A 114,874-nucleotide genomic window follows, 5' to 3' on the forward strand; every position below is an offset into this window, starting at 1 on the left:
TGGGATGATTATTATGAATAAAGATTATGTTCATGGATATTCTGAAGAAGAGTCCAACAGGTTACTTGATCAGGCAGATACACTTGCTAACCTTCTGCATGGGGGTACTGAATATTCTTCAGGGACTAAAATTTTAGAAGCAGGGTGTGGAGTAGGAGCTCAAACTATAAGGCTTGCAAAAAACAGTCCTGATGCTCGAATTACTTCAATTGATATATCTGAAGATTCAATAAAACAGGCAAAGGAGTTAATAGAACAAAATGGGTTCTCAAATGTTGAATTTCAAAGGGCAGACCTTCTAAGTTTACCTTTTGAGGATGAGACATTTGATCATATATTTGTTTGTTTTGTGCTTGAGCATTTGAAGGATCCAATAGCTGCACTGGAAAGTTTAAGGAGGGTTCTTAAGAAAGGGGGATCAATCACCGTAATTGAAGGAGATCATGGGTCTTGTTATTTCTACCCTGAAACAGATGAATCAGTTAAAGCTTGGGAGTGTCTGATAGAGTGTCAAACTGGACTGGACTGTAACCCGATGATTGGGAGAGAAATTTATCCACTATTAAAAAATTCAGGATTTGAAAATATCCAGGTTTCACCTAAAATCGTATATGTAGATGCAAGCAAGCCGGATTTGGTGGAAGGGTTCAATAAAAGGACCATTATTGCGATGGTGGAAGGAGTTAAAGAACAGGCAATTTCTTCAGGTATGATAGATGCTGAATCCTGGAAAAAGGGGATAGAGGATTTATATAAAACAACAGAGCCTGATGGGGTTTTCTTTTATAACTTCTTTAAGGGTACTGCGGTAAGAGATTGAAAACTGATCTGACAACTTTTTTCATTTTTTTTAGTTGAAGATGAAACTAATTTGTATTTTAATAAGCAGATAAAAATACGAAAAACATAAAAAGTTTGGGGTCGAAAATTTGCAGCTTAATCAGATGGATGATATAACAGATTATTTGAAAGATTCTGAAATCATGGATTACAATAGTTCCAGGATTCAGGAAAAGGCGCTAAAATTATCTTTAGATTCTAAAAATCAGCTTGAAACTATCAAAAATATTTATGAATTTGTACGGGATGAAATACTCCATTCACTGGACATCAATGGCCAGAAAGTGACTTTTAAAGCGTCTGAAGTTCTGGATAATGGTCAGGGAATTTGTTTTGCAAAATCCAACCTGCTTGCTGCAATGCTGAGATTTTTGAAAGTACCAACAGGTTTTTGCTATCAAAGACTTACTCATGAGGGAGGATACATACTCCATGGGCTTAATGCGGTATTTTTAGATGGTAAATGGTATAGACTGGATGCTAGAGGCAACAGGGAAGATGTGAATGCCCAGTTTTCAGTTGATGGGGAAAAGATTGCATTTCCAGTTTCGAAGGATGGTGAGGTAGATTATCCTGAAATATACAGCAAACCTCTTGAATCAGTTACAACTGTTTTTAATAGTGCTGAAACAGTCAGTGAACTTATGGAAAAGATTCCAGATAGGCTAATTGAGAACAGCATATAATATATGAAATTAATTAAGTTAACTAATTCATTAAAAAGAATAATGGAATTATTTTAATGTACTAAAATAAGTTATAGTTTATTATCTGCCGTGTTCATGCCTAATTTCTGACCATTCTTTATGTTTAAGCTGTGATCCTATCCTGATAAGTTCATCTTGAGATTTATACTCTTCATCAGGAAGAGTTTCTAAAGCATGGATTACATCTGCGCCAGCGCCGTTAATTTTGGCATGTTTAATTAATTCTGGCTTTTTAGCTGGATAGTGTACGCCACCTAAATAATTATAAACGGCTTCAGGGCTCATTCCGGCCATTATATCACTCCTTTAATCATTTTAATTAGATTGTTGGTTGGATGAATATCCTACTTAAACAGCTCAGCCATATGCCGTAGTATTGTTCAATTCATTTTATATTCTCAGGAATTGGGATTGTCTAATTTTATAACTTATTGGAACTGCAGTCTTTTTACTAAAGTTCAATAATTGAAATTCAGGGGCATATAACAGCTTTTTTGTAGGTATTAAAAGCTGGGTCTTTTTGTCTTTTAATATCAATTCATATTTGATCAATATTTCCTCAAGGTCACGAATTATGTCATCATTATATTCATGCAGGCGTTCCATTAATTTTGTTCTGAATATAAAAGTTGCAACACCTGAATATTTGTTATATCTCAATATTTCATACGTAGCCTTGAGTACAGATTCCCTTTTTGTCATTGGAGGTCTCATGTACTTATTATGATCATCATGTGATAAATAATATTACTTTTAATGAAAAAAAGCATAAATAAAATAATCTGAAATAATCATTAAATGGATTAATAAATCTAAATTAGATTTGTTTTAACTTCAATATTGTAAATACATTGAATGGTGTATTTTAATATTATATTAAATTATAGAGGCGTTTTAAAATTTAAAATATCGTTTATATCACGGTTTTTTGGGAGGATTATGGTGCCTTCATCCACGTCACCAAACTCCATAAATTCTCCTCCTGCGTAAAAGACGCCGGCTATAACAAGCAGTGCAGCGTCCAGTTCATGTTCACTGATATTTTCTGGTAATTCAAAATAGTTTGTTAAGTCTTCATATAAATTGGAAAAACCTAAAATTTTTTGAACAGTCCGTGGATGAGATTCTAAGACAATATATTCATCTTTAAGTCTCTCTGCTATTTGAATGCCTCTTTCTGTAAGCATCCTCATTCCGCGGAAGGTAAGGGGTAATGTTCTTCCATATTTGCGCATTTCCATTTCTGCTTCCCTAAAATGTCCTCCTTTTTTACTACAGCTGCAGTCTTTACTCAGGCAGCATCTGCCCTTTGGAAGTGATAGCGGAGCATCAATTACAATTAAAGATGGTTTTTTCATATTTATATGGTTTAAAATATCTTTATTTTCAAAAAGAGTGCTAAAATAAAGATTATGTGCATCTAAAAAGCAGATTCCCGTTGGATTTTCTGGTTTTCCTGATAGGTCTATTCCAATGATTTTATCCATATTTATCAGTTTTCTAATTGAGTGTTATGCAGTGGCTAAAAGGTAGATTGAGAAAGATTTTTTAATTAAGATATAATCCGTATTAAAATTAATATGTTTCACGGTGAATGAAGTCTTCAATATCTTCCCTGGGTGGAGGAATAGGTTTTTCACCAGGATAACCTACAGTAATTATTGCTACTGGCCGCACACCATTTGGAATTCCTAATAAAGCTGAAACTGAATCTTCATCAAAGGACCCATTCCAGCAGGCCCCTAATCCAAGGTCATGAATCATAAGGAGCATATTTTGAGCTGCACACGCTGCATCCTGTATGCAGTAAAGTTCCTGTCCTCTTTCACCATATGCAGCGCTTGATTTTCGTTTATGGGCGCACATTACCAGCACAACAGGAGCTTCCGCAATGAACTCCCGTATGTAGCATGCAACTGCAAGTTGAGATTTTATTTCAGGGTCTTTTACCACTACAACTTCCCAGCTTTGTAGATTTCCGGCAGACGGGGCCCACATGCCTGCTTTAATTATTTCATGTATAAGATTGTCATCAATTTCTCTGTCTTTATACTTCCTTATACTTCTTCTATTCCGTATGGCTTCATATAAGTCCATATTATCACAACACATCTCTTTTAGGAGATTAAGAGCATTTATCCTATGTTATACTTTGTTTTTTATATTTAATATAATTATGAGATAAATTCTTAAATTTTTAATCTTTTGAAACTTGATTATTCAGCGGTTAAATGGAATTTTATCTCCTGTAAATTTTTGTAGTGTAATATTTCTTAAAACCAATCTTTTTATAAACAGGATATCCCATTTCGCTTGCCTGTAAAACAGAAATAGAGTATCCTTTCTTTTTTGCAGTGTTGAGGAGATAACAAACCATAGCTTTGGCTATACCTTGTTTTCTAGCCTCTGGAACTGTTCCAATATAAAATAAACCTGCAGCTCCTTCACCATCAAAAAGTACGCATGTAGATACTGGTTTTCCATTTAAAAATCCTAGATAATAATGAGAATTAATGAGTTCAAGTCCAGCGTTAATGAAATATTTTTTATAAGACTGAACTATCTCAGGGAATTCAAAGCTTTTTACCAGGATATCAGTCCATGTTCCGAGTTCATCTAAATTAAGGACTTCTTTTATTGCCATACCTTCTGGAAAATCAAAGCTTTCAGGAACATTTTCAAGATCAATTGCCATGGCACTCCAATCATATTTATATGTAAAACCATAATCTTTCAGGGTGTTTTGCAGGTTTACAGGGTATGATTGGGGAGTAATGTACCATGAAGCAGATATATTTAACTTTTTAATCCTTGAGATTATCTGCTCAATACTTGTAGATAAATCAGATTCATTAAAATTTGCCATGAAAATACGGCTGAACCAGTTTTTTGTGAATATATATTTAATTTCAGGGGCATCACAGATCTCATCACCATTTAAACGCCCTAAATTAAGAAAAAACTTTGCAGTATTGTATTCAATCAAATTAGCTGTATCTTCCTCTGAAATCGCCATATAATCACAAAAATAATTTTATCTTAAAATTTTTGAATTAGTTCATTTGATTAATGCATCTATTACAACGTGATAAACGCCGGGAGAATATTTTTTTATGATTCTCTTATTTAATATTTCCACATCGCGCCCACCTGCAGCGTCAATTATTCTTTGAGGTGGCCTTTCAAACTTTAACTTATCGGGCACTGATTCGTGATAGTGAATAATGCCTCCAGGCTTCACTATGTCCACTGCTTTATCAAGATATTCATTTGTATTTCCAATGTAGCCCATTAAAACTCTATCTGCGAAATTTTTAGGCTTAAATTCTCTGCAGTCACCTAATATTGGTTCTATTACATCTTCAACTTTGTTAAGCATGATATTTTCCTTTAAATAGCCGTATGACACGGGATTTATTTCTAGGGAATAAATTTTAGCAGGATTGGAATGCACAGCCATAGGTATTGAAAAATATCCGATTCCGGCGAACATGTCCACAATGGTTTCACCATCTTCAACCAGATTTGCCATTCTTTTCCGTTCTCCTGTGTTTCCCTTAGACCACATTATTCTGGCAACATCTAGCTTGAAAAAACAGTGATTTTCTCGATGAATGGTTTCTGTATTATCGCCGACGAGTATTTCAACTTCTGGCTCTCTTTTAGGGCCATTTATCCGCCCTAATTTAACTATACGTTTCACTTCAGGTAAATTTAGTAGTTCCTGTAAATTATCTGGTTCATTTTTTAAAACAAGAATATCTCCGATGACTTTGCCTTTCATAAATATAATATTTATGCTAAAGATTTAAAATGTTATCGCAGTTTATAACTCAACTTCCAGAAAATGCAAAATTGATAATATGATGTTTAAAGATAGGGATAAGATATATGCATGTCAAATTAGCTTAAAAAGTTAATTAGAATTGGTATATTCTTTTATGTTTGATTACTAAGGTCAATTTTCAGGATTTTCCAAAAAAATAGTATTCGTATTTTCTAAATAGTTCCTAATTTGGTAGTGAGTGGAGATCAAGACAAAAAGAATAACTATTACAACAGACAAAATTTATTCATTATTCAACTAAGACAGGGGAGATTCAAAATGAGTTTAGTAGATAGACAGAAAATCCTTGATATCTTAAATAAATATGATAAAAAAGACATAACTATTGCAACATTAGGAAGTCATACATCTTTACATATACTAAAAGGAGCAAAAGAAGAAGGTTTCAGGACAGCTGTAGTATGCGAGAAAGGACGTGAAGTTCCATACCAGCGTTTTGGAGTTGCTGATGAATTTATACTTGTTGATAAATTCAGTGATATAGTAAATGAAGATGTACAACAAAAATTACGTGATTTAAATAGTATTATTGTACCGCATGGCTCTTTTATAGCTTATGCCGGGCTTGATCGCGTAGAAAGTGAATTTTATGTTCCAATGTTTGGAAACAGGTCCATCTTAAGGTGGGAAGCTGAAAGAGATCTTGAAAGAAAACTTCTTTTAGAATCAGACATAAGGATACCTAAAAAATTCGAAAGCAGTGCAGATATTGATAGAACTGTAATGGTCAAATTCCCAGGTGCAAGAGGTGGAAAAGGGTACTTCGTGGCGGCATCGCCTGAAGAATTCGATAAAAAAATTATCAACATGATCGACAGGGAATGGATTACAGAAGACGATATAGAAAAGGCACACATCGAAGAATATGTTTCTGGATGTAACTACTGTATTCATTTCTTCTATTCTGCATTAAAAGACGAAGTTGAAGTTTTAGGTATGGACAGCAGATTTGAATCCAATATTGATGGAGTAACAAGAATTCCAGCTAAAGATCAGCTTGAACTTGCACTGGACCCATCCTATGTTATAACAGGTAATCATCCTGTGGTTATAAGGGAATCATTACTTCCACAGGTATTTGACATCGGTGACAACCTTGTTGAAGCTGCTAAAAAATTAGTAAAACCTGGAATGAATGGGCCGTTCTGTTTGCAGACATTATGTACTGACAATCTCGAAATTGTTGTATTTGAGATGAGTGCAAGGATAGATGGTGGAACAAACACATTCATGCATGCTTCTGCTTATAGCTACCTTTTATTCGGTGAATTCATGAGTATGGGGCGCAGAATAGCACGTGAAATTAAAAATGCAGCAGAAGGAGATAAGTTAGAAGTAGTCATCACATGATGATACCACTTCTTTTTTTTTTATTTAACTTGATTTATTGTATATGCAAACTTTTTTCAATAGGTAAAAAGCAAATATACCTCTGGATCTCGTTGTTACTATCATAATTGAAGTTCAGACTGTAAATGGTGTTATTTTTTATAAGAAGTAACTCTACTCCTGCAATATTGCTGGTACTGTTGTAATTAATTTCAGTGGCTGGAACTCCATCTACAGTTGTATTTGTCTCTGAAGTGATTGTGCAGTTAGCTTGTTGGATGGATGATTTCTCTGCATTTACATGATCTTGCAGAGATAATGTTGCAGGACCTTTACTTATAAGTAACGCATCTGATTGGGTTCCTGTATTATTTACTCCATTTAATGCTGTAATTACAGTAAGGTTATTTCCTGTACCGAAGGGATGTGTGTTTACAGGATTGTCCATTGTAACTAACTCTCCAAAATAACTGAATGAGATTCCATTCTGGTCATATGTCGTGTTGTTGCCGGCACCTGCAATTGCCATTGTCGTACCGAAGATACATCCAATTATTATAAAAAGAAGTACCATGGTAAACCTGATTTTCTTAATATAATTTGTTTGGGGATTTTTTATTAGCCTGGTTGTTATAACCTTACCTAAAATTCCACCTAAAGTTCCCATGATGAAGAAAAGGAATAAAATACTGAAATCACCTAAACCAAAAAGTGAGAGTACTAGAACAGGTAAAATGCCTATTATTCCTCCATTAAGCATGCTCTGCTGATAATTGCTGTTCCCAATCCAGCAAGCCAGAATGTTACCTATTATAAGGGGCACTATAACTGCAAATATGAATGCAGACCCAAATTCGGATAGATTTAATGGATGATACAGGCCCAGTAAAACTACCAGCATTCCAATAAAAAACATTAATCCAGAATAAACAAGAGTTCCTGCAAAAATAGCCTGTAAACTAAATTTATTTTCAGCTGTTCTTACATTTTGAATTTTTACATTTTTTTCGGGGGATTCTTTGAACATATATCCGCAAACTAAACATTTTATAGAATCATCATCATATTCAATACCGCAGTTAGGGCATTTAACCATTATAACTCGCCTCTAAATATATTTTTGAATTTATTAAAAGATCACAGTAATCTTTATAATTTTGATTTTTACATAGTCTGTAAACACTTTTATAAGTATATGGTTGATTTTTAAAATAAGGGATATGTGATTTTTATATTAATAATTAGTGTAATTACGTTAATGCTGGGAGGTAATGCTGCGGGTTGTACTTTCAAGGTAAAGTTCATATGTTTTTGAGAAAAATTTAAAATGGCTCAAAATTTAATATATGGTTGATTTATATGACTGATGAAACTAAACAGAAAATCTTAGATGTTGCATTAAAATTGTTTAGTAAAAATGGATATGCAGGTGCCACTACTAGAATTATAGCAGCTGAAGCCGGTTTTACTGAGATGACTTTATATACCAAATTTAAAACTAAACAGAATCTTTTTAATCAGGTTATGATTTACGGCATGGAAAAATTGAATAAAGATGCATCTTCACTTATTTTTATTGATAATGAATTTGAAGACCCCAAGGACTTTTTAGAGACTTGTGTTAAAAACCTGGATAAGTTTTTCTGGAATAATTTTGAATTCTTCAAGTTAGGTTTTAACCAGGATAGAAAAGTAACCGGGCCAATTTGGAAAGAAAGTACTGAATATTTCAGTAAATACATTGAAAAGTATATTCCCAACCAGAAAATAGATTATATGGCATTTTCACTTTCTATATTCTCATTTGTATACATGTCAAATTTGGGAAAGTACCAAGGCGGCCACAATCCCCTCCGTGATGAGCTTTTAGAAAAATTCATCTATAATCTTACGCTTTGCATCGAGTAGCAAGGTGAAAAAATCTTTAAGTCTGTAAATAAAATTCTTTTTTTTAAATTCCACTTTTAAAAATGACTTTTTTTAAAATTATTAATATTTAATCTCTATTTTTTTTTAAATTCAGCTTTTAAAATGAATTTCTCTCAAATTAGTAATAATTGTTCTATATTTTATATTATTATATTTAATAATCTTTATATATGAAATAACAACTAATTATCTACTAATTATAGCACTTTATAAATTGCTATAGTTAAAAAATTTACAAATATAGTTAAAAAAGCGAATTTCGGTTAAAAATTGTAAAAGGGGGTGAAAAAGATTAAAAAACAAGCAATTCTATTGACTTTAACGTTAATTCTTATATTATTCGCATGTAATGCAGTTTCGGCTGCAGATAATTCGAATAATACTACACAATCAAATAACAGTTCTACACAGCTGTCTGCCGCTAATCCCACAGCAGTTACTACTCATGGAACTTCTTCAAAAGTCGTGATTTCAGGTAAAGTGCTTAAATGTTCCGATGGGACTTCGTTTTCCGGCGTTACAGTAACAGCTTCTAAAGGTGGATCTAAACTCGCAAGTACAACCACCGGCAGCGACGGGAATTATACTTTGAATTTCCTCAGCAGTGATGATGTATTTAATGTAACTGCAAGTTATCCTGGCCATGTTTCGTCCATTAAAAATGTTGCTGTGGCTTTTGGTGCAGGTGGTACTAGCTATGGGGCAGCAAATTTCAAGCTGGGAATGAACGATGTTTATGTTTCTACAACTGGAAATGATGCTGATGGTCGTGGTTCATCTAGTAAACCTGTCCAAACAATAAAATATGCGTTGGACTTGGTTAATGATGGTGGAACGATACATTTGATGAGTGGAACCTATGATGGAAGTGGTAATTACCATATATACATCACTAAAAATGTTACAATTAAAGGCAATACTGGGAATGCAAATGATGTCACAATCATTCCTTGGGGACATTGGTTATTTGAAGTTCATGGTGTGAGTCTCACATTACAGGATTTAACGATTAAACAAGCGGCTGATATGGGAGCAATAATTTCTTATGGGGGTAGTCTATCCATAAGTAACTGTAGATTCATTAATAATACCAACAATAAGCAGTACGGTGTTATCAGTACTTTTGGTACTTGTACTGTGACTGGTTGTACTTTCATAGATAATACTGTATCGGGGAATGGTGGCGTTATTTACAATACTGGTACTTGTACTGTGACTGGTTGTACTTTCACGGGTAACAATGCAACTGGGGCTGGTGGTGCTATTTACAATAAGGATGGTACTATTAGTTCGAGTGGTTGTACTTTCACTGGTAACAATGCGACTACTGGTGGTGCTATTTACAATAAGGATGGTACTTGTACTATATATGATTGTACTTTCAAAAATAACAGAGTTAACACTACAATTACAGGCGGTGATGGGGCTGCTATCTATAATTCTGGTACTTTAAATGCTACTATAAGTACTTTTGAAGATAATACTGCAGAAAGCGGTGCTATATGGAATGAAGGTACTAGTACTATTACATACTGTACTTTCACAAACAACAATGCAACTAACATAGGTGGCGCTATTGAGAATTATGGGGCTATGAATATTAATTTTGGTACATTTGAAGGTAACAAAGCAAATTCTGCAGGTGCAATTTCAAATTACGGCAGTTTGGCAATTAGTAATAGTACATTTACTCGTAACACTGCAACTAACATAGGTGGGGCTATTTCCCAGAGAGATGATGGACATACTGGTTCTAATAATGCGCTGACTATTACGGGCAGTACTTTCACAAATAACACTGCAACAACTAAAGGCAGTGCTATCTATTGTGGTGATAATGCAGGCACTTGCAACATTCACTTTAACACTATTTATGGAAATACTGGAACCAATGACATATATTCTAAGAGTACAATAATAAATGCAGTTAATAACTGGTGGGGCACTAATTTCAGCGGAACCAACCCGGTAAATGCAAATATGGTCAACGGCAATGTCAATGCTGACCCATGGATTGTGCTTACTCTTACAAGTAGCGATAATTTAGTTGATATTGGAAGGACAACCACTGTAAAAGCTAATTTAAAATACAATTCAGCAGGTACAGATGTTTCCAGTTTAGGTACTGTTCCTGATGAAGATGTTGTGTTTACTTTTGACAGTTTAGGAAGTGTATCTCCAACTAGCGGTACAATTAGTAAGAACTTAAATGCTACAACAACTTTCACTGCGGGTTCAACAGCTGGAAATTCTGTGGTAAGCGCTGCTGTTAACGGGCAGACAGTAACTACGACAATTAAAATAAGGGACTTGAGCAATGTTTACGTTAACCCAAACACTGGAAATGATTCTACGGGAGACGGCAGTCATTCATCACCATTACAGAGCCTTGCCAAAGCTATCAGTGAAGTCAGGGCAGGTGGTACAGTACACGTTGCAAAAGGGACTTACAGTGGGGCAAACAACAGGGGCATAAGAATTGATAAGGACGTAACTATCATTGGTGAAAGCCAGAATAATATTATAATTGATGCTCAAGGGCAAAATAGTACATTCTTCGTTGGCTATGATTTCACCGTTACAATAAAAAACTTAATGTTTTCAAATGGGAATGCAACTAGTAGTGGTAACGGGGGCGCTATCGTTAGTAGCGGTACTTTGAATCTGAACAACTGTACCTTCATAAACAACACAGCAGAAATTCATGGCGGTGCTATCTACACTGATCATCCTTTGAATATTAATGGTTGTACTTTTACTGGTAACACTGCAAAATATGGTGGTGCTATTAGAGGTATCAGTTATGTTCCTTACACATTTACTGTGCATTTCAGTTCTTTTGTAAATAACACAGCAACCACAGGTAATGCTATCTACTGTGACAATTATGGTTCGGTGAATGCTACCCTTAACTGGTGGGGTTCAAATAACCCGGCTTTCAGCAGTCTTGTGGGTGAAAATGTGGATTATTCGCCGTGGATGGTGCTGAATATCACTTCAAACACTGCAACTGTCAAAAAAGGAGGCAGTGCAGCTATAACGGTGAACATGCTCTACGACAGCGATGGAAATTACCATAACCCTGCTTCAGGCCATGTGCCGGACGGTGCTGATGTGATTTTCACAGGAACTCGTGGAAGTCTTAACCCAACAGGCAGCACGCTGATTGATGGCCAAGCAACGTCGATATTCACAGCTAATGCTGCAGGTGCAGCAGTTGTTTTCGCGGCAGTTGATGATGAAACCGTTCAAACACCTATAACTATAGCTAAAGTAAATACTAATCTTGTAGTTGGCAATGCTGCTGGTGTCAATGGTAAAACTGTTAATTTAACTGCAACGCTAACTGATGAAAAAGGTAATCCTGTAGATGGTGAGATAGTTAATTTCAATGTTAATGGAAATACACAATCTGCAAAAACTAATGCGAGTGGAGTTGCCACATGGAGTTATCTTATCACAGAAACTGCCGGAATTTACACTGTAACTGCTAATTTTGCAGGGGATGACAATTACATACTCAGCTCAGGCACTGGAACTTTAACTGTAAACATTAAAGATACAACATTGGTCGTTGGTAATGTGACTGGTGTTAATGGCAAAACTGCTAATTTAACAGCAACACTAAAAGATGTTGATGGCAATCCATTAAGTGGTAAGATAGTTAATTTCCATGTTAATGGGAAAGATTACACTGTAACTACTGATTTGAGTGGAGTTGCTACTTGGAGTTATTCTATCATGGAAACTGCGGGAGTTTACACTGTAACTGCTAATTTTGCAGGGGATGACAATTACATACTCAGCTCAGGCACTGGAACTTTAACTGTAAACCTTAAAGACACAACATTGATTGTTGGTAATGTGACTGGTGTTAATGGTAAGACTGCTAATTTAACTGCTGCATTAACTGATGCAGACGGTTCAGTAAGCGGTGAAAGTGTTACTTTCCATGTTAATGGGAAAGATTACACTGTAACTACTGATTTGAGTGGAGTTGCTACTTGGAGTTATCCTATCTCGGAAACTGCGGGAGTTTACATAATATCTGCTAGTTTTGTTGATGGTAAAATTTATGCAAATAGTTCAGGCACAGGAACTTTAACTGTAAACACAATAAACACAACACTTATTGTAAACAACGCAACTGGTTACAATGGCAAAACTGCTAATTTAACAGCAACACTAAAAGATGTTGATGGCAATCCATTAAGGGGTAAGACAGTTAATTTTAATGTTAATGGAAATGCCTACACTGCAACAACTGACGCTAGTGGACTTGCTGCTTTAAGTTATAAACTGACTAAAGCTGGAGTTTACAATATAATTGCTAGTTTCTCTGATGGTGCAGTTTATGCAAACAGTACTGGCAGCGGTAATTTAACTGTAAGTCCTGCTGCAAATCTTTATATCAAAATAACAGCAAGCAATAACAACCCCGAAGTCGGTGAAAAATTCCTGCTCACTTACAAACTTGGTAATTACGGGCCTGATGCTGCAGAAAACGTTACAATAACCTTTAAATTACCTGAAGGTCTGGACTTTGTAAAAGTTACTGCAGACACTGGAAACTGTACATATGATCCAGCAACAAGGACAGTAACATGGACAATAGACTCTGTACCAGTAGGAGACCCTTACCTGTACTTTACAGTTAAAGCAGCAGGTGATGGAACTTATAAAATAACACCAGGCATTGATTCAGCAACCTACAACTCCGGAAGCAGCGGTGATATAACCATTAATGTACAATCACCGTCAAGCAGCGGTTCAACCGGTTCCAGTACAGTTAAAGCAGCAAGTACAATAAGCATGCAGAAAACAGGTGTACCGTTAAACTATTTAATACTCGCCATATTCTTGGTTTTAAGTGGTTTAGTGCCAAAAAGAAAATAAAACCTTTATTTTTTCTTATTTTTTTTTAAATTGAATAGGTTAAACAGGATTAGAGATAATCCGTAGGTTACATTTAAAATTTTAAAACAAATTTCTCAGGTAGATATTTGGCATGTTATGGCTAGCTTTTAAAAAAATTATGGAATTGAAAACCTGAAATTTGTAGAAAAGTTTAAAAATTATTACTTACAATATAATCTAAATAAACTTATAATCTGTTTTGGAGTATTTAGTTTTCTAAAAAGATTTAAATAGTTTTATAACTTCGTTATAATTATAGAAAAACCTAAATATTATTAAAAATTATTTAATAATAAATAAGATATGCTTTAAATTTTAATTTTAAGTTTCCCTTATATGCTTTAATTTCTATTTATATACTGCAAACACTCATATTATTGACAAAGAATAATGAAATTAATCTATTAAGAGAATAAATTATAAATAAAAGGTTTAAATTTAAAATTAACAGAAAGTAAAACAAGCAATCTTTATATAATATGAACTCCAATATTAGGAAACAGGAAACTATTTTTATTTAAATTTTGTATTTTTTTGAGGTGTATTCATGAATGATGAAAACAAATTAAAAGGCACTACAACTGTTGGTTTAAAATGTAAAGACGGGGTTGTTTTTGCTACCGAAAGAAGGGCCACAATGGGTAACTTAATAGCTCACAAGGCTACTGACAAAATTTTTAAAATTGATGATCATTTAGGGGCCACAATAGCCGGAGGCGTAGGTGATGCCCAGAGTTTAATGAAATATATAAGTGCGGAAGTAGCCTTATATAGACTTAGAAACGGCGCAAGAATAAGCGTTGAATCAGCTGCAACTTTAACAGCAAACATATTACATTCATCAAGGTTTTATCCATATTATGTTCAAACTTTACTTGGAGGAGTCGATGATAATGGACCATCATTATTCTCATTAGACCCTGCAGGTGGAGTAATAGGAGATGATGTGATTTCAACTGGATCCGGTTCACCGGTTGCTTATGGTGTTCTTGAAGACAGGTATAACAAAGATTTAGATGTTGAAGAAGGAGTTGAAGTTGCTGTTCGAGCAATACAATCCGCAATGGAAAGAGATGCATATTCAGGTAATGGAATTCTAGTTGCAACTGTAACTGAAGAAGGCTTTAAAATGTTACCTGAAGAAGAGGTAAAAAGTAAATTAAGGAAATAAATTAACTTTTTTTTGCCCCCAAATTAATATTTACATGAGTTTATTATTATTAAATTTATTAAATCTGTAAACTTAGTTTACGGTATTTTCTATTTTTTAGAAGTGGTTTTATGGGTTCAGAGATTCAAGAAATTAAAAATACGATAGTACAAAGATTACCATCAAGAGTACAAGTAGCAAAGGTAGAGTTTGAAGGTCCGGAGGTTGTAATTTATACCAAAAACCCCGAGATCATAACCGAAAATGGAGGACTTATAAGGGATCTTGCAAAGGATATAAGAAAGAGAATAATTATCCGTTCCGACCGTTCTGTACTTGCAGAACCAGAGAAAGCTATTGAAAAGATCCACGAAATAGTTCCAGAAGAAGCTAAAATAACTAATATTTCTTTTGATGATGTTACCTGCGAAGTTATAATAGAGGCAAGAAAACCAGGCCTTGTAATAGGTAAATATGGTACTACATCAAGAGAAATAGTTAAAGGAACAGGATGGGCACCTAAAATACTTAGAACGCCTCCTATATCTTCTGATGTCATACAAAGGGTAAGGAGAACATTAAGGAAAAACAGTAAAGAGCGAAAACAAATTTTACAAACACTTGGAAATAGAATTCATCGTCCTGTTTCTCTTGAGAATGAATGGACACGTTTAACATCGCTTGGTGGATTTAGAGAAGTCGGAAGGTCTTCCTTGTTTTTGCAGACTCCAAATAGTAAAATTTTACTTGACTGCGGGGTTAACGTCGCAGGAGTCGATGAAAAAAGTTCTTATCCTTATTTGAATGTTCCTGAATTTATTTTAGATAACCTTGATGCAGTGGTAATAACCCACGCACACCTTGATCACTCTGGATTTCTGCCATATCTTTTCCATTATGGATATGAAGGGCCAGTTTATTGTACAACCCCAACAAGGGACTTAATGACATTATTACAGTTGGATAATATAGATATAGCTCACCGTGAGGATAAACCTCTTCCTTTTAACGTTAAACACGTTAAAAAATGTGTTAAACATACTATAACTTTAGATTACGGTGAAGTAACTGATATAGCTCCAGACATACGTTTAACTCTTCACAATGCAGGGCATATCCTGGGATCTGCAATTGTACACATGCACATAGGAGACGGCCAGCATAACTTTGTTTATACTGGAGACTTTAAATATGAACGAAGCAGGCTTCTGGAACCTGCAGTGTCAAAATTCCCGAGATTAGAGTCACTTGTAATGGAAAGTACATATGGTGGACATGGAGATGTTCAGCCAACCCGAAATGACGCAGAAAAAGAGCTTGTAAAAACAATTTACAGGACTTTAGAACGTGGAGGGAAGATTTTAATTCCTGTTTTCGCTGTTGGAAGGGCTCAGGAACTTATGATAGTACTTGAAGAGTACATCAGGCATGGAATTATTGATGAAGTCCCAGTCTACATCGATGGAATGATATGGGAAGCAACAGCGATTCACACAGCCAGACCTGAATACTTAAGTAAAGATCTCCGTGACCAGATATTCCACATGGGAAGAAACCCGTTCATCTCAGAGGTGTTCCATAAAGTAAATGGAATGGAAGAGAGAAAAGAAATAGTGGAAGGAGAACCAGCTATAATCCTTTCAACTTCAGGAATGCTTACTGGAGGAAATTCTGTAGAGTACTTCAAATGGTTATGTGAAGACGAGAAAAACACTTTAGTCTTTGTTGGTTACCAGTCTGAAGGGTCCCTTGGAAGAAGGATACAGAAAGGATGGAAGGAAATTCCACTTAAAGAAGACGGTAAGACCAATGTTTACAATGTAAGAATGGAAATAAAAACCATTGAAGGATTCAGTGGTCACTCAGACAGAAAACAGCTCATGGATTACGTAAGGAAATTATCTCCAAAACCAGAGAAAATCCTTATATGTCACGGTGATAACTACAAAACCCTTGATCTTGCATCAAGTATTTACAGGTCTTATAAAATCGAGACAAAGACTCCAATGAACCTGGAAACTGTTAGGATTCAATAATCCTATATTTTTAATTTTTACAAATTCTCATTAACTGGTTTCCCCCCCTTTGAAACTCATAATTAACGGTTTCAATGGAAACATGCATTTCTTTTTCTTTAAAAATTTTTATTATTTCTTCTACATGGCACGACTTGTCTGTATTTAAATCTAGCAGAGGGAATATCCTCACTTCACGAGCTACCCTTAGCATTTCATCGACGGCGCTTATGTGAAAGTCCAGTGAAAGCATGTCTGAATATAAAAATAAAAAATGAGAGCTGAGGGCTAAATCAAATTCTTTATTTTTAAATGGTAAATATGGAAGTGCAGTGTTTATATAGCGTTTTTCGTTTATTCCTGTTTCAAAATCATTTAAAAATAATTTCATTGCAGTCATTCTGGTTTCTGCAAGTTCTTCAACGTTTTTAATGTTTTTCCAGATGTAGTCATCTTTATTAGCTTTTGCCTGGGTCATTACATCATCAAAGGTTTCGTCTATTCTTTTTTCAATATCTTCTTTGCTGAACTGGTATAGGGGGTCTATGGTAATGACTTCTTTATTTTGCATTTTCATTTCATAATTGAAACTTGATGGGCCTCCACCGCAGTCCAATATATTTTTATTTAAATCCGTTTTATTAAGGCTGAACATGGCCGTGTATTCAGTTAATGTTCTTCCCAGTGGAACTACTTCTTTTAATTGCATTTTTATCACCTGCTAATCTTAATGTATAATATTGATCGTTATTGTTATTTATAGATCGTTGAAGTTATTGAATGTTCGTTAGGTGATGAGCTAATAAATATTAACTATATGTAAGTTATTTAATTAAATGTCAGTTATATGATACCTAATTTAATTTTAAATGGCTTAAATTTCCAATTTGGTATAAGTCTTTCGAGAAAAAGTGGTTTTTAATGTAATTTGAATTTATTATATTTTAATTTTATATTAATTGCTCTAGATACAATTAGGGGGTAATTAATCCATATATAACCTTTTATTAATGCATAATTAAATTATATTCAATTTTATAAATTATTTTGATCTCTAGTTTGTTTTTGATCATTCAATTTAGTAATTTCAATTTATGACTATCCTAAACGTAATATTTAATAAATTATTGAAATATAATAATATGTAATCACTTAACTTTTAGGAAAGTATCTGGGATAAATTTTTAGGAGAAGTGATATGGAGTTAAAATCACTTATAGAAAAAATTATGCTTCTAAATGATACTTTAGGATACTCCGATAACACTGAAAGGTTAATAAACAAAGAATATATACTAAAAGATAATTCTCAGACTCTTGAAGACTTAGAAAAACTTCTTATTGATTCAATTAAGTATTCTCAAAGTCATGAATTAAAGCTGGGTTTAGAAATTATATTACTACTTGTATCTCATAAAAACGAAAATATAAGGAATTCTGCCCTTGCAAAAACGTTTGTTTTAATGGACGATGGGTTAATTAGGGAACTCGTTGTCAAAGAGCTAAAAAACGTATCTGACAATGGAAACAATGATTTTAGTGAATCTGCAGAATATTCACTTGATTTAATAGCTGATGAAATCCATAGATTTGAGGTAATGGATGCAGTTTTTGATCTGTTTTGTAAACTAAAAAAAAGGATTGTATCTAAATTTAATCAGTCTGAGTTCATATCTGTTTTTTCAATGCAATCTTTTGATAAGTATAATTCAGCAGATATGTCTGGTATTAAAACTGGTTTATTTAACCAATTAATATGTAACTTACGTGCTTTAAATCGTAAAATGGATAAAATGATTCCATATTTGGAAGAAATGGAAGATTATGATGAAATAGAATATGGAAAATTCAGTTATTTAGATATTCAAAATTCTAAATCCGGTGAAAGAGAATCATTACAAAAATTGGCAGATTTTTATGCATCGACTTTTACAGAAAGGGGTCATTTGCGCAGATTAATATTCTTACTCGACGATGAAGATCAGGAAGTCCAGGAAATAGGGTTTAATGCATTAACAGGTATAGTAGAAGTATTAATAACGGATTCAGCTCGAAAAAAACTTATAGAACCAGTAACTAGTTCAGATTTAGAGAAAATATCTCCATTTAAAAACTAAATTTCAAAAAACAAATATTGCTTGAAAAGTATTAATCGGTGTAGAGGGGAAAAATAAGTCCCTGATCTATTTTTTTATCTATGGAAAATCTAAAAAGTTTTATAAGGTCTGATTAGATAATAGATATTAATATACATTACATTTATTTTTAAATAAATAAACTGGGGAAAATCATAGATTTTCCGAGCCCCAAAAATCAAAGATTTTTGAGGGTCGTACGAAACCAAACGGTTTCGTAGCCCCAAACACGAAGTGTTTGAGGGTTTTAAAAATTTTTGGTGAATTACATGGTAACATATTCAGAATCAGGTGTTGATATTAATCTTGAGGAAGCTACAGTTTCTGCACTGGTTTCCGAAATTAAAAACACGCTTTCATTTAGAGATGTAATTACAGAAAGCGGTCATTTTGCGGCGCTTGTAAGATTAGGAGATAAAGCAATCGCCATGAGTACAGATGGTGTTGGAAGCAAAATATTAGTTGCAAAAATGATGAATAAATATGATACAGTTGGAATAGACTGTATTGCAATGGTTGTAAATGACATTCTCTGTGTTGGCGCTGAACCAATAGCAATGGTGGATTATCTTGCTGTTGAAAAAGCAGATCCTGAAATTGCAGGTCAGATTGGAAAAGGGCTTGCTGAAGGATCTAAAATGGCCAAAATAGCTATGATTGGGGGAGAAACTGCATCCCTTCCAGAGATAATTAAAGACTTCGACCTTGCAGGTACTGGAATTGGAATTGTAGATGCAGATAAAATTATAACTGGAGAAAATATCGCTGATGGTGATGTTCTTATTGGAATAGAAAGCAGTGGTGTTCATAGTAACGGATTAAGCCTTGCTAGAAAAGTATTTTTTGATGAGGCTAATTTAAGTATCGATAGCCCTCTCCCAACAGATTCTAATAAATTAGTTGGGGAAGAGCTTTTAAAACCCACTGAAATTTATGTAAAACCCGTTGTTGAACTTTTAAAGGAAGATATAGATATTCATGGCCTGGCCCATATTACTGGGGGCGGATTTTTAAATCTTAAACGGCTCAAAAAGGGTATCAGCTACAACATAGATAGTTTACCCGAACCCAGTTCAATTTTTAAATCTATCTATTCATTAGATGTCCCATTAGAAGAGATGTACCGCGTATTTAATATGGGTATAGGATTTGTAGTTATTGTACCTGCTCGTGAAGCGGATAAAACAATAAATGTTATTAAAAAGTATAACAAAGCTTATAAGATAGGAACTGTTGTAGATAACAAGGATGAAACAGTTAAAATAAAAGCGTTTAATGGGGATATTATTACTTTAAATTAATTTCACGCTGAATTTCAAGATTAAAAATTAAATGGTGTATTACATGAAAATAACAATTGAACAAGAAAGATCAATAATTATGGAAATTTTAACAAGATTTAATATACCAGAAGAGGATGCATACATAGTTGCTGATGTTACTATGGATGCTGACCTTAAGGGATTCACTTCTCATGGAATAGGAAGGTTTCCGCAGTACGTAAAGGGATTAAAAGTTGGAACTATAGATCCAGAAGCTGAAATAACTGTGGAAGAGGAAACAGCATCTACAGCCCTTTTGAATGGAAATCACAAGTTTGGACATGTTGTAACCTATAAAGGTATGGAAATGGCAATGAAAAAGGCAGAACAAACTGGTGTTGGGCTTGTTGGAATACACAACTCCAACCATTTTGGAGTTGCAGGTTACTACTCAGATATGGCGATTATGCAGGACATGATAGGTGTTGTAATAGCAAATACAGAACCTGCAGTAGCTCCAATCGGTGGTAAAGAACCAATAATTGGTACAAACCCAATAGCAATCGGTATTCCTGCAAATAAAAGTTATGTCTCTGTAGATATGGCAACATCTGCTTCTGCAAGGGGAAAACTCTTAGAAGCTCTTAGAAAGGGTCAAAAAATCCCTGAAAATGTTGCGCTTGACTGTGACGGAAACCCTACAATAGACCCTGAAGCTGCACTTAAAGGTTCAATCCTACCATTTGGGGCTCATAAAGGATATGCCCTTGCATTTATGGTTGAAATTATGGCAGGGCCTCTTGTAAGGGCAGCATTTGGTAAAGGGGTTAAAGGAACCGCAAACCCCGAGGAAATGTGTACAAAAGGCGACCTTTTAATGGCAATAGATCCATCAAAATTTTCTGATATCAACCAATTCAAAGAAGAAGTGGATGGGTTTGTAGCAGAAATTAAAGATTCAGGTGAAAATATTTTTATTCCTGGAGACATGGAAGTAAATAACATTAAAAGATTCAGGGAAGATGGATTTTCAATAGACGACAATTTATTTAAACAGCTTAAAGAAATCTCTGAAGAGCTTTCATTCGATATCGATGCCATAATCGAAGGTTAATTAACCCATTTTTTTATTTTAAAATTTCTAAAGGCATTAACTTTTTTCTATTTTATATAATATATTTTAACAACTTATTTTTCAATTGAATTTAAATAAACTGCTTAGTTAAACCATAAGTTAATATAATGGAAGAATTAAGCAAATAATATGACAGTTGGGGAATTTAAAACTAATTCAAACCTTAAGCGGTTAAATGAAATAATTAAAGTTTTAACCAAGTACGAATTTGGCTATGTTACTGAGAAAATAAAACTTAAAAACAAAATCCCGTTTACACACCATTCATATGAGTATGAATCCATAGAAGAATTAGATGCAACTTTGCCCTTACGACTGAGGCATGTTTTACAGGAATTAGGAACAACATATATAAAACTCGGCCAGACTTTAAGTACAAGGCCCGATTTAGTCGGGGACGATATTGCAGATGAGCTTTCAAAATTGCAGGATGATAACCCTCCTGTAGACTATGAGATCATGCAGGCCACTGTCGAAGAAGAGTTAGGGAGTTCAGTAGATGAGTTGTTTTCTTCCTTTGAAAAAGAACCTTTGGGATCTGCTTCTATAGGGCAGGTACACAAAGCAGTGCTTAAAACTGGAGAAGAAGTAGCAGTTAAGATACAGAAACCCGGCGTAAAAGATCTTATTAAGAATGATATTAATATAATGCGCTTTCTGGCTGTAAGAATCAATGATTATGTTCCTCAATCCAGAAATTACAACCTTCCAGGCATTGTAAATGAATTCGAACGTTCTATTTTTAAGGAAGTCGACTACGGGCAGGAAGCAATGAACATAAAACGGTTTGATTACAATTTTAAAGATGATGAAACTGTTTATGTCCCCAAGGTTTACAAAGAATATTCAACTTCTAAAGTCATCACTATGGAACTTATTGGAGGGAAAAAGGTTTCAGATGTTATAAATTCTGATAAAGGTTTCAATAAGGAATTAATAGCAAAAAGAGGGGTAAATTCTTATTTTAAACAGGTACTGATCCATGGTTTTTTCCATGCAGATCCTCATCCGGCCAACATATATGTTTTAGAGGATAATATTATCTGTTTTTTAGATTATGGGATGATGGGTATTCTGGATCAGGAATTTAGAGAAAATTTAGCTGAACTGATTATATATTTTGTAGAAAACAGCGTCAAGGGCATGATAAACCAGCTGATTTACATGGGCATAATCAGTGAAAATATCGATATTAAATCATTCAAATACGAACTTACAGATTTAATGTACAAGTATTATGGAATAGGCCTCAATGAGATGCACGGGGGAATGGATGATTTAATTTCACTCATGAGAAAATATAAAATCCAGATACCAAGTGAATTCGTGCTTCTGGCCCGGGGAATTGGAATGCTTGAAGATGTAGGTGAAAAACTGGATCCAAACTTTAATCCCCTAGATGCCTTTAAACCCATGGCTCAAAAGGTTATCCGCAAAAAAATAAGTCCATTGAAGGTTGTTGATTTTGTTAAGGATAATCTGTTTGAAGTTGAACACCTTATGAAAACTCTGCCCCGTAATCTCAGCAGAACCCTATATAAAATAGAAGAAGGGAAAATAACTCTTGAATTAGAGCATAAAGACCTTGAAAGGATAAGTAACAAGGTTTCAGCATCTTTAATACTGGCGGCACTTTTAATAGGTTCTTCATTAATCATGCAAACTGACAAGGGCATATTAATACTGGGATTCCCATTTTTAGGCATTATTGGATTTATAGTTAGTATGGTACTGGGATTAGCTCTTGTATTATCTATTTTAAAGTATAGGGAGCTATAATGCGCTCAAACAGCAAAACCTTCAAAAATCATAGATTTTTAGAAAATACTATGTATTTTCTAACAAAAAAAGTTATAGTCGAATACACAAATATAAACGAGATATGTACAAACATAATTCAATTTTATAAATATTTACAGTAAGGTGTATTACGTGGAAAGCAGTGAAGCGGTTTATAAAGCAATAAAAAAAGCAGGAATAGACTTTATAGTTAGTGTACCCTGCGTAAATCTTGGAAAAGTTATGGAACTTGTAGATTGTGACGAAGATATCATTCATGTCCCTGTAACAAGGGAAGAAGAAGGATTTGGAATATGTGCAGGGGCATTTTTTGGCGGTAAGAAGCCCGCTATATTGATGCAAAATTCAGGACTTGGAAATTCAGTGAATGTACTTGCATCACTGTATGAACTATATAAAATTCCTATAATTATAATTATGAGCCATAGGGGCACTGAAGGGGAATTTATGAGTGCCCAGATCCCTATGGGGAAAGCAACCCCTGGTGTTTTGGATGCATTAAATATTGCTTACTTCAACCCTAAAACTCCTGAAGAAGCTTTAGAAATTATTCCTCAGGCATGGAAATTGTCTGAAATGGGTGAAGCGCCGGTTGGAATACTTTTAGAAATTACATTCTGGAAAAATTAATTGAGATGATACTATGGAACGTATTGAAGCCATAAAAGAAGTAGCAGAAAGTCTTAATGATGAACTTGTAATCTGTAACATCGGATTTCCATCCAGAGAATTATACGCAGTTAAAGATTCTCCCACTCACTTTTATATGTTAGGATCTATGGGAATGTCATCATCCATTGGTCTTGGACTTGCGATGTCAGGAAAAAGAAAAGTGGTATCTTTTGATGGGGATGGATCAGTTTTAATGAATATGGGAACTCTTGTAACCATTTTCAGCCAAAATCCTGAAAATTTTATATTGGTTGTCTTTGATAACCAGTGCTACGGCTCTACAGGGTCGCAGTGCACATACACAACGAAGATCGATCTTTTGAAGGTTGCAAAATCAATAGGATTTAAAAATACATTTGTATTTGAAGAAGAAATTAACTTTAAAGAAGCCCTTGATGCAGAAGGGCCAGTTTTTGTGCACATAAAAGTTAAACCTGGAAATGCAAATGTTCCTGTAATTGATATGGAACCTGAAGAGATTAAAGAAAGGTTTATGGAAGAAGTAAAGAAAGGAAGTTAAGTTTTAGAGATTTAATTTTCATTTTTTAATGGATAGGTTGATTGTATGTTAAAAACAGAACTTATGAATTTCTGGCTCTGGATCGGGCTTGGTGGATTTATTGGAGCCATTTTAAGGTTTGCATTCAGTGGGTTAATGCAGTCTAAATCATCGGTTTTTCCTTTAGGTACCCTTGGTATCAACATTATTGGGAGCTTTTTCATGGGTTTTATAATGTACTCTTCTGAATTTGGAGGGTTTTTCAGTGAAGAAGCAAGGATTTTTTTAACTATAGGGCTACTTGGTTCATTTACAACCATGTCAACATTCAGTTATGAAACCTTCCGGCTACTGGAGCAAAATGAATTACTGCTGCTGAGTATAAATATTATAGGAACAGTCTTACTTACAGTATTTGCCATTTATCTTGGTAAAATTACTGCATTAAACTTGTGGAAGGTTTAAAATGAAAAAAGAGTCAGAAGCTATTTTGCTTAGAATATTTATAGGGGAATCTGATAGATATAAAGGAAAACCGCTTTACAAGTATCTCCTTGAAATGTTTAAAAATGAAGGACTGGCAGGTGCAACTGTACTCCGGGCAATAGGAGGATTTGGAAAAACAAGCTATATCCATTCAACAGCGATACTACAGCTTTCAACAGATTTACCTATTGTAATTGAAGTTGTTGATACGAAAGATAAGATTGAAATGATCAAAGTCAAGTTGGAAGGAATAATAAAGGGCGGGCTTATAACTGAAGAAAAAGTGAAAATAATTTACTATGAAGGTAAGGAAAAAGAGAGATAATTCAAATTTTAAAAAACCGATCATTGAAATGTCAATAAATAAAAATATTAATCCTGCAAAAAATTGGCAGTTAGTTGTCTAAAACACATATTATTTATGCCTTCTTTCGAATTCATCAAAGATATCGTCGATATCAACGCCTTTGTATACAAGAAGAAGCAAAGTGTGAAAAATAAGATCAACTGATTCATAAACTAAATTTTCATCATTTTTAGATGCAATTATAACTTCTGCAGCTTCTTCGCCCACTTTCTCAAGTATTTTATCTTCGCCCCGTTTTTTATCGTCTTTCATTATATTTGAGGTGTAAGAATCAATTGGATTGTCACGTCTATCCTCTAAAACACGATAGACATCTCTTATAATTGTATCTTTCATTTTATATCTCCTGAAAATCAATGGTTAAATTATTTTATGCTTTTCCTGATACTGCCGGTTATAGCTATCAAGGGGTGCTGTGCATCGTCTATTATCTCTATATCATCAAGGGAATATATGCCTTCTTTGTCTGCGGTTTTCTCTAATCCCAGTTTGATATCTTTTTCCAGTTCAATTACATAAGAATCAATTTTTTTATAACCCAGATGGGAAGCTGCAACTGTTCTGTGATGGCCATCTACTAAAATATATCTATCTCCACTTTTGACGGTGATGGTTGGCTCTGCAAGGCCTCTTTTAAGTTCATATGTCCTTCCCTGGAGTTCATCTGCATATATTTTATTTTGGGTTGGTCTGAGCCTGGCCGTAGGTACTTTTCTCCTTGATAATTTCGTTTTAACCCCGTAAAGCTGTTCCAATGTCTTTTTGAAGTAATTCACTTTCATTGGAGTTGATCTTTCGATATGAGATCTCACAATATCGGTATTTGTAATTATGCCTACTAACTTCTCTTCTTTATCTATAACTGGAAGTCTTGATATTCCCATTCTAAACATTACTCTGGCAGCATCATTTATGGACATGTCCTGGTCTGCAACTACTATATCTGTTGACATGATGTCTTTAACTAAATTGTCCCATGGTTTCAGGAGTAAATCAAAGGCAGTTACCATGCCTAATACTTCACCATTTGTTTTAACTGGAAATCCGTCGTGTCCGGTGGTTTTCATTAATTTGATGACTTCTTCATTTGGGGTATTTGGCGTTACTGTTATGACTTCCTTTGTCATATAATGCTTTACAAGGGATGATTCACTCATTTAAACACTCCTTTAATCTAAAATTATGAGAATATAATAAAGTTTTATATATTACTTTAAATTATTTATTCCATATTAATTCATCATTGCATTTAATCTTAACAATTCTATGGCATGGAATTTGTGTACCTTCCTTTAATATTAAAAATCCACGTTCTAATTTATTTATACAGCTCCCTTCAATGGTCTTAAGGTTTCCTGGAGCGCCCCTATGCACGTAAGTTATTTTACATTTCTCAATTTCTATTTCTGGATGCCATAGAATCATATCTAAAACATTCTTTACCATTTAAAGACCTGATTCAGATTAAAATTCCTGAAAGTATCTTGGTAATAATCTGTTTGAAGTGACTAAAAAATCTATGTATATTGGGGAGCCAATAAATATAGTCGTTTTTATCACTTAAATAGATTAAAAGACCTGCAATATGGGGATAATAAAAAAATTAAAAAATAGTTAATTTTCAATATAAAATGGTTTTTCATTTTAAAGCTTCGCTTAAAAACTTAGCTGTTTCTCCAGGGTCTGCTTTTCCACGAGTAAGTCTCATGACTTGCCCTATTAAGAAATTCATTGCCCCTTTTTTGCCTTCATGATAATCCGATACTGCTTGAGGGTTTTCATCTATAGCTTGCTTTACAGCTTTTAAAACGCTTTCCTCATCACTTACACCAATTAAACCAAGTTCTTCCGCAATTTTAGCTGGTGAATCCTTGTTTTTAGGCATTTTTTCAATTATTTTCTTTGCAGCTTTTGGAGTTACTTTTTTATCTTGTATAAGCTTCAGGAGTTCAACGATATTATCCGTTGTTATTCCACTGTCAGCAAATCCCATTTTATTGTAGTTAAGAATCCTTTTAAGCTCATCCCTCATCCATAATGCTGCAAATGAAGGATCTATTTTCTTTGCAACTTCTTCATATGCATCTGCAAGTGCGAGTTCTGATGTAATGACCTTTGAATATTCTTCTGCTATTCCATATTCCTCAATAAATCGTTCTGATTTTATATGGGGAGGCTCTGGCATGTTCTCTTTTATACATTCCACCTGTTCATCTTCTGCCACCATTGGAGGGAGATCTGGATCGGGTATGTACCTGTAATCGTCAGCCTCTTCTTTAAGACGCATTGGAACTGTGATCATTTGCGATTCAAGGAATGCTCTTGTTTCCTGTTTTATTTCCACTCCTCTTCTAAGGAGATTTTTCTGCCTTATTATTTCATATTTAAGGGCTTTGTATGCTCCCCTTATGGAGTTTACATTCTTTATTTCGGCCCTCTTTCCACCTTCAAGGGATATGTTAACATCAGCCCTCATTGTTCCTTCTCCACGGGCACTGCCGCTGTATTCCAGAACTCTTATTAGTTCGCGAAGGAAGGTCCTTGCTTCTTCAGGAGAGGTCATATCTGGTTCTGTTACAATTTCGATAAGTGGAATTCCAGATCTGTTAAAATCTACCACTCCTAAATCTGGTTTGTATTGGGCTGGATCTTCTTCCAGGTGAACTTCACGAATTCGTATACCGTTCAGGTTACCTTCATACCCTATAGGGATCGAAGTTCTCTGGTAACCAGATGAAAGATCAGGGTAATCATAATGCTTTCTCATGAAGTAAGTTTCATTTTCCGCTATCTTACATCCAAGCATTAAAGCTATCTTAATTGCATTGTTAACTGCATCTTCATTTGGTGGATATGGCTTTGCACCAGGCTGGTTAAGACAGACAAAGCAAATGTTTGTGTTTGCCGGAGCATCCTGATAATTTGTACGGCAATCACAGAAAAGTTTAGAATCAGTTTCAAGCTGAACGTGAATTTCAAGTCCGCATTTCATCTTAATGGTAATTCCTCCTCAAATTCAATCGATGATTAGATTAGTGTTATTTTTTTAAAATTAACAAAAATTTTATTCAGTATTTGTTTTATTATTAGGACACTTATGAATATATCGTTATAGATACTCCTATTGAAAATATTAGATATGGTTGTATGCAGTTCAATTTAATCTGTATTTATGATATTTTAAAAGTGTTTAGCTAAGATAAAACTTAGTCAAGCACGTTGATTTATCAGATCTCTGGTTAATATTAAATATATGATTATTTAATGCATTTATTGACATAACGCTGGATAAAAGGCTCAAGCTCCGGATTTTTTGATTTGCTTTTTGTAAGTGCATCAATATCTGTAAAGGTACCAATTAGTTCTCTTCCAGCCCAATAAACTTCTTCTTCAACCCTTTTTCCATAACGGGTCCCGAACATTTTAAATAATGGGAATTTAGTAAGTCCGTTTGCCCCGCTTAAAAGCAGAGGCCCCATGTTTGCAAGGTTATCTATCCATGTCCCTGTAATTATCTTGAGCTTTGGGAATTTTATTCTGGTTGCAGCCACTACTCCTGCATAATAAAGGGAAGCCGGTTGAGGTTCGTTTTCATAAATAGTCTCTTTATGTGGATTTAATGAGTAAAATGTAACCCTATCAATCCCAACATTTTCTATCATGTCAAATAAATATTTTAAATCATCAGGAGTTTCTCCAAGGCCTAAAATAACAGTTATAGCTTTTTGGAACCCTAAGTCTCCTGCAAATTCAAGCATTTCAGTTATGTCTTCAAGTGACTTGCTTGGGCAGATTTTATCATGCAGTTCGGGATTTGCAACTTCTACAGCCCCTGTGATCCCTGCAATTTCTTCTCCATACTCTTCAAGGTCTTTTGTAATTCCAATATTCAGCCAGACAGGTTCTCCAGTTATTCCATAGATTTCCCGTGAAATATTCCTTATTTCGTCAGTTGAATAAGAACCATATCCTCCAGATAAGAATTCAATTTTCATGCCCGTTCTTCTGCAGAGCTCAGCTTCTGCTAAAATCGAGTTTACATTTCGCCTGGCTTTTTGAGGTTCTTTAATTTTAGGTTTCTGTGATGACATGTAACAGAAAAGGCAGTCCCCTTTATCACACCACCATGAAAGGAAAATGGCCCGTTCAAGTGTTATTTTGTTTCCGTGCTCAGCAAGGGTAATTTTATTAGCTTCCTGCATGAGATCGAGGGTTTCGAAGTTTTTAATTTTGTTAATGAGATTCATAATTCACCTTGAGATGTGTTAGAATGAGTTTCTATATAATAGTTTTATAATGAATTTAGAAAATAAAACATTTAAAGTCTTTTTATTAGATCAATTTGAATTCTTTTATTAGTTTTTGTGTTTCTTTTATTTGTTATGAAATAAATAAAATATATATAACCCAGTAACAACAAAGTATATATGTTATAAGAGCCGAAGATGAAGTTATACTGTGAATTGGCACAGCCAAAACGTTTATATACTATGATGACTAACTTAGAAAATACGTCACAAATAGTGCTAAATTCTAATCTCTTGAAACTTTCAGTTTCGAGTTTAAATATCAAAAAATTTGTAACTCTTGCAAACGCTGTCTTTATGTTTGCAAAAATCGCACGGCATTGCCGCCGTAGCTCAGTAGGTAGAGCGTTCGGCTGTTAACCGATTGGTCGCAGGTTCGAGTCCTGCCGGCGGCGCTCTGGGCCCATAGCTTAGCCAGGTAGAGCGCCCGGCTCATAACCGGGCGGCCATGGGTTCGAACCCCATTGGGCCCACTTTTCATAAGTCAAAATAAAAATTCGATAGTTTTATATGCTTTAAAATCAAAGCTTAAAAGACCGAAGGTTTTTGTGCTATCAGAAATCAAAGATTTCTGAGAGGTTTTGAACGTTAAAGTTTTTCATTTGCTCTCGAATGCAACAAAATAAATCATGCGAATCTTTGATTCGCTGTATCGAAAATCTTAGATTTTCGAAAATTTCGTAAGCTCCGGTAGTGTAGTCCGGCCAATCATTTCGGCCTTTCGAGCCGAAGACTCGGGTTCGAATCCCGGCCGGAGCATTTCTTATAATCAAATCAACTTGTGCTGGCGGGGGTGCCCGAGCTGGCCAAAGGGGACAGGCTTAGGACCTGTTGGCGCAGGCCTACCAGGGTTCGAATCCCTGCTCCCGCATTGAATATTCCCACTTATGATTACTTTTCATTCAAGTGCCGGGGTGGGGTAGGTGGTTATCCTTTGGGACTGTGGATCCCACGACTCGGGTTCGAATCTCGGCCCTGGCCTTACTTTAATCTTTTATTTTAAAATAAATTCTACTGGTAATTTAATCTTATATTCTAACTCTATTTTTACATTAATTCAATTTAATATCTTTATTTTACTTTAATGTTTGTCAATAAATCCAAATGCTAATTTTAGACTTGTATGTAGATGATTTTAATTAGTTAATTGCCAGATTAAATATTTAGTTTTTAATTTGTTTCATTTAGTAAACTGGCTGTAACTGGTTTTAAAATAATATTTAGAAAATTATTTATGCACTACCATTCAAACCAAGTAAACATGCTGGGGTGGGGTAGGTGGTTATCCTTTGGGACTGTGGATCCCACGACTCGGGTTCGAATCTCGGCCCTGGCCTTACTTTAATCTTTTATTTTAAAATAAATTCTACTGGTAATTTAATCTTATATTCTAACTCTATTTTTACATTAATTCAATTTAATATCTTTATTTTACTTTAATGTTTGTCAATAAATCCAAATGCTAATTTTAGACTTGTATGTAGATGATTTTAATTAGTTAATTGCCAGATTAAATATTTAGTTTTTAATTTGTTTCATTTAGTAAACTGGCTGTAACTGGTTTTAAAATAATATTTAGAAAATTATTTATGCACTACCATTCAAACCAAGTAAACATGCTGGGGTGGGGTAGGTGGTTATCCTTTGGGACTGTGGATCCCACGACTCGGGTTCGAATCTCGGCCCTGGCCTTACTATAATCTTTTTTTATCTATTAATTTCTGCATTGGGAAGTAATACTGTGTGATATAAGCAACATTTTTATTTTAAGAACTAAGTTATAACTAATATGATAATGACATAAGTATGTAGATGAATATCATGCTAAAAATGGAAAGAACCTGTAATTCACTTAAATGCGATGTCATGTGCAACGGAGAATTAATAGGGTATATGGAAGGAGTGAATCTTATACAATGGTTTTTAAAGAATAAATACAGTTATAAAGGATCTTTTTCAAAATTCATTACTTTTAATCCTGTTGATGATTATTCAGGTATGATAGTGGATATTATTTTCACGGATAAGAATTTAATTGCTAAAAATGCGCGAATAGAGTGGATAAGGGCGCCTGGCAAGAACGGAACTTTCAAGGCTTCAAATATGGAATATTACGAAATTTAACATTAAATGTTATTTTGGGAGTTATTCTGGATTAAATTATTTTTTACCTAGTCTTGATCTAAACCGCATGATAGAATTATATATCCTTAGAATTAATGTATATTAGATTAAAATTTTCAAGTTTTAAAAGGGATTACAAGCGGGATAAAATGGCCAACAAGGGTTCACGTGTAGAAAGAGAATTAGTTAAAATGCTATGGAATGCAGATTGTGCAGCTATGAGGGCTCCAGCATCTGGAGGAGCAACTAAAAAGCCACTTCCTGATATTATCGCAGGTAACGGCAAGGTTTATCTTGCAATTGAGGTTAAATCAACTTCTGCAGATCATATTTATATTAACTCTGAAAAAATAATGGGATTAAAAGAATTTTCAGAGATTTTTGGTGCAGAACCTTATTTGGGAGCTAAATTTAAGAATAAAAAATGGCGTTTTGTGCATTTACATGATCTCGCTAAAACTAGGGGAGATAATTACAAAGTTACAGTTGATTTGGCCTTCAGCAAAGGTTTAGAATTTGATGAATTAATCAGGAAAGATAAACAGCTCAAATTATCATGAATTAATTCTCGTAGTGAATCTTTCTATTTTTAAATAAACCAATTTGAGTTGTTTATATCTCTAAAAAACAGTGCTAAATGAGTAAATTATATATGCTCCTAAGTTTACTAATAATTATTCATATGTCGTATATACTTGATAGGAGGAGTTTAAACGAATAAAAAAATAGGAGTAGCATTAATAATAGTTGTTTTAGCAGCTGTAGTTTTTGTTTCAGGATGTACTCAGCCAGGAAATAACACTACTCAACAAAATAACACTACTGTACAGCAGAATGCATCAAATACATCAAGTGCTAAGGCAGTTGATGTGGTGGCAACTCAATCTGGGCCTAAAACAGCCAAAAAAGGTGATAATGTAACCATTACTTACAAAGTTACAAATAATGGAAATGAACAGGTAGCTGATGTAAAAATTAGCAGTCAAGACTTTGAACAAACTATTGGAACCTTAAATCCTGGAGAAACCAGAACATTCACTCATCAGATACATATACCTACAGATAAAGAAGTTCAACAGGATTTCGGCGCTAATGCTACAGTTTCAAACCCGTTCTATATTGGTGGATTTAGCGTAAGCTTCACTGATACCAGCGGTGCTAAACATTCAGTACTCTCTAATTCCATAAACATAAACTTGAGTTAAACCCTGTAAATACAGGGATATATTTTTTTTAATTATTTTTTAATTATTCTAAAAATTAGATATTTATTTTGACTATTATTTTTGTAATGTAGCTTGGGGCTGTTGATCCTCATTTAATATAGTATCTGGATTTCTATTTTTGTAAACTATGGAATTTGCCAAAATAATTATTGTACTACTTATTACAAATATAATATTATTTGGGGTGCATTACATTATAATATAATTGGGGATTACCTGAAACTTTGACAATTTTATCTTTAAAAATTGGAAGTGATCATGGGATGAAAATGGCAAAAAATAAAGGATATAAAATTGTTTTAACAGCTAATAGGACACTCATGAGTCATTATAATGGATTAGTGTTTCTGGGATTTGGGGCATGTGTGTCTAAGGGAGTAATACCCGATAAATTATATTTTTCGGCATTTTGTCCATCCATTGGAGTAAATAGAGATGGTTCAACTACGAATGCACCGTGTGGAACCAGAAAAATTGAAGCTGCACTGCTAAACAATGGCTTTAAAAGTGAAGATATTATGGTTGCCCACCCTGACCACTTAGATAAAGTAATTGGCCCAAATACCAAAGTTTTGTCTATAACAGAAATTGATCCCCTTGGAATAGCCCCTGCAACATCTATGTTTCGAAATATGTTCGGTGGAGAAGCTTACATGTCAATAAAGTTCGAAGAACTACTGAATCACCCTAATGTACAAGAATACAAACCTAAAATTATTATAGGTGGGCCTGGGGCATGGCAGCTTGAAGATGCTGAGATCAGGAATAGGTTTGGATTGGACAGTGTCATTATTGGAGATGGCGAAAAAGTGGTGGGTAAACTTGTTGAAAAAGCAGTAAACAACAAGGAACTGCCTGGTGTTGTCCATGGAGAAGTAGTAGGAGAGGAAGAAATACCTCTAATTAAAAACCCAACTATAGATGGAATTGTGGAAATTTCAAGGGGATGCGGACGCGGATGTAAGTTTTGCGCCCCAAATCTTAAGCGATTCCGGTGCTTACCTGTTGAACATATTCTTAAAGAAGTGGAATTGAATCTCCAGTCTGGAAGACAGCCATTACTTCATGCAGAGGATATTCTTAGATACAAGGCTAAAGGTTTTCATGTTAATACCGGAGCTGTAACTGACTTGTTCAGACAAATTTCAAGTTACCCTGAAGTTGATCAAGTTCAAATTAGTCATTTTGCCTTATCATCTGTTGCTAGTGCTCCAGATGCCGTGGAAGAGATATCAAACATTCTAAATCTTGGTGAAAATGGTAAATGGTTAAGTGGTCAAACAGGTATAGAAACTGGCAGCCCTCGATTAATCAATGACATTATGGGTGGCAAATGTAAACCTTATACTCCTGAGGAATGGCCTCAAGTTGTAATGGACGCGTTTCAGATCTTATCCGATAATTCATGGGTCCCTGTTTCCACTTTAATCATTGGAATTCCTGGTGAAACCGAGCATGATATACAGTTGACAATTGATCTGGTTCGGGAATTAAAAGAGTTCAAAAGTATAATTGTTCCTTTGTTTTTTGTTTCTCAAGGGGGCTTGAGGAAAAAATCAGAATCGTTTTCAATGGATAAAATGACGCGTAAAGAATGTGAACTTTTAATGGAATCATGGCGCCACAGCTTAAATTGGGCAGAAATATTACTTGATGAATATTTCAAAATGGCAAAGGGTAACCATGTGAAATCATTCCTTGCAAAGAGAATTTTTGCTTTTAGCAGCCGTAAAGCCAAAGAAATGGTTAAAATGTGTGAAAATGAGTATGATTATAACATGCCTGCCATGGTAAACGATGCAAGAAATGGGGATGTAAAACTGTTACCACAACCCCTGCATTCCATTTATAATTATTTCATGCTTGAAAAAAGACAATAATGTCCAGAATACTCTATTTTTCTAATTTTTTATCTTCAGCAGACTTGTTTTTATCTTCTTTTGAATTTGTATCTGGATTCTCTTTTTTAAATGAAATAACTGCAGCATATGTAACTCCTAAAATTAGGGGGCCTAAAATGAAACCTACTAATCCAAATACAAGAGGTCCACACAAGAATCCAAGTATAAATATCAATGGATGAATATCTGCGTATCTGCCTGATAATTTAGGCCTCAAATAGAAATCAGCAACTATGCTCATGATAAGTCCAAGCATTAGTACTGCAACAGCTTTTATATAGCTTCCAGTTAAAAATCCATATGCAGCAAGTATTAATGGGATTGGCCAGTGCCCTATAAACGGTATAAGCTGGAAAAATCCAGTTAATATCCCTAAAAGTGAAGCAAATGGGTATCCTATAATTGCAAATCCAACACCTGCAAGTACACCTATTATAATACTTGTAAGAAAATGGCCCACAAATATGCTTTTTAGGACCTTTTCTACTTCTTTAAAGAGAGTATCGAAGTAATGTTCTCTCTCACTGGGGATTGCATATGTAATGTATTCCCATAACTTATCTCCATCCTTTGCTATATAGAAAGTGGACGCGAAGAATATGAAAAGTTCGAATAAAATGTCTGGAACTGATTTTAATTTTTCAACAAGGTAAGTTAAAATACTTTTTAAAATATCTCCCAGCGCTGCATGAACAGTGTTTAAAAATGAACCAACATATGTCTGATACCCCGAAGGTACATACTGCTGAATTGTGCTGTCATTTATGTTTCCTAAATTAGCGTTATTTGCTATTCCTGTTAGTAAAGGGATGGATTCTATGGACGAATTTATGATGATTATAATAAGAACAATTAAAGGTAGAATCACCAGTATCATTGATAATATAATTGAAACAGTCTCAAATTTTAAATAAGGAAGCATTTTTTTTGATATTGGCCGGATTCCATATGCAAATACTGCACCTAGAATAATCGCGCTAAATACGGGGGTTAACACGAAAAATGACATGAGGAGCAAAACTGCTACAACAAATATTGCCGATGTCAATGTACCTTTTATTCTGTAATTCATGTTATCTACTTTGTGTTAAATACTCATATTGATTATTTTTTGAATTTAAGATGGTCTAAATATCATGCTTGATACCTGATGCATCTCTTTTGTATTTTCCAAATTCGGTAATTAACCTTACTTCATCTGTCCAGAAAACAGGGCCTTCTGCACATATCCTCCACCCAGTATCATCAACGCAGCACTGCCCGCATATTCCGATGCCGCATTTCATATAACGTTCCATTGAAAACTGAGCCGGGATTTTTAGTTTATCTACTATTTCAAAGACCCCTTTCATCATTATCTCAGGGCCGCAGGTCACCACCATATCATAGTCCTTTTCTTTAATGATCTCTTCCATAAATTCAGTGGCAAACCCGCAGAATCCAAAACTCCCGTCATCGGTACATGCATAAGCGTTGACATCAACTGCCCTAAGTTCATCCATGAATAAAAGTTCATTTTTTGTGGTGGCTGCACTTATAACATCTACATCCGCGCCTCTATCACGTGCTTCGTTCACGAAAGCTGATATGGGTGCCATTCCAACTCCTCCTCCCACTGCAAGGATTTTAGATCCAGTTATTTCAAATCCGCGCCCATAAGGTCCTCTAAGGCCGAGTTTATCTCCAACTTGGAGGGAATGGATAGCTTCTGTAAATGGGCCTATATTTTTAATAGATATACCTATTTCTTCTTTTATGGGGTCAATTAATGATACTGACATTGGTTTTTCATCATGAAAATTCCATAACATCATGAACTGCCCTGGCTTTGCAGGTTCGCCGTCCCAATTGAAAATGAACGTTTTAATGGTATCAGTTTCTTCAATTATCCTTTTGATTTCAACAACTTTTGGAGCATGCATGTTATCTGCCTTAAAAATGTGTTTAAATTTAATAATCTGTTAAGTTTATTTATGAATTATTTGTGGGCTATTCCCACCATTTCATCTATGGATTCATATCCTTTATTGTACATGAATTTTTTCATCCCGTCGGTGATTTCTTTGAAAATATCCAGTCCTTTATACATGATGGAGGTACCAATTTGAACGCACCTTGCGCCGGCAAATATAAATTCTATGGCGTCTCTGTAATCTGATATACCGCCTACGCCAACTACTGGAATTTCAACTGCATCATACACATCAAAGACGCACCTAAGTGCAACTGGTTTTATGGCAGGTCCTGATAATCCTCCAAATTTGTTTGAGAGAATCGGATTTGCAGTATCTAAATCTATTTTCATTCCAGGACCGAGGGAATTTATGAGTGTAAGCCCATCACAACCTGCTTTTTCAGCACTTAATGCAATTTCAACAATATCTGTAACATTAGGTGTTAATTTTGCAATTACTGGGATTTCCACCGTATTTTTAACAGCTTTTACTATTTCTCCTGTTAATTTGGGGTCTGCACCTATTGAAGCGCCGCACCCTTTTTTGGCATGTGGACATGAGACATTTAATTCAATTATGTCCACCAGATTTTCCACTTTAGCTGCAATTTGTGAGAATTCTTCGGCAGATGCACCATAGATAGAAGCGATTGTCGGCGTTGTTTTTTCGATTTTCTCTAATTCTCCGTAAAATGTATCTACGCCTGGATTTGAAAGGCCTATAGCATTTATAATGCCGCCTGTAACTTCAACGGTTGTGGGGTTAACATAACCTTTGTTTGGATGTAAACCGAAAGATTTGGTTACTACAGCCCCTGCACCGCTTCTTGCTGCCCAGTTAAGCGAGGCTGCGGTACTTCCAAGCACGCCTGCCGCTAACATGGTGGGATTTTTCATCTTTATGTCACATAATTCAACTTCTAACATTTATTGCACCTATGGTTATTGATCAGTCGTTTTTGATCAACTTTTTTCACAAAAAGCCCTCGAAAATCTACAATTTTCGGGGCATGTGAAAATTTTTCAATTTTCACGGCTGCAAAACCTTTGGTTTTGCAAGCACCAAAAATTCTGTGAATTTTTGAGTGGTTGACATGTTCAACTTCTAACATATTTTTACCTGTAAAGTATTTGCCTGATTTTAATAGTTATTATGATATTTAATTTTTGAAAGATTGACAAGTTTAGCTGTTACATTTAACTTATAAAAAGAAACTTTAAAACATTTTATGATCAGATTAATTCTATGAAATGTTATCTTACAAGTTGTTTTGTGGGTTTTATTATCTTGGATGAAGATTTTAACCTTATGGATTATGAACTTTTCCCAAAAAGGGATCTGATAGAAAGACAGATTGAAGTCAGCAGTGGTAATTTAACCCGTGAAGAGGAAGCTATACTTAAAAGAAATGTTAAAAATTGTGATTCAATTATAATAGAAACAAACCTAAATATTTCAAATTATAATAATTTAAAAGGAGCGTCTAAATTTAAATTTGAAACTCCAAACATTGGAGGGGAATTTTTAAGGTCAAATATGACCCCTATTTTGAAGGAAGTTGGATTTATAGATTCTGAAGATGATTTAAATCAGGTTTTACACAGCGTATCTTTAGAACTTACAAATTACAAACTTAAAGAAGCATCAAAAGCGAGGGACATGTTTTTAATTCAGGCTATAAATGCAATAGATGAAATTGACGAAGCTACAGGTAAGTTAATTGAAAGAATAAGGGAATGGCATGTACTTAACTTCCCTGAGCTTGATAAAATAAAAAATAATGAAAAATATATTAAATTAATTGCAGAATACGGTGATAGAGATACTATAATTGAAAATGAACTTTTAGATGAGATAAAAATATCAAGTCAAAGCACCGGAACTGAAATGGAAGGCCCTGATCTTGAAGTGCTTCAGGGATTTGCAGGCTCTGTAAAATCGCTTCAAGATACCAAAAAATCCCTCACCGATTATGTGGATCAAAAAATGAGTGAAATTGCCCCAAATTTAAGCAATCTAATTGGCTCATCACTTGGTGCAAAACTGATAGCTCATATTGGTGGCATTGAAAAATTAGCATTACTTCCATCAAGCACTATCCAGATTATGGGTGCAGAAAAAGCACTTTTCAGGCATAAAAAAACTGGAGAGAGACCTCCTAAGCATGGACTTATATATCAACATCCTGAAATTAGAAGTGCCAGGTGGTGGCTCAAAGGGAAAATTGCAAGGGCACTGGCAGCTAAAATATCTATTGCAGTTAGAAAAGATGTTTATTCGGGTGAATTAGACCCTGTTTTAAAAGAAAATTTTGATAAGAAAATTGAATCCATTAAAAAAGAACATCCATTCCCTCCAAGGCCCAGTAAATCCAAAGAAGATAAGAAAAAAGATAAAGGGAAGAAAAAGAAGAAAAAAAGGGAAAAATATAAGAAAAAAGTCAAAGATTATTATTAAATTTTGTAAACCTGATAATTTTAGCTTTTATTACATGCAGCAGGATAAAAGCTGCTGCATTTTAATTGAATTAATTATTATGAATTTGAGAGGGAAAACTAAATGGAAATTACTCAAATATTACCCGGCATTTATGATATAGATGGCCATATAGCAACGGAAAATGTTAATAATGGTATTAAAGTTTATGGGGAAAGGTTAGTTGAAATCAAGGATAAAGAGTACAGGATATGGGATCCAAGACGTTCAAAGCTCGGAGCTGCAATTTTAAATGGTTTAGAAACATTTCCATTTAAAGAAGACTCAAAAGTACTGTATTTAGGTGCATCAGCAGGTACAACACCCTCTCATATTTCAGATATATCAAAAGATGGTTTGATATACTGCGTCGAATTTTCACCTAGAATGATGAGGGATCTGGCTGAAGTCTGCAATCAGCGCCAGAATATGATTCCAATCCTTGATGACGCCACAAAACCAAAGAATTACATGAATATGGTTCAAAAGGTTGATATTGTATATTCTGATGTGGCCCAGCCTAAACAATCAGAGCTTTTCATGGACAACATGCGTTTATTTTTAAAAGGCGATGGAATAGGGATTTTAATGATAAAGGCAAGGAGTATTGATGTAACTAAATCTCCAAAAAAGATATTTAAAGAAGAGGAATCAAAATTAAAAACAGCAGGATTTAGAGTAATCGAAAAAATCAACCTTGAGCCTTATGAAAAGGACCACATGGCTTTTGTCTGTGAATTCAGTTTTTAGGATATGCCTCCAAATTATTAATTACATGATTACATAAAAAATGTAACATGAATATGAGGGTAGGAATATGAAAAAAATTAAAAAATGCCCTAAATGTGGCTCCAGGAATATAAAATGGGTTTTGCCGCAGATGTGGTCCATGTGGGAGTGCTATGATTGTGGTTATCAGGGTGCACTGGTAATTGAGGAATGTGATGATGAGGAAGAATAATTGAATGATTTATTTTATTTTAGAATTCCCCTCTAATTTTCATTAAACTGTTTTTGTTCCCCTCTTTTAGATAACCATTCAAAAACTGCCCATGCAGCCAATATGAGAATAAAGGCTTCTACTGCTAAAATTGACATGCTGACCATTGTTATCCCATTAAACTGTCCGTTTTGATACCTGAACATATTTATAAGTCCTATTAAAACACCAAAAACGATAGAAGTTACAGCAAAAGAGATAATAATATATATTTTGCTTTCTTTGACCATGTGGAATAAACCTGCATTTGCAATTCTAATTGCGTAATATCCTGTTCCTATTAAGAATATAATGGTTTCTGTGAGATATTCTTTAAATGGTAAATTTAAGATAAGTGATTTGAATAGTGCAGATGAAATTAATAATGCAGATATTATTATAAAAGCATGTGCTCCATATTTATTTTCTATTTTTTCAATTCTTTCATCTTTAACTGCTTTCATAATTATTCCTCCCAAAATAAATCATTCAATGTTTTTCCTAAAGCTTTACAAATAGCAACACATAAATTTAACGAAGGATTATACTTTCCTAGTTCTATAAGTCCTATTGTTTGCCTTGTAACTCCAACAAGTTCTGCAAGCTGCTCCTGTGATAAATCTTTTTCGACTCTTGCAATTTTCATCCTCTTGTTTTTCATATGGTTTGCCTCAGAACTATCTACTATGCAATATATATGTTGCATAATACTAATTATATATTGCAATATATAAAAGCTGCGGTTAATTAATTTAAGTTTAGATTCTTTATGGGATGTATTGATAAAATATTATCCATTTTAAAGCAAAATAAGCAGTTATTTACTCTTTTTAAATTTGTAATTAGATAATTTTTAAAATAATAAATTTATAAATTGCAATATTAATTTATTTATAATAATCTACCTTAATTCTTTCTATTTAATTATAGTAACAAATAATAAATATTATTATTTATATAATACAGATAGTATTAACTAAGACATAAAAAGAAGGATGATTAAATGACAGAATGGAGTGACTATGGTATATCTGCCGTCAGGTATGATGGAGAAACCCGCATCGATCAGGTGAGGGTTCATAAAAATAATAAAGGTAAAGTGGATAACTCTGAAATATGGCCTCGAAGAGACGTGATTGCAGCATTAAAAATGAATTTTGAGCTTATAACGCTCATTGATAATGATCAAGGTCAATGGGTTATGGGATCTAAAGTTGTAATCGATGATGTTGGTGGAACTGACTACATCAAGACAGTCAAAGACGGTACCACAAGGGATAATTTAGATAATCTTCCTAGGTTTTAAGGGATTGTAATCAGGTTATTGTGTTTTTTTAATTTAAGATATCTTAAATATATTTCTATCAAGATTTGCCGCAGATGTATTCTCTTTGGTGCTCTTTGATTATATGGAAAAAAGGTTAAGGACTTATCCAGTTTAATCCCTTAGTTTGGATATATATTATTTTTCTTTTTAATTTATGTTTATTTTACTTTCTCTTTTTTAAGCTTTTCAGAAATTTCTTTACTTGTTATTCCTTTAGATTTTGGAGTGGTTTTTAAAAATACTGCAAATGAGTCGCCTATAATACCTAGAACTATGTTGGGAATCACTGCTGCGACTATTAGAACAGCAGCTAGAATCAGGTTAAATAGAGGTGTGTTCTTTATTTCTGGAGGAAATGCAGGCATTGTCCAAATAAATATCACAATATAAATAATTGCCATAATAATGCTGATTAGCAGGCTGTATTTAATTGAACAGTTGTATTTTTTACATTTTATGTGAGAAACCATAAAACTCACCAGCAGTGTCAGCAAAAGAGCCATAATACGCCTGTACCTGTTGAAGTCATTGTGACTGTTACATTCTGGATCAGTTAGCACCTTTCTATTTTAAATCATAAGTGGATTGTTTTAATAATTTATTTCCCTAACGGGTAAGAGTTATTTACACTTATTTTACTATTTTTTAAGCTTTCATAACTTTGAATTTTCCATCTTCCAGTTATTAATACCAGTTATTTTATTGGTGGTTTAAATGTAATATTTATAATTTCTTTAGTTATTTTATTCTATAATAAAAAATTTGAACAATAATCAGTATATTGAAAACTGGTTTTCGTAAATTAGGATTTTTCAACCGTTATTAAAACAAAAAAAATCAAAAGTTCAAAAAAAAAGTAGGAATTATAAGCTTTTGCTAATGATCCTGTCGATAATCCGCTTTGCAATTTCCCGCTTAGGGCTCAAAGATATCTCAATGATCTCATCATCCATCAAGACGACCTGATTATCATCAGATCCAAATCCGGCACCTTCCACTGCAACATCGTTTGCAACCATGAGGTCTGCATCAGATTCTAACATCCTTTTCTTTGCAGCATTGAGCAGTTCTTCATCAGACAGGTTGTGAACTGCTTTAAACCCGACAAGGAAAATGTCAGGGTTGATTTCCTTAACTTCATTTAATATTTTAGGTGTCCGTTCAAGTTCTATTGTTATGTCTGTATCTGATGAGAGTTTAGCTGCTTCTGCGTTTTTAACTTTGAAGTCGGAAACTGCAGCAGAAGAAACAAACACATCACTTTTAGAGGCTAATTTGGACACTGCATAGTGCATTTGGGATGATGATTCAACTTCAACAACGTCAAATACATGGGGCACGTCTGCAGTCATCTGGCCTTTTATGAGTGTAACATCGGCTCCCCTGATAAAGGCTTCTTTGGCGATTTCAATTCCCATTTTACCGGAACTTCTATTTGTAATGCCCCTGACTTCGTCGATCTTTTCATAGGTAGAACCAGCACTTACAAGTACTTTTTTACCTCTTAGTTCCATTTTGGAGGTCTCTCGTAGCACATGAAGAACAATATCATTGATATCTGGGAATTTGGCCTTTTTCTCTTCAACTTTAGGCTTTACAAATGTGATCCCTTCGCCTTTAAGAGTTTCAATGTTTTCTTTTACAGCTTTATACATGGAATTATGCATGGATGGAACCATTAGGATGGGTGTATTATACCCAAAGGCTGTAATTAAGAGGGTGTTAATGGGGTTGTCTGCAATTTTATAGGCAAATTTACTTATTACATTGGCAGTAGCAGGAGCAACCAGAATTAAATCGGCATTTGCATATTTAACATGCTCTATTTTGCCTGTAATTTTGGTAACGACGTCCTGGCCTGTTGCAAATTCCATGGCGTATGGGTGGATTATTTCGCATGCACCGTCGCTCATAAAGCATTTTACATTAATTCCATGTCTTGCAAGTTCTCTTGCGAGTTTAATGGATTCTATAGCAGCTATACTTCCTGTAACACAAAGCACAATTTCCATATATATCATCTACACATTGAGTTTAAAGTAAATTAGTTATAGGTATAATAAATATGCTGGCTTTAAAGCCAGTTTGTAGGTAATAAATATCTAAAAAAAATTATTGGATTTAAGAGCAATTAAATGTTTGAGAAAATGTATCAAAATCACAGATTTTAAGACAGAAAACAAAGCTTACAAACATTTCATGTTTGTGGCAGAAGAAATTCAATTTCCTCTGGCAAAGAAAATGTGCGACATTTTCTTAAGCTTTATTCGGGGCTGCAAAACTATGTTTTTGCATGTTTTAAAATCAAAGATTTTACACGCAAACACGTTGTGTTTGCATGCTGTCAAAATTTAAAATTTTAATACAGCAAATTCTCTTAGAGGTCATCAATAACAATAACAGTTTTTTCGTGGGTTAGCTGGTTCATGATATCGTTTAATAGATCTAATCTTGCAGGAAGTCTTCTTGAATCTTCTCTCATGACTCTAATTTTGTATTTTTCTTCTCCATCAGTTCCATAGACTATGTTAATTCCTGAGATCCTTGCAGGGGCTAAAATATCCTTTGCCACTTCTTTAAAGTCAGAGCCTTCTCCTATAACTCTTACTTTCTTCCCTATTTTCTTTGATATTGCTCTTACTATTTTTCCACTTTTGCCTATGATTTTACCAACTTGGTCTTTCTCTGTTACTATTATAACAACGTCCCCTATTTCAATAGTCTTTTTAAAGCCTATTGTGCCTTCTCCAAGTTTGTAAAGTAATTTTGCAATGTCTAAATCCAATTGGGTTATTTCACCACTTTTTAACTTGTTTTCACACCCTTGACATAACATTCCACTTTTTAAGCAGACATCGCATATTGGCAATACCATTTTCTATTCCTCCTTCTGTTTCTTTGAAAACCAATTTGATTTTCATGCCTCAAAAACCTATTTTCGAGGTTGGCGAATTCTGATCCGCAGCAGTAAAATCTTGTTGATTTTACTGGAATTGATAACTTTAAAAAATTATATATATTACAGATTTAACCTTAATAGATCTAGTGACCTTTTATTTAGCAAATAACATATACTACCAGCGTATTTTTTAATATTGCTCCCTTTAATTCCCCAAAATTTGTTATATAGTTATATCACTCTTTGGGTATAACCTTTATATTTTTCATTTTAGGGTGCAACTAAAATAAAAAGCAGTTTTTATGGTAGCCCTTAGGTTTTTCTCTCTGTCAAATATAATACCAGAAATATATTGTATTCTATTCATTAATATATATTATACATCTATATAAAGACCTGATTTAAAACCCTTTCTCTTTGTACATAATCGCTGCATTAAATATGATTTTAAATAATTCATTTAATAACACTCAAAAAGGATATACTGGAAATAAGAGTAATTGGATGGCTTTATTCAACTGGATGGCCGGAAATAGAAAAAATATAATGTAAATTTGAAAGCATATTTGATGGAATATTCAGTTAAATAAAATAATTACTGGATTTTAAAACTATTTAATATTATGTTGAAGTACGGATCTTGACTTTGTAAATCAATTCCTTTGGTAAAGAATCCCAGTATATAAAAAATACCATTTTGCTCAAAATATATTACTTTTAATTGTATTTTATTGTACTTGGGGTCATTCCCTGTGTATACAGCTTCTGTGGCATTTATACCACTTACAGTAATATTTGAAGTGTTTGTAAGTGCTATATTGGCACCAGAATTTGTAAAACTTTGGATAAAACTATCTTTTCTCTGTTCTAATGTTTCAGATCCATCATTTTGCACTTTAAATATAGTAAAAGCTGTGATCTGCGTGCTTTGAGGATTATTTGCTGAAGTAGGGTCCTGAATTACAATCTGTGTATTGGTTTCATTGATTTCATCAGTTGTAATGTTCCATGAAGAAGGATATTGAAGTGATATTCCCCCAGCTGAGTAGATTTTTGTGGGTATTTCAGCTGTTTGGTTAACTGATTGGTTGACCTGTTGAATCTGCTCAGTACTTCCAGTTGATACATGGGTTACTAAAAGTACCAGAAGCGCTATAAGAATTGCAAGACTAATTGCAAATGCTTCTTCCTTATACGGACCCTTAAATGGGTTACGGCTTTTATTCTTATACTTTTGTTGTGAGCCGCTTAGTAAATTATTACTTTTATCTTTACCCTTTCTCAATGGACCGTTCATCGACTACCTCATTTGTTCTATGTAAGTATCATCTAAAAAACAGACTAATATAGTTTTTCTTTTCAAAGAGGAGGTAATACACCTAAAAATAAGGATAAATCCTTAAAAAATGGATAATTATAGTTTAAAATCAAATTAAGTCACTGTACTTTAAAACTATTAATTATTATATCAAAATTTTCCTCTTCATCACTCAAATATGTTGGAGCTCGTGTTCCACATGCTATCATGTATATAAATCCTTTCTTTTGAAAAAGAACTATATCAAACTGTTCTTCAACGTTGCTGTCCATGGCTCTGGCTGTAAATTCGTAAGCTGTTACATTATCTACTGTAGTTGTTGTCTCTGACATCACTCCATAACCCGGCACATTTGATGCTTCTCCTTTAACATCATCATAAAATCTCTTTAATGGAACACCATTGGATGTTCTTTTCATAACTTCTACTACAGCTCCAGGTTTACCATCTGAACTGTTTAGTTTGGGATCTTTAACATAGGCAATTAAATACTGTCCTGTTTTATTACCTTCTTCCCAGTCTGCAGAGTAATTAAAAGAAATTCCATTTGCAGAATATGTTTTTGTTGGAATAGAGGGAGATGTTTGGTTTAATGTTTGATTTGTATTGGTTACATATTCAAATGTTACAACTACAGATAAAATCACTGCAATTATAAGAATTATCGCAAACATGTATTTTTTCAATTTATCACCGAGTCTACTTGATTAAACTTAAAGATTATAGCTTTTAATTTACTGTCATGATTATGATATAAATTAATTGTGTCGACTGGTTAAAGTTACTTTTGCTTAAAATTTAATTTATAAAAAGAGAATAAGTTATGTTCAAATAGAAAAATTAAGTCATTTTGCTCTTATATTGCTAAACTAACTTAAAGCTGCTGATTATGGCATTGAAAGTATCTTGTTGATCGTTATATTGTGAAATAGGAGAGCTACAGAGTATTATATAGATAGTATTTCCATTTTGAAGCCATACTGCTCTTTGCTCTTTAGATACAGAACTTAATATATAAACATTTTCAAGGGCGGTTTTCCCGTTTACAGTGATGGTTCCATCTGATAGCTGTTTATAGCCTAAATTTTGAGCAGCAAATTGAGCATATGTTGAATTGTAATAATCCTGTATTGTCACATTTGATGGTTTAACTGCAGTTTGGATTTCAACGTTTACCTGAACATTTCCGTTGTTGTCTGCCGAAGTCGGGTCTCCGACTGCAATGCTACTGTTTTGGGCTTGGCTTGTTATTATCTGCCAGCTGGAAGGATAATTGAAGTTAAACTGGTCTCCATTGTATGATTTCATGCCTGTAGATGTATTGGTGGTTGTTTGATTTCCAGAAGTTGTACATCCGGATATTAGAACTATAGATAGTAAAAGAATTATTGCAAGCAAATATTTTTTCAATTTATCAACCTCTTCTATTATTATCATTTTGAAAACTAAATATATAGTTTTCTATTTCTTTTATTGGAGTAAAGAAGAGATATATAAAATTTTTCATGGTATTCTACTTTATTTAAGTTAAAAATAGGTTATTAACTATAATTTAAGTAAAATAAATTAAAACAAGTCCTTTTTAAGCGTTTAATAAAAAATAAGAAATTTAGGGTAATATTGAAGCTGTATAAGTGCTAATTAGTACCCATAATAATTTATAATGTCATTAATATCGTCGTCGGTTGTTTTGGTGTTATTCTTTTTTGTATTGGTGTTGTTCTTTTTCGTAGTTGTTTTATTGGTGGTAGTTTTGGTTGTATTTGTGGTCTTTGTTATGTTTTTAGTAGCGTTTGTGCTGTTGGTCATGTTAGTTACATTTGTTGAATTATTGGCAAAAGGGGGAAATGCAGTGTCATTTGTATACAATGAGGAACTGGATACCTGTTGTGGAATAAACCCGTATATTCCAAATACAATACCTATAAAGAATGCTGCAACTAAAACACCTATTCCAATTTTGGTGCTTACTGATCTTCCCTTGGGGTTTATGTTCTTTTCCTTAAGGCCTGGAGGTGTAATGAACTTTTTAAATAACTCTCCATTTTCATCCTCGCTGCTTGTTTCTTCGCTAGTTACATCTGTAGTCTCTTTACCCTGGAGTTTTCGTACCCTATCTGCGACGTTAAATGCTTCAAGCTGTTCTGTTAGTTTCCTCTTTTGGAAGTCATAATGGCTTTTTGGTATATTACCTTTGTTATACTCTTTTTCAAGTTCTTTAAGGCTTTTTATGACCCTTTCCTTTTCAAGACTTATTTCAATCATCTCCTTTCAGGATATGACCCTTAAAAATTATTTTTAAGATTTATTTTGATCATTTATTTTATTGTTATAATGTCTTAATAATTTATTTTCAAACTATTATTTTAATCATTATCTTCAATGGGGTATGAACCTAATAGCTTTATGTATGATATTTTTGTTTTCATGGTATTTATTTTTATGGTATCTAAAATGTTCTTTACGTCTTCATCCTCTTTATGTCCCTCCAAATCGATGAAAAAGATGTAAGTTCCGAGTTTCTTCTTGGAAGGCCGTGATTCAATTTTGGTTAAATTTATATCTCTTTTTGCAAATTCACCGAGGACATCATATAGTCCTCCTGCTTTATCTTCAATCAGTGAAAATACGATTGATGTTTTATCATGGCCTGTAGGAGCATGATCTTCTTTAGCTACAACAACGAATCGTGTTGAATTATTTTCAAAATCTTGTATGTTTTCTGCAGCTATTTTAAGGCCATATATGTCTCCTGCTTTGCGTGTTCCAATTGCAGCAGCGTTTTTCTTGCCTTTTACCATTTTTGCAGCTCCAGATGTGCTTGGAGTTGCTACTGGTTTTGCACCCATTTTTTCAATAAATTTACGGCATTGTGAAAGCGCCTGCATATGAGAATATACTATTTCTATATCTTCTGCAGATGATCCTTCATTTATAAGGAGATTATGGCTTATTGGCAGTATAATTTCATTTTTAATTTTTAGATCGTAATCATTTGCAAGAAGATCAAGGGTCACGCCTACAGGGCCCTCTATGGAGTTTTCTATTGGAACAACTCCGCTATCAATGATATCTTGATTAACAGCATCTATGACTTCCATTATGGAGCCAAATGATATAAGCTCTCCCTGAATTTTAGATGCAGCTTCCTCTGCATATGAACCAGATGGGCCTAAAAAACCTATTTGGCATGTTTTTTTGGAGTTTGACATGATTTTACCCATGATTTTAATCATATGATTAATTAATTTGTTTAAACATAAAGTTTGTATATTAATTTACATAATTTTTACTTTTTTTAAGTAAAAATTGGAAATTATTTTTTTATTAATTTACATAATTTTTACTTTTTTTAAGTAAAAATTGGAAATTATTTTTTTATTAATTTACATAATTTTTACTTTTTTTAAGTAAAAATTGGAAATTATTTTTTTATAAGTTACAGTATCTATGTGATACTTTGATTTGTATGGTCATTATATTTAAATAAAAATAGTCCATTTTTTTTACTTTTTATAAGGTTTAAAAATAGGTATGTAAACTATGGATATAAATGATATATTGATAAATTTGTATTTTGTTTGATATACTCAAGGCAATAGATGTTTGTCATGCATTTAAATTATTGATACATGAATCAAGTAGTTTACTTGTCATTTCAGTGGCATTTTCGGTGGTGTTTTGTTCTGGAATCTCATAGACAAATGTGGGGTAACCTTCATTTGCAATAGGATCTGAAACTCTTGTTACGGAGGTGGCTTTATGCATGCTGTTTTTGGAAGATTGATAATATTTAAAGGAAGGCAGTGTTTTTTTAACATTTTTGGCAAGTTCTGCTGATTTATTGTCCATAGAAGGTGTTGCAATATAAAAACCATCTCCATAACCCTGCTGGTGGGCATGGAATATAATTACAAGGTTATAATCTGATTTTTTGATATCATGGACTATATACTGTGCTGCAAGCTCTTCTCCGTTATTTCGTCCCACAGTAAAGTTTTCCGGTTGGTCTAAAACATGTATGCTGTAGTCGGTTATTTCGATGTCATGTGTTGATGCATAATTTTTGATTAAAGATTCTATTGGGGATATTGCTATTTTTTCGCGGGGATGTATGCCTGTAATTACGGCTATTTTAGGTTGCTTTGGGTTATTTGAGGCATAAACCTCTTTTGTAACATAACCTCTATTATCTGAACCAATAACTGCACTGTTGGAGTTACTGACATTAGTTAATATATATAGGGCTCCTGCTATTGCGATAATGCTAAAACAGATTATAAATACTAAAAGCTTGTATTTGTCCATCCACGCTGCCTCCAAACTTATAGGTTGAGTATTAGGCTTAAGCTTAAAACTTAAAAAAATTATAAAATAAATGAATTAAATGTTTAATTGAGCTAAAGAATCATTTACATTAACGTTGTTAAGTGAAGAAGCTATTTTTTGATTACTGAATACTGAAGTAACATGGGGTTTAATGTTTAAATCTTCTTCTCCGAGGAATCTTTTGCCAGGAATCACTGGTAAGTCATTACCATTTATTTTAGTTCCTATGTACTGAATATCATCTGGATCTCCTTTATATCCTCCTAAAAATGCTCCTCCATCGAAAGAAGCCCAAATATTGATTTTTGCAGAATTGTAATCGTAAGTAATGACGTCTCGACGAGATTGTCCATAGATATCATTACCTATTATTTTTATTGCTGCCTTGTCGGGATCACTGCTGAACCGGTTGAATTTACCTTTACCATAATATCTGGGATTATTGGGCACTTTGACGTAATCTCCATTTTTCATTTTAAATAGCTTGGTTATGCTTTTATGAACCCTGTAATCACGTGCAGTTATTCCTACATTGTCATCAGGTGATTTTATTAGGAAATGTCCCCATCCATTTCGTTCTATGATACTATTTGCCATGTTCATATCTCCCTTTTCAATATGGCCCTTCGAAATTATATCACTTGCAAGTTGTTCTAGACGTTTAGTTGTATCAGGGTCATCTTTTCCTCCAATGCCAATTATCCATCCATTTTGTGTAATTATAGTATGGGTGAAATATCCTCCTTGGGTTTTATACTCTTTAATTGCAGTTTGACCGTTGAAATTTATTTTATCAATCAGTATATTTGCAAAATTAACTGAATCTCTTCTGTAGGACAGTACATCATGGCCGGGCCCTACATGAACTAAAACAGAACAACATCCTGTATCATTGAAGGTATCATTTGAACCAAGTTCTGCATCTTCATTTGTGGAATTTAATTTAGAAACTTTATTTAAATCAACTATATTTTGTAAGTTAGATTCGTCTATTTGGGCTGATAAATCAGATGATATTATTGAAAATAATAATAAGAGGGATAGTATTCCTATAATAAAGTTTATAATCTTACCTTTCATATTATACGACCTAATTTGGGTAAATTTGACCAAAAATTTGATATATTCGGACTTAATGAGTGGGATGTTTCTCGAAAATATCAGTGATTTATTATTTTAATTAACTTTATTATTACTAATTTAAATAATAATGGGTTTTTTATAAGTCAAAATTGTGGAGTGGAGTTAAAATACTAAAAAAATAGAGTTTAAATCTAATTTTGCTATTATATAAAAAATAATGTCTTTTTTAATTTGATATTAATATAATGAAAATATTAAACTTTTATACGCATAAGTCGTTAAAAACCAATTTTTATCATCACTTATCAAAAATAAGATTAATTAGTCAGTGATGAAAACTGTAACTTGTGCATTAATTTTAAAATTAACAGTTAATAGTACTATTAATTAAATAATATTATTAATTACATGTTTAATTTATAAATTAAAATAGAATTTATGAATTAAACTTAATTTTTTAAAATTTTTAGGCTTTAAAACTGAAAAATTTTAGTAAAGTCCTCCATTTATATAATTGGTAATTTTATCTGTTGTAGATTGATGTATTTTCCTTATTACAGCTTTATTACCTTCAAATTTAAGTAGAACTGCAAACACTCCAAGATCATGTAGATAATGCAGGAAATCTTCTGCTTCTTCCTCGTTATCAACATCAATTATTAGATCTTCGCCAGCGGTATCTCCAGAGGCCACGTTTTTAATTGTATCTACCATAGGGTATAAAATTGCTTCTCCAAGCCTATGTGCTCTTTTTTCAAGTTCTTCTTTGTTCTCTTTCATTTCAAATGCCTGAAAACCTTCTCTTATTACTCTACTGAAGAAAAAATCTCTTCCAAAGTCAAAGGGATATGTAAATGCATAGCGGAGTTCATCGGCATGTGCCTCTGAAGAAGTATATTTTAATGGAGTAATTTCCATGGATGGGTCTTTAATTACAATTCCTTCTCTGCCAGCACTTCCTATTTCTTTAATCACTTTTTTTATGATGGAAGGTGCCTCATTAACTTCATATATTCCAATAAGTCGTACAACGGGTAAATTGTATTTTTCAAGTAATTCGGCTTTTTCTTTAATGGGTATTGGTTCATTTGAGGCTTTTTTACGTATATCAAATACCCTAAACCCTATATCGCCGATTTCTTCATAATAATGTGCCACGTATGGATTTTCAGTACCTAGCATTTCTCCACATAAAACTAGATCGGGGTTATCGTTAAAGAAATCTTTCAAGTTCATAATTTCTAACGCTTTTTTTGTAGTATATGGGCATACATATCCTCGCCTTGTTATGGCAATTATTTCGTCGCCTATTGATGCTATACGTACGTTATATCCATTCATTTTTTCTTCAAGAGCGATATTATCCTTAAAATGATTTTTTATAGTCGGTGAAAGCATCAATGTTCTTCTTATTTTGGGAAAGCCTCTTATTACTTCGATCTTATTCCTAAAATAAATTACAGTTCCTGTTTCCATCACGCCAACGTCTTTTTTAAACTGCATGGTGGGAAATCCATGGAATTCAAAAAATTTAATAATGCCCGTTTTAATTGCATGATCTAGTTTCTCTGCTTTCACGTGTAGGAGCTCTTGAAGCTTTTTATCTAAAAAATTTTCTATAACCACTTTAGATTCCAGATCACATGTAGAACAATGAAAAAAAAAGTTGGTGAGGGAGTTATTCCTCCTCCAATCTATGTTCATATTTTTATTGCAGTTGGGGCATTTGACTTCAGGTAAAATTCAGTAAACCTCCTCTAATTCCGCAATAAAGTTCATAATGTCTGTTTTAGTGATCATGCCTGTAATTTCCCCGTTGTCGTTTGTAACTGGTACTCCACTGAAGTCTTCATCTATCATAAAGGTTGAAGCATCGGCTATCGTTTTTTCTTCATTGATGGTTCTTACATTTTGAGTCATTATATCTTCTACGATGAGATTCCTTATCCTTGCAGCTTGATACCTGTCAGGGACAATTTTTCTAAAGGATATCATTGAATCTGCTATGTCTTTAGCAGTTAGAATTCCTTCAATTTCATCGCCGTTCATTACGGGTAGTCTTCCAATATCTTCATCAATTAATATTCTTCTTGCATGAACCAGCCTATCTCCGGGACTTACAGTCATCACGTCTGTCTGCATTCTGTCTTTTATGTAAGTCTTATTATACGGTATTCCCTGGCATGTTTTAATGAAGTCAGTTTTTGTAATGATGCCTATGATTTCTACGTCGTCTATAATGGGTATCCCGCCAATTTTGTTTTCAATCATTATTTTGGCAGCTTTTCCCAGATTTTCAGCCGCATTTAAAGTTATAGGATCTGGAGTCATAACTGTGGATACATGGAAATGTGAAGGGGGCATATTACCATATCTGGATGAACCAAGCCGTAATGCAATATCTTTTTCAGTTATAATTCCTACTAATTCTCTTTTATGGTCGTTGTTGGTGTTTATGACAGGCAGCCGTGAAATTTTATGTTTTTTCATGAGTTTTAGTGCATCATTAAGGTTCTGGTCTTTATCTACTACAACAACTTTAGAACTCATTATATCTTTTATGTGCATACTATTCACTCCGCTTTACAAATATATAACTAAATTTAAGCTTTTTTACTGAATTCCTTTAATTATATCTGTTTTTGTGATTATTCCAACAAGAGAATCGTCCTCAACAACAGGAAGATGGCTTATATAGTTGTTACACATCAATTGGGCAGCTTCTGCTGCATCTATATCTTTGCTGATTTTAACAACATCTTCGGTCATTATATCTTCTGCAGTTAACATGGATATGTCTCTAGCTTTTCTTTTTTCTTCCCCTTCTACTCCCTGTCTTACAAAGTAGACCCTTTCAACACTCACACCTGTATCAGGATCATTTACCTCAGCAAAGGAGATATTAGCTGGAGTTATAATGCCTGCAATTTCATTATCAAACATCACAACAAGTCCATCTATGTTATTTTCATTCATAACGCTTATGACGTGAGTTATAGTATGGTTTTGATTTACAGTTACCACATTTTCGGTCATAAGATCTGAAACTTTCCACCTGCTATTGAATTTGGATGCATAAAATTTCATGAGGTCAGTTTTTGTAATAATTCCTGCTAAACCTTCATCATCTACAACTGGAACTGAACTTATTTTATCCCTCAGCATGGTTTCAACGGCTTCTTTCAGGTCGCTGTCGGCATCTATTGTTATAAGGCCATTGCTCATAACTCTTCTGATGGATATTGTATCTATGGACCTTCTTTTCCATGTGGGGCCATTTCCTCTTAATTTACGTGTTAAATCTTTTTCTGTAACAATTCCGATTGGATTATCATCTCGGTCTGTAACTATGACTCTGCTAACTCCGTGTTTTAGCATAATTTTCCTTGCGTGGGCTACCTGTTCAGTTTCCTGAATTAAAAATACTTCGTCATTCATTACATCTTTTACTAACATTTTACCACCATGAAGCTATTAATCCTGTATTTATAATGCGGTGAAATTTTATCCGCTTATTGCCCTTAAAATATCGCTTTCTGTTATTATACCAATTAAATCGCTGTTTCTAACTACGGGGAGCCCTCCAATACCTTTAATCTCCATTATACTACATATTTCACCTAACCGTGTTTGAGAATTGGTAGTGACCACGTCGTTAATCATGATGTCTGAAAGTGTGGTATTCAGGATTTCTTCAGCATCATTTGTGACTAATTTTTCAAATGCAGTATTATTACCTAAGAATTTTAAGATGTCTGTTGAAGTAACAATTCCAACGAGCTTATCATTTTCAGGGTGAGGTGTTTTTCGTTCTTCTCCAATTACAGGGATTCTTCTAAGTTTATTTCTAACCATAATTTTAGATGCCCCTTCAATTCGGGTTCCAGGAGTGGTTGTTATAAGTGATGTTGTCATGAAATCTTCCACAATTTCATCAGTTAAGACTCCGGATAAGAGAAATACAAAATCTCTTTCTGAGATTATTCCCACGATTTTTTCATCTGAATCTACTATTGGGAATGCACCGACTTTTTTTTCCAGCATTTTGGAAACTGCATTGCCAATGGAACTTTTATGACTTAAAACTTCTACCTTAGTTGTCATAATTTCCCTTACAGGATCATTTATGGCGGATAAAAAATTACCGTCGTGTTTTTTTTCTAAAATTTGATACTTGTCTCCACCACCTAAAAAGTCAAGTATATCCATGGCTGTCACGATTCCACGGATTTTCCCGGTCCCGGGGTCTGTAATTGGGAGCCTTCTAAATTTGTTTTTTACCATTATCTCTGCGGATTCTTTGATTGTAGCACTTTGGGGCACTGTTACTACTTCTCTTTTGGCGATGCTCATAATATCGCCTTCGTGTTCTGTTATGTGGGTTTCAAACTCCAATGGAGCTCTTTCTCTAGATTTTACTATATTTATTAGTTCTTTTCTTCTCATGAGTACACCTCATATGAAACTAAACCTGAAGTAATCTCTAAAAATAAATTTGAATTATTTAAGTCATGTAAATAGTATTTTAAAATCAATTTATATACGACCCCAAGATATCTTCCCTTGTTATTATTCCAACAAGTTCTGCTTCTCTTACTCTTTCGGGTTCTTTTTTAATATGTACGGGATGATCAACTACAGGCAATCTTCCAATATTATATTTGACCATTAATTTTGCAGCTTCTTTAATGTCCTTATCTTCAGTGATGGCTATTGGGGGGGTTTTCATAACACTTTCTACTTTTGTGGGCTTTTTAACTCCACCTTCTTTGGAAAGTCTTACATGGCCTGAATTTATAATGTCTTTCCTGGTTATCATGCCTATTATTTTCTTCTTTTTAATTACAGGGAGTCCAGAAAATCCAGTATCGTCCATTTTATCCCATACTTTTGATAAAGGATCATCATAGTTGCATGTAACAACATTTCGTGTTGTCGCTTCGCCTACATTCTGCTTTTTAGGCTTTACTTCTCTATCTAATAAATTTTCAAGAATATCAGCTACACTTATCATTCCCACAACAGTCATATCATCTTCTGATTTAACAACAGGTGCTTGGATAATATCTGCATTTATTATTTGTTTTCCAATTTCGTTAATATCTACTTCTGGTGTTGTAATGACCTTGGGGTGTTCCATAATCCCGCGGGCTTCAATATTTGATTTTGTTGTAGAGATGCGCATCATGTCTCCACGAGTTATTGTTCCTTCTAAATGCTTTCCAGAAACCACAGGAACACATCTAAAGCTTTCATCTCTTAATATGGATCTAACCTTAGTAACACTCGTATTTACAGAAACTGTGACAGGATTAGGTGTCATAACATCTCCAACATTGTTCAAATTAAATCACCTTCTAAATCTTCTTTACAGTCTTCACAGACAAATTTTCCATCAATTTCGTCTAAATCATCCATAAAGTTTCCACATGCCTCACAAACTCCAGGTACTGGTGGATTTATATTTTCGTGATCCATCTGATTTTTTTGGTTTTCCATTCTTGCATTTTCAACAAGAATTTCAGTCAGTTCCGGAGAAACTGCCATTATGTCTTTTGCAGTTAATATACCTTTAAGAACTCCTTCTTTTACCACAGCTAACCTTCTTATGTTCATTTTTGACATAAATCGAGCAGCTTCATTTAATTCTCTTCCAGGATCGATTTTTATAAGGTTTTTAGTCATTATTGCATCGATGGATATCTCGCTGGCTTTGATATCATGGGCAACAACTTTGTTGATGATATCTGTTTCTGTAACTATTCCTTCTGGTTCGTTGTTGTTTTTTACTATTAAACAACCCACTTCATTTTGGCTCATTAAATAGGCAGCATCTGCAGCGCTGTTTTCGGGGCTTACGGTGACTACATTTGATGTCATTGCATCATTTACTGTAACTTTTGTTTCCATTTCCATTTTTAAACACCTTAACGTACTTTCAGAAGTTTATGAACTTGAGGTATTGTTAATACATCTAAATAGTTTCCTACCACTTCGGAGAATTCAAATAATTTTTCATTGTTATCTATCCAGTAATTGAGTGGATATGCAGGTTGAATAACCATTGATAACTTGGAAGCATCTGAAATTTCATCAAGTATCTTTGAAGCTATCAGTTCTATTGTATCAACTTTTGTAGAGGGCAGTATAACTATCTTACAATATATATTTGTTTTATTATCTATTAATAGATTTAGTGATTTTAATTCATCTTTAAATAGGTTATCCCAATTAGAAGTTGAACGATGCTCCGGTAATTTAATGTCTAAAGAAGCATATTTAATTAACTCTGCTATTTTCTCCATTTCGTTGGGTAATGAACCATTGGTTTCAAGCAGGCAGTCAAAATCATATTTTTCTAAAAATGATCTTATAAAATCTGCATGTAGTAATGGCTCTCCGCCTGTTAAAGAAATAGAATGAAAATCAGGAGTCATTAAATTATTTACAGAATTAAAAAGTTGTTCTTCTGAAAAAGAGGATCCACTTGTAGGATCTAAGCCTTGTGGGGTATCACAGTAATTGCAGTGAAGATTACATCCAGAAAATCTTACAAAAATTTGCCTTCTTCCAATTAGTTTGCCTTCACCCTGAATGCTTGAGAAAATCTCATTTATATGGGCTTTCATTTATGGTCACCACATTAGTTATGTAGTTATTCACATGTCTGGAAGTAGGCACCTTGTCCAATGCCTTCGTTTACACAAATTTGAACACTTGAGACACTATTATTTGATGCCTTTAAGTATTTAAATGTTTCTTCGGCAAAGTATTCCGCCAGATCTTCTGCAGAGGTTGATTTGAGTTCTAAAAGGCAACAATCTTCCAGAGGAAGTTTGTATTCTTTCTCACCTATTTTAAATTCTACAGATTTATCATCTTTATGTGTAAATTCAATGACATCGCTGTTGCATGGAATTAGAACTTTATGATCGAATTTTGAACAAATTTCTCTCACGATTTTTTTTGCCTGTTTAAAATCAACCACAAATCCGAATTCTCCACTTCTTTCTCCTTCTACAGTTAGATCAACGATGTAAGAATGTCCGTGTATTCCTCCGCATGATTCATGTAAAGGGATCATATGGGCTGATGAGAATCTTAAGTTAGCGTGTATTCCATTAATCTCTATTTTCATTATCTATCCTCGTAATACTTTAAATTAAATAATATTAATTTATAATTAGTTATTTCCGTAAATATTGGATTACAAATTTAATTTTATTATTTGAGAGCATTAAATGTATTGGTTAAAATACTCTGGTTTTTGTGATATCTTCTTCAATAGATTCAATTTCATTAATATAACTTTCGCATATTTTATCAATTATGCCATCTATTTTTTTATCGTCCATGTCTTCCAGGCATTCACAAAGCCCTATTGTCTCCACGTCATTAGGAGTACCTTTATTTATAACATTCATCCCGAAATGTATTTTCATGCTGCTGTTGGAGCATGTTGCTATGGAAATACTGAGCTTTTTACCTTCAAAATAGATGTCATCACCGTCACGGGTCGTGATAATACCAAGATCACTTAAAACATCTTTAGCTATCATTACAAGTATTCTCTGCCTGTGGTAACATGTCTTCAGGTCTGCTGGCTGGCGGTCAAAATGTTCTACTATAAAGTGCATCATTTTATCTGCTTTTATTTCAAGGCCCACATCTTCATAGTCTATGAGTTCTTCTGGTTCTATATTTAGGGGACCTATCCATGCTACAATACTTGATCCTTTAATTTTATGTTCTTTAAATGCCCAAAATGGTTGTATTGGGCTCCCATCATAAATTATGCCTTCTTCTAACTTTTTGTATTTCATGATTTCACTTTATCTTTTATTATAATCATCATTATGTCTAATCATCAATAATTAACTCTTTATAACCTGTTTTTGGGTCAAATACTCTTATAAGAGTTTTATCTGATTTCAAGATACCAATTTCTGCAGTGGTATTGATTATGCAGCCGTCACTTAAATGGCCTCCAAATACATGTCCTTCTGCATCTGAAATTGACATATGAATATGAACCCCATCTGCTGAAATGGTACCTTCAGCTGATACAATCTCAAAGGGCCCCATAAATGTCTTATAATTGCCATCTGCCATTCTCAATGTGGCGGAATTCAGACTGCCGACTATACAAATTATAATGCCTGATTTAACTCTATTCTGCTTGGATATATTAATAATGCCTTTTTTAAGGTCTTCATGGGGTTTTAGTCTTGAGATTATCATCTAACTCATTTTTTATATATTTTGGTTACCATCTGAAAGATTGTTATTTATTTATAGGTTGATACAATTAAATAAACTTATGAGAGCCAGAGCAAGAGATTTCATATACACTAAAGACAATTTATTCTTTGCCACAACTTCTTATCTGCATCCAGAAGATAGAATTCTGTCATTTTTAAGATATATCCCTGATCCTAATGGTAACAGGTCTAAAAATGGCCAGAGATATTCTAAAGTAGATTCTAAACAGGCTTATGATTTTTTAGGTAGTAAATATCCAGAATATCTTTTTGGGCCTGACGACAGTCTTAAAATGATGGGGGTCCCTTTATATAAGGTTGAAAAAATATTAAAACCAGAAGAACGCCTGAATGAAATATTAAATAACTCATATAATGATGAACTGCTTAAAAAGGTTGTTAAATTGGCAGGTGTCTTCCATGATCAGGCAGGTATTCCTTATTCAAAAATGGGAGTTTCTGGCTCGATTTTGCCGGGTTTATATGATCCAGCTGTATCTGATATAGATTTTGTATTTTACGGCCTTAAAAACCACAGGAAGGCAATGGATACCTTTGGAGAAATCAAAGATAAGAGCGATTTAAGGAGTATAGGTGATGAATACTGGGCGCACTTATACGAAAAGAGAATAAAAGATGACACATTAAGCTATGAAGAATTCCAGTGGTATGAGAAACGTAAAAATAACAGGGGAGTAATTGACGGTACACTGTTTGATATTCTTTCCACCCGTGATTGGGATGAAATAACTGGAAAATATGGGGAAGAAAAATATGAATCTCTGGGCACTGTAAAGATCGAATGTAAGGTATCTAATGCCATGGCAGCATTTGATAACCCTGCTATCTACAAAATTGAAGATGTTAATATTTTAGAAGGCCAGGATGTTGATATAACTGAAATTGTCTCATTTACTCACACTTATTCTGGACAGGCAAAAGAGGGCGAAGAAATAATTGCAAAGGGTAGATTAGAAAAAATTACTGATAAAAATGTGAGATATAGGCTCGTAGTTGGTACAACTAGAGAAGCTTTAGATGAGTATATCAAACTGAAGGATAGAGCTTAGTTATTTAAAACTTTCAAATTTGATTTTGCTTTGGAGAAAAGATTTAAAACTGTCAAATTATAACAATTGATATCTTTTACAATTATTTTAAAAAATTAAAATTTTATCTTGATAGGGAGGCATTTAATGAAGGATATTTATAATGTTGGGCTCATTGGGTTTGGAACAATCGGAGCAGGGGTTGTAGAAACTTTTAACCGAAATTTGAACCTTATGGAGCAAAAAGTAGGTGCAAAAATAAAGCTTAAGAGAATCGTGGATCTGGATATTAAAACTGATAGGGGCGTAGCAGTAGATAAAAATGTTCTATCAACTAATATAAATGATATTTTGGAAGATCCAGAGATAGACATAGTAATAGAACTTATCGGGGGCTATGAACCTGCAAAGACATTCATTTTAAAAGCTATGAACCATGGAAAACACGTGGTCACAGCAAACAAAGCTTTACTTGCAAAACACTGGGAAGAAATCTTAAAAACTGCAAATGACAACAATGTCCGGATCTGCTTTGAGGCCAGCGTCGGCGGAGGTATCCCTCTACTTGAACCATTAAATGAAAGGCTTGCAGCAAACCACATTAAATCTATTTATGGTATAATAAATGGAACTGCAAACTACATTTTAACTAAAATGACTGAAGAAGGCCTTGATTTTGATGAAGTGTTAAAAGAAGCTCAAGATAAGGGTTATGCAGAACAAGATCCCACTTTTGATATTGAAGGGCATGACACTGCTCAAAAATTGATTATACTTACCATTTTAGGCTTTGGAACATATGTTAAGCAGGATAAATTCCATGTTGAAGGTATAAGCAAAATCAAACAGGAAGATATTGAATTCATCAAAAATGAACTGGGATACTCTATAAAACTCCTTGCAATTGCAAGAATTGAAGAGGGAAAGCTTGAAGTAAGAGTACACCCGACTCTAATTTCTTCAGATCACCTCCTTGCATCTGTAAACGGTGTTTTTAATGGAGTATATCTGGTTGGGGATATAGTTGGGCCAGTTATGATGTATGGACCTGGTGCTGGAATGATGCCAACAGCAAGTGCTGTAGTTGGGGACTGTCTTGATATCATGGAGAATATGGAGAGGCCTAATATATACGGTCCAAAAGACACAGAAGTCCGGGAAATAAAAAATATTGAAGATATCTGTTCTAAATATTACCTGCGTCTTACTGTACTTGACAAACCAGGAGTTTTACATGCTGTATCTGGTATATTAACTAAGTATGATATTAGTCTAGAATCCGTAAATCAGAGAAGGAAAAATGAGGGTAGGGAAGTTCCAATTTTTATGGTGACTCATGATGCACTTGAGAAAAATATTAGAAGCGCCATTAAAGAAATTGATGAGCTTGATTTAGTCAAGGAAGATACTCTCTTTATCAGGGTTTTGGAAGGCTAAATATCTTCCTTTTTTTTAAAATTTAATTCATTGAACTAACAAAATTTTTTAATATTATTTTCATTATTCTTAAGTAACTGCGTTAAATCATAAATGATAAAAATATAAGAACAGGGAATATCATAAGATATTACCATGTTAGAATTTGTTGGATCGTTTGGAGAAGACGGATTTGAACTCAATTTTGCAGACCTGGTTTCACCTAAAGAGTGGAAGGATGAAATAGAAGCTAAATTGGCAACCTATAAAGAAGAAGCACATGTTGTAGATAAGGGAAGATTAAATTTATTCATTGTTTTAAAATTAAACCCTTTAGATGGCGAAGAAGAGGATATTAGGTATATATCGAGACATATCAATGAATTTACTGAATTTTATCATGAAGCTATACGTGAAATTAAATAGATGTTCGTTTTAAGCTTGTTTATATTCTATTCATTCTTTCTAAATAGTTAGGATGAGATATGTTTTGATTTTTAATTTGTTTAAAGTTTTTTGCTCATGTTTATTATCGTGTGCATGGTTCATATTTCATTAACGTGTTTACTGGTTAATTTAAATTGAACTTATTTTAAAAAAATTCTATTTATTTAATCAAAAATTACAGGGTAATTCAATAGTATTTACACAATACTCCAGACATGAGGAAGTTTTTTAACAACATTTTAAGCGCTGTTTAATTTGAAATAGAGTTATATTTTGTTTATAAAAATTTTTGTATATCTTATACTATTTATACGAGTTTTATAAAAATTAATATGAAATTAATAATAAGATTACACTTTAAAAAGTGAATATTATGGTGTTTTTTAATGATTAGCGTTTCTTCAATATCTGAATTTGTATACTGCCCTGTAAAAGCATTTTTAAACCAGACCCAAAAGGACAATATTCAAACGCGTGAAATGATACATGGAAAACTGGTACATGAGATTAGAAGGGGTTATGAAGAGATTACAAAGCAGAACATGTGGAGCATAAAAGAGAACATTGAATTAGAATATATCTTTAGCACTATATTTGAAGAAGTCCCTCCTTTTATCGAAAAGGTCTCAAAGAAGTACTCTGATAAATATGAAATGGATTATTCAGCTTTAAAAGATATATGCAATGATTTAGAGGATGATCTAAAATTAGAATCTCAATTTTTATCTTTAAAGGTTAAGAAAATTTTGAACACCACCTCTAAAAGGGGTAATGAAATTGCAGAAATGTTTTTCCCGCAGTCCCTTTTAGAGTTTTCCTTAAAAAATGAAGAACTTAATTTAATGGGAAAAATTGACAAAATAGAAGTAATTAATGGTGTTTATTATCCTGTAGAAGTTAAAACGGGAATGCCTCCATCTAAAGGTGTCTGGTTAGCAGATGCGCTTCAAGTTGCAGCTTACGCTGTTCTTATGGATTATGAACTTAATAAGGAAGTACTGGTCGGTTTTGTTGATTATATTAAAGTATGTGAACGGCGGCCGGTTGTGGTTAATTCAGTTTTGCATAATAAGCTTTTGGGAGTGCTGGATGATATGCTCACTATGTTTGAAAAACAGGAAATTCCAGAGTTTAAATTAAACAAGAAAAAATGTGAAAAATGTGAATATGCGGATATTTGTGAGTATTATGGTTGATTTTAAAAATTAAGATAAGTTAATTTAAATTCAGGATCGTATCATCGTCAGGATCATTTTATATTTTTCAAGTGCGGTCAATGCATGGGGCTCATTTGCAGGCATTATAATCATTTCACCTGCTTCTAAAACGTTTTTATTGCCTGAAATAGTGATTTCGGCTTTACCGTCTATAAGTTGAACCATGGCGTCAAATGGAGCTGTATGTTCGCTTAGCCCTTCACCTTTATCAAAAGCAAATATGGTCACTGTACCTGTGTCTTTTCTTATTATTTCCCGGCTTACAACAGAACCGTCCTGATATTCAATTAAATCCGCGGTTTTTAATACTTTTCCTTTAATATCTTCCATTTTTTACCCTCCTGAACTTAATCATAAACATGTATGATACTTACTGGGCAGAGCTCTTCTGCTTGTGTGCAGCAAGCTGGGTCTTCAACTTCTATTTCTTCAGTTTCTTCTGTATTTTCTAGTGCTTTTAAATGGGAAAGCCCATCTCCAGCAAATTCAAAGAAGTCAGGACATATATCAATACAGTTTCCACAGGATATACACATCATCCTTTCCAGTTCTACCTTTGCCATTTTTTCACCTAAAATTTAATTAAAAATTTTATTTTGCACATTTAAAGCAAAATTCTGTATCTCTATTAGTTTTAAAGGTTTTACCACATTTTTTACATGTAACAGATCTGAGGGTGGATTCATTATTAACAATATCTAGAGAACAGGCACATTTCCAGCCCATTTTGCCTTTTAACTGGGCTTCAAACTCCTTGTCAATGTTGGGATCATCTGTCATTTAAATCACCTTATTAACTATTAAAACAGGTAATAAAAATATTTTTCGTATTGAATAGAACAAATTATAATGTAAAATAGGAAAGGGTTTAATTACCCTAAAATTTCTTTAATATCTTTTTCAGGAGTACTAATTGGCTTAATATCGTAATTTTCAACCAGGAAGTCCATGATATCCTCGTTTACCCATGCTGGAGCTATTGGGCCCAGATAAATTCCTTTAATTCCAAGGTACAGTAAACTCCACAGGATCGCAGCTGCTTTCTGTTCCATCCAGCTTAAAACAATGGTAAGTGGAAGCTCGTTTATTTCCAGCCCGAAAAGATCTGAAAGTGCAGTTACAATGTCAATACCCACTATTGCATCATTACATTGCCCTATATCTATTAAACGTGGAATTCCTTCAATATCTCCGAGAGGCAGCTGGTTCATTCTGAATTTACCGCACGCAAGGGTTAAAACAACTGTGTCTTCAGGTAATTTCTGGACAAATTCAGTATAATATGGTGATTTTGCAAGCGGAGCATCACATCCTCCAACCAGGAAGAACCTCCTTATTTTTCCTGCTTCTACAAGTTCTTTAATCTTTGGTGCAAGTGAAAGGACTGTTGAGGCTCCAAATCCAGTTGAATAAATGGTGTCACCCGGTTCTTCTGGGAGTTCAGGTAATAATTTAGCTTTTTCAATAAGTGGCGAGAAATCGTAACCGTCAATATGTTGCACGCCGGTTAATCTTGCGACCCCTGTGGTAAACATCCTGTTTCTATAATCGTCCCGTGGGGGCAGCACGCAGTTTGATGTTCCAAGGATTGCAACAGGGTACTTTGAAAATATCTCCCGCTGGTCAAACCAGGATTTACCAAGCTGACCTGCTAGGTGGCTGTACTTTCTCAATTTGGGGTATCCATGCGCTGGAAGAAGTTCAGAATGGGTATAAACATTTATTCCGGTTCCTTCGGTTTGTTTTAGAACTTCTTCCAACGCTTTGAGGTTGTGACCGGTTGCAACTATTCCCTGACCTTTTTTTGTTCCAGTACTAACCTGGACCGGGGTTGGTTCTCCATAAGTTTCGATTAATGCGGTTTTTAAAAGCCGCATTGTTTTAATATTCATTTTCCCTGCTTCAAGAGCTAAATTTATTAATTCTGGAACATCGATATTAACATTGGTAAGAGTCGAGTAGAAACCTCGTTCCATGAATGCATCTACTTCTGGATCTGTGTATCCAAGTTCTCTTGCATGATAAAGATAGGCAGATATTCCTTTAATTGCAAATAACAAGTTATCTTGAAGCCTTGCAGCCGTAGCACTTTTTCCACACACTCCCTGTATGGTGCAGCCGGTCCCTCTCGCTGTTTGGGAGCACTGATAGCAGAACATTTCATGTTCTTCTTTCTTAACTTCTTTCTCTTTTTCTTCTTCCATTGCTTCAAACTGATCCTTTCCCACCCCGCATACTGGACATATCCAATCATCTGGTAAGTCTTCAAAAGAAGTTCCGGGGCCTATTCCATTATCAGGATCTCCTTTTTCAGGGTCATATACATATTCACATGCCAAACAGCGGTATTTTTTCATTTAATTACCTCCAATATTATTTTATACGTAAATTTTATAGTATAGTAAGAGGTAGGGATTTTGCTAAGTTATATATCATTTTTATCCGATAATAAAGATATAAAATGTTTTAATATTTATTTAAATTGCTAGAATCATTTTTTCAATATGAGTTTTGTTTTTTGTTGTATTTAGAATTTTGGATAAAGTATTAATCAGGTTTTAATGCTTTAAATAATAATATGATTTATGTAATAAGTATTAAATTTAAATCATTTGAGGATCAAATAGAATAGTGGTGGTAATATGGAACTGGATGAAAATGCATTAAAACTGATAAAAAAATGTGAAGATAAGGAAGTAGATACGAGCGTTATGGGTGCTTGCACTGTCCTTCTTGAAGAAATGGATAGGGGAAAGATAGACTTAGGTGAGGACAAACCGGATGAATCATACATTCAAATGGCTCAAAGTATTGCACCTGAAGATGTACCAAAAGTACTTAAAATGGCATTCAAAATCAAAGAACGACCAAATGTGAGTCCTGAGATGAAAATTGCTGCAAACAGGTTAATTAGAGCCATAGAGCAGTTTTAACTCTATTTTTTAGTCTCTGGCTGAATTAACTGTATATTTATTTTAAATTAAAAGGTGATAATATGAAACAGGTACCTCTTGATGAAAATGCTAAAAGCTTAATAAAAAAATGTGAAGATAACGAAGTAGATACAAGCACAATGGGCGCATGTCAGGTCCTTTTAGAAGAAATGGATCGGGGGAATGTGGTGCTCAAAGACGAGCCTGGAGAGTCATATATTCAGATGGCTCAAAATATTAAGAAGGAAGACGTGCCTCAAGTTCTTAGAATTGCATTTATAGTAAGGGACAGTGGAGATATAACTGATACTGATGTAAAAAATGCAGCAGCGAGATTAATAAGAGCAATAGAAATGTTTTAATAGATTGAAATAAACCTATTTATATTTTATTTGTGGATATAACTTATTACGCTATTATTTTTTCTTTTATTTACTAAATTAACTTTTTATAATCATTATCGTGGAATAAAATTCTTTATTAATATTATTTAATTCATTTTAAGTAATAAACATCTATAAATCCAATTATAACACAATATATATAATTGGTGATAAAAGATGGATTCAAAATCTGCTGAACTTGTGAAAAAATGCCAAGAAAGTGCTGGAAGTGGAGATATAATGGGCGCATGTAAAGTCATGCTGGAACTGATAGATAAAGAGAAAATTAACGTAGAAGAAAGGGATCAAACCTATCTTGAAATGGCTGAAAATCTTAAACCTGATGATGTGAGTAAAGTTCTTAAATTGGCGCTTCAAATAAGAGAAAGTGGAGATATAAAAGATCCAGACCTTAAAAACGCTGCAAGTATACTGATTAGAGCAATAGAGATGAGCTAGTTATTTAAAATTAAAATTTTTTTCCTTTAACTCTTTTTATATTAAAAACTGCAGTATCTGCAACAGCCATAACTGCCATAACGCCTGCTTGAACAGGGTCTGTTACCACTAAATCCGCATTTTTTGCAACACTTCCAGGCATATTAAGGCTTATTACAATCACGCCGTGATCTTCTTTAATTTCTGCAACTGCATCTGAAATTTTACCACCCATAAGTGATCCTGCAAGAACCAGTGCTTCTACCCTTGGAAGTCTTCCTGCCGCATATACTGCATCTGCAAGCTCTTCTTCTCCTACAAGCGGTATTGTATCGATACTAATGCGCTCACCCCTTATATTATGCCGATCTGCTTCGGTTATGGCTCCTTGGGCAACCTGAGCAACCTGGGCTCCTCCCCCAATTATTATGATTCTTTTTCCGTATATTTCAGTTAATGAAGGATGAATTTCAATGTGATCAACGGCTTCAAACTTCAAAATATTCTTTTTAAGTTCTTCCCTGTTCTTAACGTCTTCTAGTTCCATATATACTGAAGCAGATCCGTCTTTTTCTACAAAAAGATGAGTATATATAATATTTATCCCGCATTTTGCCATTAAATCTGTAATGTCCCTCAAAACACCGGGTTTATTTACAGATTTTATTGTAATTGCAATCTTTTCCATTTGAATCACATAATAATAATGAATTTGTAATGAATAATTAAATTATTAGTTATAATCTTGTTTTAAACATGATTAAATCTATTTAACTGATTATATAAATTTTATAGGTTAATAATCATCTTGTTCACTAAAATACTGAATTTTAAACTAATTTTTTTAAATGTAAAAAGTGTAATTTTTCAATTAATATTGAACTCTATCATTTATAAGTTAATAAATTACCCATGTTCTCTTTAGTCATCACTAAATTTCTATAATTTCTGGCACTCGGGGCAGATATAAGAAGACGTACTTCCTGTTTTTATTTTTTCAATGATTTTGCTGCAATCGGGACATTTTTCTCCTTCTTTATATGCTACTAAAAAGTAATCTTTACTGAATTCTCCATTTTTCCCGTAAAAATCTTTTTCATATGCCAGCCCTTTTTTATCAAGTGAATATTTAAGATTTTCTACCATAATTTGGAATAGATCATTGATTTGTGATGGTTCTAAAGAGTTGGTTGTTTTTTTGGGATGAAGTTTTGATTTAAAAAGAATATCATGAATGTAAACATTTCCGATTCCCCCAACTTTCTTCTGATTTAAAATTACATTTTTAATCATGGCCCGACCACTGCAGACTTTTTTAAAGTAATCAAGAGTAAAATTAGGATCTAACGGGGAAATAGCTATATCTTTGGTTGCTTTATGTTCTGAAAGTTCCTTATCTGAGACCAGATCTATATGTCCAAACCACCAGAACTTGCATGTAAACCCTGAATTATCTGTAAAATTAAAGCGGCACTGGTATTCTTCTGCGGAACATTCATCAAGATTATGATATAGGACGTCTGATCCCATTCCAAGGTTCAATAAAAGATGGTAGCTATCTGTAAGTTCAAAAAAGATCCATTTTCCTTTATTGTATACGTTTTTAATAGTTTTACCAGTTATTCTCTCTTTAAAACTGCCAACGTCCATATTCAGGCATTTCTCTTGTATTACGTCAACTGATTTAATTTCTTTGGATTTCAGTTCATTATTCATCTGACTGCTTAAAACCATAATTTCGGGTAGTTCTGCCATTTTAATTCCTCATAATTGATATAATTTTCATTTTTTTGGTGGGAAATATTTATCAACAGTTTTTTCAACATCTTCAAGCCATAACTGCCGTTCATTCATGCTGCTTGTAACAATGACTCCATACATTTTTCTGTAAAAATTTTTCACACCACATAAGCCAAAGATACAATTTTTCCAGATTGCTTCAAGTGGATCGCCAAATACCTCCAGTTCTCTTTTTTCTGGTGTATTGGATGTGTTAAATACAATGGCAGTTTCAGCTTTTAACAGGCCATTTGGGACTCCTTCTCCATTATCGCCCTCTAAAAATTCATAAGCCATCCCTGCACGTATTATTCGATCTATGTAACCTTTTAAAATAGCTGGAGGCTGTCCCCACCAATTGGGATGTATGATAATTATGCCATCTGCTTCTTTAATTTCTTTGCAGTGCTTTTCAATTTGAGGATCTAATTCTGCATCTTTAGGGATTTCTTCACCTGAAAGTAATGGATCAAATTTTTCAGCGTACAGATCATGGTATGTTACTTCATGGCCATTTTTACGCAATTTGGATACAGCAGTACCTGCGATTGCATGATTAAAGCTTCTTTCTGTTGGATGGGCTAGAATTGCAAGTATTCTCATCTAATCACTTTTAATATCCTGATTTTTTTCCTGTTAAACTCTCAATTTCCACTTTAATTACAGTGGTTTTATCAAGTGATGGTTTTGAATATTCAAATGTTTCATTTGGTTTATTACTGTATTTTTGCATTATGACATCTAATGCGTTTATTTTTTTGTCCTTATCTTCTATAAAATGAGCTTTTCCAAAACCAATTACACTGTAATATTTCATTCCCCAGCTGCAGGCATTATCTGCAGTTACAATTTCTGTTTCAATGTCTGCTTCAAAGCAAATTCTGTTATTTTTTCTTATCATGTCAATTTTTAACCCTTCACTCGCTGAATGGAGATAAAGATCATTTTCTTCAAATCCAAAGTTCATAGGCACGATATATGGGGTTTCATTGTCACAAATGGCAATTCGGCATACTGATGCATTTTTTAATATCCATTCTATACAGTTTTTATCTTTTATTTCTTTATCACTTCTTCTCATTTTTATCTATTTTAAAATATAATTCAATGGATAATAAACTAATCTACTATTAAAATGTTGGCTTTATCTCTTTATTGGTATTTTTGGATGAATATTGTCCTGTAAATATAATGTACTTTGAACTTTCTAAAATTAACAATATTTAAATAATAAAATTTAAATTACACTAAATTACAATTGGAAAATATGAATATAAGAAAATATAAGCCTGTTTTGATTTTAATTATAATTATGGGATGTATATGGGCTGTAGGGACTGCAGATTACAATTTTGTCTACTTAAAACCAATTTCACAAGTAGATGCACCTTCTTATATGGCTTCATGCACACAACCTGATCTTCAACAGTTTTTTAAGAATCCGAATTCTTTTTACCGCCAAAAAATTAAAGTAAATGGTACAATAGTTGATATAACAGAAAATTATTTTGATGGAACTACTCATATTTTGCTCAATACACCTCAAACTGGGAATTATATCGAAGAAATATCCATTTCTTACGTTGAAAAAACTCATTTTACAGAAGGAGATAACATTACAGCTTAGGGAGAAGGTGGAGGAACAGTTACTTACAAATTATCAAATGGAAAAAGTATAACTTTGCCTTATTTGAAAGCAGTATATCTACAGTAATTCCTTATTTTTTATGGGCATAACAGGAAAAATAATGCATATTGTAATTAATAATCTATTTTTGTAATTATGATATTCAGTAAATATGCTGAATTTAGTTCTTATTTATAATATTATAAATATTTCAATGATTAAATTCTATATAAAAATATACTATTTTATACAATAAATGTATTAATATTAAGGGGATGATTGTGGAGAAAAAAATTATACAGATATCTGATGTGCATTTTGGGGCTCTTACTTTCTCCAAGGAGCTTAAATCAAGTTTAATATTACAAATACAATATGAAAACCCGGATTTTATAATTTTTGCAGGGATGCAACAGATCATGGTCATGAAAATGAATATAATGGCGCTGCAGTATTTGTAGACGAATTCAAAGCCACTTCAGAAGTCCATTCAATCCCTGGAAATCATGATGCTCGTAATGTGGGTATACTGCATTTTCAAAGTTGGAAAAATTTTAAAAAATTTTTCCACATTAAAAATCAGAGATTTTTAACATCCGTCGAAAATCAAAGCATGAAAAAATCTAAGATTTTTTCTGCCCCAAAATCAGAGATTTTGAGGGATTTTCGGGCCGGTAAAATAAAAAATTTTGCAGACGTGAAAGAAATATTTTATTAGATTCAGGCGATCTTATACAAGAATTAGTGGATTATAAAGTAAATTTTGTTTTAAATGTACATAAGCATGTTCTTAATACCGGGATAATGGAGAATATGGTAGTTTTGAATTCTGGAACCGCAACTACTGGAATTACGTGGTGATACACGTCCCTGTTATAATAAGATGATAATCAATGATGAAGGGGTGGAAGTATATCTGGTAATGACTGAAACGGGGCAAAAACAGCATTTGGCTAACTATTCAGTTGAATTAAAAGATGAAGAATTTACAATCTGTTCCCCTAAACATAAATCAGGTTAGATTATTTGGAATTCATCTTTAAAGTGTTAATTTTTTCGGATAATGTTAACAGATTGTTGGTTAATTTTTCAATCTTTTCTGCAACACTTAATTCGGTTATTTCTTCAAGATGTGGTTCGTAGGCAGTAGTATACACTTTTAATCGATCATTTGTATGATTTTCCCTATTATATTTGCTTATTTGTTCTAATCCTAGTTGGAGTTCCTCATATGCTTTTAATTCGTTTAATATATCATTCCTTTTACTACTTAATTGGTTTATATCCATTATTTAGTTCCCTCCTAAACTTATTTTAGATGAATATGTCCCCATTGATTTTTTCCTATTTTCGTGTCAATAATCAATTTTAGAATCAATTTTCAAATTTTACAGTTTTAATGAGGTATATTTAAAATATTAAAAAAAACTACCTGATTACTATTATGTATCTTTTTATGTAAATATGTTTCCACTGACAATCTGGTAAATCCCTAAAATTGAGGATATTTAAATAATTTAAAGAGATTTATTCAGTTTATTTTGCATATTTCGCATATTTAAAACCTTATTTTTCTATATGGAAATATTTAAACTTAAAAATATGGAAATATAATGGTATTGTTCATTTTTAAGTTAATTTGCCTCTATTTATTCATTTTTTAGGGGTTCAACTGTGATGTACTAACGTTCGTTCGTTAGTTTTATATAGTAGAATATACAAGTATATTCAAGAAGCTAACGAACGTTAGTTAAATGGAATGGGATTATCATGAAAAATCAAGCTACTGACTCAAAAACTGAAAAAAAATCAACTAAAGAAAAAATATTTGATGTATCCCTCGATCTTTTCTCACAAAAAGGTTTTGACGGGGTTTCAGTTCGTGAAATTGCAAGAGAAGTTGGGATAAGGGAAAGTTCAATATACAACCATTATCGAAATAAAGAGGCAATACTGGATGCTATCATTGATTATTTTATGTCTGAACTTCAGCAGAGCGGCCCACCTGAAGAAGTGGGGGAATTATTAATGGATCAAGGTCCTGAAGTGTTTTTTGAAGTGGGGGCCAGAATGTATATAGAACAGGTTAATACTCCTAAAATGGAAAAAATATGGCGTTTAGTTTCTGTTGAGATGTATCATAACGAAAAAATAAGGAATTTCTACAAAAAAGAACTTTTAGAAGGGCCAATAAATATTTGGGAAGCCACTTTCACTAAAATGATAGAAAAAGGACTTATAAAACCAGTTAATCCTAGAACACTGGCATATGAATATTTTTCATTTGCAATATATCTCTTCTTTGAGTATTTTGTCTTAAAATATGATGAAGACTTTGATTCATTTATGGATCTAGCTTTAGAGAAGATGAATAACCATACAAAATTCCTTTTGAAAGCTATAAAAGTTTAATCATTTATTAGTGCAACTATGCTACGAGTTTATGTTAACCTATTTATATTTGTTGAACAATTTTAAAAATAACGATATCAGGAATTTATCATGAAGAAAAATATTAAAGTCCTTTTACTTGGATACAACGGTGCCAATAACACGGGATCTGAAGCAAGGTTACTTGCTATAATAGAAGATATAAGGGCAATTCTGGGTAATGAAGCCCTTATTACTGTTCCAACATTAAATAAAGAAAACTTAGAACGTTACCTTAAAGAAGACAAGTTTTTGAAGGTTGCTCCAATATCTTCGATTTTCTTTTTTGATATAAGAAAACTGGTTAAAGAACATGATGTTCTTTTGCTAGTTGAGGGAAGCTGCTACATGGATACCTGGACTTCAGCACTTTTATGGGCTTTTTTATGGGCCACTAAATGTGCAAAAGATTTTAAAAAGCCAAGTATTGCATATGCAGTGGATGCAGGTCATTTATCTTCTTTTAACAGGTGGTTAGTTAAACGAGAAGCCAGCAAAACTGATCTGATTTTAACTAGGACTGAATCTGCAGCCCAGGAACTCCAAAAAATAGGGGTTAAAGCTCCTATCAGGACAACGGCCGATTGTGCATTTACATTCAAAACTGAAAAAGATGATGATGAAATTTTAAAGGAAATATGGCCAGAATCAGATTCTGGAGTGGTGGGTCTGGCACCAATTGATTTTTATTTGTGGCCGGTGGTGATGCGGCCATGGGGCAAAAAGGAAAACCTGTATAAATGGCCTTACTATTATTCACGTTCAAAATCGAGAGTTGATGGAAGCGAACGATTAGCTCTTAAATGGGCTGAAGAAGCGGACCGTATAATTGAAAAATATGATAAAAGGGTAGCATTAATTTGTATGGAAGAACTGGATGAACCGCTGGCTGTATGTATAAAGAACAAAATGAAGAAGCCTGAAATGGTAAAAATATTTTCATCAAGAAAGTACAATGCATCTACAATGACAAGTATCCTCCGAAGTCTTGAACTTCTTGTAACTTCTCGTTATCATGCAGGTGTCTTATCGCTTGAAGCTCAGGTTCCTCAGATAGCTATAGGGCATGACACTCGTCTTAGGGGATTTTATAAAGAATTGGAGTTAGAAAATTATTTATTAGATTACATGTCATCTGAAATCTGGTATAAATTAGAGGAAAAAGTTAATGAACTGCTTGAGAATCCTGAAGCACAACAGAAACTACTGAAAGATGGATTTATTCAGCACATTGACCGTGCTCGTAAAAATCCGGAAATTCTTAAGGTTTTTCTCCAAGAGAGAGGGTGGAAGGTGAAAACATGAATAAAGTTATACTTTTAACAGGGGCAAATGGATTTTTAGGTACTCAAGCTGCCCTAAGACTTCTCAGGAGTTATAACTATAAAATTATAGCTTTAATACGGGGCAATGATAAACAACATGCTACAAACAGGCTTTCTAGAGCATGGTGGGAATTTCCAGAACTTTTAGATGAATTAGGTAATAGAATTCATGTATTAAATGGAGATATTACCAGAAATGAATTGGGAATAGAAAAGCAGGAATATAAAAACCTGATTCAAACGGTTACCCATATAATTCACACTGCTGCAGACTGGAAATTAAAATCTTCCCTTGAGGAACTCCAGAAAATCAACGTGCAGGGAACTGAAAATATGCTGAAATTGGCCCAGTTAGCTCATGAAGACCATGGATTAGAAAGATTTTCTCATGTATCTACAGCTTATGTTGCAGGTGGGAAAAAAGGCGTTGTCTCTGAGGATTCTTTGACCTCAAAATATGGGTTTTTAAGTGATTATGAAAAGACCAAGTTTGAAAGTGAGGTCCTTGTGAGAAAATCTGGATTTGATGTATCTATCTTCCGTCCAAGCATGATTGTAGGTGATTCTTCTACAGGATACATTAAAACATTTAATACGGTATATGTGCCTCTCCGGCTTTATTTAAGCGGAAAATTAAAAATAATCCCTGTTTCCAGATCAATGAAAATAAATTTAGTGCCTGTAGATTACGTTGCAGATTCAATTGTAAAGCTTACTTTTGAGGGGAAGGCTGTAAATAAGACTTTTCACTTAACTGCACCTGTTGAATCGCTCCCTACCCTTGAAGAACTTATTGAATTTGTAAGGGAATGGAGCGAGGAGAATATTGATATTAAACTTAATACTCCAATTTACATGCCATTAAATGTTTCATTACTCCAAAAAATCTCATCTCATGGCTATTTGTTTGGAAAAGGAACAGGTAAATTACTTGAAACAGTAAATACTCTTTCTCCTTATTTTAATGAAAATAGGGAATACTTGGGAGATAATACTGAGGAAATAATAGGGCCATATAGATATAAATGGCAGAATTTCTTACCTAAACTCATTGAATTCGCTGTTTATCATGGTTTCTTACATAGATCTGATCGTACAGTTCACGAACAGGCTTTATTTAGACTTCAAAGGAGCAGCATGCCTGTTAAATATTACGACATCGTTAAAGGTGAAATTAAAGAATCAAGTTCAACTGACATTTATCAAAACATAATATCTGCTTCAAAGGCCCTTCAGAGCATGGGAGTTAACAAGGGAGATAAAGTAGCAGTAATTGGTTATAACAGTACAAAGTATCTCATATTAGATATTGCAATTGGTATTGTGGGCGCAGTGAGCGTACCTATTTATTATACGAGCCCTTTAAATGAGATTAGGGAGATATTGGACGATAGCAGTGCAAAAATTCTTTTTGCAGGCATTCCTCAAATTTTAAATGATTTAAATGAATTTGATGCTCACATTTCAGTTGTTTCACTATGCAAACAAAGTGTTGATAGGGATTTGGAGGTTATTTCATGGGAAGAATTCCTTAAAAAAGGAGAGGAAGTAAATAAAGTGATTGATACGCCTTTAAACTTTGATGACACTGCCACTATACGTTATACTTCTGGAACAACTGGAAAACCTAGGGGAGTTATGTTTACTCATGGGAACCTCCGTTGGATGGCAGAATTCATAGCTTCTATGCCTCCTTGGAAGGATAGAACCTCTGAAATATCTTACCTTTCGTTTCTTCCAATGAACCATGTGGTGGAAGGAATTATGGGAACTTACGCTCCTTATTATGCTCCTGCATCTTTAAACCTTTATTTTCTGGAAAATTTTCATGATCTTGAAGAATCTCTTCAGGAGGTGAGGCCCAATGTATTCTTTTCAGTGCCGCGTTTCTATGAGAAGGTATGGTGCAATGTATTGGAATCCAGAATAGGGCAAATTTACATTAGTTCCTCTGGAATCGTGAAGACAGTTCTGGGAAAATTAATTAAGAGGGAAATTCTTAAAAAGGCAGGTCTGGACAGGTGTGCTCAATTAATCGTTGGTTCTGCACCTGTAAGTGATGAATTACTCAAATACTATCATGAACTTGGTATTGAAGTTCATAATGCCTATGGATTAACCGAAGCGCCGCTTATAACCATTAATAGAATTGGAAAAAATAGGATAGGGACAGTAGGTGAACCTCTCCCTGATACCTATATTAAAATAGATGGAGAAGGTGAAATACTGATAAACGGGCCGCAGGTAATGTCAGGTTATTTTAAAGATGATTCAGATTCTTTAGAGGATGGATGGCTCCATACTGGTGATCTGGGATATGAAACCCCTGAAGACAGCCTTGTAATTACCGGCCGTAGAAAGGAGGTCCTAGTTAATTCTTATGGGAAAACAATAAGCCCCCTCAAAATAGAAGTGATGCTTAAAAATATATCTGGGATCGAAGAGGCCATGGTAATTGGTGACGGAAAGCCTTACTGCAGCGCTTTTTTATGGGTTGAAGAAGACTCAAATCTTAAATGGATTGATAAAACTATCGGTGAAATAAATACCCGACTTTCCCGCCCAGAAGAGATTAAAAAATGGGTTATTTTAAAGGATGATCTTTCAATAGGCACTGATTTAACTGCAAACCTTAAACTTAAAAGAAAATCTATTTCAAAGCGTTATGAAGATATTATTAACTTTATTTATGGATCTGGAACTAAAACGGACAGTATATTACACTTTGGCAGTATTGAGGTGGATTCATGAGTGTTCGGCTAAAACTTGCCTCAATTTGGCTTCCAGATTTCATTTTAAAGAGAGAACTGGACAATGTAGCTAGGAATACAATAGATGGACTCGATGATCTTTTAAAGCAGTATGTACCTTCAAAAATGGAAACATTAATTAAAAACCATGAAATTTTAAAGGGAAAACTTGAGCAGAGAAGATCTTCAATGGCTATGGCACATAATAAACGTGTTAAAATATTAATTCAAGAGTTAGGATATGAAAAAGCCGTTAAAATTGGAAGAAAATCCATGTTTGAAGTTGGTTTTAAATTAGGGCAAGATGCCCGCCGAAAACTTGGAGTAGGAGATAATTTTAAGGATCTTGAACTTGCAGCAGGAATACTTTACAAAATACTTGGAATAGAGTTTAAAATAGAAAATAAAGAAGGAAACATGTTCATGATTGTAAATAGATGTTCTTTATCTAAATATTATTCTCCTGAGTCCTGCATGATTTTAAGTGCTGCAGATGAAGGGGTAGTGTGCGGTTTAAATAAAAATATGGGCATGCGATTTAAAGAAAGAATTACTGAAGGAGCACCTGAGTGTATAGCTTGTATAAATGAGGTAAAAATATGAGGGCAATAGTGGTAGGAACTGGAGCTGGAGGGGCGACAGCGGCGCGTGAATTAGTGAATGCTGGATTTGAAGTAATAATTCTGGAAGCAGGAAAAGAATTTAAACCTTTCAGACGGCTTTTACAGGTAGCAGGCCCTCTTAGGAGAACCGGCCTTTTAGGAAATGAAAAAACAATCACTAGAATGTTTCCACCTATGGACACTATGCGTTCATCGGATGATCTTGTACTTGTCAGGGGTATGACCATGGGTGGTTCTACTGTACTTTCGTGCGGTAACATAGTGCGTGCAGACCGCGGTTTAAAAGAAATAGGCTTAGATCTTAGTCCTGAATTTGAAAAAATTGAAAAAGATATTGGCGTAACTGAATTTCCCAGAAAAAGGTGGCAGTCTGTAACAGAAAAGATGTTTGAAGCCGCTCAAAAACTTGGATTGGAACCAAAGGTAACTCCTAAAGCTGTTGATTCAGTTAAGTGTGTATCATGCGGATTGTGTGAGCTTGGGTGTACTACCGGCGCGCGGTGGGATTCTCGAAGGTTTTTAAATGATGCAATTGACGCCGGTGCTAAATTATACACTTCATCGCCGGTTGAAAAAGTTATAATAGAAAAAGGCCAGACTAGGGGAGTTATGGTGGGATCGAAGACTATTAAATCAGATATTGTAGTTTTAGCTGCAGGTGGAATTGGAACGGCGCAGATATTAAAAGCCTCGGGCCTGCATGCTAAAGATAATTTATGGGTTGATATAGTCCTTACATTGGGCGGAGTTCTTAAAGGAGCAAATCAAATTAAAGAACCACCTATGGCATGGCATACAAAGCATGAAGGTTATATTCTCTCTCCTTATTTAGATATTCTTTCCCACTGGTTCCATAAACCATGGAGAAATGTATCTATAGAAGATAGAGTTGGCGTAATGGTAAAACTTGCAGATATAGAAGAGGGGGCGGTTTTTGCAGATGGAAAAGTGCAGAAAACCATAAAAAAAGAGGATTATACTCGTCTTGATGATGCGATTGGAGAAGCTAAAAAAATTATGGAATGTGTAGGTGTTTCGGGTCCCTATGTTAACGGTGTGCATAATGGCGGACATCTGGGTGGTACAGTACCGCTTACTAAAGATGATGTATATTCTATGAAGCCTTCCGGGCTGCCAGAAGGTTTATGGGTAGCTGATTTATCACTGGCACCTCGTTCGCAGGGTTTACCTACAATATTACTTGCTTCAGCTATGGCACTTAAAGTAGCAGGAAAAATATCTGAAGAATATGGGAAAATGAAATAACATTGTAAAATAATTATAGAATGGAAGGCGGTTAAATGAAAACCTTTAAAATCAAAGATTTTGAGGCCCCGGAAACACGGTTTCCGAGGGTACTAGCAGTAATGGGGAGCCCTAAAAAGAAGGGGAACACTTATAAGGTTACTCGAGAAGTCGAAGAAAGAATGAAACAGTTGGGCAACATTGAATTTGAATATTTATTTTTAAAAGATGTAGATTTAAAGATGTGCAGCGGATGTTTTAACTGTGTTAGGAAAGGTGAGGATTTATGTCCTATAAATGATAGTCGGGTAGAAATTGAAAATAAAATTGCTGCAGCAGATGGTGTGATACTCGCTTCCCCTGTATACTGTGAGAATGTAAGCGGGCTTATGAAGAACTTCATTGATAGATTTTCATTTGTTTTCCACAGGCCCCGTTTTTTTGATCAAAAACTCATGGTTTTAGCCACCAGTGCAGGTGGAGGGTTAAAAGAGACCATTGACTACCTTAAAAAGCTTCAAATCTGGGGATTTGGAACTCCCGTTGAGCTTAGAGTGATAACACCACCGTGGCCTCAGTCTGATGCTCTTCAGAAAAAGAATGAGAAAAACATAAACAATGCAGCTGAAGAGTTTTACCAGAAACTTCAGGAAGGAAGGCAGCCGCCAAACTTTATGCAGTACATGCACTTTAGATTCTTAAAGGAAACTTCTAAATTGGGATATCTTCCAGCAGATCTTGAATTTTATAAAGATAAGGGCGAATTTTTTTATGATACTAGTGTAAGTCCTTTAAAAAAGATATTTGCACCATTAATCATGAAATTTGCATTTTTCATGATGAGGGACATGGAGCCAAAGAGTTAGAAAATTAAATTTAAATTCTTTTTTTATTGTCAGCAAATTATTTGATTAATAACAATCATATTATATGTTATGAAGGAGATCTATACGGAGATCGAAATAAACGCTCCTGCAAGTGTTGTCTGGAGTATTCTCACAGACTTCGATGATTTTTCGAGATGGAACCCATTTATCCGGAAAATATCTGGAAAACTGCAGGAAGGGGCGCAAATTGAGGTTTTTATAATCCCTCCTAATTCAAATGGGATGAAATTCAGGCCTAAAATATTAACTTATGATCCAGAAAAAGAATTAAGGTGGTTGGGGAATTTTTGGATTCCAAAACTGTTTGACGGTGAGCATAGTTTAGTTATTAATGAAATAAGTGAAAATAAAGTGTTATTTATACAAAAAGAAAGGTTCAGCGGCTTGTTTGTTCCATTTTTCTCTGGAACACTAAAAAATACAGAATCTGGTTTTGAAATGATGAATCATGCTCTAAAAGAGGAAGCGGAGAGTAAATATAATAAATAACAGATTAATTCGTTTTAGATATAAATTTAAAATATGTAAATTCTTTCGTTGCAGATCTATTCAATTTGTCTGTTAGTAATTTTTAAATAATTCAATTAACTATATAATCTTGTTTTAAAATTTAATATAATATTAAAGGGGTTTTTATATGTCTGTAAATCCAAACGAAGCGTATCTGGAAGCTATAACAATGACACTTGCATATTTAGAGAAAAAAGAAGATTGTGATGAGAAGTTAGTGGAAGAACTTAAAAAAGAAAGGGAAAGGATTTTAATAGAGCTGAATGTTCATCCTATTAGTTGAGGGTAAAACACTCTCTCAAGAAGCATATTCTGATTTTTTTTTATTTTGGTTTAAGTTTAGATCCTATTGAAATAATCTCCTTAAGTAAGTATATTCTTTAAATTTTTAGATCTATTCACAAAAATCAGACATTTCATTTATATCATAAAATATATTGCAGAAAAACTTACAGGATGATTTTAACTCTTTTTTACCTTCTGGAGTTAAAGAATAATTTTTATTTTCATCAATTTCAATCAGGCCTTTTTTTTTCAATTCCTTAAGTGCAGGATATATAGTGCCGGGACTTGGTTTTGTGCCTCTCCGTTTTTCCAATTCTCTGCCGATTTCGGCCCCGTTCATGCTATTTTTACCTATAATCCATAGTATAAGGTATGTTAAATAGCCTTTCATTTCACAGCATTTCATGCTGGTATATTTGGTGTTCAATTAAATAATTTTTTCTATTTATCGTATATTCGATATTGGGTAACCGATAATTATAAGTGGTAGCATGGAGTATTTTAATAACATTAGAACATTTGGAGCATAATATAATGGATCGATACGAAAAAGGATGGTTAAAATTAAAAGAAGTGGATGGAGAAGCAGGAGAAGTAGTATTAGAAAGTTTAAAAGATATTGTTCCTGATTTGGGTAAATATATTATTGAATATGGGTTTGGAGATATTTATTCTAGAGATGGCACTGATTTGAGGCAAAAAGAAATTGCAGTTGTAGCAGCCTTAACTGCAATGGGAAATGCTGCACCTCAATTAAAAGTCCATATTAATGGTGCGTTAAATGTGGGTTGTTCTGTAGATGAAATTATAGAGGTTATAATACAGATGTCAAGTTACAGCGGGTTTCCAAGCTCATTAAATGCAGTTAATGTGCTGAAGGAAGTTGTAAAGGATCGAAACATAACTTTAACTCCTGTTAAGAATGATAAAAGTGGAGATAGATTTTCTACTGGATCTGACGAATTGTTTAAGTTAAAAAGTGATCAGGTGCAGATATTAAAGGATAACCTGGATGATATTGCTCCAGATATGGTTGAATATATCGTTGCGTATGGTTATGGGGATATTTACAGCAGAAAAAATTTAGATATTAAAATGAGGCAAATTGCAACGATTGCAGCACTTACTGCTATGGGCACGGCTGAATCTCAGCTTGCTTTTCATATTGGTGCAGGATTAAATGTTGGATTAACAAAAGAAGAAATAATTGAAACCATAGTGCTTATGAATATCTATGCTGGATTTCCTGCATCATTAAATGGTATTGCTGTGGCAAAAAAAGTGTTTACAGATCTTTAAATGGTTCAATATATTGAGGTGTCTATTAACTAAGTATAATTTTTATTGTACGTGTATTGAATTTTAAGTTTCAATATACTTGTGACCTTGTTTTTAAACCATAGGAGCAATTCCATTTAACCTTCTTAAAATATATTTTTATAAAAATTTTATAATTATCGCATAACCGATAATTATAAATACTATCTATCGGATAACCAATACTACATAAAAAGAAAAGGAGGTGAAATTGTGCTAGTAGAATTTGATTTACCACACTGGTGCTGCGGCCCTAAAGGATGCCAGCTAGAAATAGAATACGGTGAAATGATTGATGCAGAATAATGAAAAAGGGAGGTAAACCATTCAGTATGCTGCTCAATTATTATCTTGTACACTACAAATCCTAAAATTCTCGAATCACAGAGTTTTTAGGGTTAAATCTTAATTTTATGGTGATGATAATATGAAAAGAAGTAGATACGCAACTCCAATTTTTATAATTGGAACTTATGATGAAGAAGGCAAGCCAAATGCCATAAATGCTATATTAAGGGAGATGTCATGTTCTGATCCTCAGCATATTTCAATTTCTATAAAAGAAACTACCAGTACGCATAAAAATATTTTATATAAAGAAGCTTTTACTGTAAATATCCCCTCTCAGATTTATATTGATAAAATAGATGATTTAAAAATAGAATGTGGAAAACATGAAGATAAATTTACCGCAAGCGGATTAACTCCTGTTAAAAGTGAACTTGTAGATGCCCCATATGTCAAGGAGTTTCCCTTAGCTTTAGAATGTAAACTTGTTAATGCAACTGAAATGGGATTATGTACCAGTTTTACAGGTGAAATTCTGGATGCGAAATGGATAGAGAGTTCATGTTGAAATTATCTTTATTTAAAAATTGATTTTAAAACCTTTAAATGAAATTTAATCACTTAATAATTATTATTTTAAAATAAAAATGTTTTATATGGGATTAAATGCAGATTAATGAATATAGTAACTAAAATTAAGGTAGTGATAAATTGAATAATGTTTTAGAAACTATTAAAAGTAGAAGAAGTATTAGAAAATACCTTCCAGAACAGATTAAGGATGAAGAACTTGATATGATACTCGAAGCGGCCATATATGCTCCAACGGGACATAACGATCAGCCATGGCACTTCACGGTTATACAGAATAAAGAACTAATTGATGAAATGAGTGCAGAATCTAAAAAGTTAATGGCAGAATCATCAGTTGACTGGATGGTTAATATGGCAAAATCCGAGCATTTACATCTTTTTTACAATGCCCCAACTGTAGTAGTGGTTTCTGGAAAAAAAGATGCAATATCTCCACTTGTTGACTGCTGTGCAGCTATTCAAAACATGTTAATTGCTGCAGAAAGCATGGGTATTGGTTCATGCTGGATCGGTCTTGTTAAATTTTTCTTTGAGGGCCCTGAAAATGTTGCAAAATTTAACCTGCCTGAAAACTATGAGCCTTATTATGCTGTCTGTCTAGGTTATAAGGGTTCTTCTAACAACAAAGCCCCTGAAAGGAATAAAGATGTCAGGAATTATATAAAATAATTCACTGTTTTTGTTTTCAACAGAAATTATATAAAATAAATTTATTTATGCCCATAAAAATCATAAATTATAACAGGATGATATGAAACTAATTTCATTTAAATTGATTAGATGATTTAAAGAAGGAATCTGGATATGGAGGAAATTCTATGATTTTTTATTTTTCAGGCACTGGAAACTCACTATATGCTGCCCAAAGACTGTATGAATCTGATGGAGGGGAACTCATTGATATGGCTGGTGCATTAAATGAAAAACGTGTTAAATATAAATTATCTGAGGGTGAAAAGGTAGGGATAGTATTTCCAGTTTATTTTTATGGACTGCCCACTATTGTAGCTGAATTTATGGACAGCCTGACAATAGAAAGTGATACCGATCCTTTTATTTATACAGTTATCACATGCGGGGGATCCATTGGGCATGCAGATAAAATGATTGCAGATAAGCTTAAACAGAAGAATCTCCAGTTAAACAGTGCTTTTTCTATTAAGATGCCCAGCAATTATGTTATAATGTATGATGTACCAGATAAGGAAAAACAGGATTTAACCCTTCAAGACGCAGAAAAACAAATAGAAAAAATAGTTGGGTTTTTGGAAGTTAATAAAAAAGGTAATTTTGTCTCCAATCGCGGTTATTTCGCCCTATTGTCGCCGATTGCATATAAATTGTATGGAACTTACCGTAAGACTAAAAAATTTTATGTCACTGATGCCTGTACCAGCTGCGGCTTATGTGAAGAGATATGTCCTTCTGGGACAATTCAGCTTTCGTCTGGAAAGCCAGAATGGGTAACTGAAAAATGCAGTCACTGCAGTGCCTGTATTAATCGTTGCCCTGCAAGAGCTATCCAATACGGCGATGCCACAAAAAAACGGGGACGTTATATAAACCCAAATGTCGAATTTAGTTAAAATCAAGGAGTAACTTAATATGGAATTTTTTGATTTAGTTAAAAACAGGAGATCTGTTCGAAAATATAAGGCCCAACCAGTGGATAAAGAAGATATTTTGAAGATACTGGAAGCTGCTAATTGGGCACCGTCAGCAATGAACTGGCAGCCGTGGGAATTTATAGTTGTATCGGGAGAGCTGCTTAAACCTATGGGTAATAGTTTCAAGGCTGTTGTAGAAAAAATGAGGTATGAATCAGAAGAAACTTTCGATGAAGAGTTTGTAAAGTTTGCAGCCCATTATGGTGGAGCTCCTGTAGTTGTAGTAGTGCTCACTAGAACAAGTGAAAAGCCTAATGTGATGAAAGCGAATCTTGAAAGTACAAGCGCTGCCATGGAAAATTTGGTACTCGCAGCTACTAATCTTGGATTGGGCACATGCTGGATGACAGGGCCTCTCCATGATGAGAATAACTTACGTCGTATCTTGGATATTTCTCCTGACAAAGAGATCGTTGCAGTAACACCTTTGGGATATCCTGATGAAGTTCCAGAGCCACACCCCCGATTAGATGCAGAGCTAAAACAAAAGGTTAGATGGTTAGGCTATTAGTTTTATTTTAAAGGGAGTATAATATGGCAGATATTATGGGTTCAATTAAAGTAAAAAATGTAGATTTCAAAAACAGGGTTGTAATGGCCCCTATGGTAATATTTGGGCTGACATCTAAAAATGGTGTAATGGGGCCAAAACTGGTGGATCATTACTTAAAAAGAGCAAATAATGGCATGGGCCTTATGATTAGCCAGGCTCTTTCTGTATCTTCTGAAAATATGGTAAGAGGAGGTGCAGGTGCCTATTCTGATTCGCATGTGGCATATTTGGGCAGGATTAAAGAAGCATGCCTCCAAAAAGGTACAAGATTTTTTGCACAGCTTGCTTATCCTGGATTTAGTTATTATGATGATAATTCAAAGGATGTAAATCAATTAACAAAAGAAGATCTTGGTAAAATACGAGATGAGTTTATCAACGGGGCAAAAGTGTGTAAAGATGCAGGGCTTGATGGAATTGAAATGCACGGGGCGCACACATTTTTCTTGAATATGATGGCATCACCACAGTCCAATAAACGTGAAGATGAATATGGTGGAAATATAAATGGACGATTGCTTCTATTGAAAGAGATTGTCGACGGTATAAAAGAGTTTGCCGGTGATGATTTTATTATATCCTACAGGATGGGATGGAATGATAATTTAAATTTAGATATAAAAACTGCCAAGGTAATTGAAGATATGGGAATAGATATGTTGCATGTTTCTTCTGGAATTCCGGGGGATAGAAAGCTTGAGATACCTGGAGATTTTAATTACAATGAAGTTGTTTATACGGGCTGCCAAGTCAAAAAGCATGTAAATATTCCAGTTATCGCTGTTAACAATATAAGAACAATGAATAGGGGAAAATATCTTCTTGAAAAGGATTGGTGCGATTTTGTAGCCTACGGCAGACCGTTTTTAGCTGATGAAAATTTTATGTCTGAATCGATAGTAGATCCAGATTATGATCCTTGTTTGAGATGTAAAAGCTGTCAGTGGTTTGAAAATGTAGATAAGTGCCCTGGGCAGATAAAAACTAAAAAAAGACGAGAGGAGGAATAATATATGAAGATCATAGCGTTTAATGGTAGTCCAAGGAAGAAGTGGAATACTGCCACACTGCTTGAAAAAGTTCTTGAAGGGGCTGAGTCTCAGGGAGCTGAAACTGAAATAGTCCATCTTTATGATTTAAATTTTAAGGGGTGTAAGAGCTGTTTTTCCTGTAAAACTAATGGCAGTAAAAGTTATGGTAAATGTGCAGTTAAAGATGACCTGACCCCTATTTTAGAAAGAATTGAAGATTTTGATGCAATAATTTTGGGTTCTCCCATTTATCTGGGAACGGTCACAGGTGAAATGAGGTTATTAATAGAACGTTTGGTATTTCCATACTTAACATACACTGAGCCTATACAGTCTCTTTTCCCAAAAAAGATTCATTCTGCATTTATTTACACAATGAACATTGCTGAAGAACAAATAGAAGAATATGGGTATACTACACTATTCAATACCAATGAAAATTATCTCAGGTTGATATTCGGCGAGGCAGAATCACTCTTCAGCTATGATACATATCAGTTCAGGGACTATTCCAAGGTACTTGCGACCCGTTTTGATGAGAAGAGAAAGGCAAAAAGGCGAAAAGAAGTGTTTCCAGAAGACTGTAAGAAAGCTTTTGAGATGGGAGCTAGATTTGCAGGGGGTAATAATGAATAATTTTTATATTTAAATGGTTAGAGGTTAAATAAATGAAAATTACATGTATTAAAGGAAGTCCCAGGGTAAAAGGAAACAGTTCACTGCTTGCAGATTACTTTTTGAAAAATTTTGAAAATTCTGAAAACGAAATAAACACATTTAACCTTAATCAACTTAATTATAGGGGGTGTCAGGGGTGCAGAAAATGCCTTACTGATGCAGAAAAATGTATTATGAATGATGACCTTCAGGAAGTCCTTGAATCTGTTAGAGAATCAGATGTTTTAGTTTTAGCGTCGGGTGTTTATTATGGGGAACTTACTTCTCAGGCTAAAGGGTTTATTGATAGAACCTACTCTTTCAACGTCCCTGATTTTATAACTAATCCTAATTCCAGCCGGTTAGAACCTGGAAAGTGTCTGGTCATGGTACTGGCTCAGGGACATCCTGATGAAAATATGTTCAAGGATATTTTCATTAGATATGCCTATTTTTTTGAAAAGAAAGGATTCAGTAAAAATTATCTGATTCGAGCATGTGGCGTGCTGAATAAAGGGGATGTTGGCCGTAAAAAAGATGTTTTAAAGCAGGCTGATGATATTGCTGGGGAAATATTGAAAAAAGAAGGTAATTAATTTTTAACGCTCATGTCCCTGATCCTGTGCATGAGTTATACTTTTATGTTAAATTGTAGTTTTAATTGATTATATGGGATTTATCTTAAAAAAATACAATTTACTTAACCAGACACACGAAAATGAAGTGATATTATTTACACAACATTCGGGCAGGAGCGTTAAATTAAATAAAATTAAGCTTCGGCTTTTAATATATCCAGTTTGGCCTTAGCTTTTTTAAATGCTTTTAAAAATGAATCATCATCCTTTGTAGGGATAATTTCTAGTCCTAATTTTCGTTGCTCATCGATCCATTCTATAGAAAATACAGGGATATCGATTTTTATAGGCTCTTCTGTTGGGTTTACAACGATGATGTTCCTATATGGAAAATCGACTTCAACGATGTATCCTCCAACACTTATGATATGGAGAGGTCTTACTACGAATTTCATATTACTGTCCTCATGATCTAATTTTTCTGGATATTAACTTAATTTTTTTACAGGAAAGATGCAGCAATAGCTACTGCCCCTAATATGGAAGTAACAGCTACAACGGGGTAAAACTGTTTGAATGTGAATACTGGGGAGAATGCACTCATTGATGCAATCAAAATTGGGAATATTATTGCTGTTGCAAGTGTTACCAGTATTCCTGGGCTGAACAGGTTTGGTGGTATTCCGATAAACATGGTTGCAAATAAGCTTGCAAGTACGAATATCAATAAACCCTTTGTGATATAAGTGTATGCCCTGTATTTTGACATGTACTCGAGCATTGGCCCTTCTATAACATCTGCTTTGGTTTTCATTATGGCAAATGGGTATTCGTTGAGTAATATCATGGAACCAATGAAATAGACGACAGCACCTATGGCACCAGCTACAGTAAAGAGTACTGGACCATTTAACTGCTGAAATGCAATTATATTGCTGAGGTATATGCTTTTAGACATTGCAACAGGCACGAAAAGCGCTATATAAAGTGGGAATGACCCGAAAGCTATAAGTCTAAATGCACGCAGGGTACTCAGTTCTTCAATAAATGAACGTGTTGCATCCACGTGTTTAGCTCCTTTTGCATGGTCTGGGAAAGGCATGTTTACTGATAATACTGATTTGGAAAGTGAACCCATAAACATGTATGTGATCTCTTCAACTTTTAGCAATCCTACAACTGCTATAATACTTGCTAATCCTCCTAAGAAGTACATTTGAGGCATTATGATTAATAATATGGCTGTTACTATAATTAAGCTGATTAAAGGAATTGCATTGTACAATCTGGGCATTGGGGAGTTTGGAGTTATGGCCTCTTTAAAGAAAAATTTGATTGGAGCCATGAGCCCCGGACTTGAGATGGGAGGGCCTACTCTCTGTTGAATTCTTGCTTGAACGAACTTTCTTTCAATACCTGGAAGCCATACACTGACTGCAAATGCTATAATTAATGTTCCAACCACTGCAATTGCCGAACTTATAATCATTGATGTATCCATTTGCCATTTCTCCTAACTTTTATTAGACTTATTTGTTGATATTAATTTTAAAAATTTGAATAAGTTTAGATGATCTTGTTCTGTTTATTTGGTTTTTTGAGTGGATGATCCACTATTTGTATTGCACGGTCAGTGCATGTAAAGCATGGATCGCACTGAACTATTGCTAATTGTGCTTCGGTTATGTGAGTTCCTATACAGGCATGTTCCATTGCATTTATATTTGTTATAGAGGGTGTCCTGATTATAGAATTTCTTACTCTTCCATCCTCTAATCTGTAAGAGTGGTAGAGTTTACCCCTTGGTGCTTCTATATAACTTCTTATTATACCTGTATCCTGCATTTCCCAGCTTCTATTTGTGATTTTTCCTTCTGGAAGGTCTTTAACAGCCTGCCTTATTATTTTTATGGCTTCAAAAATCTCAAGTGCACGCATTAAAAGGTTGGATTTAACATCCCCATCATCTTGAGTAATTACCTCAAATTCAAATGGGTCATACTGCCTCATGTCTCTCCTTAAATCTACTTCAACTCCTGTTGAACGGAGTGTTGGCCCTGTTGCAGCTAATCTAAGGGCATCTTCTTTACTAAGTGCAGCAACTCCTGTTATACGGGACATGATCATGGGGTCTCTTGTGAATCTGTCTGCAAATTCTGTCATTTTCTCTTCGATGAGATCCATGCCTTCGCTGATTTTCTGTATCCTCATTTCATTTAGATCTGAACGAGGTCTTATACCTCCAATTACAGGGACACCGTACTGGACACGGTTACCTCCGATCATTCGGAGGAGTTCCATTACAGTCTCTCTTATGTAAAATATCCTCATTGAAAACGTTTCATGACCTAAAACTTCGCATCCATGGGCTAGATAAAGTAAATGGCTGTGTAACCTTTCAAGTTCGCTCATAATAAGCCGTATATATTCTGCTCTTGGAGGAACATCAATTTCAAGCCCTTTTTCAGCTACAAGGCATGAGTTCCAGATGTGGATATGGGAACATATTCCACATATTTTTTCTGTAAGGGCATTTGCCTTTTCAACAGGCAGCCCTTCCATTATTCTTTCAATTCCCCTGTGGTTGACACCTATGGTTATCTCTGCATCTCTTACATATTCATCTTCAACAAATAATCTTACCCTGTATGGTTCTAATGCTGCAGAGTGTACTGTTCCTAGAGGAACTTCTGTTTCGATTACTTTGCTGTTAACCTGGTTATTGTTACTCATAATATATCCCTGCTAAATAAGCTTATTTTTCCCTAATTCATTAAGTATAATCCAATAATTTTATTTTGCATTTAATAGTAAAGGTAAAGCTGATACAACTCCAGATAAGACATCTTCTGGCCTTACGGCACATCCTGGGATCTTAGCATCTACTGGTATGATCTGATCAACAGGTCCGGCTATTTCTTCAGAGGGAATATCTCCATGGATGTTCTTGTAAACTCCGCCCATTGTTGCACATGCTCCTGCTGCTACAACAGCTTTAGGCTCTGGAATTGATTCATAAATTGCTTTTAAAGGTGCTTCTACATGTTTTGTAACAGGTCCTGTAACTACAAGCACGTCTGCTTCCCTGGGGTTCCATGTTAAAAATACTTTGTACTGTTCTGCGTCGTATTTTGGTGAAAGTATACAGTTTACTATTTCTATATCGCAGCCATTACATCCTCCAGTATATACAAGCATCACATGTACGGCTCTTGCTCTTGAATATGATTTTAGGCTCAAATTCATCCCTCTTAGTGATTAATTATTATTTAGAATTTTGATCTTCTCTTTTTCTTATTACTGCGTTGTCAGAGAGAAACTTGGAAATATAAGCTATTTTGTCTTCAGATATCTTAACTGGCTTTTCAAGAAGCTCTTTTATATCTGGATTCACGTCTCCAACATCATTTGGGTGTATAGTACCCGCTTCTCCGAATAATGCATAAAGCGGACAAAAATCATGACAATGATAACAATGCACACATTTTAAAGTATTCAGCTCTGGTTTTTCTTTTTTAATGATGCCTTCTATTACTTCAACAGGTTCTTCAAGGCTTACCATTTCTATCGCGCCTGTTGGGCATACATTTTTACATCCAGAACATCCAATACAGGGTACTTCAGCAACCTTATCTGTAGGAACAATTTCTCCATTTAGGATTTTATTTCGAAGTTCCATGTCAGTTACTCGATCTGATGCGAAAAGAATCCTTTTTACGTTGCTGTATACTCCCTCTAAAAATATGATGCCTAAGTTTTTCATTTTGCTACCTCGAATTCTCTTTCAAATAGTATGGCTCGTGCAGGACATACATTGCTACATGCACCACAGTATATGCACTTTGAATCATCTACTGTAACTCTCCCCATTTCATCTTCAGTAATTGCTTCTTCTGGACAGGTTTTAATACAAAGTTTACAGTTCATACATAACTTGTTTTCTACAAATACAAAACCATCTTTTATAGATTTTTTTCTCATGGTGGTTTGCGGAATTGCATCTTGAGGGCAGTGAATTGCACATTTTTCACATAGCACGCATTTTTCAAGATCTACTTCTATACTTCCCCTTTTAAGAGTAACTGCGTCTTTTGGACATATTTCAGAACATATGCCGCAGGATATACAATCTTCAGACACATCACCTTTCCATGTAATTGTTTTGAAGCCCCTTGCTTCATTTACATCACATGCCTTAACACATCTGCCGCATGAAACACAGTATCCTTTAATAGGCCGTTCTTTTTCATCGGATACTCTTAATGTCCCTACTGGACAAGCATCTATGCATTCCATAGTGTCACATTCATCACAAAGTGAAGGGTCATAACGTATTTTACCATTTATCATCTGCAGTGCTCCATGTGAACATGCTTCGGTACACAAGCCACAGTTTAAACATGAAATAATACAGCCTTCAGCTTCTTTGGAGTCAGTATTCCTTTTGATCTTAAAGTCTTCAATGGCTATTGCATTGTTTGGACATTCTTTAACACATTTAAGGCAGAGAGTACATTTTGTTTCATCAATTGTCCCGTTGGATATGGCGCCGGCTGGACATACATCTTCACATATTCTGCATTCCTGGCACACACCTTCAAGGTTATTGTTGACTATAATGGCATCTGTTGGGCAGTAGTATTCACATCTACCGCAGAATGTACACTTTTGCGTGTCTGTAATCACGTTGACTCTGCTTGCTTTTCCTTCTTCTTTTTTAACCCTTATCTGCGGCGGGTTTGTAAGATTTAAAGATTCAAGGAACTTAATTTGTCTGTCTTCTATTACGTCATACGCGTCAACACGGGCACCAATTGGGCAGGTGTCTGCACATATTCCACATCTAGAGCATATCCCTTTTACCAGATCCCCCTCAATTGATATGCTGCTTACAGGACAGGTTAACTCGCAGACTCCACATGCATTACATTTTGCCCTATCAACAACATAACCTCCATATCTATTTTTAAAAATAGCTCTGTTGGGGCATGCTTCTTCACAAGCGCCACAGGTAATACAGCTGAATGCTTTACCGTCTATTAATCTAATGGCACCTGTGGGGCATTCTTTGATACATTCTCCGATGCCTTCGCATTTTTTGGTTGATAAAAACATAATCTTTACCCTCTAACTCTTTTTTCGAATGTTTAAACGTGACTTGAATCTTTGATTATCTTGAAGTGTACTTACTACACTCAACTTCTAACTCTAAATCAATCTTTTTTAGACATTATTACTATCTTGTTTTAAAGTCTTATTATCTCCCGAAAGTTAATTTACCAATTATTATACCTGCAATACCTGATAAAATTCCTGATGCTAAAGGAAGATCCTGATAATATGGGAAAGGTCCCTGGTAGTAAGCTATTATGATCGCTACAATTACCACAATGGCGTAAACTTCTTTATCAAACTTCAATTTACTTTTTGGGACTGGTTTTATTCTCGTTCCTAATATGAATCCCAGCAGAAATCCAAGCACCAATGGGCCAAGGTAGAAAATCATTGTTCATCCTCTCCAAAAAGGTTGTCACTTTGTTCATCGCTTCTAAGAAGTTTGTCACTCTCTAAGAAAGCTACTACCACTGCGCTTAGGCCGACTAACACTTTTAAACCCACTACAAAGTTTAGGTAGGGTATAATTCCGGCATGTACTGGGTCAGGATAGTCAAACAGGTTTTGTATAAATTGCGGTACTATATTGTAAAGATCAACACCAAGATTATACATGAAGAACCCTGAGAATACCAATCCTGCAAGCCCTAAAAATATATAGCCTAAAGCGCCTGCACTTTCAAGGGATGCCATAAAGTTGTGTGAAATTTTAATGGGACTTTCTTCCAGTCCGTAGACAATGATACAGAATATTATACCTCCTGCTATCATTGCACCTCCCTGAAATCCTCCTCCAGGGGTTATATGTCCTCCAAGGATTGTATTTATGCCTATAAGAATTATTATGAGTGATATTGGAAATACAAATAATTTAAGGATTGTACTCATTTGTCTTCCTCCCCACCGAAATCAACCTTTCCTCTTCCAAATATAAGCAGTACAACAACAACTGCAGTTACAAGTATCAGTGCTTCTCCAAGTGTATCATATCCTCTCCAGTCGAATACTACGTTTGTAACCATGTTTGGAGCGATATGGGGGCCTATCCAGTTATAAATATAACTTATTCCGGGGTTCAATATCTGGTCAAACCCATATATGGCATGGAATAGTGTCACAGCGAATAATAATAATGAAATACTTGCAATAAGGTTCCTTAAACCTTCAGACATTTAAACTCCCCCAGTAGAACAATACTGAAATGATTCCCAGCGCTAAAATTGTATAGAATACCATTCCATTAAGTGAATCATTTTGTTCTTCTTTTAATTTTGGCATGACCGGCATTGCAAAAAATGCTATTACAATTACCAGAAGAACTGCAACAATCATTAAAGCATTGCTGAAGAATCTTAACATTATCACTGCAACCAAAAGGGATGATAAAAGCGTTATTTCTGCTGCTAACATTGATGAAGCTTCAATACTGGTTACAGCTTTATCTTCTCCATCCTGTCCTTGAACTTTCTTTATTCTGTTTATTATAATATCATAAATGCCCATAGAATCCCTCTATTTTATATTACCAAGCTATTTGCTAGTCCCTGCAGGAAACCAGTTGCAACCTGCGGGAAAAGACCTAATATAATACACACAATCAGGAGTACAACCAGAGAGAATATGGTTGCTTTAGGTATTTTACCCTCTTTGATTTCAAGTTCTCTTGGTTTAGGCCTCATATAAACGGCATAAAATGCCTTCATAAATGTCATAAATGTCACAATACTTAGAAGTATCATGATTATACCCAGTTCAGGTATTCCTGCACTTAAAGAGGACTGAATCAACATTAATTTACTTTGGAACGCGTTAAGAGGTGGAACACCTGCCATTGCAAGCCCTGCTAAGAATACGAGTAAGGCTGCTTTTGGTGCTTCTGCCATCATTCCTCCCAGTTTTCGGATATCACTTTCTTTTGTCTTATAGAGGATAGTACCGAATCCTATAAACAAGAAAGCGGTTATCACTGCTTCATTTACTGCCTGGAAAAGTCCTGCTGTTATACTTGCAGCAGTTCCAATTCCAAGTCCTAATCCGATGTAACCTAATTCACCAACAGCGAGATATCCAATAATCCTTTTAACGTCGGTCTGCATGAGTGCCATAGTTATGCTGAGTATCATTGCAGCTAAAGATATGGCTATTATAAACACCTTTGAAAATGCCAGGTATGAGAATATTCTGAGGATTATGACTCCCAGTGCTGCAAGTGTAAATACTGAAAATACCTGAAGCAAAGCAGCTCCATGAGGCAAAGCTTTACTGTATATATCTGATTTTATGGTGTGGAATGGCGGAAGTCCCGATGCATAAAGCCATCCAAATGTTATAAGTGCGCACGCCATAAGCAGTACTGGATTTTTAGGATCTACTAATCCATGTTGTAGGGAATAAACTATATCGGTTATGTTAACGTTACCTGTAACTCCTAGAAGGAGCGCTACTCCGAGTAATAGCAATGGGGAAGCAATACTTCCTAGAATCATGTATTTTAGGGCAGTTTCGTAACTACCTTTAATTTTAGATGCAACCACAATACCAACCTGTGCCATTGCTGCAATTTCAAAGAAGACATAAAGGTTGAATATGTCGTCTGTAAGAAGAATTGCGGTCATTGCAGCTGTTCCCATAAACATCAGGAATGCATAGACTCCAGAAGCTTTTTTTGTTTCGCTTAAAGACGTAAAGATTGCTAAAAATGCAATTAAGCCCAATATAAATATTAAAATCTGCTGAGCACTACCAAATGAATAGACTATACCCATGTGGAACATGTTTAATGCAGAATTTGTAATGAAAGCCGGTAATCCCTGTGCTAGCGTGGGGCTATTTGCTAATGTGCTGTACCCTCCTACGTAGTGAAAACCGTAGGTTGTAACTAAAGGTATAATCGGTAAAGCTAAAGCTACTACAATTGAGAGTATTTTTACAATACGGTCCTTTGTATGGAACAGGTTTAAAAGCAATGCACATGTAATTGGAATTATAACCATGAGTGGAATTAATGGGTTCATAGTTTGCCTCCCATTAACCATTTAGGCGTATTCAAAGACAGATTAATGTGATTTTGAATATCTGTGTTTTTTATTCCGGACATCTTTTTACTCTCCAAGAATCTTTGATGCGTTTATTGACCCGTACTTTTTGTATAATACTATTATTAAACCGAGCATTACGGCCAGTGTACTTGCCCCAATTACAATACTGGTGAGAACTAAAGCAAATGGGAGTGGATATGATGCATTTTGGGCAAACTGGTCAATTACCATGCCTGGCATGAAAATATACACGATCCCGCCGGCTTTGTATCCCATTGTGATAATGAATAGATTTACCCCATCTGCAATGAAGGCTAGCCCTATGACTTTTTTTATTAAATTATCAATAAATAAAGCGGCAAATATTCCTATTATTATTAATGCCCCTGATGTAAAAAACGATGCAAGCTGTGTATCTATAACCATGATAATCCCTCAAAATGCAATAAATGTAACTATTCTTCCTCCATTCTACGTGTTTTCTTAACTGCGAGTGCAATAAATACAGGTATTATAGCTGAACCTACAATTGCTTGAGTCAATGCTACATCTGGAGCCAGTAAGTATTGGAACAGGAAAGCAATTGCAATTCCTGAAATTCCAGTTAAGATGGCAGCTTTAAGGAGATCTCTTTGAATTAAAGCTATAATTGCTCCGAAGACTGCTATAATCATTAATATGTACTCAATCATTTTTTTCCTCTCCATAATAATAAGCATTAGCTATAGCATGAGATGCAAGCGGTGTAAGGAATAAGTATATAATAGCTAAAAAGGGCTGGTAAAGGGCAATTAACGCTATGATACATGCCATATCTGTGACGCCAAGCATGTGTATCCTTGCATAGAGAATTTTATCTTTATCATCTTTGTATCTAATTAGTCCAATTGCTGTAAGGACTATGAGGATTGCAGCTATTATCATTACCGCTGATCTTATCAAAGTTATTATATCATCCAAATTACCATCCCCGTATAACCTTTGAAAACGCTATGGTACCTATAGGGCCCAGAATAACCAGTGCAAGGGCTATAGTCTCACAATATAATATTCCATAAACCTGTCCTATTAAAACTAATAATGTTGCTACTGCAATACTCAAACCCAGCAGCCCTACAATACCCATGGATATGGTTTTCCTGGTTGAAATCCGTATTGTAGCAATTGCATAGATTGCAAGTGCCCCCATCAAAATGTATTCAGATATCGTTAGTATATCCATTTTAACACCTTTGTATTTACTCTAGCCATCCCTTAATATATGGTTCAAAGGGAATTACATCCTCTTTTTTTCTTGGAACAATTGTTGCAACTTTTATAATGCAGTTTTCAGTATCTACATCAATTGAAAGTGTACCTGGGGTTAAAGTTATGCTATTTGCAAGTATAACCTGAGAAATTGGCCTTTTAAGTTCAGTTTCAATTTCTATTATTTCTGGTTCGACTTTACCATTCAACGTTCTTCCTGCTACATCTAAAGTAGCTTTTATAATCTCTATAATAAGTACGATGAAATAAGCAATTGCATAAAACATTTTGAATATGATATTCATGGAGTAACCTCTTTAATATTGCAAACAATGTAATCATTTAATTTTTATGGCTTAAGGTGAAATTCGGCCATCACCTTGAAAATCAACCATTATATCATGTAATTATAATGATAAAACATGATATATAAAGCTACCTCTTTTATCTTTGGATGACTAGTGTACCCTAATTTATTACTCAAAAACAGGAACCACTTTAACTTCATGATCTTAAATCAAAATAGGGTACTGTTTGACTTAAAAACATAAATAAACGCTAAAAATACCCATAATATAAATAAAATGGTTCCATAATTTTTTTTAAATTTTTTAGATGATAATGGGCTAAATAATCGTATTCCACTGGGAGTGAAAAGATCAAGTAGTATATGACTTAAAGACCCAATTAATATGGCTAAAAACGCATAAAGCATGTTTAAGTCTGGATTTTTTGTTATAATTATTCCAACAGGCACCGCAATAAAAAAAGGCAGTAAAAATTTTTTATTTAAAGTTACAGTGCCTAAAATAACAGAAATTACAATTAGACTGATCTTCTCATCTATATTAAACCCGTGAAGTAACGCATAAATTCCAATGATGGAAAAAGCAAGTAAAAATGACAGAACCAGCACTCCGAATATGGAATGTACAAATCCTCTGTGTTTTGACAAATAGAAGATAAATGCCATTACAATTAATGAAATTCCTATTAAAAATGGCAGTTTTAAAATATAAAGCGAAAGTGTCAGTAAAACCCCTAATACAGCTAGAAGAATTAGATCATTCTTCCGTATGTGGTGGTCCATGTCTATCATGGACGCTCCAATTAATGCAAGTGAAAGATAGAAAATATCGTGAACGAATGGTATTGCTATTATTAAGGAGAAAAGGGCATGTTTTTTGTAAGACGGCATTTTAATCACTGTAATAGAAAAATAATGGATAATTGATGCTGAAATTAAATCTAAATTATATCAAAATATTTTAAATAGGATATCATCTGTAAGTAAGACCGTTCCTGGCTTTTATTGGTTACTAACCCATTTTGTGACACGACTTCACATGTCACGGCTGGGACTCCTTCCAGATTACATTCATCTTCAAGCGCTCCATTGTACAGGGCGCCGGCTTCTTTATGGCATATTATTTTTGAAGAAGTAGACTCTGTTATGTACTTTGCTATCAAATAACTTTTATAACATGGGCTTTTAGAACAAAAAACACTTTCAACTCCGGGATTGCTCCCTGGTTTGGTGGAATGAAAATCACCTACTGCACTTATTTTAAGGTCTTTAATGGCATTTAATATATTATTGGATATAAAACCTCCCTTTGAGGCAGCTCTATTCATATCCACTCCTTTAAATCTCCTTGAATTTTCCATGGTGGCATGGGGCACTGCAAAAGGTATTATGTAAACTGTTCCATTTAGATCATGGTCTGATAAATCTGTTATAACCCTGGCTGCAGCTGCCTGTGGTGGAAGTTCATTTCCATGTATACCTGCAGTTATCATTACTTTTGGAAAACCCTGGCCTATTTTTAAAAGAGGAGTTCCAGATTTTGCGGTATGAACTAAATCACCAAGGATTTCACTTCTAGGTATATGTTCCATTAAGTGAATATTTTTTTCAACTTCTCCCTTAGTTTCATTAGATATTGTAGTTATATTTTTGATAGCCATACTTCCACCAAGTTTAAATTGATAATTGTTTATAGTTATCTTATATTTTTATAGACTCATATAAATAATCAAGGTGAAATAATGAAAAAAGTTGTTCTCGCATTCAGTGGAGGTCTAGATACATCAGTGTGCATCAAGTTACTTGAAGAAAAATATGACATGGAAGTTGTAACAGCATGCGTAGATGTAGGACAGCCCGAAGATGAAATAGAAAGACCAGCGTCAGCTGCAGATAAAATAGGCGTTTCAAAACATTATACCATAGATGCAAAGGATGAATTTGCAGAAGATTTTATATTCAAAGCAATTAAAGCTAATGCATTATATGAAGGATACCCATTAAGCACTGCACTTGCAAGGCCGTTAATAGCAATGAAAATCGTAGAACTTGCTAAAAAAGAAGGTGCAGATGCAATAGCTCATGGATGCACTGGTAAAGGTAACGACCAGTTTAGATTTGAAGCTATGATAAGATCTAGATCCAATGCAGATATAATTGCTCCAATAAGAGATTTAAACCTTACACGAACTGAAGAAGTAAAATATGCAAAGGACCATGGTATCCCTCTTGCTTCTGATAAGCTTTACAGTATCGATGAAAACATATGGGGAAGATCAATAGAGGGAGATATCCTCGAAGACCCAATGGTTGAAACACCAGAAGAAGCATTCAGCTGGACAAATTCAACTGAAGATGCTCCAGATGAAGCACAGGTACTGGAAATTAAATTTGAAAATGGGGTTCCTGTAGCTTTAGATAATGAAGAGATGAATCCTCTGGACATAATTGGAAAATGCAACCAAATTGCAGGTAAGCATGGTATTGGTAGAATTGATATCATTGAGGACAGAATAATCGGCCTCAAATCAAGGGAAAATTATGAAGTACCTGGGGCAATTTTACTTATTAATGCTCACAAAGCATTAGAACAGCTCACACTTACAAGAAGCGAGCTTAAATTTGCTGCATACATTTCTGAAATGTATTCTGAGCTTGTATATGATGGCCTGTGGCACGATCCTCTAAGGGAAGACATGGATAGTGCAGTTGATAACATGCAGAGACGGGTAACTGGAACTGTAAGAGTGAAACTCCACAAAGGAAACCTGAGGATACTTGGAAGGGAATCTCCTTACAGTATTTACAGTGAAGAAGCTGTTTCATTTGAAGACAAAGGAATAGATCAGCGTGAAATGACTGGAATGGTCAAAAACTACGGTATGCAGGCTGCAACCTATAATAAAATATGTAAAAAGGACTGATGTCCTTTATTTTTATTTTTTTATTTGCATTTTGAATCTTATACTATTTTAAATAAAATTTATCATATTTAAACCTTTTTTAAATATTCATTATCCTATGGATTAATATATGGTTGTTATCTAAAAAATAAAGGCTATTTAATTGAATATTGGTTTATCGATAAAGAAAGGATCACTTATTTCTTGTTTATATACTTCTAAAGATTCTTTAGATGAATCTATGCTTAGTTTAGAAGTAGTTCCGTCGTCTTCTTCCCAATTTTCATTCCAGTAACTTACAGCTTTAATTTTTGGATATTTCCCATTTTTTATTGATTCAAGCGCTTCTTTTATCCATTGGGGTTTATCTTTCCCTTCATTAACTCCAAATTCCAAAACTGCAAGTGGTTTTGTTTTGGATATAGATTCCAGTTGGGGGTATGTGTTATCCATAATTTCGGTGAAATTTTCCCCTTCTTCACCTGCATACGTAGATCCATATGCACTTACACCAATCCAGTCTATATAGTTATCTCCAGGATAATAAGCGCTGTAATTATTCCATGATTCCGAGGGATCTGAATATGCATCGACGTGGAAGACCCATGTAACATTGTTTGCCCCTTCTTCTTTGAATATGTCTATTATATGCCTGTATGCATCACGATACTTTTCAGGTCCATCAGCCAGAGCAGGATCACCGTATTTATCTTTAGTTTTCCCTCCGTTACAAATTCCACTCCAGTAAAACCAGTTGCCGTTCATTTCACATGCAAAATCAATTATTATGGGTATGTTTGTTTTTTTTACTTCACGAGCGTATTCTCTTAACTGGTTATCGAAATCTCCGTCTATTATTTTCTGGAGACTATATTTTGGATCAGGTTTATAAACGGGATTAGAGTCGTCAATTTCATCAAGATTGGTCCTAGGCATCATTCTAAGGTAAGGAACAGCACCTTGATTATGGATAGTCTCTACAGCCGCTCTGGGGAATGTAATATTACTTTCACCCCAGTTATCTGAAAAAGCTGCCCAAACAATGGATTTATTCGTCAACTTTTCAAAGTTGCTGATTCTTTGTGAAGTTACATTGTCTTCAGAACCTCCAAAATTAGGGAAGGCACTGTGATAAACACCTTTAGATGGGGGCTGAAGTTTAACCATTTCTTGAGTTCCTTTGGATTTTTCATTAACACATCCTGATACTGAAAGAGTGAATGAAGATATGGTTATTATCAGAATAATTATTAGAACATTTTTTTTAAGGATACAAACATCTCCATTTTTTATATCATTTAAATTACTGTGCTACGGGATAAACTTATGGTTATGTATTTTGAGGATATATTAAAACGCGATTTGAGCAATAAAACAGTCTTTTAAATTATTGTTTTGTTATTAAAAAGGTTATAATGTATATTTAACACAATATGTTAATATTGGAGCTTTTATAAAATTTGTAAAATCAAAAAATTAATTATAATAAAATTCATTTTTAGTAACCATTTTTCCCCAAAAGCAAAAATAAATCCACAAAAACTTTATTAAGTTCTTTAACTAATATAAAGACGTGATAAAATGTCTATAGAACTTATAGTGCTTGGAATCATAATACTAATTGTTGCATTTGCAGCACTTGGAATTCTGTTTAAAATCGCAGGACTACTGCTTAAAATACTTGTCCATGTAATACTTGGATGGATAGTTCTGTTCCTGGTAAATATACTTCCGTTTGTCCATATCCCTATAAATATACTGACGGTTCTTATTGCAGGGTTTGGAGGAATATGGGGAGTTCTGCTTTTAATACTTGCGCAGATATTAGGATTCTTTTAACTAAATTATTCTTTTTTAATCACTAAGAGTTAATTTCAAAAAATAAAAATAATTTTTAAATATATTGCATGCATTTATCTTATAAAGCTATTACTGCGCCTATTTATCTAAAAGCGTCGTCAATGTACTTCATCATGTCAGTTGCAGTAAAATGATATTCATATTTTACTGAAGCCATGTCTCCAGCTCTTCCGTTTATGTAAGCTCCAAGACAGGCAGCTTCAAATGCATCATGCCCTTTAGCCAGTAGTCCTCCAGTGAGGCCTGCAAGGCAGTCTCCAGTTCCACCAACTGTCATTCCAGGATTTCCAGTTTTATTTAACCTTGTTTTTCCGCCATTTGAAATGATATCAAGAGCTCCCTTTAGGAGAACCACGCATTTATTTTTATTTGAAACCTTTGAGATAATTTCCATTTTATCGTTAAGTCTTTCTGGAACATCTAAACCGAAAAGAGCTTTAAATTCTGCAGAATGAGGGGTAACTATTACTTCATTTTCTATTTCATGGAGTATATCATTATATAATAATTTTAAACCATCTGCATCTATTACCATCGGTTTTTTAATTTCCCCTAATATTTCGTTTAAAGCAGCAGCTGTTTCTGCATCACGACCCATGCCGCAGCCAATTACAACGGAATCTACATTTTTGGAAAGTTCCACTATTTTATCTACATCTTCTTCAACGATGATCTCTTCAGAAAGCGTATGGACGATAAAATCGGGTGAATAGGATCTAATTGGGAGAGCTACGCTTTGAGGACATGCTACATGGACTAAATCTACTCCCGATTTGAATGCTGCATGAGCTGCAAGTGTTGGAGCACCTGAATAATCTCGACTGCCACCTATAACAAGAACTCTTCCGTTGTTACCTTTATGGGAGGTCATGCCCCTTTTTTTGAGCCTTAATAGGTCTCCTTTACCTAAAAATATTTCAGCTTCTTTTGGAATGCCTATATCATACAGGATAACATTTCCAACATATCTAACGGCAGCTTTTTTAAGCCCTGTTTTTATTTCATGAAATGTAAGTGTGAAATCAGCTTCTACAGCTTTATCTTGTACATTTCCTGTCAATGGATCTAATCCACTTGGTACATCAACTGCAATTTTGATACCTTCAGATTTGTTTATTATATCAACTGCACTTGAAACTGGCTCTCTAAGCTTGCCTTTAACTCCAGTTCCAAGCAGTGCATCAACTATAACTGGGGCGGTGACTTTTTTAAGTGTGGATGAATCTTCAATTCTTTTTACTTTAAGAGAATTTAGGTCTGAATTTATATTCTGGATTGCAGTCCAGTTTTGAAGAGTTTCAGGGGATTTAATTCTGTCAGAGTGACCTATAAAAAATAATTCTACATTATAACCGTTATTTAGTAAATGCCGTGCAGTAACAAATCCGTCACCACCATTACCTCCAGTACCTGCAAATATCACAATTTTACATGGATCTAAAATATCAATTATGTGATCAGCTACGGATTTACCTGCATTTTCCATAAGCGCGGGCTTAGAAATGCCTAATTCTTCTGCGTTACTATCAACAGCCATCATATCCTTTGGAGTCATATTATCACGACTTATTTATCTATTAAAAGTTTAATCAAATATCACTAGTTATATAATCTATAAAACAAATTATTTAATTATAACCTTAATTTGCTTTGATAGATTAATATTTAGCTGCATGGTGATTTAGTGGCCCGAATAAATCTGCTCCCAATTATAGAATCAGAAAATATGCCTATTATTTCGTATTCTATATTGATTTATGCTTTAGTTGCATTGATGGCGCTGTTTATTTATGGTATAATTGGATCTATGTATATAATGCATTTAGATATAATTAATTCATTATATTATACTGTTATAACGATAGCAACTGTTGGTTATGGGGATATTATCCCAATTACTCCTGTTCAAAAACTTTTTACAATAACGCTGGTTTTAGGAGGAGTTGGTTTAGTTGCTTATGTATTTACTTTAGCATTAACGGTGATTTCAATGGCTGTAGAAGAAGTTACTTCTGGTTCCAGGCAAAGAAGGAGGATAGCCGCTGCTAAAAATCATTTTATACTTTGTGGATATGGTAGAGTTGGCAGTGCAGTCTTTAAACAGCTTCAAAGAAGGAACCAGGAAGCAATAATAATTGAGAGAAATAGGAATATTATAGAAAAAGAATTATGGGAAGAACCAGAGGTTCTTGCAATTCCTGGAGATGCAACAGATGAGGATATCCTTAAATCTGCAGGGATAAAAAAAGCAAGAGGCATTATAATAGCCACAGGTGAAGATGTTGATAATCTATTCATAACTCTAACTGCAAGGGAACTGCATCCAGAGATATGGATAGTTGCAAGGGCAAGTAAAAGCGAAAATATCAAAAGACTTTACAGATCTGGAGCAGATAAAGTTATATCGCCTGAAACAAGCGGTGGGGAAGATATTTATTTCGCTGCTATCCAGCCGACCCTCATGAAAATTACCATGATGCATGGTGTTTCAAATATCAAAAAAGAAGCCGAAATAATACTGAGATATGGGGCTACCCTGGAAAATATAGAATATCATTTACCTGAGTTTAAGGAACCCCTTGCAAGGAAAATTGAGATTTCTAAAATGGACGAATTAAACAAGTTTATGGATAGTTTAGAGCGTGATCCCTCAAGAAAAAACTCACTGCAAAGGGTATATGAATCGGTAAGTGGAATTCATTCGCATTGGATTTCAGGGCAGGACAGGGAAAGTCTGGATAGGATTGTAGAAGAACTTAAAAAAGAAGGTTTACTTTTAGGAGTTAATTTAAACGACGATGAGATAAAAGAAGCTGCAAGAAAACATGGAAGAATTGTGGAAGTCATCGTAAAACCTGAGATTAAAATTACAGAATCTCATGCTGTTGGTGATATACGCAAAGAAGCTGAAATAATCTTAAAACATGGCTGTACAATGGAAGATATCGAATATTATTTGCCAGGATTCCATGAATCACTCCATAGAAACATAGGATTATCTCGAATTGAAGACATGGATAACTTTTTAAAAAGTCTAGATGAAGATTCAAAAAAGATGGAATCTTTAGAAAGGTTATATTCTCTTTCAGGTGGGGGAATTCATTCCCATAGAATTACAGGGCCTGATACTAAGAGCCTGGCAAATGTTGAAAATGAGTTGAAAGCTAAAGGGTTCTTTTTAGGCGTTAATTTATCTAAAGAAGAAATAGAAACTAAAATTCAGGAATTTGGTAGGGTTGTAGAACTGCTTCTTCGACATGAAGTAACTAATCTCGATGATAAAAAGATAATAGTAGGGCTTAAAGGCAGAATTTTAGATTCAAAGCATTATCTTCCTGGAGTTAGGCAAATCGTAACCAGAAACCTGTACGTTAGTTCAGAAGAAGATGTTAAAAACTGTGAAGATGAACTTAAAAGGCCAGACGCAAGAAGGTCTGTTGAGTCATTATACAAAATATCAAGACAGATACATTCTCATACAGTGGCTGCACCAGACGTCAAGACCATTAAGAAAATTGAAAAAGCGCTTGATAATAAAGGCATACTTTTAGGGGTCAATTTACCTGAAGAGAAAATATGGGAAGTTGTTGAAAGTCAACCTGATGATAATGAATAAAATCAGTAGGTGAAAATATGAAGGCAGAATTGCTGAGCAAAAAATGTCCTAAGTGTGGTTGTAAGGATAAACATATTTTGAAGGATTCAGGAACCGTAGGAATTATTGGCGGGCCTCAACATAAATCATCAACAGGATATAAATCCAAAGAAGGTAAATATAGATGTTCTTCATGCGGCTACATATTTAAGGAAGAAAATTAGCGTATTTACTATTTTTATTTATTTTATGAATATGGCGTTGCATCTGCACAGGGGGTGTAATGGGGGAAGCATTTTAACTTCATTTATATTGAATATCTTTTTATCATATGCTTTACGGCATTTTTCGCATGTATTGAGAGATTTAGATATTTTGAAGTATTTATATCCTTTTTCTTTATGAATACGCCAGTTTCCAAGATTTTTTATTCTACTTATCTCGTTCTTACTTATATTTTCAGCATCCTCAGAATTTAGCGATGTTTTCGATTTGATTTCATTGGTAGCATCTATAACTCCTTTACCCTCGTTAACAACCTTTGCAAGTATTTTGATAATCTGTAATTTTGTATGGTCATCTATTGGGCCTATATATTCAAAATCATACAATTCTGGAATTAATGCAATTTCTTTAAATATGGATCTTTGTTCTTCTACAGAAAAACCCTTTTTAGAAGGCCTTTTACTTTTTAATAGTTTAGTTAATCCGTCTGTGTGGTCAACGCTAATACTTAATTTGTTATTTCCTTTTGAATCAGTATTTTTTTCATCAGGTTCAGAATTTTTAAACGTTTCAACGATGGTTTTTACTCTTTCAGTGTTATAAGGTATATTCAACGAATCAACCTGTATTAGATCGCCTCCACACTCACATTCTTTAAAATCATCTAGTGATTCCCATTCCTGAAGCTTGTAATATCCGTTACATTTAGTACATACGATATAAGGCAATGTAATCCCTTCTATATGCTTATTTAAATTGGCTTAAATATTTCTGGACTCTCAAATGTTTAACAGTCAAATATTATTGATAAGGATCTACCTATTAAACTTACCTAGTCCAGTGTCATGTTAAATCATTCCCAGTTCTAGCTGCTTATATGATTACTATTAATTATTTTTTAAAAATTTTGGAATTTTTAGTATATCTCTGTTACTATCTAAATCCATTAAAGAAAGTATTTTTGATTATTAAAGATGAAAATTGAAAGTTAATCTGGATTATACTATAAAAAAATATTGTCAAAAAAAAGAAAGATGGTCCTCAAATAGATTTTTGAGAATCACATTTAGAAAATTTCGTGAAGCTTGATGTTGCATGTACCGAGGTTTCCACCGAAGTTTCCAGCGCTTATTTTTAAGATACCTGGGACTTTGGTCGCTGCTTCGATTCCAACTTTCATTGCTTCTTTAACAGCTTCTTCGCTTACACCATCAATAACGATTTCGTATACTCCATTTACGTCAGCTGGGATGTCGCTGTCTTCAACTTCATCTTTTAATGTTACACACATTTTTTCGTTGGTGGAAGCACCTAAGAATTTGTATTTGTTTGATCCGACTTTAGAACCTGAAGCTACTACTCCACCTGGGAATGGAGTTATTGCACCTTCAACTGCTCCAATTGCATCTACTGCTGCTTCTGCTGCTATTAATGCTGATGATTGGCTGTCTCCCATTATGAAGAAGTTTCCTCCAGCTATTCCTGATTTAATTCCGAATTCACCTTCAACTAAGAAGTCTCCAGACATAATTGGAACTGAGTAGACAGTTCTTCCATCTATGTTTAATTCTTTTTCGAAACCGTCTCCGAAGAATTTCAGTTTGAATCCTACGTTTAGTTTCTCGTCAGCATCATCAAGAGCATCGAATGCTGCAGTTGTTGCAGCGGTTAGTAAACACATTCCCACACGTTCTAATAACTCATGGTCAAGTTTTTTCTTGCTCATGTTACAGATCATGATCATGTAACCTGGCCTTCCGTCAGGGGTTTCTTCTGGCGGGACGTAGCAGTCTATTCCTGCCTCTGCAGGACAACCGATAACTGATGTTCCGTAACCGGTTGCTTCTGTCGCTGCTATTTTAGCCAGCTTTTTGGTAGCTGCAGTTACAAGTATGCGTGAAACCTGTATTCCAAATGCTTCAGCAAAAGTATCTTCTATTTCTACTCCGTTTATTTCCATGATAATCACCGTCTGATAGTCAGTTAAAAAGAAGTTATATATTTTTCTGTTTAACTTTTTAGGAAAAAGTCCTCAAACACTGTCAAAATTTAGAAAAATTTTGACGTTTACGAAATTGAAAGTTTCGTAACAGCAAAAAATGAAATTTTTTGCATTCATCGAAAATCACAGATTTTCGAATGCTTCGTGTTGGGGATGCTGAAAAAATCGTTGATTTTTTCGAGTGCCGTCGAAAAATTAAGATTTTTTGGGGCATGCAAAACTTCGTTTTGCAAGGTTAAGCAAAACGTACCTGTGAAATAGTATGTTTTCATGTTTGATTTTTTGATAAATTTAAAAGAGATTTGATGATGACAATTATCTATTGGATTAAATGGCAGATTATTGTTTTATTTAATTAAAAATGGCATAATTTTTCACTTGAACCGTTAATTAAAAGAAATTTTATGAATACTGTAAAGGTTTTTATCTGCCTTAAAAAACAATCTTAAATAGGGTTCCTGTATCTCTATAAATATTTATACTACCTGACAGCTGTTTTACAAGGGTAGTTACCAGCTGCAATCCTAATGTTTTTGTATTGTTAAAATCAATATTTTCAGGAAATCCAATTCCATCATCGGCAACTTTAAGCACGTATTTTTCATCTTGAGGATGGAATTTAATGGATACCTTTCCTTTTTGTCCCTGTACGAAAGCATGTTTTAAAGAATTACTAACCAATTCATTTATAATTAAACCACAGGGAACAGCAATGTCTATATTTAGAAGAACATCTTCTACATTAATTTCGGGCTTTATAAAGTTTTTATCAATTCCGTATGAATTAAAAAGTCCAGATAATAATCTCTGGATATAATCTGCAAAATCAATTTTTGAAAGGTCACGAGATCGATAAAGCTCCTCGTGGACCATTGCCATGGATCTAACTCGATTTCGGCTTTCATTGAGAATATTTACTGTTTTTTCATCATTTAAATATTTAGATTGAAGATTTAAAAGAGAACTTATTATCTGCATGTTGTTTTTAACTCTATGATGAATTTCCCGTAAAAGCACTTCTTTCTCCTCTAAAGAAGATTTAAGTTGAGTCTCTACTTTTTTAAGTTCTTTAATATCGCGGGTGATATACACTGCCCCTGAAAATTCATCTTTACTATTAGAAAGGGGATTTCCAACGGTTTCTACCCAAATATAATGTCCATCAGCGTGTTTAAGCCTGTGCTGTATTCTGTTTGGTTTTAAAGTTTGGATAACTAATTGAATTGTATCTATAAGTATTTCAAAATCATCGGGATGGGCCATGCCGATAAATTCATAATCCCTTTTACCAATGATATCTTCTGCTTCATATCCAAGTAGATCTTTAATAGAAGGACTTACATATTCAAAAATTCCTTCACTGTTAACCTGGAACATTAAATCCAGCATATTATCTGTAATTAAGCTTAAATGTTCTTCTCTGTCTTTAATAGAATTCTCAATTTTTTTACGTTCGCTGATATCTTCACATATAAACAATCTTCCAAAATAGTGGTCTTCTTTATCTCTAATTTGTTTAGAGAACCGTCTTATAATTCTGCCATCTGTAAGTGAAATTTCATCTTCCAGGGTTGATCTGTTCTCTTCGTGGTGAAGTGGCGCGCATGTTTCCATAAAGTATTCTTTATCTTCTGCCAAAGGCAATATTTTTAATATGACCTATTTATTTTTAAGTTTACCTTCTTTTATTCCTTTTTCAAGCCCTTTTAAACCCCATAATTTACAAAAATTATGATTAAGGTATAAAACAGAATCAGTTTTGTTATCTATAACATAAAAAGCCAGAGGGGAATTTTCTGCCACAGATCGAATTAGATTAATGTTCCATCTTAAGTTTTTCTCGGTCTTCTTAAGTTCTGTAATATCCCTGACAGTGCTGAGAATAAGTTTCTCAGATTTCACTTCAATGAGTTTTGAATGTATTTCTACAGGTATAATCGATTTATCTTTCTTAAAATGAGTGGATTGGAATCTTAGTTCTTGTTTCACAAGCTCTTCTGATTGAAGATTTAATTTAGAAAATTCAGGAAAATTTAAATCGTAAAGATTTGTTTTCATTAATTCATCTTTAGTATAACCCATGAACTTGCAAGCTGTTTCATTTAGGTAAATGCAGTTTCCTTTAATATCGTGCAGGAAAATAGGATCAACATGCATGTCTAAAATACTGGTTTTTAGCAATAGTTCTTCTTTTAAATTACTATGTCCTTCTATCTTTCCAGTAGTGGAATGTATTTTAAATTTACCCTGCTGTTTTTTAAACAGATCTTCATCATTCATGCACGATCCTCTAATTTAAGATGTTTATTTAGAGTATATCATATAATAATATTTAAAATATTATCAATTTCATATTTAAAATTTATAAATAGAAAAAATATTGTACATTGAGCTTATTTTTACTAAAAAGTAGAGTTGGGCATATATCCGGGTTATTTTAGGTATTCTGATTTTTGTCAACTGTTTTTACTAAAAATTTTGTCTACAACGCCTGTTCCAAAATAAGGAAGTATCGCAGTACCTATGATTGTGGTCATCCAGAATGAAATCAGCCTTTCAACTATGGTTGCTGCAGCACTTATGGATGGTGGAACACCTGCAGCAGAAAATAAAATTATCATCACACCATCAACTGCACCCAGGCCTCCTGGAAGAAGGGGTATCATTCCAAGCAGGGTAGAAATTATAAAAACTTCTGCTATTAATAGGAGTGATACTTCCGCGTTGAATGCGGAAAATACAATGTAAACTCTTAATATTTCAAAAATCCAGATTATAAAGGAAAGTGGGAGTCCATACATCAAAACATTTCTATCTTTTATCATGGTCCGCATGCTGTTTTGGAAACCATGAATAACAGTTAATGCTTTTTCTTCAAGTGTACTGTGTTCCTTTCTAGAAAATCGTTTTATTACCTTTACAAGCCATAATGTGGCTTTTTTACCGAATTCTTTATTTATGGACATGTATAATGCCACTATAAATAGAATAAGCAGGGCTATAACTGCAATTGTAAGGCCTATTACTACTAGTTCTGATAAAGTCATGAATAAAACTAGAGAAATTATGGTTATGACGGCTAAAACCATGAAAGGAAATGTATCAAGTCCTCTATCTGCTATCACTGTTGCAAAAGACTTTTCGAAGGTGGTTTTTGAGTATTTACTTAATATATATCCTCTTACTGGTTCTCCTCCCCCTCTTCCGCTTGGAGTTAGGTTATTAATTGCCATACCTACCATTAACATGGGAAGGAGATGAATTTTTTTAATGTTAATGTCTACAGAATTCACATTTATTGCCCATCGTTGGGTCCATAAACCATAAATTGCAAACTGTATAAGTACTGCAAGAAGCAGATACCATGGATTTGCTAATTCAACTGCACTTACAATTTTGCTTGGCCCTATAATCAGAACCATAGCTACGAGAATCCCAAATCCTACGAGTGATAAGATCAAAGTGCTATGTTTCATATTTTCTGCCCTTATTTGAGTTATACATATATAAAATTTTAATATTGGTTGTGATATTTAACATTACTAATTTTGTCTCATATTCAATTATTAAACAGTTAATTTAAGATTTTTGATAATGTATACAACATAGTATATAACTTTCTCTCATGTCTTATAATCGTGTGCACGAATTATATTTTATGTTAAATTGTAATTATGGAATTAATCTTTAAAACATGTAAACTTACTTCAGGATACAAAATTTACAGTATCCTATTACTTTAGGGGCGATAAAATAGTTACGATCTGTTAATTAATTATTATAAAACAATAGGTTCATAGCTTAAATCTTCAGGATCAAGCAGTATAACCGTTTTTTTACCAGACAGGTATCCGCATATTTCTCCAGGGTTAATCATCATGCATTTTCCCGGTTTAACTTCTAGTTTATGTGTATGTCCCCGTATAACAATATCATAATTCCCGCTTTTAACGAGAGCTGTCACAATATCCTCAGTTGTGCCGTGAATAACTGCAATTTTTTTTCCATACAATTCAAGTTCTTGAAAATCATTGTGGTAGCAAATACCTTAAAAAAATGCCGTAAACCATCTCGTTCGCCGTCATTATTCCCAAAAACGGCTTTAAATTCTGCATTGAGATTTTTAATTTCGTTAGCAGCAAATGGTGAAATCATATCTCCAGCATGTATTACTAATTCTACTTTTGCTTCATTGAAAAATTTGACGGCTTCCCTTATTGCAGGTAAATTATCATGTGAGTCTGACATTATACCAATCATATTTTTATTTATGTAAATAATCTGTATAAAATTGATCATTTATCTTAGATAAAATCAATCTTTTTGAAATTATTAATAACAATATTTATATATCTCTAAAATAAAGAATATTTTAAGCTAGTTTTCTAGCTTATTAGGATGTGATGAATTGTTTAGAAATAATTACGGAAGAGATAATTTCTCAGATAAAGGACCTTCAGCTCCTATTAATGTAGGAGATGAATACGATGTTAAAATTGAAGATGTTGGAAGAGATGGCGACGGAATCGCAAGAATAGAAGGATTTGTTGTCTTTGTATCAGGAGCAAAACTGGGCGATGAAGTTAAAATCAAAATTAACTCAACAAGAAGAAACTTCGGTTTTGCTGATATAGTTGAAGATGTTGAATAAACTTAAATTAAATTTAATTTAATTAATAAGTCTTGAAAATAATGATTTTCACGACACTTCACTCTTTTTTTAATAATTAAACTTATTTTTTTTGTATTTGATTGTTACTTGATAGTTAATTCATATACTGAACTTAAATTTTAAAGCGTTACTCATTTCTATTAGTATATTGACTTAAAGTAAAAATTATAATCTTCTCATATAATCAAAAATTATTTTAGTATTTTAATCATACTTTAATCTTTATATTTAATAGATAGTTATTACATAACTGATGTTAACGTGACTAAGATGTGATAGGAGGTTGTAACAAAATGGCTGATCTCGTAACGCTTTTTATTGTGGGAATTATAATTTTGATTATTTTAGGTCTTTCAATACGTGTAGTAAATCAATATGAAAGAGGGGTGCATTTTAGGTTTGGTAGAGTAATAGGGGTTAAAGATCCTGGGTTGCGCCTGATTATTCCTGTAGTGGATAGGTTGGATAAAGTATCCCTTAGGATTGTCACTATGCCTATTCCTTCCCAAAGAATAATAACTCAGGACAATGTATCAATTGATGTGGCTGCAGTTGCATATTTTAAGGTTGTTAACGCGTATGATGCAGTTGTTGCAATTGAAAATTACAACAGAGCAGTTAACCAGATTGCTCAGACCACTATGAGAAATGTAATTGGACAATTCCTGTTGGATGATGTTTTATCTTCAACTTCAAAGATAAACGAAAGAATTAAGGAGATAATTGATAAACACAGCGAACCATGGGGTGTACAGGTCACTGCTGTAGAAATTAAAGATATCAACTTACCTGAAACAATGAGGAGATCCATGGCAAGACAAGCTGAAGCAGAAAGAGAAAAAAGAGCTAAAATTATTTCTGCTGAAGGTGAATTCCTTTCAGCCCAAAAACTTGGTGATGCTGCAGATATAATAACTGCACACCCAATAGCGCTTCAATTACGTAACTTACAGGTGCTGCTTGAGATAGCAAGTGAGAAGAATTCTACCATAGTGTTCCCTGCAAGCTTCATGTCAACAGTTAGGGACTTAAAGGACTTCATGGAATCAGAAGTGAAGGCTGAGTAAAAGACATAATCATTTCTTTTATTTTTATATATTTGAAAAAAATTTTGTTTTTTTCCATGCAATAACGTGTATTTAGTTTAAGAAACCTTAGTTTATTCCATTTGTAATTTAGACGTTTTTAAGTCGCTTTAATTACAGGTGACATGATAGTTAAAAATTTATTATTAGATATACATTTTTATAGTATGATGAGAAATATTTGAAAGTCTAACGATTCAAATAAATTAATGAATTAACTAATAAAAATTATTTTATTATTCTTAAAATACCCATAATAGAGGCGTAAAGATGTATATAGTGATAATGGGTGCAGGAAGAGTTGGATTAAATCTTGCATCTAACTTAGTTAGTCGAGGGCATGACGTGACCCTTATTGAAAGTGATGACAGCTTATGCGGCAATGCAGCGGCTGAATTGGATGCATTAGTTATTTGTGGTAATGGCACTGATACAAAAACGCTTGAAGAGGCAAATGTAAGTGAGGCAGATGTTTATGTTGCAGCTACTGGAAATGACGAGGCAAATCTTCTTTCTTGTATACTTGTAAAACAATATAATATTCCTAAAATTATCGCAAGGTTAAGTAACCCTGATCATGAAGAAGCATTTAAAAAAGTAGGAATAGACGATGTTATAAGTCCAGAGCTTACAGCAGCAGGCTACCTCGAAAAATTAATAACACGGCCAAAGGTAGCTGACTTAATAGTTATTGGAAAGGGGGATGCTGAAATACTGGACCTTACAGTAAAAAATACTAAGGTTATAGGGAAGAAAATTAGCGAAATTAACCCTACGGATGATTATATAATTGTGGCCCTGTATAAAAATGGTGAAATAACCATTCCTAAGGCAGATATGGTTTTAAATGAAGGGGATAAAGTATCAATTCTTGTTAAAAACCCTGCTGTAAAGGATGTTGTGAAGACATTTACAAAATAAATGTATAAATTTCTTTTTTAAAATAGTTTTAAACTAAATTAATTATTTTTTTAGGTTTATTTTCAGTTATTATCAAATGATTCTTTCAGATCGTTTAAGATAGTATTCAAATAACTTTTTGGTCCATTCAATAGCTTCTTTACTCTCACTATGGAGATCAATATTGAAGTCATACATTCCATTTTTATTAAATAACCCAAATGAAATACAGTTTTCTGTAACAGTAAAAGCTTCCCTAACTTCTTCGCGTATAACATATAATTCAAAGTTATTTGGCACTCTAGTTAATATTTCTGGATTTGATTTGTTTAATACGTCAAGTATGTCCTCAGTTACTATAAGTTGAACATGTGCTCCGTTTAAAACTGCTGATTCAATTGTTTTAGGTAAATATGGATGAAATATTGGAGAAACACCTTTTATAATTTTAGAACTTATTAATAATTGGGTAAAATAATCGAGTACCTTAGTAAGATGGGTAGCTTCAGCTTCTACAATGGTTGAATTATTTAAATCTCCAATTTTTAAAAGTAAATCTTCAGGAATTCCTTCAATTTTATGATCTGACCATAATTTTTCCTGACTTTTGACAGTTTCAACT

General features: G+C 34.0%; 132 protein-coding genes and 7 tRNA genes (1 of these 139 cut by a window edge). 63 read left to right on the plus strand and 76 right to left on the minus strand.

Features of this window, described 5'->3' with window-relative positions:
- The first annotated feature begins 13 nt into the window (after positions 1–13).
- Both AAGU07_RS10665 and AAGU07_RS10670 read left to right on the plus strand, forming a co-directional pair.
- Positions 14–820 carry a methyltransferase domain-containing protein gene (locus tag AAGU07_RS10665; protein ID WP_342459067.1) on the plus strand — a complete coding sequence of 269 codons (807 nt, stop codon included), beginning with the start codon at positions 14–16 and terminating at the stop codon, positions 818–820.
- A 109-nt stretch (positions 821–929) separates the two neighbouring features.
- The gene (locus AAGU07_RS10670) at positions 930–1,526 is read left to right on the plus strand and encodes a transglutaminase-like domain-containing protein (RefSeq protein WP_342459068.1); all 597 of its coding nucleotides are present in this window, start codon (positions 930–932) and stop codon (positions 1,524–1,526) included.
- Positions 1,527–1,607: 81 nt separating this feature from the next.
- Here the strand turns inward: AAGU07_RS10670 and AAGU07_RS10675 are convergent, their stop codons facing one another.
- The 6 genes from AAGU07_RS10675 to AAGU07_RS10700 all read right to left on the minus strand — a co-directional run bounded on the left by AAGU07_RS10675 (position 1,608) and on the right by AAGU07_RS10700 (position 5,331).
- A complete protein-coding gene (locus AAGU07_RS10675; protein WP_342459069.1) occupies positions 1,608–1,841 on the minus strand; it encodes a DUF2795 domain-containing protein in 234 nt (77 codons plus the stop codon).
- A gap of 96 nt (positions 1,842–1,937) precedes the next feature.
- Entirely contained in the window at positions 1,938–2,249 is a 312-nt protein-coding gene (locus AAGU07_RS10680) for a hypothetical protein (RefSeq protein WP_342459070.1), read from the minus strand.
- 179 nt (positions 2,250–2,428) lie between these two features.
- Positions 2,429–3,034 (minus strand): DUF429 domain-containing protein, encoded by a 606-nt coding sequence (locus AAGU07_RS10685; RefSeq protein WP_342459071.1) that lies wholly within the window; start codon positions 3,032–3,034, stop codon positions 2,429–2,431.
- Positions 3,035–3,122: 88 nt separating this feature from the next.
- Positions 3,123–3,644 (minus strand): nitroreductase family protein, encoded by a 522-nt coding sequence (locus AAGU07_RS10690; protein ID WP_342459072.1) that lies wholly within the window; start codon positions 3,642–3,644, stop codon positions 3,123–3,125.
- 142 nt (positions 3,645–3,786) lie between these two features.
- Positions 3,787–4,563, minus strand: a complete 777-nt coding sequence (locus AAGU07_RS10695; protein WP_342459073.1) for a GNAT family N-acetyltransferase — start codon at positions 4,561–4,563, stop codon at positions 3,787–3,789.
- Positions 4,564–4,605: 42 nt separating this feature from the next.
- Complete coding sequence (locus AAGU07_RS10700) at positions 4,606–5,331, minus strand: class I SAM-dependent methyltransferase family protein (protein WP_342459074.1); 726 nt, start codon at positions 5,329–5,331, stop codon at positions 4,606–4,608.
- A 321-nt stretch (positions 5,332–5,652) separates the two neighbouring features.
- Here AAGU07_RS10700 and AAGU07_RS10705 point away from each other — a divergent pair, with 321 nt between their 5' ends.
- The gene (locus tag AAGU07_RS10705) at positions 5,653–6,744 is read left to right on the plus strand and encodes a formate--phosphoribosylaminoimidazolecarboxamide ligase (protein ID WP_342459075.1); all 1,092 of its coding nucleotides are present in this window, start codon (positions 5,653–5,655) and stop codon (positions 6,742–6,744) included.
- Positions 6,745–6,778: 34 nt separating this feature from the next.
- Here AAGU07_RS10705 and AAGU07_RS10710 read toward each other — a convergent pair whose 3' ends face one another.
- On the minus strand, positions 6,779–7,819 hold the full coding sequence (locus tag AAGU07_RS10710; protein ID WP_342459076.1) for a hypothetical protein: 1,041 nt from the start codon (positions 7,817–7,819) through the stop codon (positions 6,779–6,781).
- Between the two features lie 263 nt (positions 7,820–8,082).
- On the opposite strand from AAGU07_RS10710, the gene AAGU07_RS10715 reads away from it, so the two are divergent.
- The 4 genes from AAGU07_RS10715 to AAGU07_RS10730 all read left to right on the plus strand — a co-directional run bounded on the left by AAGU07_RS10715 (position 8,083) and on the right by AAGU07_RS10730 (position 16,755).
- The gene (locus AAGU07_RS10715; RefSeq protein ID WP_342459077.1) at positions 8,083–8,631 is read left to right on the plus strand and encodes a TetR/AcrR family transcriptional regulator; all 549 of its coding nucleotides are present in this window, start codon (positions 8,083–8,085) and stop codon (positions 8,629–8,631) included.
- Positions 8,632–8,934: 303 nt separating this feature from the next.
- Positions 8,935–13,548, plus strand: coding sequence for an Ig-like domain repeat protein (locus AAGU07_RS10720; protein WP_342459078.1), 4,614 nt, complete (start codon positions 8,935–8,937; stop codon positions 13,546–13,548).
- A gap of 568 nt (positions 13,549–14,116) precedes the next feature.
- Positions 14,117–14,740: an archaeal proteasome endopeptidase complex subunit beta gene (psmB, locus tag AAGU07_RS10725; RefSeq protein WP_069584213.1), complete on the plus strand. Its 624-nt coding sequence runs from the start codon at positions 14,117–14,119 to the stop codon at positions 14,738–14,740.
- A 110-nt stretch (positions 14,741–14,850) separates the two neighbouring features.
- Positions 14,851–16,755: a beta-CASP ribonuclease aCPSF1 gene (locus AAGU07_RS10730; protein ID WP_342459079.1), complete on the plus strand. Its 1,905-nt coding sequence runs from the start codon at positions 14,851–14,853 to the stop codon at positions 16,753–16,755.
- A 10-nt stretch (positions 16,756–16,765) separates the two neighbouring features.
- Here the strand turns inward: AAGU07_RS10730 and AAGU07_RS10735 are convergent, their stop codons facing one another.
- The gene (locus tag AAGU07_RS10735; protein WP_342459080.1) at positions 16,766–17,443 is read right to left on the minus strand and encodes an SAM-dependent methyltransferase; all 678 of its coding nucleotides are present in this window, start codon (positions 17,441–17,443) and stop codon (positions 16,766–16,768) included.
- Positions 17,444–17,932: 489 nt separating this feature from the next.
- Here AAGU07_RS10735 and AAGU07_RS10740 point away from each other — a divergent pair, with 489 nt between their 5' ends.
- The 8 genes from AAGU07_RS10740 (at position 17,933) to AAGU07_RS10775 (ending at position 25,047) form a co-directional block, all read left to right on the plus strand.
- Positions 17,933–18,850, plus strand: a complete 918-nt coding sequence (locus tag AAGU07_RS10740) for a hypothetical protein (protein ID WP_342459081.1) — start codon at positions 17,933–17,935, stop codon at positions 18,848–18,850.
- Between the two features lie 287 nt (positions 18,851–19,137).
- Positions 19,138–20,169, plus strand: coding sequence for a phosphoribosylformylglycinamidine cyclo-ligase (purM, locus tag AAGU07_RS10745; RefSeq protein WP_342459082.1), 1,032 nt, complete (start codon positions 19,138–19,140; stop codon positions 20,167–20,169).
- A 43-nt stretch (positions 20,170–20,212) separates the two neighbouring features.
- Complete coding sequence (comC, locus tag AAGU07_RS10750; RefSeq protein WP_342459083.1) at positions 20,213–21,244, plus strand: L-sulfolactate dehydrogenase; 1,032 nt, start codon at positions 20,213–20,215, stop codon at positions 21,242–21,244.
- A gap of 150 nt (positions 21,245–21,394) precedes the next feature.
- Positions 21,395–23,044 (plus strand): AarF/ABC1/UbiB kinase family protein, encoded by a 1,650-nt coding sequence (locus AAGU07_RS10755; RefSeq protein ID WP_342459084.1) that lies wholly within the window; start codon positions 21,395–21,397, stop codon positions 23,042–23,044.
- 153 nt (positions 23,045–23,197) lie between these two features.
- Positions 23,198–23,695, plus strand: a complete 498-nt coding sequence (gene comD / locus AAGU07_RS10760; RefSeq protein ID WP_342459085.1) for a sulfopyruvate decarboxylase subunit alpha — start codon at positions 23,198–23,200, stop codon at positions 23,693–23,695.
- A gap of 13 nt (positions 23,696–23,708) precedes the next feature.
- The gene (comE, locus tag AAGU07_RS10765; protein WP_342459086.1) at positions 23,709–24,257 is read left to right on the plus strand and encodes a sulfopyruvate decarboxylase subunit beta; all 549 of its coding nucleotides are present in this window, start codon (positions 23,709–23,711) and stop codon (positions 24,255–24,257) included.
- 45 nt (positions 24,258–24,302) lie between these two features.
- Positions 24,303–24,701, plus strand: a complete 399-nt coding sequence (gene crcB / locus AAGU07_RS10770; RefSeq protein WP_342459087.1) for a fluoride efflux transporter CrcB — start codon at positions 24,303–24,305, stop codon at positions 24,699–24,701.
- Between the two features lies 1 nt (position 24,702).
- Positions 24,703–25,047 (plus strand): DUF190 domain-containing protein, encoded by a 345-nt coding sequence (locus tag AAGU07_RS10775; protein WP_342459088.1) that lies wholly within the window; start codon positions 24,703–24,705, stop codon positions 25,045–25,047.
- A gap of 90 nt (positions 25,048–25,137) precedes the next feature.
- On the opposite strand, the gene hisE is transcribed toward AAGU07_RS10775, so the two are convergent.
- The 5 genes from hisE to AAGU07_RS10800 all read right to left on the minus strand — a co-directional run bounded on the left by hisE (position 25,138) and on the right by AAGU07_RS10800 (position 29,336).
- A complete protein-coding gene (gene hisE / locus AAGU07_RS10780) occupies positions 25,138–25,425 on the minus strand; it encodes a phosphoribosyl-ATP diphosphatase (protein ID WP_342459089.1) in 288 nt (95 codons plus the stop codon).
- A gap of 29 nt (positions 25,426–25,454) precedes the next feature.
- Entirely contained in the window at positions 25,455–26,246 is a 792-nt protein-coding gene (locus AAGU07_RS10785; protein ID WP_342459090.1) for a CBS domain-containing protein, read from the minus strand.
- Positions 26,247–26,307: 61 nt separating this feature from the next.
- On the minus strand, positions 26,308–26,535 hold the full coding sequence (locus AAGU07_RS10790) for a DUF504 domain-containing protein (protein ID WP_342459091.1): 228 nt from the start codon (positions 26,533–26,535) through the stop codon (positions 26,308–26,310).
- A 193-nt stretch (positions 26,536–26,728) separates the two neighbouring features.
- Positions 26,729–28,081 (minus strand): Asp-tRNA(Asn)/Glu-tRNA(Gln) amidotransferase subunit GatB, encoded by a 1,353-nt coding sequence (gene gatB, locus AAGU07_RS10795; protein ID WP_342459092.1) that lies wholly within the window; start codon positions 28,079–28,081, stop codon positions 26,729–26,731.
- A 265-nt stretch (positions 28,082–28,346) separates the two neighbouring features.
- On the minus strand, positions 28,347–29,336 hold the full coding sequence (locus tag AAGU07_RS10800) for a radical SAM protein (protein ID WP_342459093.1): 990 nt from the start codon (positions 29,334–29,336) through the stop codon (positions 28,347–28,349).
- A 382-nt stretch (positions 29,337–29,718) separates the two neighbouring features.
- On the opposite strand from AAGU07_RS10800, the gene AAGU07_RS10805 reads away from it, so the two are divergent.
- The 11 genes from AAGU07_RS10805 to AAGU07_RS10855 all read left to right on the plus strand — a co-directional run bounded on the left by AAGU07_RS10805 (position 29,719) and on the right by AAGU07_RS10855 (position 34,626).
- A tRNA-Asn gene (locus tag AAGU07_RS10805) sits at positions 29,719–29,791 on the plus strand.
- A 4-nt stretch (positions 29,792–29,795) separates the two neighbouring features.
- A tRNA-Ile gene (locus AAGU07_RS10810) sits at positions 29,796–29,869 on the plus strand.
- Positions 29,870–30,080: 211 nt separating this feature from the next.
- Positions 30,081–30,155: transfer RNA gene (locus AAGU07_RS10815), tRNA-Glu, on the plus strand.
- A 28-nt stretch (positions 30,156–30,183) separates the two neighbouring features.
- Positions 30,184–30,267 (plus strand) — tRNA-Leu (locus tag AAGU07_RS10820).
- A gap of 37 nt (positions 30,268–30,304) precedes the next feature.
- Positions 30,305–30,377: transfer RNA gene (locus AAGU07_RS10825), tRNA-His, on the plus strand.
- 282 nt (positions 30,378–30,659) lie between these two features.
- Positions 30,660–30,732 (plus strand) — tRNA-His (locus AAGU07_RS10830).
- A gap of 282 nt (positions 30,733–31,014) precedes the next feature.
- Positions 31,015–31,087: transfer RNA gene (locus AAGU07_RS10835), tRNA-His, on the plus strand.
- A gap of 130 nt (positions 31,088–31,217) precedes the next feature.
- A complete protein-coding gene (locus tag AAGU07_RS10840; protein ID WP_342459094.1) occupies positions 31,218–31,520 on the plus strand; it encodes a hypothetical protein in 303 nt (100 codons plus the stop codon).
- Between the two features lie 149 nt (positions 31,521–31,669).
- Positions 31,670–32,080 carry a Holliday junction resolvase Hjc gene (hjc, locus tag AAGU07_RS10845; RefSeq protein ID WP_342459095.1) on the plus strand — a complete coding sequence of 137 codons (411 nt, stop codon included), beginning with the start codon at positions 31,670–31,672 and terminating at the stop codon, positions 32,078–32,080.
- A 183-nt stretch (positions 32,081–32,263) separates the two neighbouring features.
- Positions 32,264–32,725 (plus strand): CARDB domain-containing protein, encoded by a 462-nt coding sequence (locus AAGU07_RS10850; RefSeq protein ID WP_342459370.1) that lies wholly within the window; start codon positions 32,264–32,266, stop codon positions 32,723–32,725.
- A gap of 290 nt (positions 32,726–33,015) precedes the next feature.
- The gene (locus tag AAGU07_RS10855; RefSeq protein WP_342459096.1) at positions 33,016–34,626 is read left to right on the plus strand and encodes a radical SAM protein; all 1,611 of its coding nucleotides are present in this window, start codon (positions 33,016–33,018) and stop codon (positions 34,624–34,626) included.
- 13 nt (positions 34,627–34,639) lie between these two features.
- Here AAGU07_RS10855 and AAGU07_RS10860 read toward each other — a convergent pair whose 3' ends face one another.
- From AAGU07_RS10860 to AAGU07_RS10870, 3 genes are read right to left on the minus strand one after another with little or no spacing between them, the layout of a single operon-like run.
- A complete protein-coding gene (locus AAGU07_RS10860; protein ID WP_342459097.1) occupies positions 34,640–35,719 on the minus strand; it encodes an AI-2E family transporter in 1,080 nt (359 codons plus the stop codon).
- Positions 35,720–35,774: 55 nt separating this feature from the next.
- Complete coding sequence (locus tag AAGU07_RS10865) at positions 35,775–36,569, minus strand: dihydroorotate dehydrogenase electron transfer subunit (RefSeq protein WP_342459098.1); 795 nt, start codon at positions 36,567–36,569, stop codon at positions 35,775–35,777.
- Between the two features lie 56 nt (positions 36,570–36,625).
- Positions 36,626–37,528, minus strand: a complete 903-nt coding sequence (locus tag AAGU07_RS10870; RefSeq protein ID WP_342459099.1) for a dihydroorotate dehydrogenase — start codon at positions 37,526–37,528, stop codon at positions 36,626–36,628.
- 319 nt (positions 37,529–37,847) lie between these two features.
- On the opposite strand from AAGU07_RS10870, the gene AAGU07_RS10875 reads away from it, so the two are divergent.
- From AAGU07_RS10875 to AAGU07_RS10885, 3 genes are all read left to right on the plus strand, one after another.
- Positions 37,848–39,059 carry an ATP-binding protein gene (locus AAGU07_RS10875; RefSeq protein ID WP_342459100.1) on the plus strand — a complete coding sequence of 404 codons (1,212 nt, stop codon included), beginning with the start codon at positions 37,848–37,850 and terminating at the stop codon, positions 39,057–39,059.
- A gap of 102 nt (positions 39,060–39,161) precedes the next feature.
- Positions 39,162–39,827, plus strand: a complete 666-nt coding sequence (locus AAGU07_RS10880; protein ID WP_342459101.1) for a fibrillarin-like rRNA/tRNA 2'-O-methyltransferase — start codon at positions 39,162–39,164, stop codon at positions 39,825–39,827.
- Positions 39,828–39,894: 67 nt separating this feature from the next.
- Positions 39,895–40,038, plus strand: a complete 144-nt coding sequence (locus AAGU07_RS10885) for a hypothetical protein (protein WP_342459102.1) — start codon at positions 39,895–39,897, stop codon at positions 40,036–40,038.
- Between the two features lie 32 nt (positions 40,039–40,070).
- Here the strand turns inward: AAGU07_RS10885 and AAGU07_RS10890 are convergent, their stop codons facing one another.
- Entirely contained in the window at positions 40,071–40,520 is a 450-nt protein-coding gene (locus tag AAGU07_RS10890) for a DUF6773 family protein (RefSeq protein ID WP_342459103.1), read from the minus strand.
- A 2-nt stretch (positions 40,521–40,522) separates the two neighbouring features.
- The gene (locus tag AAGU07_RS10895; protein WP_342459104.1) at positions 40,523–40,717 is read right to left on the minus strand and encodes a helix-turn-helix transcriptional regulator; all 195 of its coding nucleotides are present in this window, start codon (positions 40,715–40,717) and stop codon (positions 40,523–40,525) included.
- A 342-nt stretch (positions 40,718–41,059) separates the two neighbouring features.
- Between AAGU07_RS10895 and AAGU07_RS10900 the strand changes: the two genes are divergently transcribed.
- Entirely contained in the window at positions 41,060–41,362 is a 303-nt protein-coding gene (locus tag AAGU07_RS10900) for a DUF3892 domain-containing protein (RefSeq protein ID WP_342459105.1), read from the plus strand.
- A 179-nt stretch (positions 41,363–41,541) separates the two neighbouring features.
- Here AAGU07_RS10900 and AAGU07_RS10905 read toward each other — a convergent pair whose 3' ends face one another.
- From AAGU07_RS10905 to AAGU07_RS11000, 20 genes are all read right to left on the minus strand, one after another.
- Entirely contained in the window at positions 41,542–41,853 is a 312-nt protein-coding gene (locus AAGU07_RS10905; protein ID WP_342459106.1) for a hypothetical protein, read from the minus strand.
- A 393-nt stretch (positions 41,854–42,246) separates the two neighbouring features.
- On the minus strand, positions 42,247–43,395 hold the full coding sequence (coaBC, locus tag AAGU07_RS10910; RefSeq protein ID WP_342459107.1) for a bifunctional phosphopantothenoylcysteine decarboxylase/phosphopantothenate--cysteine ligase CoaBC: 1,149 nt from the start codon (positions 43,393–43,395) through the stop codon (positions 42,247–42,249).
- A 365-nt stretch (positions 43,396–43,760) separates the two neighbouring features.
- Positions 43,761–44,219, minus strand: a complete 459-nt coding sequence (locus AAGU07_RS10915) for a transcription elongation factor NusA (RefSeq protein WP_342459108.1) — start codon at positions 44,217–44,219, stop codon at positions 43,761–43,763.
- A 658-nt stretch (positions 44,220–44,877) separates the two neighbouring features.
- Complete coding sequence (locus AAGU07_RS10920) at positions 44,878–45,579, minus strand: PsbP-related protein (protein ID WP_342459109.1); 702 nt, start codon at positions 45,577–45,579, stop codon at positions 44,878–44,880.
- A gap of 140 nt (positions 45,580–45,719) precedes the next feature.
- Entirely contained in the window at positions 45,720–46,286 is a 567-nt protein-coding gene (locus AAGU07_RS10925) for a PsbP-related protein (RefSeq protein WP_342459110.1), read from the minus strand.
- A 178-nt stretch (positions 46,287–46,464) separates the two neighbouring features.
- Positions 46,465–47,010: a PsbP-related protein gene (locus tag AAGU07_RS10930; RefSeq protein WP_342459111.1), complete on the minus strand. Its 546-nt coding sequence runs from the start codon at positions 47,008–47,010 to the stop codon at positions 46,465–46,467.
- A gap of 231 nt (positions 47,011–47,241) precedes the next feature.
- Entirely contained in the window at positions 47,242–47,865 is a 624-nt protein-coding gene (locus tag AAGU07_RS10935) for a hypothetical protein (RefSeq protein ID WP_342459112.1), read from the minus strand.
- A 101-nt stretch (positions 47,866–47,966) separates the two neighbouring features.
- Complete coding sequence (pheA, locus tag AAGU07_RS10940) at positions 47,967–48,812, minus strand: prephenate dehydratase (protein WP_342459113.1); 846 nt, start codon at positions 48,810–48,812, stop codon at positions 47,967–47,969.
- A 397-nt stretch (positions 48,813–49,209) separates the two neighbouring features.
- Positions 49,210–49,908, minus strand: a complete 699-nt coding sequence (locus AAGU07_RS10945) for a hypothetical protein (RefSeq protein ID WP_342459114.1) — start codon at positions 49,906–49,908, stop codon at positions 49,210–49,212.
- A 75-nt stretch (positions 49,909–49,983) separates the two neighbouring features.
- Positions 49,984–51,009, minus strand: a complete 1,026-nt coding sequence (locus AAGU07_RS10950; protein WP_342459115.1) for a hypothetical protein — start codon at positions 51,007–51,009, stop codon at positions 49,984–49,986.
- A 492-nt stretch (positions 51,010–51,501) separates the two neighbouring features.
- A complete protein-coding gene (locus AAGU07_RS10955) occupies positions 51,502–52,638 on the minus strand; it encodes an RNA ligase (protein WP_342459116.1) in 1,137 nt (378 codons plus the stop codon).
- Between the two features lie 117 nt (positions 52,639–52,755).
- Complete coding sequence (locus tag AAGU07_RS10960) at positions 52,756–53,580, minus strand: CBS domain-containing protein (RefSeq protein ID WP_342459117.1); 825 nt, start codon at positions 53,578–53,580, stop codon at positions 52,756–52,758.
- A gap of 45 nt (positions 53,581–53,625) precedes the next feature.
- The gene (locus tag AAGU07_RS10965; protein WP_342459118.1) at positions 53,626–54,468 is read right to left on the minus strand and encodes a CBS domain-containing protein; all 843 of its coding nucleotides are present in this window, start codon (positions 54,466–54,468) and stop codon (positions 53,626–53,628) included.
- Between the two features lie 48 nt (positions 54,469–54,516).
- On the minus strand, positions 54,517–55,458 hold the full coding sequence (locus tag AAGU07_RS10970; protein ID WP_342459119.1) for a CBS domain-containing protein: 942 nt from the start codon (positions 55,456–55,458) through the stop codon (positions 54,517–54,519).
- Positions 55,459–55,543: 85 nt separating this feature from the next.
- Complete coding sequence (locus tag AAGU07_RS10975) at positions 55,544–56,356, minus strand: CBS domain-containing protein (RefSeq protein WP_342459120.1); 813 nt, start codon at positions 56,354–56,356, stop codon at positions 55,544–55,546.
- Positions 56,353–56,928 carry a CBS domain-containing protein gene (locus AAGU07_RS10980; RefSeq protein ID WP_342459121.1) on the minus strand — a complete coding sequence of 192 codons (576 nt, stop codon included), beginning with the start codon at positions 56,926–56,928 and terminating at the stop codon, positions 56,353–56,355. The genes AAGU07_RS10975 and AAGU07_RS10980 overlap by 4 nt, the downstream gene beginning before the upstream one ends.
- 11 nt (positions 56,929–56,939) lie before the next feature.
- Entirely contained in the window at positions 56,940–57,641 is a 702-nt protein-coding gene (locus AAGU07_RS10985; protein ID WP_342459122.1) for a 7-carboxy-7-deazaguanine synthase QueE, read from the minus strand.
- A 26-nt stretch (positions 57,642–57,667) separates the two neighbouring features.
- Positions 57,668–58,150: a 6-carboxytetrahydropterin synthase gene (locus tag AAGU07_RS10990; protein WP_048082054.1), complete on the minus strand. Its 483-nt coding sequence runs from the start codon at positions 58,148–58,150 to the stop codon at positions 57,668–57,670.
- A gap of 112 nt (positions 58,151–58,262) precedes the next feature.
- Complete coding sequence (locus tag AAGU07_RS10995; protein WP_342459123.1) at positions 58,263–58,835, minus strand: DUF366 family protein; 573 nt, start codon at positions 58,833–58,835, stop codon at positions 58,263–58,265.
- A 37-nt stretch (positions 58,836–58,872) separates the two neighbouring features.
- Entirely contained in the window at positions 58,873–59,253 is a 381-nt protein-coding gene (locus AAGU07_RS11000; RefSeq protein ID WP_342459124.1) for a PPC domain-containing DNA-binding protein, read from the minus strand.
- A 79-nt stretch (positions 59,254–59,332) separates the two neighbouring features.
- Here AAGU07_RS11000 and AAGU07_RS11005 point away from each other — a divergent pair, with 79 nt between their 5' ends.
- The 4 genes from AAGU07_RS11005 (at position 59,333) to cas4 (ending at position 63,381) form a co-directional block, all read left to right on the plus strand.
- The gene (locus tag AAGU07_RS11005; RefSeq protein WP_342459125.1) at positions 59,333–60,343 is read left to right on the plus strand and encodes a DNA polymerase subunit beta; all 1,011 of its coding nucleotides are present in this window, start codon (positions 59,333–59,335) and stop codon (positions 60,341–60,343) included.
- A 126-nt stretch (positions 60,344–60,469) separates the two neighbouring features.
- On the plus strand, positions 60,470–61,759 hold the full coding sequence (locus AAGU07_RS11010; RefSeq protein ID WP_342459126.1) for a homoserine dehydrogenase: 1,290 nt from the start codon (positions 60,470–60,472) through the stop codon (positions 61,757–61,759).
- 135 nt (positions 61,760–61,894) lie between these two features.
- Positions 61,895–62,164, plus strand: coding sequence for a hypothetical protein (locus AAGU07_RS11015; RefSeq protein WP_069584946.1), 270 nt, complete (start codon positions 61,895–61,897; stop codon positions 62,162–62,164).
- A gap of 407 nt (positions 62,165–62,571) precedes the next feature.
- Positions 62,572–63,381: a CRISPR-associated protein Cas4 gene (cas4, locus tag AAGU07_RS11020; protein ID WP_342459127.1), complete on the plus strand. Its 810-nt coding sequence runs from the start codon at positions 62,572–62,574 to the stop codon at positions 63,379–63,381.
- A gap of 30 nt (positions 63,382–63,411) precedes the next feature.
- Here the strand turns inward: cas4 and AAGU07_RS11025 are convergent, their stop codons facing one another.
- The 4 genes from AAGU07_RS11025 to hcp form a co-directional block, all read right to left on the minus strand.
- A complete protein-coding gene (locus AAGU07_RS11025) occupies positions 63,412–63,732 on the minus strand; it encodes a cupin domain-containing protein (protein WP_342459128.1) in 321 nt (106 codons plus the stop codon).
- 17 nt (positions 63,733–63,749) lie between these two features.
- Positions 63,750–63,965: a ferredoxin gene (locus AAGU07_RS11030; protein ID WP_342459129.1), complete on the minus strand. Its 216-nt coding sequence runs from the start codon at positions 63,963–63,965 to the stop codon at positions 63,750–63,752.
- 28 nt (positions 63,966–63,993) lie between these two features.
- Positions 63,994–64,182, minus strand: a complete 189-nt coding sequence (locus AAGU07_RS11035) for a hypothetical protein (protein WP_342459130.1) — start codon at positions 64,180–64,182, stop codon at positions 63,994–63,996.
- 92 nt (positions 64,183–64,274) lie between these two features.
- A complete protein-coding gene (gene hcp / locus AAGU07_RS11040; RefSeq protein WP_342459131.1) occupies positions 64,275–65,759 on the minus strand; it encodes a hydroxylamine reductase in 1,485 nt (494 codons plus the stop codon).
- A 285-nt stretch (positions 65,760–66,044) separates the two neighbouring features.
- Between hcp and AAGU07_RS11045 the strand changes: the two genes are divergently transcribed.
- From AAGU07_RS11045 to AAGU07_RS11055, 3 genes are all read left to right on the plus strand, one after another.
- Positions 66,045–66,335 carry a hypothetical protein gene (locus AAGU07_RS11045; protein WP_342459132.1) on the plus strand — a complete coding sequence of 97 codons (291 nt, stop codon included), beginning with the start codon at positions 66,045–66,047 and terminating at the stop codon, positions 66,333–66,335.
- Positions 66,336–66,397: 62 nt separating this feature from the next.
- Complete coding sequence (locus AAGU07_RS11050; RefSeq protein ID WP_342459133.1) at positions 66,398–66,697, plus strand: hypothetical protein; 300 nt, start codon at positions 66,398–66,400, stop codon at positions 66,695–66,697.
- A 198-nt stretch (positions 66,698–66,895) separates the two neighbouring features.
- Positions 66,896–67,177, plus strand: coding sequence for a hypothetical protein (locus AAGU07_RS11055; protein WP_342459134.1), 282 nt, complete (start codon positions 66,896–66,898; stop codon positions 67,175–67,177).
- A 10-nt stretch (positions 67,178–67,187) separates the two neighbouring features.
- Here the strand turns inward: AAGU07_RS11055 and AAGU07_RS11060 are convergent, their stop codons facing one another.
- The 4 genes from AAGU07_RS11060 to AAGU07_RS11075 all read right to left on the minus strand — a co-directional run bounded on the left by AAGU07_RS11060 (position 67,188) and on the right by AAGU07_RS11075 (position 70,016).
- Positions 67,188–67,844 carry a DUF5612 domain-containing protein gene (locus tag AAGU07_RS11060; RefSeq protein WP_342459135.1) on the minus strand — a complete coding sequence of 219 codons (657 nt, stop codon included), beginning with the start codon at positions 67,842–67,844 and terminating at the stop codon, positions 67,188–67,190.
- 251 nt (positions 67,845–68,095) lie between these two features.
- Positions 68,096–68,911, minus strand: coding sequence for a DNA-formamidopyrimidine glycosylase family protein (locus AAGU07_RS11065; RefSeq protein WP_342459136.1), 816 nt, complete (start codon positions 68,909–68,911; stop codon positions 68,096–68,098).
- A 27-nt stretch (positions 68,912–68,938) separates the two neighbouring features.
- Positions 68,939–69,538 carry an NAD(P)H-dependent oxidoreductase gene (locus tag AAGU07_RS11070; protein WP_342459137.1) on the minus strand — a complete coding sequence of 200 codons (600 nt, stop codon included), beginning with the start codon at positions 69,536–69,538 and terminating at the stop codon, positions 68,939–68,941.
- A gap of 10 nt (positions 69,539–69,548) precedes the next feature.
- Complete coding sequence (locus AAGU07_RS11075) at positions 69,549–70,016, minus strand: pyridoxamine 5'-phosphate oxidase family protein (protein WP_342459138.1); 468 nt, start codon at positions 70,014–70,016, stop codon at positions 69,549–69,551.
- A 186-nt stretch (positions 70,017–70,202) separates the two neighbouring features.
- Between AAGU07_RS11075 and AAGU07_RS11080 the strand changes: the two genes are divergently transcribed.
- From AAGU07_RS11080 to AAGU07_RS11090, 3 genes are all read left to right on the plus strand, one after another.
- Complete coding sequence (locus AAGU07_RS11080) at positions 70,203–70,562, plus strand: hypothetical protein (protein ID WP_342459139.1); 360 nt, start codon at positions 70,203–70,205, stop codon at positions 70,560–70,562.
- 281 nt (positions 70,563–70,843) lie between these two features.
- Positions 70,844–71,023, plus strand: a complete 180-nt coding sequence (locus tag AAGU07_RS11085; RefSeq protein ID WP_342459140.1) for a metallophosphoesterase — start codon at positions 70,844–70,846, stop codon at positions 71,021–71,023.
- Between the two features lie 422 nt (positions 71,024–71,445).
- Positions 71,446–71,583: a hypothetical protein gene (locus AAGU07_RS11090; protein WP_342459141.1), complete on the plus strand. Its 138-nt coding sequence runs from the start codon at positions 71,446–71,448 to the stop codon at positions 71,581–71,583.
- Between the two features lies 1 nt (position 71,584).
- Here the strand turns inward: AAGU07_RS11090 and AAGU07_RS11095 are convergent, their stop codons facing one another.
- Positions 71,585–71,851, minus strand: a complete 267-nt coding sequence (locus AAGU07_RS11095) for a hypothetical protein (protein WP_342459142.1) — start codon at positions 71,849–71,851, stop codon at positions 71,585–71,587.
- A 481-nt stretch (positions 71,852–72,332) separates the two neighbouring features.
- Between AAGU07_RS11095 and AAGU07_RS11100 the strand changes: the two genes are divergently transcribed.
- The 8 genes from AAGU07_RS11100 to AAGU07_RS11135 all read left to right on the plus strand — a co-directional run bounded on the left by AAGU07_RS11100 (position 72,333) and on the right by AAGU07_RS11135 (position 80,615).
- Entirely contained in the window at positions 72,333–72,974 is a 642-nt protein-coding gene (locus tag AAGU07_RS11100; protein WP_342459143.1) for a TetR/AcrR family transcriptional regulator, read from the plus strand.
- A 90-nt stretch (positions 72,975–73,064) separates the two neighbouring features.
- Positions 73,065–74,297 carry a polysaccharide pyruvyl transferase family protein gene (locus AAGU07_RS11105; protein ID WP_342459144.1) on the plus strand — a complete coding sequence of 411 codons (1,233 nt, stop codon included), beginning with the start codon at positions 73,065–73,067 and terminating at the stop codon, positions 74,295–74,297.
- Positions 74,294–77,068 carry an AMP-binding protein gene (locus AAGU07_RS11110; RefSeq protein WP_342459145.1) on the plus strand — a complete coding sequence of 925 codons (2,775 nt, stop codon included), beginning with the start codon at positions 74,294–74,296 and terminating at the stop codon, positions 77,066–77,068. The genes AAGU07_RS11105 and AAGU07_RS11110 overlap by 4 nt, the downstream gene beginning before the upstream one ends.
- Positions 77,065–77,670, plus strand: a complete 606-nt coding sequence (locus AAGU07_RS11115) for an L-2-amino-thiazoline-4-carboxylic acid hydrolase (protein WP_342459146.1) — start codon at positions 77,065–77,067, stop codon at positions 77,668–77,670. Before AAGU07_RS11110 ends, AAGU07_RS11115 begins: the two co-directional genes overlap by 4 nt.
- Positions 77,667–78,956 (plus strand): GMC family oxidoreductase N-terminal domain-containing protein, encoded by a 1,290-nt coding sequence (locus AAGU07_RS11120; protein ID WP_342459147.1) that lies wholly within the window; start codon positions 77,667–77,669, stop codon positions 78,954–78,956. The genes AAGU07_RS11115 and AAGU07_RS11120 overlap by 4 nt, the downstream gene beginning before the upstream one ends.
- Before the next feature lie 35 nt (positions 78,957–78,991).
- Positions 78,992–79,801: a flavodoxin family protein gene (locus AAGU07_RS11125; protein ID WP_342459148.1), complete on the plus strand. Its 810-nt coding sequence runs from the start codon at positions 78,992–78,994 to the stop codon at positions 79,799–79,801.
- Between the two features lie 69 nt (positions 79,802–79,870).
- Positions 79,871–80,311, plus strand: a complete 441-nt coding sequence (locus AAGU07_RS11130) for an SRPBCC domain-containing protein (RefSeq protein WP_342459149.1) — start codon at positions 79,871–79,873, stop codon at positions 80,309–80,311.
- A 148-nt stretch (positions 80,312–80,459) separates the two neighbouring features.
- Entirely contained in the window at positions 80,460–80,615 is a 156-nt protein-coding gene (locus AAGU07_RS11135; protein ID WP_342459150.1) for a hypothetical protein, read from the plus strand.
- Between the two features lie 111 nt (positions 80,616–80,726).
- On the opposite strand, the gene AAGU07_RS11140 is transcribed toward AAGU07_RS11135, so the two are convergent.
- A complete protein-coding gene (locus tag AAGU07_RS11140) occupies positions 80,727–81,023 on the minus strand; it encodes a PadR family transcriptional regulator (RefSeq protein WP_342459151.1) in 297 nt (98 codons plus the stop codon).
- A gap of 128 nt (positions 81,024–81,151) precedes the next feature.
- On the opposite strand from AAGU07_RS11140, the gene AAGU07_RS11145 reads away from it, so the two are divergent.
- From AAGU07_RS11145 to AAGU07_RS11180, 8 genes are all read left to right on the plus strand, one after another.
- On the plus strand, positions 81,152–81,916 hold the full coding sequence (locus tag AAGU07_RS11145) for a carboxymuconolactone decarboxylase family protein (protein ID WP_342459152.1): 765 nt from the start codon (positions 81,152–81,154) through the stop codon (positions 81,914–81,916).
- Positions 81,917–82,361: 445 nt separating this feature from the next.
- Complete coding sequence (locus AAGU07_RS11150; protein ID WP_342459153.1) at positions 82,362–82,790, plus strand: flavin reductase family protein; 429 nt, start codon at positions 82,362–82,364, stop codon at positions 82,788–82,790.
- Positions 82,791–82,933: 143 nt separating this feature from the next.
- Positions 82,934–83,485: a nitroreductase family protein gene (locus tag AAGU07_RS11155; protein WP_342459154.1), complete on the plus strand. Its 552-nt coding sequence runs from the start codon at positions 82,934–82,936 to the stop codon at positions 83,483–83,485.
- Between the two features lie 149 nt (positions 83,486–83,634).
- Positions 83,635–84,402, plus strand: a complete 768-nt coding sequence (locus tag AAGU07_RS11160) for an EFR1 family ferrodoxin (RefSeq protein WP_342459155.1) — start codon at positions 83,635–83,637, stop codon at positions 84,400–84,402.
- 19 nt (positions 84,403–84,421) lie between these two features.
- The gene (locus tag AAGU07_RS11165; protein ID WP_342459156.1) at positions 84,422–84,994 is read left to right on the plus strand and encodes a nitroreductase family protein; all 573 of its coding nucleotides are present in this window, start codon (positions 84,422–84,424) and stop codon (positions 84,992–84,994) included.
- A gap of 23 nt (positions 84,995–85,017) precedes the next feature.
- Positions 85,018–86,046, plus strand: a complete 1,029-nt coding sequence (locus AAGU07_RS11170; protein ID WP_342459157.1) for a tRNA-dihydrouridine synthase — start codon at positions 85,018–85,020, stop codon at positions 86,044–86,046.
- Positions 86,047–86,049: 3 nt separating this feature from the next.
- Positions 86,050–86,703: a flavodoxin family protein gene (locus AAGU07_RS11175; protein ID WP_342459158.1), complete on the plus strand. Its 654-nt coding sequence runs from the start codon at positions 86,050–86,052 to the stop codon at positions 86,701–86,703.
- Between the two features lie 32 nt (positions 86,704–86,735).
- Entirely contained in the window at positions 86,736–87,320 is a 585-nt protein-coding gene (locus AAGU07_RS11180; protein WP_342459159.1) for a flavodoxin family protein, read from the plus strand.
- 176 nt (positions 87,321–87,496) lie between these two features.
- Here the strand turns inward: AAGU07_RS11180 and ehbP are convergent, their stop codons facing one another.
- From ehbP to AAGU07_RS11270, 18 genes are all read right to left on the minus strand, one after another.
- On the minus strand, positions 87,497–87,757 hold the full coding sequence (gene ehbP, locus AAGU07_RS11185; RefSeq protein WP_069584998.1) for an energy-converting hydrogenase B subunit EhbP: 261 nt from the start codon (positions 87,755–87,757) through the stop codon (positions 87,497–87,499).
- 47 nt (positions 87,758–87,804) lie between these two features.
- Positions 87,805–88,803 (minus strand): NADH-quinone oxidoreductase subunit H, encoded by a 999-nt coding sequence (locus AAGU07_RS11190; protein WP_342459160.1) that lies wholly within the window; start codon positions 88,801–88,803, stop codon positions 87,805–87,807.
- A 65-nt stretch (positions 88,804–88,868) separates the two neighbouring features.
- Positions 88,869–90,035, minus strand: a complete 1,167-nt coding sequence (locus AAGU07_RS11195) for a nickel-dependent hydrogenase large subunit (protein WP_342459161.1) — start codon at positions 90,033–90,035, stop codon at positions 88,869–88,871.
- Between the two features lie 60 nt (positions 90,036–90,095).
- On the minus strand, positions 90,096–90,542 hold the full coding sequence (locus tag AAGU07_RS11200; protein WP_342459162.1) for an NADH-quinone oxidoreductase subunit B family protein: 447 nt from the start codon (positions 90,540–90,542) through the stop codon (positions 90,096–90,098).
- A 25-nt stretch (positions 90,543–90,567) separates the two neighbouring features.
- Positions 90,568–91,065, minus strand: coding sequence for a 4Fe-4S dicluster domain-containing protein (locus AAGU07_RS11205; protein WP_069585004.1), 498 nt, complete (start codon positions 91,063–91,065; stop codon positions 90,568–90,570).
- Entirely contained in the window at positions 91,062–92,417 is a 1,356-nt protein-coding gene (locus tag AAGU07_RS11210) for a 4Fe-4S binding protein (RefSeq protein WP_342459163.1), read from the minus strand. The genes AAGU07_RS11205 and AAGU07_RS11210 overlap by 4 nt, the downstream gene beginning before the upstream one ends.
- A gap of 142 nt (positions 92,418–92,559) precedes the next feature.
- Positions 92,560–92,808: an energy-converting hydrogenase B subunit J gene (locus AAGU07_RS11215; RefSeq protein WP_342459164.1), complete on the minus strand. Its 249-nt coding sequence runs from the start codon at positions 92,806–92,808 to the stop codon at positions 92,560–92,562.
- Positions 92,805–93,305, minus strand: a complete 501-nt coding sequence (locus AAGU07_RS11220) for an MnhB domain-containing protein (RefSeq protein WP_342459165.1) — start codon at positions 93,303–93,305, stop codon at positions 92,805–92,807. The genes AAGU07_RS11215 and AAGU07_RS11220 overlap by 4 nt, the downstream gene beginning before the upstream one ends.
- Positions 93,302–93,589: an EhbH gene (locus AAGU07_RS11225; protein WP_342459166.1), complete on the minus strand. Its 288-nt coding sequence runs from the start codon at positions 93,587–93,589 to the stop codon at positions 93,302–93,304. Before AAGU07_RS11225 ends, AAGU07_RS11220 begins: the two co-directional genes overlap by 4 nt.
- Positions 93,582–93,920, minus strand: a complete 339-nt coding sequence (locus AAGU07_RS11230; protein WP_342459167.1) for an energy-converting hydrogenase B subunit G, EhbG — start codon at positions 93,918–93,920, stop codon at positions 93,582–93,584. Before AAGU07_RS11230 ends, AAGU07_RS11225 begins: the two co-directional genes overlap by 8 nt.
- A 14-nt stretch (positions 93,921–93,934) precedes the next feature.
- Positions 93,935–95,431, minus strand: a complete 1,497-nt coding sequence (gene ehbF, locus AAGU07_RS11235; protein ID WP_342459168.1) for an energy conserving hydrogenase EhbF — start codon at positions 95,429–95,431, stop codon at positions 93,935–93,937.
- An 87-nt stretch (positions 95,432–95,518) separates the two neighbouring features.
- Positions 95,519–95,881, minus strand: a complete 363-nt coding sequence (locus tag AAGU07_RS11240; protein WP_069585018.1) for a cation:proton antiporter subunit C — start codon at positions 95,879–95,881, stop codon at positions 95,519–95,521.
- A 29-nt stretch (positions 95,882–95,910) separates the two neighbouring features.
- Positions 95,911–96,147, minus strand: a complete 237-nt coding sequence (locus AAGU07_RS11245) for a DUF4040 domain-containing protein (protein WP_342459169.1) — start codon at positions 96,145–96,147, stop codon at positions 95,911–95,913.
- Positions 96,140–96,415, minus strand: a complete 276-nt coding sequence (locus tag AAGU07_RS11250) for a cation:proton antiporter (protein ID WP_342459170.1) — start codon at positions 96,413–96,415, stop codon at positions 96,140–96,142. Before AAGU07_RS11250 ends, AAGU07_RS11245 begins: the two co-directional genes overlap by 8 nt.
- Before the next feature lies 1 nt (position 96,416).
- Entirely contained in the window at positions 96,417–96,677 is a 261-nt protein-coding gene (locus tag AAGU07_RS11255; RefSeq protein ID WP_048082105.1) for a monovalent cation/H+ antiporter complex subunit F, read from the minus strand.
- Positions 96,678–96,693: 16 nt separating this feature from the next.
- Positions 96,694–97,008 (minus strand): Na+/H+ antiporter subunit E, encoded by a 315-nt coding sequence (locus AAGU07_RS11260; protein ID WP_048082106.1) that lies wholly within the window; start codon positions 97,006–97,008, stop codon positions 96,694–96,696.
- Positions 97,009–97,220: 212 nt separating this feature from the next.
- Positions 97,221–97,901: a metal-dependent hydrolase gene (locus AAGU07_RS11265; RefSeq protein WP_342459171.1), complete on the minus strand. Its 681-nt coding sequence runs from the start codon at positions 97,899–97,901 to the stop codon at positions 97,221–97,223.
- A 50-nt stretch (positions 97,902–97,951) separates the two neighbouring features.
- The gene (locus AAGU07_RS11270) at positions 97,952–98,671 is read right to left on the minus strand and encodes a succinylglutamate desuccinylase/aspartoacylase family protein (protein ID WP_342459172.1); all 720 of its coding nucleotides are present in this window, start codon (positions 98,669–98,671) and stop codon (positions 97,952–97,954) included.
- An 81-nt stretch (positions 98,672–98,752) separates the two neighbouring features.
- Here AAGU07_RS11270 and AAGU07_RS11275 point away from each other — a divergent pair, with 81 nt between their 5' ends.
- Entirely contained in the window at positions 98,753–99,934 is a 1,182-nt protein-coding gene (locus tag AAGU07_RS11275) for an argininosuccinate synthase (protein ID WP_342459173.1), read from the plus strand.
- Between the two features lie 138 nt (positions 99,935–100,072).
- Here AAGU07_RS11275 and AAGU07_RS11280 read toward each other — a convergent pair whose 3' ends face one another.
- Positions 100,073–101,080, minus strand: a complete 1,008-nt coding sequence (locus AAGU07_RS11280) for a glycosyl hydrolase (protein ID WP_342459174.1) — start codon at positions 101,078–101,080, stop codon at positions 100,073–100,075.
- Between the two features lie 414 nt (positions 101,081–101,494).
- Here AAGU07_RS11280 and AAGU07_RS11285 point away from each other — a divergent pair, with 414 nt between their 5' ends.
- Entirely contained in the window at positions 101,495–101,752 is a 258-nt protein-coding gene (locus AAGU07_RS11285; protein WP_342459175.1) for a pro-sigmaK processing inhibitor BofA family protein, read from the plus strand.
- Between the two features lie 103 nt (positions 101,753–101,855).
- On the opposite strand, the gene AAGU07_RS11290 is transcribed toward AAGU07_RS11285, so the two are convergent.
- Positions 101,856–103,328 (minus strand): NAD(P)H-hydrate dehydratase, encoded by a 1,473-nt coding sequence (locus AAGU07_RS11290; protein ID WP_342459176.1) that lies wholly within the window; start codon positions 103,326–103,328, stop codon positions 101,856–101,858.
- 171 nt (positions 103,329–103,499) lie between these two features.
- On the opposite strand from AAGU07_RS11290, the gene AAGU07_RS11295 reads away from it, so the two are divergent.
- A complete protein-coding gene (locus AAGU07_RS11295; protein ID WP_342459371.1) occupies positions 103,500–105,389 on the plus strand; it encodes a 3H domain-containing protein in 1,890 nt (629 codons plus the stop codon).
- A gap of 17 nt (positions 105,390–105,406) precedes the next feature.
- Positions 105,407–105,592 carry a hypothetical protein gene (locus AAGU07_RS11300; protein ID WP_342459177.1) on the plus strand — a complete coding sequence of 62 codons (186 nt, stop codon included), beginning with the start codon at positions 105,407–105,409 and terminating at the stop codon, positions 105,590–105,592.
- A gap of 18 nt (positions 105,593–105,610) precedes the next feature.
- On the opposite strand, the gene AAGU07_RS11305 is transcribed toward AAGU07_RS11300, so the two are convergent.
- The 7 genes from AAGU07_RS11305 to AAGU07_RS11335 all read right to left on the minus strand — a co-directional run bounded on the left by AAGU07_RS11305 (position 105,611) and on the right by AAGU07_RS11335 (position 111,843).
- A complete protein-coding gene (locus AAGU07_RS11305; protein ID WP_342459178.1) occupies positions 105,611–106,321 on the minus strand; it encodes a minor capsid protein in 711 nt (236 codons plus the stop codon).
- A gap of 338 nt (positions 106,322–106,659) precedes the next feature.
- A complete protein-coding gene (gene fhcD / locus AAGU07_RS11310; RefSeq protein WP_342459179.1) occupies positions 106,660–107,553 on the minus strand; it encodes a formylmethanofuran--tetrahydromethanopterin N-formyltransferase in 894 nt (297 codons plus the stop codon).
- A gap of 474 nt (positions 107,554–108,027) precedes the next feature.
- On the minus strand, positions 108,028–109,239 hold the full coding sequence (locus AAGU07_RS11315) for a histidine kinase dimerization/phosphoacceptor domain -containing protein (protein ID WP_342459180.1): 1,212 nt from the start codon (positions 109,237–109,239) through the stop codon (positions 108,028–108,030).
- A 15-nt stretch (positions 109,240–109,254) separates the two neighbouring features.
- Positions 109,255–109,875 (minus strand): PAS domain S-box protein, encoded by a 621-nt coding sequence (locus AAGU07_RS11320; RefSeq protein WP_342459181.1) that lies wholly within the window; start codon positions 109,873–109,875, stop codon positions 109,255–109,257.
- 176 nt (positions 109,876–110,051) lie between these two features.
- Positions 110,052–111,071: a UPF0104 family protein gene (locus AAGU07_RS11325; RefSeq protein ID WP_342459182.1), complete on the minus strand. Its 1,020-nt coding sequence runs from the start codon at positions 111,069–111,071 to the stop codon at positions 110,052–110,054.
- A gap of 302 nt (positions 111,072–111,373) precedes the next feature.
- Positions 111,374–111,607 carry a metallophosphoesterase family protein gene (locus AAGU07_RS11330; RefSeq protein ID WP_342459183.1) on the minus strand — a complete coding sequence of 78 codons (234 nt, stop codon included), beginning with the start codon at positions 111,605–111,607 and terminating at the stop codon, positions 111,374–111,376.
- Positions 111,556–111,843, minus strand: a complete 288-nt coding sequence (locus AAGU07_RS11335; RefSeq protein WP_342459184.1) for a YfcE family phosphodiesterase — start codon at positions 111,841–111,843, stop codon at positions 111,556–111,558. The genes AAGU07_RS11330 and AAGU07_RS11335 overlap by 52 nt, the downstream gene beginning before the upstream one ends.
- Before the next feature lie 160 nt (positions 111,844–112,003).
- On the opposite strand from AAGU07_RS11335, the gene AAGU07_RS11340 reads away from it, so the two are divergent.
- From AAGU07_RS11340 to AAGU07_RS11350, 3 genes are all read left to right on the plus strand, one after another.
- Positions 112,004–112,246: a TRAM domain-containing protein gene (locus AAGU07_RS11340; RefSeq protein WP_048081795.1), complete on the plus strand. Its 243-nt coding sequence runs from the start codon at positions 112,004–112,006 to the stop codon at positions 112,244–112,246.
- A gap of 314 nt (positions 112,247–112,560) precedes the next feature.
- Positions 112,561–113,334 (plus strand): slipin family protein, encoded by a 774-nt coding sequence (locus AAGU07_RS11345; RefSeq protein WP_342459185.1) that lies wholly within the window; start codon positions 112,561–112,563, stop codon positions 113,332–113,334.
- 288 nt (positions 113,335–113,622) lie between these two features.
- On the plus strand, positions 113,623–114,273 hold the full coding sequence (locus tag AAGU07_RS11350; protein ID WP_342459186.1) for a TrkA family potassium uptake protein: 651 nt from the start codon (positions 113,623–113,625) through the stop codon (positions 114,271–114,273).
- Between the two features lie 72 nt (positions 114,274–114,345).
- Here AAGU07_RS11350 and AAGU07_RS11355 read toward each other — a convergent pair whose 3' ends face one another.
- Positions 114,346–114,874, minus strand: the 3' portion of a protein-coding gene (locus AAGU07_RS11355) for a transcriptional regulator FilR1 domain-containing protein (RefSeq protein WP_342459187.1). It continues 278 nt past the right edge of the window; the window shows 529 of its 807 coding nt (coding positions 279–807); the start codon falls outside the window, past its right edge — the gene reads right to left on this strand; it ends in the stop codon at positions 114,346–114,348.

Origin of the sequence: Methanobacterium sp. (assembly GCF_038562635.1) — an archaeon.
Classification (GTDB): Archaea; Methanobacteriota; Methanobacteria; order Methanobacteriales; family Methanobacteriaceae; genus Methanobacterium_D.

Coding starts and splice junctions, on each gene's coding strand:
- AAGU07_RS10665 (WP_342459067.1), top strand. CDS start 14: ATGAATAAAGATTATGTTCATGGATATTCTGAAGAAGAGTCCAACAGG.
- AAGU07_RS10675 (WP_342459069.1), bottom strand. CDS start 1,841: ATGGCCGGAATGAGCCCTGAAGCCGTTTATAATTATTTAGGTGGCGTA.
- AAGU07_RS10680 (WP_342459070.1), bottom strand. CDS start 2,249: ATGACAAAAAGGGAATCTGTACTCAAGGCTACGTATGAAATATTGAGA.
- AAGU07_RS10685 (WP_342459071.1), bottom strand. CDS start 3,034: ATGGATAAAATCATTGGAATAGACCTATCAGGAAAACCAGAAAATCCA.
- AAGU07_RS10690 (WP_342459072.1), bottom strand. CDS start 3,644: ATGGACTTATATGAAGCCATACGGAATAGAAGAAGTATAAGGAAGTAT.
- AAGU07_RS10695 (WP_342459073.1), bottom strand. CDS start 4,563: ATGGCGATTTCAGAGGAAGATACAGCTAATTTGATTGAATACAATACT.
- AAGU07_RS10700 (WP_342459074.1), bottom strand. CDS start 5,331: ATGAAAGGCAAAGTCATCGGAGATATTCTTGTTTTAAAAAATGAACCA.
- AAGU07_RS10705 (WP_342459075.1), top strand. CDS start 5,653: ATGAGTTTAGTAGATAGACAGAAAATCCTTGATATCTTAAATAAATAT.
- AAGU07_RS10710 (WP_342459076.1), bottom strand. CDS start 7,819: ATGGTTAAATGCCCTAACTGCGGTATTGAATATGATGATGATTCTATA.
- AAGU07_RS10715 (WP_342459077.1), top strand. CDS start 8,083: ATGACTGATGAAACTAAACAGAAAATCTTAGATGTTGCATTAAAATTG.
- psmB (WP_069584213.1), top strand. CDS start 14,117: ATGAATGATGAAAACAAATTAAAAGGCACTACAACTGTTGGTTTAAAA.
- AAGU07_RS10730 (WP_342459079.1), top strand. CDS start 14,851: ATGGGTTCAGAGATTCAAGAAATTAAAAATACGATAGTACAAAGATTA.
- AAGU07_RS10735 (WP_342459080.1), bottom strand. CDS start 17,443: ATGCAATTAAAAGAAGTAGTTCCACTGGGAAGAACATTAACTGAATAC.
- AAGU07_RS10740 (WP_342459081.1), top strand. CDS start 17,933: ATGGAGTTAAAATCACTTATAGAAAAAATTATGCTTCTAAATGATACT.
- purM (WP_342459082.1), top strand. CDS start 19,138: ATGGTAACATATTCAGAATCAGGTGTTGATATTAATCTTGAGGAAGCT.
- comC (WP_342459083.1), top strand. CDS start 20,213: ATGAAAATAACAATTGAACAAGAAAGATCAATAATTATGGAAATTTTA.
- AAGU07_RS10755 (WP_342459084.1), top strand. CDS start 21,395: ATGACAGTTGGGGAATTTAAAACTAATTCAAACCTTAAGCGGTTAAAT.
- comE (WP_342459086.1), top strand. CDS start 23,709: ATGGAACGTATTGAAGCCATAAAAGAAGTAGCAGAAAGTCTTAATGAT.
- crcB (WP_342459087.1), top strand. CDS start 24,303: ATGTTAAAAACAGAACTTATGAATTTCTGGCTCTGGATCGGGCTTGGT.
- AAGU07_RS10775 (WP_342459088.1), top strand. CDS start 24,703: ATGAAAAAAGAGTCAGAAGCTATTTTGCTTAGAATATTTATAGGGGAA.
- hisE (WP_342459089.1), bottom strand. CDS start 25,425: ATGAAAGATACAATTATAAGAGATGTCTATCGTGTTTTAGAGGATAGA.
- AAGU07_RS10785 (WP_342459090.1), bottom strand. CDS start 26,246: ATGAGTGAATCATCCCTTGTAAAGCATTATATGACAAAGGAAGTCATA.
- AAGU07_RS10790 (WP_342459091.1), bottom strand. CDS start 26,535: ATGGTAAAGAATGTTTTAGATATGATTCTATGGCATCCAGAAATAGAA.
- gatB (WP_342459092.1), bottom strand. CDS start 28,081: ATGAAATGCGGACTTGAAATTCACGTTCAGCTTGAAACTGATTCTAAA.
- AAGU07_RS10800 (WP_342459093.1), bottom strand. CDS start 29,336: ATGAATCTCATTAACAAAATTAAAAACTTCGAAACCCTCGATCTCATG.
- AAGU07_RS10840 (WP_342459094.1), top strand. CDS start 31,218: ATGCTAAAAATGGAAAGAACCTGTAATTCACTTAAATGCGATGTCATG.
- hjc (WP_342459095.1), top strand. CDS start 31,670: ATGGCCAACAAGGGTTCACGTGTAGAAAGAGAATTAGTTAAAATGCTA.
- AAGU07_RS10855 (WP_342459096.1), top strand. CDS start 33,016: ATGGCAAAAAATAAAGGATATAAAATTGTTTTAACAGCTAATAGGACA.
- AAGU07_RS10860 (WP_342459097.1), bottom strand. CDS start 35,719: ATGAATTACAGAATAAAAGGTACATTGACATCGGCAATATTTGTTGTA.
- AAGU07_RS10865 (WP_342459098.1), bottom strand. CDS start 36,569: ATGCATGCTCCAAAAGTTGTTGAAATCAAAAGGATAATTGAAGAAACT.
- AAGU07_RS10870 (WP_342459099.1), bottom strand. CDS start 37,528: ATGTTAGAAGTTGAATTATGTGACATAAAGATGAAAAATCCCACCATG.
- AAGU07_RS10875 (WP_342459100.1), top strand. CDS start 37,848: ATGAAATGTTATCTTACAAGTTGTTTTGTGGGTTTTATTATCTTGGAT.
- AAGU07_RS10880 (WP_342459101.1), top strand. CDS start 39,162: ATGGAAATTACTCAAATATTACCCGGCATTTATGATATAGATGGCCAT.
- AAGU07_RS10885 (WP_342459102.1), top strand. CDS start 39,895: ATGAAAAAAATTAAAAAATGCCCTAAATGTGGCTCCAGGAATATAAAA.
- AAGU07_RS10890 (WP_342459103.1), bottom strand. CDS start 40,520: ATGAAAGCAGTTAAAGATGAAAGAATTGAAAAAATAGAAAATAAATAT.
- AAGU07_RS10895 (WP_342459104.1), bottom strand. CDS start 40,717: ATGAAAAACAAGAGGATGAAAATTGCAAGAGTCGAAAAAGATTTATCA.
- AAGU07_RS10900 (WP_342459105.1), top strand. CDS start 41,060: ATGACAGAATGGAGTGACTATGGTATATCTGCCGTCAGGTATGATGGA.
- AAGU07_RS10905 (WP_342459106.1), bottom strand. CDS start 41,853: ATGGTTTCTCACATAAAATGTAAAAAATACAACTGTTCAATTAAATAC.
- coaBC (WP_342459107.1), bottom strand. CDS start 43,395: ATGGAAATTGTGCTTTGTGTTACAGGAAGTATAGCTGCTATAGAATCC.
- AAGU07_RS10915 (WP_342459108.1), bottom strand. CDS start 44,219: ATGTTATGTCAAGGGTGTGAAAACAAGTTAAAAAGTGGTGAAATAACC.
- AAGU07_RS10920 (WP_342459109.1), bottom strand. CDS start 45,579: ATGAACGGTCCATTGAGAAAGGGTAAAGATAAAAGTAATAATTTACTA.
- AAGU07_RS10935 (WP_342459112.1), bottom strand. CDS start 47,865: ATGATTGAAATAAGTCTTGAAAAGGAAAGGGTCATAAAAAGCCTTAAA.
- pheA (WP_342459113.1), bottom strand. CDS start 48,812: ATGTCAAACTCCAAAAAAACATGCCAAATAGGTTTTTTAGGCCCATCT.
- AAGU07_RS10945 (WP_342459114.1), bottom strand. CDS start 49,908: ATGGACAAATACAAGCTTTTAGTATTTATAATCTGTTTTAGCATTATC.
- AAGU07_RS10950 (WP_342459115.1), bottom strand. CDS start 51,009: ATGAAAGGTAAGATTATAAACTTTATTATAGGAATACTATCCCTCTTA.
- AAGU07_RS10960 (WP_342459117.1), bottom strand. CDS start 53,580: ATGCACATAAAAGATATAATGAGTTCTAAAGTTGTTGTAGTAGATAAA.
- AAGU07_RS10965 (WP_342459118.1), bottom strand. CDS start 54,468: ATGTTAGTAAAAGATGTAATGAATGACGAAGTATTTTTAATTCAGGAA.
- AAGU07_RS10970 (WP_342459119.1), bottom strand. CDS start 55,458: ATGAGAAGAAAAGAACTAATAAATATAGTAAAATCTAGAGAAAGAGCT.
- AAGU07_RS10980 (WP_342459121.1), bottom strand. CDS start 56,928: ATGGAAATGGAAACAAAAGTTACAGTAAATGATGCAATGACATCAAAT.
- AAGU07_RS10985 (WP_342459122.1), bottom strand. CDS start 57,641: ATGAAAGCCCATATAAATGAGATTTTCTCAAGCATTCAGGGTGAAGGC.
- AAGU07_RS10990 (WP_048082054.1), bottom strand. CDS start 58,150: ATGAAAATAGAGATTAATGGAATACACGCTAACTTAAGATTCTCATCA.
- AAGU07_RS10995 (WP_342459123.1), bottom strand. CDS start 58,835: ATGAAATACAAAAAGTTAGAAGAAGGCATAATTTATGATGGGAGCCCA.
- AAGU07_RS11000 (WP_342459124.1), bottom strand. CDS start 59,253: ATGATAATCTCAAGACTAAAACCCCATGAAGACCTTAAAAAAGGCATT.
- AAGU07_RS11005 (WP_342459125.1), top strand. CDS start 59,333: ATGAGAGCCAGAGCAAGAGATTTCATATACACTAAAGACAATTTATTC.
- AAGU07_RS11010 (WP_342459126.1), top strand. CDS start 60,470: ATGAAGGATATTTATAATGTTGGGCTCATTGGGTTTGGAACAATCGGA.
- AAGU07_RS11015 (WP_069584946.1), top strand. CDS start 61,895: ATGTTAGAATTTGTTGGATCGTTTGGAGAAGACGGATTTGAACTCAAT.
- cas4 (WP_342459127.1), top strand. CDS start 62,572: ATGATTAGCGTTTCTTCAATATCTGAATTTGTATACTGCCCTGTAAAA.
- AAGU07_RS11025 (WP_342459128.1), bottom strand. CDS start 63,732: ATGGAAGATATTAAAGGAAAAGTATTAAAAACCGCGGATTTAATTGAA.
- AAGU07_RS11030 (WP_342459129.1), bottom strand. CDS start 63,965: ATGGCAAAGGTAGAACTGGAAAGGATGATGTGTATATCCTGTGGAAAC.
- AAGU07_RS11035 (WP_342459130.1), bottom strand. CDS start 64,182: ATGACAGATGATCCCAACATTGACAAGGAGTTTGAAGCCCAGTTAAAA.
- hcp (WP_342459131.1), bottom strand. CDS start 65,759: ATGAAAAAATACCGCTGTTTGGCATGTGAATATGTATATGACCCTGAA.
- AAGU07_RS11045 (WP_342459132.1), top strand. CDS start 66,045: ATGGAACTGGATGAAAATGCATTAAAACTGATAAAAAAATGTGAAGAT.
- AAGU07_RS11050 (WP_342459133.1), top strand. CDS start 66,398: ATGAAACAGGTACCTCTTGATGAAAATGCTAAAAGCTTAATAAAAAAA.
- AAGU07_RS11055 (WP_342459134.1), top strand. CDS start 66,896: ATGGATTCAAAATCTGCTGAACTTGTGAAAAAATGCCAAGAAAGTGCT.
- AAGU07_RS11060 (WP_342459135.1), bottom strand. CDS start 67,844: ATGGAAAAGATTGCAATTACAATAAAATCTGTAAATAAACCCGGTGTT.
- AAGU07_RS11065 (WP_342459136.1), bottom strand. CDS start 68,911: ATGGCAGAACTACCCGAAATTATGGTTTTAAGCAGTCAGATGAATAAT.
- AAGU07_RS11070 (WP_342459137.1), bottom strand. CDS start 69,538: ATGAGAATACTTGCAATTCTAGCCCATCCAACAGAAAGAAGCTTTAAT.
- AAGU07_RS11075 (WP_342459138.1), bottom strand. CDS start 70,016: ATGAGAAGAAGTGATAAAGAAATAAAAGATAAAAACTGTATAGAATGG.
- AAGU07_RS11080 (WP_342459139.1), top strand. CDS start 70,203: ATGAATATAAGAAAATATAAGCCTGTTTTGATTTTAATTATAATTATG.
- AAGU07_RS11090 (WP_342459141.1), top strand. CDS start 71,446: ATGATAATCAATGATGAAGGGGTGGAAGTATATCTGGTAATGACTGAA.
- AAGU07_RS11095 (WP_342459142.1), bottom strand. CDS start 71,851: ATGGATATAAACCAATTAAGTAGTAAAAGGAATGATATATTAAACGAA.
- AAGU07_RS11100 (WP_342459143.1), top strand. CDS start 72,333: ATGAAAAATCAAGCTACTGACTCAAAAACTGAAAAAAAATCAACTAAA.
- AAGU07_RS11105 (WP_342459144.1), top strand. CDS start 73,065: ATGAAGAAAAATATTAAAGTCCTTTTACTTGGATACAACGGTGCCAAT.
- AAGU07_RS11110 (WP_342459145.1), top strand. CDS start 74,294: ATGAATAAAGTTATACTTTTAACAGGGGCAAATGGATTTTTAGGTACT.
- AAGU07_RS11115 (WP_342459146.1), top strand. CDS start 77,065: ATGAGTGTTCGGCTAAAACTTGCCTCAATTTGGCTTCCAGATTTCATT.
- AAGU07_RS11120 (WP_342459147.1), top strand. CDS start 77,667: ATGAGGGCAATAGTGGTAGGAACTGGAGCTGGAGGGGCGACAGCGGCG.
- AAGU07_RS11125 (WP_342459148.1), top strand. CDS start 78,992: ATGAAAACCTTTAAAATCAAAGATTTTGAGGCCCCGGAAACACGGTTT.
- AAGU07_RS11130 (WP_342459149.1), top strand. CDS start 79,871: ATGAAGGAGATCTATACGGAGATCGAAATAAACGCTCCTGCAAGTGTT.
- AAGU07_RS11135 (WP_342459150.1), top strand. CDS start 80,460: ATGTCTGTAAATCCAAACGAAGCGTATCTGGAAGCTATAACAATGACA.
- AAGU07_RS11140 (WP_342459151.1), bottom strand. CDS start 81,023: ATGAAATGCTGTGAAATGAAAGGCTATTTAACATACCTTATACTATGG.
- AAGU07_RS11145 (WP_342459152.1), top strand. CDS start 81,152: ATGGATCGATACGAAAAAGGATGGTTAAAATTAAAAGAAGTGGATGGA.
- AAGU07_RS11150 (WP_342459153.1), top strand. CDS start 82,362: ATGAAAAGAAGTAGATACGCAACTCCAATTTTTATAATTGGAACTTAT.
- AAGU07_RS11160 (WP_342459155.1), top strand. CDS start 83,635: ATGATTTTTTATTTTTCAGGCACTGGAAACTCACTATATGCTGCCCAA.
- AAGU07_RS11165 (WP_342459156.1), top strand. CDS start 84,422: ATGGAATTTTTTGATTTAGTTAAAAACAGGAGATCTGTTCGAAAATAT.
- AAGU07_RS11170 (WP_342459157.1), top strand. CDS start 85,018: ATGGCAGATATTATGGGTTCAATTAAAGTAAAAAATGTAGATTTCAAA.
- AAGU07_RS11175 (WP_342459158.1), top strand. CDS start 86,050: ATGAAGATCATAGCGTTTAATGGTAGTCCAAGGAAGAAGTGGAATACT.
- AAGU07_RS11180 (WP_342459159.1), top strand. CDS start 86,736: ATGAAAATTACATGTATTAAAGGAAGTCCCAGGGTAAAAGGAAACAGT.
- ehbP (WP_069584998.1), bottom strand. CDS start 87,757: ATGAAATTCGTAGTAAGACCTCTCCATATCATAAGTGTTGGAGGATAC.
- AAGU07_RS11190 (WP_342459160.1), bottom strand. CDS start 88,803: ATGGATACATCAATGATTATAAGTTCGGCAATTGCAGTGGTTGGAACA.
- AAGU07_RS11195 (WP_342459161.1), bottom strand. CDS start 90,035: ATGAGTAACAATAACCAGGTTAACAGCAAAGTAATCGAAACAGAAGTT.
- AAGU07_RS11205 (WP_069585004.1), bottom strand. CDS start 91,065: ATGAAAAACTTAGGCATCATATTTTTAGAGGGAGTATACAGCAACGTA.
- AAGU07_RS11210 (WP_342459163.1), bottom strand. CDS start 92,417: ATGTTTTTATCAACCAAAAAATGCGAAGGCATCGGAGAATGTATCAAA.
- AAGU07_RS11215 (WP_342459164.1), bottom strand. CDS start 92,808: ATGATTTTCTACCTTGGCCCATTGGTGCTTGGATTTCTGCTGGGATTC.
- AAGU07_RS11220 (WP_342459165.1), bottom strand. CDS start 93,305: ATGAGTACAATCCTTAAATTATTTGTATTTCCAATATCACTCATAATA.
- AAGU07_RS11225 (WP_342459166.1), bottom strand. CDS start 93,589: ATGTCTGAAGGTTTAAGGAACCTTATTGCAAGTATTTCATTATTATTA.
- AAGU07_RS11230 (WP_342459167.1), bottom strand. CDS start 93,920: ATGGGCATTTATGATATTATAATAAACAGAATAAAGAAAGTTCAAGGA.
- ehbF (WP_342459168.1), bottom strand. CDS start 95,431: ATGAACCCATTAATTCCACTCATGGTTATAATTCCAATTACATGTGCA.
- AAGU07_RS11240 (WP_069585018.1), bottom strand. CDS start 95,881: ATGGTTATAGATACACAGCTTGCATCGTTTTTTACATCAGGGGCATTA.
- AAGU07_RS11245 (WP_342459169.1), bottom strand. CDS start 96,147: ATGATTGAGTACATATTAATGATTATAGCAGTCTTCGGAGCAATTATA.
- AAGU07_RS11255 (WP_048082105.1), bottom strand. CDS start 96,677: ATGGATATACTAACGATATCTGAATACATTTTGATGGGGGCACTTGCA.
- AAGU07_RS11260 (WP_048082106.1), bottom strand. CDS start 97,008: ATGAATATCATATTCAAAATGTTTTATGCAATTGCTTATTTCATCGTA.
- AAGU07_RS11265 (WP_342459171.1), bottom strand. CDS start 97,901: ATGCCGTCTTACAAAAAACATGCCCTTTTCTCCTTAATAATAGCAATA.
- AAGU07_RS11270 (WP_342459172.1), bottom strand. CDS start 98,671: ATGGCTATCAAAAATATAACTACAATATCTAATGAAACTAAGGGAGAA.
- AAGU07_RS11275 (WP_342459173.1), top strand. CDS start 98,753: ATGAAAAAAGTTGTTCTCGCATTCAGTGGAGGTCTAGATACATCAGTG.
- AAGU07_RS11280 (WP_342459174.1), bottom strand. CDS start 101,080: ATGGTTAAACTTCAGCCCCCATCTAAAGGTGTTTATCACAGTGCCTTC.
- AAGU07_RS11285 (WP_342459175.1), top strand. CDS start 101,495: ATGTCTATAGAACTTATAGTGCTTGGAATCATAATACTAATTGTTGCA.
- AAGU07_RS11290 (WP_342459176.1), bottom strand. CDS start 103,328: ATGACTCCAAAGGATATGATGGCTGTTGATAGTAACGCAGAAGAATTA.
- AAGU07_RS11295 (WP_342459371.1), top strand. CDS start 103,500: ATGCCTATTATTTCGTATTCTATATTGATTTATGCTTTAGTTGCATTG.
- AAGU07_RS11300 (WP_342459177.1), top strand. CDS start 105,407: ATGAAGGCAGAATTGCTGAGCAAAAAATGTCCTAAGTGTGGTTGTAAG.
- fhcD (WP_342459179.1), bottom strand. CDS start 107,553: ATGGAAATAAACGGAGTAGAAATAGAAGATACTTTTGCTGAAGCATTT.
- AAGU07_RS11320 (WP_342459181.1), bottom strand. CDS start 109,875: ATGAATGATGAAGATCTGTTTAAAAAACAGCAGGGTAAATTTAAAATA.
- AAGU07_RS11325 (WP_342459182.1), bottom strand. CDS start 111,071: ATGAAACATAGCACTTTGATCTTATCACTCGTAGGATTTGGGATTCTC.
- AAGU07_RS11335 (WP_342459184.1), bottom strand. CDS start 111,843: ATGTCAGACTCACATGATAATTTACCTGCAATAAGGGAAGCCGTCAAA.
- AAGU07_RS11345 (WP_342459185.1), top strand. CDS start 112,561: ATGGCTGATCTCGTAACGCTTTTTATTGTGGGAATTATAATTTTGATT.
- AAGU07_RS11350 (WP_342459186.1), top strand. CDS start 113,623: ATGTATATAGTGATAATGGGTGCAGGAAGAGTTGGATTAAATCTTGCA.